Consider the following 90,675-nt stretch of genomic DNA (forward strand, 5'->3'; position numbering starts at 1 on the left):
GCTCCACCATCCGGATCCGCCGGCGCATGTTGATGTTGTCCACCTCGCGCAGGAACGTCAGCGCCTGATCCGCCCCCAGCTCCCCGGCCCGGGCCATGAACGCCCGGATGTCCTTGGGCAGGCAGCCGCCGCCGAAGCCCAGCCCGGCGTTGAGGAACTTCCGCCCGATCCGGTCGTCGTAGCCGATCGCGTCGGCGAGCTGCTTGACGTCACCACCCGTCGCCTCGCAGAGCTCGGCCATGGCGTTGATGAACGAGATCTTCGTGGCCAGGAACGAGTTCGCCGCCGTCTTCACCATCTCCGCCGTGGCGTAGTCGGTGCGGACCTGCGGAACCCCCCGCGCGACGATCGGCGCGTACACCTCGTCCAGCAGGGTCCCAGCGATCTCGCCGTCCCGGCCGGGCGGTAGGCCGTAGACCAGCCGGTCGGGGTGCAGGGTGTCCTGCACCGCGAACCCTTCGCGCAGGAACTCCGGATTCCAGGCGAGCATCGTGCCCGGGGCCTTCTCACCGAACATCGCTGCGAGGTTGGACGCCGTCCCGACTGGCACCGTGGACTTGCCGACCACCAGGTCGCCGTCATGGATGACCTGAAGGAGGGACTCCGCCGCCGCCTGGACGAATCGCATGTCTGCGGCGTACTCCCCGTGCTTCTGCGGGGTGCCCACGCAGATGAAGTGGACCTTAGCTCCGGCGGCATCAGTGATGTCGGTGCCGAAACTCAACCTGCCGGAGGCGAGGGAGTGGTTCAGCAGGTCACCGAAGTCAGGCTCGTAGAAGGGCGCGACGCCCCGGCAGAGCGACCTGATCTTCTGCTCGTCGACGTCGATCCCGACTACCTCGTGGCCGAGCTCAGCCATCGCAGCCGCATGGACGGCACCGAGGTAGCCGCAGCCCACCACCGAGATCCGCAACGCCGCCTCCCCTGCCATCTCCCGCGAGTCACTTCGCACCGGAAGTGGATCACGACGACAAGCCCGCCGCAGGGCGGAGAATCGCCGGGTCAGGCGGCGTGCGCCGAGGCGACACCGGCGAGAGGCCGGAAGTTCGCGTGTGCGTCATCGTCACCACGGCGGGCTAGCGTCGCCGCCGGAACCGTCCGCCGCGGCAGCACGCCCATCAGCACGGCGACGAGGATCCCGCTCGCCGTCAGCGCCTCGGCGCTCTCCTCGACGAAGGTGGCGAACGCCGCCGACACGGGGCCGCCGGCGAGCCGCGCATATGTGGAGACGGCGGAGAGCCCGATCGCCGCGACCGCGTGCGCCGCCAGTGCCAGCACGAGCCACCGGCGCACGCGGCGCTCTTCGCCGCCGAGCGACCACAGCGCGACCAGACCGACGACCGCCGCGACACCGAGGACGGCGGCCCCGCGCCACACGCCCGCCCCCGAGCTGAACAGGTGGACCAGGCCGACGTGCAGCTCGCCGCTGAGCTTGACGACGCCGAGCAGCGCGGCGATCGACGCCACCGCCGACCACCACCCCCGCCGTCCGGGCCGGCAGACGGCCGCGACCACCGCCACGACCGCCGTGCCGAGCAGGACGCCGGCGACGAACAGGCGGGCCAGGGAGCCGGGCTGGTCCATGGAGAGCAGCCGGCCGAGGTTGCCGCCCACGTCGAGCAGGCACACCGCCAGGCCGGTCGTCTCCAGCAGGGCGGCGACGGCGGCGAGCACGGCGGCGACCGGTGGCACGGCGGGATGCACTGGGACGGACCGGTTCACATCAGGCTGTCTATCCAGGCAGCGGGCACCGGTTGCTCTACCGCGCCGATCCGCAGCCGGGCACCGCACCAGCTTCCCCATCGTTCACACGATGCTCACCCGCCAGCGATTGCGCACACCTCTCCCCGGGCACAAGCTGGCAGGACAGCACCGACGGATCTTCCCGACGGACGACCGCAGCGCCGCCCGCCCGACCGAGGAACGCGTGATGACCTGGCTGCTGATCGTGGGAGCCGCGTGGCTCGCCGTCGCCGCCGTGCTGGCCCTGGTGATCGCGCGCGCCATCCGGGTCGCCGAACGCCGGCAGCGCGAGACCGCTGACTCCGTCGAGCGCCTGCCCTCCGGCGACCTTGTCCTGCTGGGCCACCCCGATGGCTCGGTGACGCTGCTGCGGCCCGAGGCACCCGCGGTCGACCCACCGATCCCGGGTTCGCACACCCGGACCCCCGAGAACAGCTGACCCCACGACCAGGGGATGGCGGACGGCGGTCCCGTACGCGAGAGTCGGGCCGTGGGCACGAAGCTGGCGATGACGCTGTTCGGGTTCGTCGTCGTCCTGGAGCTGCTCGCGGTCATCGTGATCGCCGGCGTGCTGTTCTGGATGGGCTCGCCCGAGACGATCGCCGTCGGCGCCGGGATGCTCGTCGTCGCGCTGCTGGCGTGCGTCCTGCTGGGGCGGCGGATCCGGCGGTCGTTCGTGGCACTGCACCGGTAGGCCGGGTCACCCCTCCGGGTGGGAGGGACGTTCGCGCAGCTCATCCCGCTCGTACCCTCGGTCCGTAGCCTGGACGACGGGGGACCTCATGAACACCGACGAGTCGGACGAGCGCGGCTCCGCGGCACTCGCGACCGAGGTCGAGAAGACGTTCCCCGCCGAGCAGGCAGACGAGGACCTCTCGCCCAGGAGACGTCGGAGGCTGGCGCGCCGGGCGCTGATCAGCGCCGGCGTGCTGGTGCTCGTGCTCGTGGTGCTCATCGGCGGCGGCCTGTGGTTCGTGACCCAGCGCTACGCCGGGAACGTCGACCGCATCGAGGACGTCTTCGGCGGCCTCGAGGAGAGCAATCGTCCGGCGCCGGCCACCTCCACCGTGGAGAACCCGGCCGGCGCCCCGGTCACCTTCCTGCTGGTCGGCTCCGACACCCGCGCGTCGACGGCCGACGGTGAGAACCCGGGCGGGCGCTCCGACGCCATCATGCTGGTCCGCCTCTCGGCCGACCGCGAGCACGCCCAGCTGATCTCGATCCCCCGCGACTCGTGGGTGGAGATCCCCGGCCACGGGATGAACAAGATCAATGCGAGCTACGCGTTCGGCGGGCCCACGCTGCTGATCCAGACGGTCGAGCAGCTCACCCAGGTGCGCGTCGACCACTACGTCGCCATCGACTTCGAGGGCATCGCCGAGGTCACCGACGCGCTCGGGGGTGTGGACGTCGAGGTCGCCGAGACCACGACCAATGGCGACTACACCTTCGAGGCTGGCGTCAACCACATCACCGGCGAGGAGGCCCGCTGGTACCTGGGCCAGCGCTACGACCTGCCCGGTGGCGACTTCGACCGCGTGAAGCGCCAGCAGCAGTTCCTGCAGGCGGTGTTCGAGAAGCTGTTCAGCTCCGACACGTTCACCGACCCGGGCAAGCTCGACGCCGCGCTGCGGGCGCTCACCGGCTCGGTGAGCATCAGCGACACCCTCAGCAGCACCGACCTGCTGCAGCTGGCGTACTCCATGCGCGGCCTCACTCCTGACAACGTCGCGTTCTTCACCGCTCCGGTGCTCGGGACCGGCATGGAGGGCGCCGCCAGCGTGGTCTACCTCGACGGTGTCACCGGCGAGCGCATGTGGACCTACCTGCGCAGCGACTCGCTGGGGCAGAACGCCGCCGAGTTCGAGAAGCAGGCACTGCCCGACGTCCCCCGCTGACGGCGCACCCTCAGACGCGCCGGCCGTCCTCGGTCTCGTGCTTGGCGCCGCAGGCGCGGCACAGGTCGTAGGTCCGCACCGCCTCGCGCGGCACCGGAACCAGCCGGGCCACCCCCCGCGAGACGGGCCGGGACTCCACGTCGACCACGTCTGCGCTTCCGCAGAGTGCACACGGCAGCCCGGCGATCCCGTGCTCGACGCGACGCCTTTGCGGCTGCACGAGGCGGGAGCGTAGCGCCGTTCCCACCAGCCGCCAAGGAGCCCGGACGCGGACCCGAGGACCGGCTCAGCGTTCGACGGAACGGGGCCCGGCACGGCCGGGCAGCGACTCCGGGAGGTCGAGCGTCTGTGCGTCCACTTCGCGGCGCAGCGGCCAGCCGGCCGGCAGGACAACGCGCGGGGCGACGCCGGCGAGGACGGCCATGAGGAAGGCGACACCGGCGAGCGCCTCGCCCGACTCCTCGACGTAGGTGGCGGTGACGTACCAGCTGGGGCCGGCGAGGGCCGAGACGGCAGACAGGCCGACGGCGGCGACGGCGTAGCCGGCCAGCGAGCCGAGCACGCGCCGCCGGTCACGCCGCTCGGTGCGGCTGAGGAACCAGAGTGCGGCGACCACGGCGACGGCGACCGCGACGCTGAGCACAGTGGCGGCGGTCGTGCCGACGGCGTCGTTCAGGCCCGACATGGCGTCGGAGTGGACGGTGCTCCCGGCCTTGACGGCGGCGATGACGCCGCCGACGAGCCCGACGCCGGTCCACCAGGTGCGGCGACCCGGGATGGCGCCGGCCCCGGCGAGCGCGGCCAGCGCAGCAGTGGCGAAGAGCAGGGCGACGAACAGGCGCGGCACTGAATACGGGGCGTCCATCGACAGCGCCTGCGACGAGCTGCCGGTGAGCCGCAGGACGAAGCCGACGGTCTCCAGCGCGACGGCGGTCGCGGCGAGGGCCACGCCGATCGGGGGCAGCGGGATGCGCCGGCGAGGCTCCGCCACGGCGGCGGTGAGGTCAGCAACCGCCAGCGCCTCGGCGCCCAGCTCGCGACGCTCGGCGAGCCGGATACCGCGACCGATCACGACCGCGACGAGCGCGCCGACGACGAGCCACACCAGCAGCCCGCCCAGAACCCACCACATCCACACGAGGCGAACTATCGGCAGATCGGGCGAGAATCCTGAACGGCAACGCCCGTAAGTGACGAATGAGCCTCAGGAGACGGCGACGAAGCCCACCGGGAGGTCAGCCGTCGTCAGGACGGCACCTTCCTCGGTCCGCCGGTCCGCCAGGCGGATGCCGCGGCCGATGACCACGCCGACCAGCACGGCCACGACCAGCCAGGCGGTGAGGACCCAGAGCATCCACATGCCCTGGTCATCGGCAGGCCGGAGCCCGGACGGCACCGTCACCGTCCCGCCTGACCCGTGCGGCACTCCTGCCGCACGGGCACCACCCGTTAGCCGGCGGGAACCTTCTCCCCGGCGTCGAGCACCAGGCTGCGCTGGTCGCCGGTGGTCGGACGGGCGACTGCCTTGCCTCTACGGCCCTTGCGGCGACCGGTGCGGTGCTCGTTGACGACGAAGCCAAGGACCGGGAAGTCGGCGACCTCGGCGCGGTTCCGGATCACCCCGAGGTCGCGCAGCGTGGTGCGTGGCGAGGCGATGACCACGAGGCCACCGGCCGACGCGAGCTGCAGCGCGAGCGGGTGGTCGTTGACCCCCGGCGCGTCGACCAGTGGGAAGAGCGGGTCGCCACCGCCGAACACACGGGCCCAGGTCCCCCGCCGGTGTTCGGTGGTGGCCTGCAGGCGCTCGGCGGCGATCACCCGGTCGACGTCGGACTCGCAAATCGTGTGGTCGGCCGTGGCCTGCTGGATCGTGTCGTTGGTGTCGTTGATGCGCGCGGTGATCGCGACGGCCTCGTTCTGCAGACGCTGGTACTCGACGTCGGTCTCGAGCGTGGCCTGGATCCAGCTGGCCCGCTCAGTCGGGCTGACGATCGCGCCGGCGAACCCTGTCCCCGATCGGGTGAAGAGCGGGTAAGGCGTGGGCCTCAGGCGACGCCTGCCCGGCCGTCGTCGCCAGCGGCGGCTCCCACGGACGGCTCGCCGACCAGCTCGGCGAAGCGCTGGAGCAGCGGCAGCAGCGATTCGGCGATCAGGTCCCCGGCTGTCTGGTGCGCCTCGAGCGGGCGGTTGATCGGGTCGGGAACGTCGTCGTCGTCGCTGCTCGTGTGCCGCGACCGGGCGGTCGCCATGGCGCGCACCAGGTCGCGGGCACGCGCCGGCAGGTCGTCGCCCGCCGGGTCGACGTCGCCCAACTCGGCGAAGATCCCCGCCGCTTCGCGGAGCGTGAAGGTACGGGCGAGCGCGCGGGGAGCCAGCTGCAGCACATGGTGCCGGTGCGGGCGGGTCATCGCGAGGATCAGGTCGGCGCCGAGCGTGTGCTCGACCTCGAGCTGCCTTGCGACGAAGCCACCGGAGTCGCCGCCGAAGCCGGCGAGGACGAGCGCGCTGTCGGCGTGCATGGCGGAGCCGACGACGGCGCCGGTGCCAGCGCTGTGCAACTGGATCAGGTGGGCGTCGTCGCCGAGCACCTCATCGAGGTATGCCCCGCCGAGCCGCTCGGCGAGCGCGGACCGGCAGATGTTGCCCGTGCAGACCAGGAGGACGGTGAAGACGTCTCTCGGTGACACGGCAGTGGGCACCAGGACAGTGTGCGACTCCTCCCGCGCCCGAGCACGGAATCTGCCAAACGCCTCGGGCTGATGGGACGGATGGGGATGTGTCATTCGTCCTCCGCCCTCCCCCTGGCGTGGCCACTGTGAGCTACCGGCGTTACCGTTCACGGGCGACTCTCGATCACCCGATCCAGCGATATTCGGCCGGCATGAGGAGGTGGCAACCGTGAACACCAGCGGTCAGCGGGGCGCGGATAGACGGCCCCTCACCGACACTGTCTCCGCGCGCCACGAGTGGGCGCGGAGACCGGAACGGCGCCTGGCTGCCCGTCCCGACGGTCGCCGTGGCTCCTCGACCCGGCGCAGCCCAATGCACGTCCACTGGTTCCGCTGGCAGTCGGAGGACCCGTTCAGCGGATCCAGCCTGTACGCCTGCCGCTGCGGCACCGTTCGCCCCGGAATCTGAACCTCAGCTAGACGGAGAGCCCAAGGCCGATCCGGCCGGGGGCTCTCCGCTGCCCCGGGTCAGTACGCGCCCGACCCGCGGATGACGGCGCCGACGGTCTTCCAGAGGATCATCAGGTCGAAGGTCAACGACCAGTTCTCCACGTAGCGGACGTCGATGCGCACCGAGTCGTCCCAGGACAAGTCGGAACGCCCGCTCACCTGCCACAGCCCGGTCAGGCCCGGCTTGACCAGGAACCGGCGGTGCATGTCGTAGCCGTACTTCTCCACCTCGGACCGCAGCGGGGGACGCGGGCCGACGAGGGACATCTCGCCACGGAGTACGTTGAACAGCTGGGGCAGCTCGTCCAGCGAGTACCGCCGCAGGACCCGGCCGACGCGCGTCACCCGAGGGTCGTCCTTCTTCTTGAACAGGACGCCGTTGCCGTCGCTGTCGGCCGCCAACTGCTCCACCATGCGGTCCGCGCCCGTCACCATGCTGCGGAACTTGAGCATCGAGAACGTGCGGCCGTCCTTGCCGACGCGCTCCTGGCGGAAGAACACCGGCCCGCTGCTGGTCGTCCGCACGGCCAGGGCGATCGCGAGCAGCAGCGGCGACAGGAACAGGATGCCGAGCACGGCGGCAGTGGCGTCGGTGAGGTCCTTGGTGAGCCGGCGAACGCCCTTCAACTCGGGACGCTCCATGTGCATGAGCGGCAGGCCGCTCACCGGCCGAATCCGGACTCGCGAACCAACCACGTCGGTGACGGCCGGTGCGAGCAACAGTTCAGCTTCGGTGTCCTCGAGCTCCCAGCCGAGCCGGCGGAGAGCGGGGCCGTCGAGCTCCGGACAGGGCAGGACGGCGACGGTGTCGACCTCGTAACGGGCCACCACGTCGGCGACATCAGTCAGATCGCCTAGGACGGGGAGGCCGTTGAAGACGTCCTCCCCTGCTCGCTGCTGGTCCGCTGGGAGGCAGCAACCGATGACCCGGTAGCCGTGGTAGGCCTCGCGGTCGAGCTGCTCGTCGAGAGCGGCCACTCCGCTGCGATGACCGACGAGCAGGGTCGTCTGCTGGAAGCGCCCGTGCGCGCGTTGGCGGTGCAACCGCTGCCGGCGCACGTAACGCTGGGCCAGCGTTAGGACGGTCGCCAGCGGCAACGCAATGACGACGAAGCCACGCGCCACGTCGAGCTTGAACGCCCACGACACCGTGCCGACCCCGGCGAGCAGCATGATGGCGGCCGCGAACACGCGCCGGAACTCCTCGGCCCCGATCCAGAGGAAGCGCTGCTCGTAGCTGCGGGCGACCAACATGGCCGCGACCCAGACGAGGGGCAGGAGGAGCGCGATCGCGAAGGCAACCTGCGCCTCGGCGACCGGGCCGAAGCGGAGGAGGTAGCCGGCGGCGCCGGCAAGACCGGCGCAGACGGCGTCGCCGATGACCGAGTTGCGGACGTACCGGTCGCGCCATGCGCGGCGGGCAACCGTGCCCTCTCCGCGAAGGCGCGCGGCGAACGGGTACCAGCCGCGGCCGGGCGAAAGCGACTGGGGACGGACGGATCCGTCACGAACGTCGAGCAGAGAAATGGAAAGCCCCCGTGCCGAAATCGGGCGCACCGCGCCGCGTGATCCCCCCGTGCAGGCTGAGAACATCAGCGTTCAACCAGCCACGGATAAGGTAACTTCTCAAGCGCTGACAAGGGAGAGGGCTAAGTCACAATCGGATTCGTTCGTGTACCCCCTTGGGGGGACCGCGTACTCCGTGTGCGGGCGCGCGCAGGTTCATAGGAAGTCGATCGTCGAACTGTCGCTCTGTGGGATCCGTTCCTGATGGGAGCGACTAAACCTCGGGTAACACGCCCACGTCGGCTCGATGACGAGCAGAGCGCTCACCAGTGCGACCGCGGACGCCGTCCAGCAGTCCGGCCATCGTTGCGACCACCTTTCGCCAGCGACCCTCCCTTTCCTTCATCGCTCGACCGGCCAGCCGCAGGACGGTGAGGCCACCAGTCCCGACGAGCAGTCGTCGCAGCCCGACAAGCGGACGCAACACCAGGATTCGGTTGCGCTGCATGTAGTAGTAGTAGGCGACGCTTCGGCCGGTAGTTCCGCCCGATCCACCCTCGGCGTGCCAGACGATGGACTCAGGCACCACGCCCAGACGCTTGGTTGCGGCCGTGGCACGGATGGAGAGATCGGCGTCTTCCCAGTACAAGAACAAGTCTTCTCGGAACCCTCCAAGCGATCGCCAGGTACGCCCACACATCGCCGGCGCGGCACCGGTGATGAACGAACCCGACCCCCTCGATAACTGTGGATCGAAAGGCCGTCCTAGGCCGACGTGCACGGTCTCGCCGCGCCTGAGGTCCAGGTGTCCGCCTGCGAACCACACGGTAGGACTGTCGTCGCTGCCGGTGTAGATCGTCGGGCTGACGACATCGAGATCGCCGGACGAGAGCGCCTCCGCCAGCTTCTTGAGGGCCCCGGGGTGGACGCGGGTGTCCGGGTTGAGGACGACGACCACGTCGTCGTCCTCGGGCTTCAGGTGGCGAACCGCAAGGTTGACACCTGCGCCGAACCCGAGATTGACGTCTGAGGCCACTACCGTCACCCGAGCATCCGCGCTCGCGAACTCTCGGAGGTCCGTGCGGTCTGATGGGGAGGATGCGTTGTCCACCACTACGATGCGCGCGACGTCGTCCTGGATGGAGCCTAGGCAGTCACGGACGTATGCAGCCGAGTTGTAGTTGACCATCGCGATGAGCAACGCCGGCACGAACTCACGCGACCTCTCGGTCGATGCCCGGCATCCTGCCTGTGACGATAAGCCGCGCCAGAAGAGGAACCCCCTCGAGGAAGTAGCGACGGAAGAGCCGGCGGGGTTCTTGCGCGAAGCGGAACAGCCACTCCAGCCCCAGGCGGCTGACCAACGAGGGTGCCGTCCGGCGAACGCCTGTGAGCATGTCGATGGCGCCTCCAACTCCGAGCACACAGGCGTTTAGCCCGGACGTTCGAAGTCGATGAGCGACCAGTTCTCCAGCTGGCGGGGTAACCGCCACGAGAACCACATCGACTTTCGCGTCTGCGAGGCGCCGTGCAATCAGGTCGATGTCCCATTCACGCCAGCGACCATGATCCCTCAAGACCAGTCGCCCGCCCGCGCTTTCGACCACGCTTTGAAAGCGGTCTCCGGTCGCTGTGGAACTGCCGAGCATGGCGAGGCGTCGTCCCTTCAGCGCACCCGACATGACGACTGCCCGCACGAAGCCCGATCCAGTGACGCGGGCGACCCGTACTCCCCGCTTTCGCAACAGCAGTTGCACGGGCCACCCGTCCGCGGTCAGCCGATCGGCCGCGCGCATCGCGTTCCGAAAGTCGGGGTGAACGGACGCTAGGTGGAGATGCTGGAGGTTGACGGTCTGCACTCGAAGAGGTCGTTGCCCAGAGAAGGCAAGGGTCTCCAACTCAGCCTCGCTGTGGACAAACCGGTCACGCATCGCTGCGGAGCGAGATTCCGTACTCACGGCCTCATGTCCTTCATCAACGATCGTGCTGAGGATCTCCTCAATCCCGGTAGACGTCGCCACACTGCCGTCAGGCTGGTGGCTCTTGCATGAAGTTCCCGCGTAGAAGTCAACGATGCACGCGGCCATCTCGCTGGCGGTTTCCCCACGCCATCCCTCGGCCGCAAGCCCGGCGTCATCGAACAAAGCGCCCGGGCCCACCACATCGACCCCGTGCTCAAGTGCCTCAAGTAATTTGACGCTGATCCCAGTACTCGGTCCCGTTCTAGGTACGACGACGAGGTCGACCGCGCGGTAGAAGTCCGAGAGGTCGTTGACCACTCCCAACGCACGAACCTTCTGTCCGGCAAGGCCCTCCGACGCCCTGCCAGCGACGACCACTTCGATCCGGTCGTACAGGGCAGGGTCCAGTCGCTGAACCTCCGGAAGGACCTCGTCGACCAGTGTGTGGAAAGCAGACCGATTAGGCGGCCAGCCCATGCTGCCGATGAAGCCGACGCGATGCCTGCTCACTGATCGGGTGGGTCGTACCTGACTACCTCTCCACAGCCTCACCTGATCTGCTTTGAGCCCCCACTCCTCCATGCGCGCCACGTCGGCCCGAGACAGCGCGGCGAGGTGCTGTGCGCGCGCTAATAACCGACGCTCGGACCGCTCAGTACGGGCAGCGTTTCTGAGCACGCGCAAGGGAAGTGGGTCGTAGCGACGGGCGATCACCGTGTCGACGTTGTGGGCAATGTGCAGATCGGGCCTCAAGCCAGCATCCAGGGCCATGAGGAGACCTGGCCACTGACTTGTGACGGCCAAGTCGTACTGACCGCTGTCGCACAGTTGCCTGACGTGCTCGACTGCCTGTCGCCAGCTGGGGTGGAAGCGGAACTTCGCCTCAAGGTAGGCCTCGCCGCGAAACGCCATGCGAGCCAAGACTCGCGCTTGTGCGCTCCTCGCGCCTTGAACCGACAACGGCACACAGGCCATTTGAGGAGCCGGCCTCAGGACCTCGATAACGTCGACTTGGAACCGACCGGGAATCTGCCCCAGTAGCGTGCGCTCGACCCAGCTAGCACCTCCCAGCTCACTACGCGCAGGGCTATAAGTGGTGAGGAAGAGGATGCGCATTGGTGTCTCGGCTGCGCCCTGAGGAGCGAGCGTCATGACCGGTCCAAGATGGCCGCTAGCTGTTCGGCTTGTCGCTCGGTGTTGAACGATTCCTCGACTGCGCGCCGCCCGGCCTCGCCCAGGTCTGCGGCCAGGTTGGGGTTCGACAAGACCTTGAGTATCGCTGAGGCCACTGCGTCCGCATCTCCCGGCGGCACCAGCAGGCCGTTCACGCCATCTGCCACGTAGTCCGACATGCCAGGGGTGTCAGTCACCACGACCGGGCGTTCGCACGCCATGGCCTCGAGCGCCGCGGTGATGCCTGAGACGTGGCGGTTCGGCCGTACCGCGACCACGCAGACGGCTGCGCGTCGGTACTCCTCACGGAGCTCTGCGTGCCCGAGAGCCACCGACCGGACGCCTAGTTCTGGAGGAACGTCCACGGCCAGGCGGCTCACGAGGTGGAGGTGTACCTCGGCTCTGTGCGCCCGCGCTCGCTCGGCACCTTGGACGGCGGTGCCATGGTCCCGGTCACGGTCATTGCCCACGACCAGGACTCGTCCCGGGATGGCCATGCTCGGTGATGGGGACCAGAAGTCTCGGTCTACTCCAAACTGAAGGTGGTGGAGGCGGTCCGGTTGTACTCCCCAAACGGACTGGAGCAAAGGCAACTGGGCTGAAGAGAGCGCCCATACGGCGGAGCACCGCTGGAGAGCTCGACGTTCGAGGGACAGCCGCAGCCCAGGCTTCGGACGTCTATCCGTCAGCCAGATGACCCCCGTCGCCACGGCAACATCAGATCGCGCCGTGAGAGCCGTAGGGATCCCCACACCCTCATCCCATGCCAGCTCAACATCAGCCCCGCCAGCCCTCCGAAGAGGGACCAACTCATACCCCCCGGTGGAGGCGCGCATGACACGGCTAGCCACGCCTCGAACGCCCCGAGGAGCGGTGGCAACGTCGAGGGATCGACTGGGCCCTCCAAGTCGATGAAGGCCGTAGGGCAGGTGGTCAGGGACCTCCCCCCTGGCATGCCTGAGTACCCACTCGTCCGGGTTGAGTGAGTACGTATATCTGAGCCGTATGTGCGCTGTCATTGCCGATTCCAGTCGGGACACATCGCGACGTTGGAATGGCACGTTCGCCCGGTTCCGTGCAACAACGACAGTGGTAGGACTGCGGAGACGCTCCGGGCCACCCCAGAGTCACCGACGAGAGGCATCACAGAGGGGGCGCGCCACTAGACGCACCAGCAAGTGCCTCGGTCACAGCGGCAGGGACCGCTGCAACGTCTGACACGAAGCGAACACCCGGCAACAGCCGCAAGTAGTCGCGGTACACCCCTGACACTTTGCCGTAATCGTTGTCGAGTGACACCACAGGCACCCCCATCAGACCGCCGAGGACCGTCGCGTGCAGGCGGTCGGTGACAATCACCCGGCCCTGGGATAGCCGGCTTACGGCGTCCCTCACGTTGATGCGAGCTTGCCACTCGTAGGAGCGCGCCATCACCGGGTACAAGACTCGAGCCGATGCAGGCACGTACCGCTGCAAGCGTCCTGGCGTCCTAGCGATCCGCCATTTCACCCGGTCGAAGCCTTCCAGACCCCAGTCGGCGACGATGACGCTGACGCCCGACGGCCAACGCAGGTCCCGCACTACCGCCTCCGAATCACGCCGCAGCACCGCGTACACGTCAACAGAGGGCTTCTGACTGACTGGCACGCGCCCGACGCCGAAGGCTGCATCGGGACAGTACTCAATAGTGGTCCCCGGAGCGGAGAAGTTCTGCGTCGCAAAGTCATAGGACACCTGCTCCCGCAACATGAGAACAAGACCCGGATGGGACGCGAAGACCTGTCGCGCACGATCGAGGTGGCGCCTATCACGAAAGTGAACACTCTGGGGAAGCTGAATCACCTTCCGGCTCCGACAGGCGACTATCACTCTTTCACGAAAGGCCTGGAAATCAGGCCATCTGTCACCTAAGTTGCCGCCCCCGTGGAGGAGGACGGTTCCATGTCCCAATCGATCCTCTAGAACGTCTAGGTCCAAGCGGTTCGCATCCGCGACGTACGAGACTTCGACGCCGAGTCGTTTGAGGTATTCCTTCTCCCCCAGGTAGATGAGCGAATCACCAGCATTCTGGTGACTCGGGAAGTCAACCACCGCTACCCGATCGCCAGCACTGAGATGTCGACTCAGCGCTTCTAGTGTCCGCTTCTGGATTTCCGGAAGGCCTACATCCGTCATGACTGACCTCTCAGTGCGAGACGCGCATGCCTCACTGTTCCAGGAAGAGCCAACAGCCCGGTCCTTCGCCAGCACAGTGTTGTCAAGAACGACTGTTGAGCGATGAGGCCTGCTGCCGCCACTGCAGCGACACCAAGCGGGCTTCCGAATCTTGATACGACGACTTCAGTCAGGACCGTTACAAGCGAAAAGGCAACGGCGACCCGGGCCACGGTTCGTGCATGACCAGTCATCATCAATACCGTCGACGAGAAGCCGAGCGCAGTGTTGACTACGGCCCCCACCGTCAGCACCAACATGAACGGCCAACCGGCTTCGTAGAACGGTCCGAAAAGCAGGGAGAGCAAGTGGTCGCCGGCCAGGACGATGCCCGCGAGCATCAAGCAGGCCGGGAGCGCGGCGACCAATCCATAGCCGCGCAGCAGAATTTGCAGCCGCGCCCTATCGCCAGTTGACCAAAGGGACGCGATAACTGGCATTAGAACCGCCGTGGCAACAAAAGCAGGAACGGCAACAAGGGCAGCCACTCGGCTGGCGGCCGCGTATAAGGCCAGCGCCTCATGGTCACCGGATTGGCCAATCACCACAACGTCACCCATGGAAAGACCAGCCGCCGTCAATTCAGTGACCAGGAATGGAATCCCGGCTCGGTAGTACCCGCGGATGGTGTGTGCATCAGATGCTCGACCTCGGACAACCAAGACGAACCGAATCCAGGCTGTCGCCAGCGTGGCAAGTGATGCGCCCAGCATCAACCAGACGACGTGCTCCAGTTCTAGTCGCGTGGTGCTGAGACTCAGGACTGCCAATGGAAGGAGTAGCAGAACCGTCCTCAATGCCGTCCCAAGAAGAGTAGCCTGCCCCTGCTTGTGCAAGCCTCGGAACCCCTCCGATATTACGAGTCGGACAGCTTCAGCTGCTATAAGGCCCGTGATAACGAGAATCAGGCCGTCCAGGTCCCGTCCAGGAAACAGCTGACCAAGCCCGAGGGGAACAACAAGAAGAGCCAGAACGGGGAGTGCCCCAGCCACGGCGATGCTGCTTGAGAACACCACTCGGCGTGCGACTTGGTCAGCGGCCGCCCTGCCACCCCGTGCAAAGGCCGCGGCGGGGGCCCTGACCGCTACCTGACTGAGCCCCAAGCGAACCGTGGCCGCTGCGATGTAGACAACGGTCGCAAGAAGCGTATACGCCCCGAATGCTGACGGGGCGAGGAGCCTCGCGAGCAGCATCTGGATGAGAACGCCACAGCCAATGATGGTGGCTTGCCCAAAGAGGCCCGTCAGGGCGCCCGTGCGCAGACCCCGAACAGAGGGGACCTCAGGCGGCACGCCGCCCCTCCTCTGCGAGACTCTCCAGCAATTGACCGACCCAGCCCTGCCGTCAGCCGCTCACGGTCGAGGGGAGACTGACGCCTGCTCAGATGAGCTTTCCGGCGCCATTCCCGAAACGATCGGTGATCGGGACGCTGCATGCCCACCGGCCTCGACAATCATCGGAGCAGAGCCCTCAAGTCGCCGGTAGTACGTATGGTACTGGGCGTACGCATGAGGTCCTCGCCGAGGAACCATGTTGAAAATCGTGCCGAGGGGTGCTGACGAAACGGCCTGGAGAGCCTCTACCGCGGCTCGCAGTTGCGCCGCCGTGGTCCTCTGATAGCGACAGACCAGCAAGACCCCATCAGTCGAAGGCGCCAGCGCTGCCGCGTCCGTCACCGGAAGCAACGGCGGCGCGTCGATCAGGACCATGTCATAGCGCTCTCGAAGACTCGCGATCACCAACTCCATCGCCTTCGAGGCCAGGAGTTCGCTGGGGTTGGGGGGCAACGGCCCACTTGTGAGCACGTCGAAGGAGCCGCCGGCCCCCGGCTGGAGCGCCTGGTCAACTGAGATCCGGTTGACCAGCACGCTCGTTAGCCCGACGCTGCCTTCCAGACCGAGAAGCTTAGCAATTCTGGGCCGCCGAAGATCGGCGTCTACAACCACTACTCGAGTGCCCGTGGCCGCCACTGCCAGCGCCAGATTGGCGACGGTCGTGGTCTTCCCTTCTCCGGCCACGGAACTGGACACGAGGATGACGCGTCGCGGCGCCTCTACGTCCACAAAGTGCAAGTTGGTCCGAAGCTGCCGGAAAGCCTCGCTGCGTGGGGACTGTGCGTCCTCATGGACTGTCAACGGGCGTTGCGGCACCTGCGGGCTGAAGGCGACCGATCCCAGGTTCGGCGCACCCGTGATCACTCGCAAGCGCTCCGGAGTCTTGACGGACGTGTCCAGAGCGTTGCGGGCAAAGGCGCCGGCAGTTCCGACAACTAGTCCGGCGATGAGGCCGAAGATCAGAGTCGTCGACAGCCCTGTCGACGACGGAGCCGATGGCACTGCGGCTGGTTCGACGACCCGAACCGCGACTGGCGGAGTCCCAGTATCGGTTGTCGGCGCCTCGAGCTCGTCCACCAGATCAGGCACTACATCCCCCACCGCGTTGGCGATGGATGCGACCTCCTCCGGCGCCTCGCCTGACACGGCCACGTAGATAAGAACGGTCTCGGGTGAGGCCGAGGCGGATATGCGCTGGGCCAGCGCCGAGGGGGACTCGTCGAGCTCCAGGCGCTCGACCACCGCCTCAGCGACGCGCTCGCTGCCCGTCAACTCGACGTACGAAGCGACGCGCTGCTCGGACAACAGACCGGCGTTGTACGCACTGTCAGCTGTCCCGCCTGACTGCGCCGAGACGTACATGGTGAGGAATGCCGTGTACTGCTTTGGGGTCGAGACCCAGATGGCGGCTGCAGCGCCGACCCCCAGAGCCACCGCGAGCACGATCAATAGCCATTGCTCACGAAGGATGCGGATGTAATCCTTCATCCCACCTGACCTTCCGTCTGCAACGACGCCCCCGTGACGCGCGTCTGTCGATTGCTCGACGACGCCCCGTGGTCGTGTGACAGGAGAAATAGACGTCGAGCTAGGCGGGAACAGTACCGACCACGAGCTCACGTCGCAGACCCAGGAGTCGGTCCTCCCCCCGATGGGGGTGGTTGGCTCGAGGAGCCGGGATTACGGTCGGCACTGTGCAGGCCTCTGTAGCCAGGACGTCGACCGTAGGTGCGACGGCTGTCGTCGCCGCGGCAGCCGGTGCGGGCATCATCGCAGCCCCGTCGTTGACGGTCGGCTTGGGTGCGCTACTGACGGTAATTGGCGTCCTCACATGGCGCCCGATGCTGAGCGTCCACGCTGCCCTGTGGCTTGCCGTCACAACCTTCCCCTCCACCATTCCGTATGCTGTGCAGGTCGGGCCAACCACTGTCTACACATACGAGCCCTTCCTCTACGTAGCGACTGCCTATGTTCTGTGGAAGTACTCGCCGGGATTGTCGGCTCTCCGTCGAGTTGGCGTGCTGATTCTTGTCGTGGTCACTGCCGCCACGTACGGCTTCTTCCGTGGCCACCCCGTAATCGAGATCATCGGTGACTCACGAGGTCTCATCACCGTTTGTGCAGCAATGCTCGTGGCTGCAGCCCTGATGCGGGCGGGCGCCATGCCCGAACTTCTAACGAGCATCAAGTGGTCTCTCTGGGTCTCGGCTGTCTTCACGGCTCTCGGTTCTTCGACTGGACTACCGCTCAACGGGCGCGCCGAGTCTGCAGCGCTGTTCATCAGCGGCGCCCAAGAAGCCACCGCAGCGGTTCGCCTGCTAACGGCGGCTACCCATTTCGCCCTTGCAGTCCTCTGCGCCTGCCTCGCAGTCATGCTGACGCGGCGGGCATCAATCGCTGCGGTCGCCCCGTACTTGGTTCCCGCCCTACTGATCACTTTCCTTGGATTCTCCCGTAATGCAATCTTAGCCCTTGCGGTAGCAGTTGTCGTGGCGCTAGTGATCGAGCGTTCCAGTGTCACAATGGCAGGATTGGGGCGCGCGGCACTGTCGGCCGTAGTCTTCGCGGGAGTTATTGGGGTACTCGGTGCGGCTCACGTGCCGGGTGCCGATTGGGCCTCCCTGCAGGCCCGCGCCTACTACGACCGAGTGGTGATCGGCGGTTTGGACGACGAGGTACGCCGCCTCGATTCGTCGGCGTTGTCCCGAGAGGCGGAGGAGTTCTACGCTCGCGAAGCTATCGCCGAGTCGCCCATTGTCGGGCACGGCATGGGCTACGCCTACCGTTCGGGCTATGGCGCCGCCGATTCGTTCACGGCAACGAAGGGCCGGTATTATATCCACAACTTTTATCTGTGGGTCTGGGTGAAGGCAGGTGCTCTCGGGCTGCTGGCATGGCTGTATGTGACAATCCCCTTATTGCTGCGCCAAGCCGTGCACCCCACAGCCCAAGGAACTGCGCTAGCTGCGGCCGCTGCAGGGCTTTTGGCCGTCTGCTTCGTGGCGCCACTTCCCAATGGACCCGACTCCTCAGGGGCCATGACGATCGGCATTGTCTTTGGAGCACTGGCGACGCTGCAGGCCTACCCGAGAGAAGAGACTTTTCGACCGGCTTCGGTGGGAGGAAGGCTCTCGACGCCTGAACATTAAGGGTCGACGTTCCGCCTCGGCTTGCGCACCGCCTGTTGCTGCACACAACCCGGTTGTGGCGCAGTTGAACAGGTCAAAGCGTGGTGCTCAATGGCTCGCGCGGGACATGCGTGCTTTAAGCCGGTCCCGTCATCCGTCAGTCCGATTCCGACGAGCCTCCCCCAACAATGGTGGAACGGCCTGCCAAGACTCGAGAGCGCGGCGGGACGTCGCGCGTGACCGTAGCGTTCGCGCCCACGACGGTGCCGCGACCCAGTCGCAACGGTTGCCCCTCACGTGCGATGACGACCGAGCCCACCCCCAGGACGACACCGTCCTCGATCGTCACGTTGACGCCGTCGCCGATGCGCCAGGTGCCGGCAGCGACCGTGACGTTGTGACTGATGCGAACACCTCTGCCGATGACGGTGTTGGGGTGTATCACGGTCCCCAGCCCCTTATGCCATAGGACGATATCGCGAGGCACCACGCATTCATAAGGCAGGACAGCCTTGTATAGAACAAAGTTGACCGCCTTGAGCAATTTGGCCAAGGGGGTAAATCCGTGTCGATGCAGGATTGTTGACCAGTACCACAGAGCCTCAGGCTTCATGCTGTCTCACCATGCCCTTTCTCGCTCTGCGATTGCTCGGGGTGCACAAACGGCATATCCGCGGCTATATGTCACGATCCCAGCGCGGTCGGGTTACTGAAGCTGGATAAGCTCGGTCTATTCGAGCAAGGAAGACTTCTTCTGCAAACGGTAGCCCGCCCCACCGCAAGGGCGCGGTTCCCAGCGGATGCCCGTCTCGAAGCACACGTACGTCGCACGGTTCTGCGGGGCCGGGCAGACGATAACGACCCGTGTTTATGTCCACGTACGCCGGAGCGTCCCGCGCTATCTGATCTGCGCGATGCAGTACCACCTTGAGCCGATCCAGTGATCGCAGGCGCCGCCCGACACCCACCCAGTAGCGCAGGACCGTTGCCCGCTGAAGGACTCGGAGCCAAGTTGACTCGTGTCGGGCCTGTTCCAGGGTTCGAAGTGCCGTGTACGCCGCGAGGGTAACCATGGACTCGGCGCGCCCGAGAAAGGCCATCTCGAGAAGCTTCCGCCGCGATCCGTCGACGTGCCGATAGAGATCCAAGGGCAGGGATCCGATGGCGCCCGGATGGTCTTCAGCCAACTCAGCGTCACCCGCGCCCTCGCGAACGAGGTCCTGGAGATAAGCACGCAGGTCCGTGTCGAAACGATGCCCTACCGCGGCGCCATTGCAGTACGCGAGTTCAACCCCACTTGAAAGCAGGCGGAGGCCGAAATCGAAGTCTTCCCGCCTAGCCATAGCTCGAAAGCCGTTCAGTTGCCCAAACAAGTTTCGACTGATTGAGAGATTCGCCGTCGCCATGTCGGTGAATCGGAGCTCGCTGCTGCTCTCGATATGAGTCGTCTGGCGACGCCACCACCGAACGATCTCTCGCTCCATGAAAGTGCCAGTGCCCGGGGGCTCGGCCATGATGGTCCCGATGAGGGCACGGCGCTGGCCGTCGGCATGCCCGCTCAGGTGCAGAGCCACCAAGTTGAGGGTCTTGGGGGCGACGTCATCGTCGAGGAAGAGCAAGACCTTCCCGGCCGCGCGGGCGGCTCCGGCGTTGCGGGTAGTTCCGGCGCCGTTCCCGTGATGTGGGTCAGTACTGGGTGAGGCGAGCCGCACGAGCGCCGGCCGACGCGCCACCTCCAGGCCCTCCAGGGCCGAACCGGTTCCATCAATATCGCCGTCGAGCGCGACGATGATCTCGAAGTTCACCCCTTCTTGATGCTGCAGCGCCTCGACGAGGCCGCAGACCGCTTGCCGACGGGCTCGGGTGGGAATGACGATGCTTACGTCGGGATCTGTCATAGAAGTCGCCACTGGCGCGGCGGATCCATCACCCCGCGGGCTCGGCGGCCAGAGACCTGGAAATGGTAGGCACCACTGTGCACGTCGTGGGCATGGCTGAAGTCGGCGCCGTAGACTCCCACCTCGACCCAATAGGTCCCGGGCGCGAGGTCCACACGCTGAATGGCGAGTTGCACCGTGTGCTTGCCATCGAGCGGGCCGATGAACAGGCGGTCATAGAGCGAAGCCACGTCGAAGCAGAGGACGCCGTCGTCGGTGAAGACGCTGATGCCTACGACGGCCTCCGGCACCGGCTCGTGGGCCACCAAGTCGAGTTCGAGCGCGAGGGGCTCACCGCGCTGCAGTAGAGCTCCTTCGAGCCCTTGGACCGAGCCGACCCGCACCCCGGTGATCTCGACGAGGCGGTCTCCCTGCCGTTCGAGCCCAGACTCGTCGACCGATATCGCACCGCTTGCTGCTCGCAGGGACCGGCGGTACTCGGTCGTCACGTCTTGAGGCGCCCCCTCGGCCGCCACCACGCCGTCCGACAGCCACACAGCTCGCGTGCACATGGCCTCCACCTGTTCGAGTTCATGGGACGTGAGCACGACAGTCACGGACTCCTGCTGGTGCAGCTCGGTGAGCCGGTCGAGGCACTTCTGCCGGAACCGCAGGTCCCCTACTGCCAGCACCTCGTCGATGAGCAGGACCCTGGGATCCACACTGATCGAGACAGCGAAAGCGAGCCTTAGGCGCATCCCGTCACTGAAGGTCCGCAGAGGCTGGTCCATCACCTCTTCGAGCTCGGCGAAGGCGGCGATCTCCGCAAGGCGTTCTCGGGCTTGCCGCCGCGTGAGGCCGGCGAGGATGGCCGCGGTCAGCGCGTTCTCTTCGGCCGAGAGGATCGGCTGGAAGCTCTCGCCCAACGTCAACAGTCCGCTGATCCGACTATGCAGCACGATCGATCCACGAGTCGGAGCTGTGAGTCCGGACAACAGGCGCAGGAGTGTGGACTTGCCTGCCCCGTTGACCCCGATGATGCCGAGCGCCTCCCCTTCCCACACAGTGAGCGAGACGTCCCGTAAGGCCCAGTGGGGCGAACGCGATCGCAGCTCGCCCAGGCTGCGAAGTGACCCCCCGCCCCCGCCGGAGGAGCGCCGATAGCACTTGCCGACGTGACGCACCTCGATGACCGCACGACCGGATGCGCTCACAGTTCGTCCACGAACGTTCGGCTGGCGCGCCGGTATATGACTGCGCCGACGAGAAGCGCCAGCGCGCCCACGAGATAGGTCACGAGCAATTGTCCGAACGGCGGCACGACTCCGTCGACCAGGACGTCCCGCTGGACCTCAAGTAGAGCGGCCACCGGGTTGAGGTCGACCACCCATTGGAACTTCTCCGGGACCTGCTCGGGCAGGTAGAAGACCGGCGTGACATAGAACCCCAGCAGGGTCGCGATGCCGACCACGAGTCGCACATCGCGGAGGTATACGTTCGCCGCACACAGCGCATACCCGAGCCCCAACGTGAGGAGGAACATCGGGATCAGCACGATCGGGAGGAGCAACCACGTCACAGGGATGCTTCCTACCGAGATCAGCAGGATCACCGCGAGCACAGGCAGGGCGGCAAGGTAGTCCGTAGCGTCGGTGAGGACGCTGATGACAGGGACGAGCATGCGAGAGATCCCAGGACGCATCAGGAGGTCTCGGCGCTCGATCGCACTCGATGTTGCGGACACCACTCCAGCGCTGAACCACGTCCACCCGATGAGACCCGCGAAGAGGAACACCGCGTAGTTGGGGACGTCGAGCGGCAGAACGGCGGTGAAGACGAAGGCTAGTACGAGGAAGCGTGCCAGCGGCTGCGCCACCGACCACAGCCAACCGAGCAGCGAGCGGCGGTAGCGAAGATGGACCTCCCGTAGCACGAGGTGGGTGACCACATCGACGGAGTGCCGCATCGAGGACGCGTTAGTGCGCACGCGAGCCACCGAGCACAGAACGGTTCTCTGCCAGCGCCCGGGTCTCCCCGTAGGCAGCTGCCACCCCGAGGCTGCCGCTGATCTCACAGATGATCTCCAGGAAGCGGGCCCCCTCTCGGCGGCGGACCGACCCCAGCAGGGATCGCACGTGCCGCTGCCGCCGCCACCGGGTGCGCTCGCGCACCGCCGCGGTGCTCAGGACTCCCCCCGACTGTTCGTACTTGCGCAGCAGGGCGGCGTAGGCGAAGCCGTTGTCCCGGTACTGCCGGACGAGGCTGGGAAGGTCGCGCCGGTGAACGTGGCGGACGACTGCATCGGGTGCATACATCGCTGCGCCGCCGCCGGCCAACAGCCGCACGAAGATGTCGAGGTCCTCGCCCCCCCGGGTGACCGTGCCGGAGCCCAGATGGGGATCGAAGCCGCCGATCTCCTCTAGTGCGACTGTCCGGAACGCCATGTTGGCGCCCACTCCGACGAGCCAGCCCTGAAGCCCCACTGTGTCGGCCGAAAACAGCCGCGCGTCAAACCCCTTTCCCATCCCGCCGTTGCCTTCGAAGAGGCGCTGTGCAGGGGTCATCAGCTCAGCAGCCGCCACGAGGCCGGTCACGCAACCGACGCTTGCGGTGACAAAGCCCTGACTCAGCGCAGCGATCCACCGACGATGCGGCCGCGCGTCGTCGTCGGTGAAGGCAACGATCGGAGTTCGGACGGCTCGCCACCCGGCGTTGCGTGCATGACTCAGCCCCGGCCGCGGCTCGACGACACGGCGGGCTCCCCATCGCTCCGCCAAGTCGGCCGTCCGCTGCGTCCGCGGCGCGTTGTCCACGACGACAACTTCGGCAGGCGCCGGGTCGAGCGCATGCACCGCCTCCAAGCAGCCGGCGAGCAAGTCTGGGCGCTCGCGGGTGCAGACCACGACTGTGATATGACGGGGTTCAGCGCTGTCGGGCGGGGGCTCGGCTCGAAGGCTTTCCAGAGCCGTCACCCGGGTCTGCAGCCGCCCGGTGAACTCCCTTCTCAGGTCCTCCCAGCGGTGGACTCCTGGAGCAAGGGTCGCTTGTCCGAGCACGTGGTCTCCCCACCAGAGCAAACCGTGCACCGGACGGTCGTCGGGTAGGTCCGGGGGCGTTGACTCGCGCAGATCGAGGTCCGCGACGAACGGAAGATTCACCGGCGCACCTCGTGCAGGAGTGAGGCCAGACGCTCAAGGGGCACGCCCGTACGGATCCGGCGAGCAAGTTCCTCATCCGACCAGGGAAAGCCGCCCCATCGGTTCGGCACTCGAGCCAGGTCCCGGCCGTCCCAGGTGAGGTTGAGGACCACGGCTTCGGGATCCGGTGTCCCCCACCGTGGACGCCGAAGTTCGAAGGGCTGTCCCTTCACAATCCGCGACGGCGACCATGCCGGTGCGGCGGCGAGCGTCTGCAAGAAAGCGGCCTCACTGCCCGCTGACCGGGCGATTCCCGTCCAATAGGCGATGGTGATCGCGGTGCCGAGCCTCCGGTGGAATCTCGTGCGGGCACCGAGACTGTTGAGTCCGACGAGCAGTGGCCGCAGACACTCGATCGCCCGCTCGCCGACGTCAGGAGCCAGGAACAAGGCCGTCACTAGCGACCTGCGTCGGACGTCCATGTCAAGCCAGCTCCACAGAGGTAGCAGGTGCGCCACTTCCGGGTGGTCCTGGGCGAAACGCAGATCGCCGGCACCCTCGTCTAAACGGTCATGCAGCAAGCCCTGCAAGCTCACGTCGATCGGGTGCACCACTCTGGCCTCAGGAGCCGAGACGAGATGCACGCCGGCACGCAGCAAGCGGTACCCGAGCTCCCAGTCCTCTCGGCGCGGTAGTTCACGAAAACCGCCCACCTCCTGCAAGACAGCGCGGCTGATGGAGACGTTGCCCGTACCGAGGTCGGTGAAGGCCAGCGGACCGCCCGACGACAGCCGGCCAACATGGTCGATCCACCAATTGCGCACGCCGAGGAGGAAGGGCGACTCGACCGAGACCTCCCCTGGCAAGCACGGCCCCACCACGGCCGCTCCAGCGCTGACTCGCCCATGGGCGGCGGCGTGCTCGGCCACGAGGTCGGGCGTGGCCGGCGCCACGTCGTCGTCGAGGAACAGGACAACAGCACCGGTCAGCTGCTGCAGACCCGTGTTTCGCGCAGCCGCGGCCCCCCGATTGGTCGGGTGGACCTTCAACCTGATGTCGGTCTTTGCGCTGACGGCGCGAACAGCGGCCGCAGTGCCGTCCACATCGCCGTCCACCACAACGACGATCTCGGCGGCCGGCACCTGCTGCGCGTCCAGCGCTCGAACGAGGCGGATGACGCTGTCCCGACGGTTACGGGTAGGGATGACGACCGAAACAGGGGGTCCGGAGATCGGTTCAGTCCGAGCAGAGCCTTGACGCACGCTCGGCGCCGGGACTGACGCTGACAGGCCGGCTCGTGGCACGAGCAACGTGCCGCGGTGGCGAACGATCCTGCGGGCTTCGACATAGGCGTGCGGTGTCTGCGCTGCGCCGATGACTTCGGCCCATGCGAGGTGCAGGGGTGGTGCCCCGTCGCGATGTAGCGCCGCCCGGGCCAGGCGCCGACCTACCCAGCCAACCGACCAGCTGCCCAGTGCGCGCAGGGCCAACGGATCGCGGTCGTGTAGCAACGCATAGAGCAGATACGAGTAGGTGCCGATCGAGTAGCCCGTTACCGTGCGCAGAAGTTCGTCACCACCAGGACGATGCCAGTGCAGCGACAACGCGCGGGGCTCGAAGACTCCTCGGTACCCCGCGCGGATCACCCGATAGAGGCCGTACGTGTCCCCGCCGCCGCGGGTCGGCATCCCGCCGTCAAGGACTTCCGGGAAGCCGCCGAAGTCGAGCATCAGGTCTCGCCGCAGGGCCATCGAGGCCCCGGCCCCGAGAGAACCGGCCCCAGTGGGGGCTTGAAGCGACCCATCCATGACTCGCCGGTGGTGGCCTCGACCGAACCCGAAGTGCTCCTCGAACACCCGTTGCTCCTCGGTGTCGAGCACCGCCGGCAGGACGAGTCCCGTGGCGGCGCCGACCAAAGGGTCGTCGAAGCAGCGCAGCAGCATGTGGGCCCATGTGGGCTGCACGTAGACGTCATCGTCGGCGAAGAGGACGACCTCTCCTGTCGCCTCCAGCAGACCGCGATTGCGAGCGCGATCGAGGCCTGGCTCCGGCTCGTGAACCCATCGGAACCCGTAGCTCTCGACGAGCCCGCGCGTTGCGTCATCTCCGTTCCCGTTGTCGACGATCAAGACGTCGAGGGGGTCACCGGGTACTAGGGCGGCGAGCGAGATTAGGCAGCGTGCGAGGGCGTCGCGACGGTTGCGAGTGCACACGACGACCGTGCCTGTGGGCCGCCGAGTGGGGCGTTCCCGCGGTGCGCTGACCAACTCGTCCACCTGCCGATCGGTCAACGCACCGCTGAAACTACGGATCATCTCGGTGAGGAGCGATCTTGCGGGATAAGGGTCGAGCGGTGCGGGAACTACGACGCTACCGAGGGGCCCCCCGCGCCACAGCGCTGTCACGTGCAGGAAGGGCGCTCCGCCCGTGGCCACGTCCTGGAGGGGCTCGGAGAGTTCCACGACGACCGGGCGTCGGGCCCGCGCGTCCCTGAACCGACTCCCCGTCACCGCTTCCCTCCGCTTGCGGCACGCTGCCGCCAGAAGTACGTCCAGTCCGTGAGATAGCTGTCGTCGTGGATCAGGTAGTCCACCGTGATGTCAGGGACGAACTGAACCCGCATTTTCCTGCTGCACCGCCAGACGAACTCCCAGTCCTCCTTGACGGTGTCCTTCTTGCTGCGCGGAGTACGGTTGAAATGGACGCCATCACCGCGCCGGACGACGAGCGAGTTGCTGTCCGTATAGGACGTCCGCCGCAGGGTCTGACGATTGAAGGGAACCGCCAGCACATCGACGTCGGACCCGTCAGCCCGATGCCGACGCATGCCCGTGTAGACGAGGTCCGCGCCACCTTCGAGAGCCTCGACCGCCTTCTCGAGATGATGCGGGCGCCAACGATTGTCGTCGTTGAGCAATGAGATGTAGCGAGACCTCGTCAGCCGGATTCCGATGTTGTTCACCACACTCAGTACGCCGGTGTTCCGACGGAGGCGAACCACCCGGAGGCGGGGATCTTCCGGTAGCCCCAAAACTTGACCGCCGCCGTCGTCGACGACCATGACGACGAAGTCCCGGTAGGTCTGCGCGAGAGCCGAGACCACTGCCTGCCGCAGCAGGGCCGGACGTCGAAACGTCGGGACGACGATCGCAACCGTCGCGGTAGGGAGGGGAGTTACCTCTCGCCGCAATCGACGCACCTCCAAGTGCTCCCACAGCGTCCAAAAGGCGGCGAGGTGAAGGCGGCGGGCGCGCAGCGCAAGGTCGCGCAACGGGAGGACGTTGAGATAGCGAGAGGCCAACGCGCGGTACCACGGCTTCTTGGCCGGCGCGGAGGGGGCATCGGTCGGCCCCTGCGGCTCAGCGGACATCGGTCACGAACGTACCGCCCGACAGGTATGCGTTCAGCGTCGACCCGAGGGCTCGGAGCCGTCGCGCCGGGCGGCAGGTCTCCATCGCGACCCATGTTCTCGGCATGCAAGGTCCTCCCCCGCGAAGGTCCAAGAAAGGTAGCCAATCATCACCGTGACCGCCCGAGGAAGCTCGTGCAACACCTTGCGCTGGTGAGTACCTCGAGGAGGTCAGACTCGTCGGTCACCATCCGCCCCCAGGCGGCGGATGAAGGAGGGCACGCCCTCACCGCCTATGACCTCTACACGTGGAAGCGAAAGTGCAGGGTCCTTCAGTGAACTGAGAGCTGACCTCGTAGTCACTCCGTGTAGGAACCCGGACGCTGCGTGCAGGTGGGTGACAACGCTGTTGAAGCGTCCGTAGGGATAGGCTACTGCGGTAACCGGGACCTGAAGGCGATTCTCCAGTTCAACACGCGAGCGGGCAGCCTCACGCGCGACATCGCCCGAAGCGAGTGCAGACAGCGGGCGGTGAGTGTGGCCGTGGGCACCCATCGTTACCTGCTCATCACGAAGGTCGCGCAACGCCTCCCAGCCCAGAAGCGGCACTTCTTCGCCGTAAGCGGCGTCCCATGCGTTTGTCTTTCCGACGTGGGCGGTCGGCACGAACAACGTTGCCGAAAACCCGTATTTACGCAAAAGGGGCCACGCTTCCTCAGCGAAGTCGACGTACGCGTCATCGAACGTGATGATCACGCGGCGGCCCGGAAGGGCGCGGTTCAGTCGCCTTGCCTCTGCCCATTCGTCGAAAGTGGCGCTACGGAAGCCGGCTGCAGCCAGATACCCGAGCTGTTCGTCGAAATCTTGAGGGGAAACCCGGTACCGGCTGAGCGCTTTCGACCCCGTCTGCGCCACGCGGTGGTACATCAACACCGGCAACCGCTCGGTGACGATGCTGGTGTCGTGCGTGGTACTCCCCTGCTTCTCATCCCAGCGAACGTGCCGCTCCACGTCAGGTTCCAGCACTGCGGTCAGGGGGCGTTGCTCCACATCGACGCGACGATGCGCGAGCAGTCGCTGCAGGCGTCGCACCCCGTCGACCCGCCTGAAGACCTGGACGGAGTACAAGGGCGTCCGAAGCTCGCGAACACGCTCTAGACCGTCGGTACGGCTTAGAACCGATCCGATGAAGTCTGCCCCGAAGGGAACCTCCCAGTCGAAAGCCGGCCCTGGCCCACCATCGGCCACAACTCTGCCGTGTGCGGTCACTAAGTGACCGCCGGGTCTGAGGGCGCTGGCCAAGCGCTGGGCAACGACAGGAAAACCCTTCCGGTCGGCCGTGAAGTAGAGCATCTCACTGCACACCACCAGGTCGTACTGGCCAGGCAACTCGTCACTGCCGACGTCCAGCTGCAGGTACTCGACGTTGGGATGCGCATGACAGCGTTCCTTGGCCTCATCGAGGGCGACCGAGGATATGTCTGCTGCTACGAGCCGGGTCACACGAGGCGCCAGCAACGTGGTGAAGTGCCCGGCGGCACAGCCCAGTTCGATTGCGTCGTCGATAGGACCATTCGGTATCAGCTCGAGGGTTTGCTCGTACTTGGTCCGCTCGTATTCGGTTGTGTACTTCCAGGGGTCCGCGTCCGCGGCGAACAGCGACTCGAAGTCATGACGCGTGAAGTTGCGACCGATCGTCGGAGACTTCGGCGCCGTCAGGGGTTGAGGCTGGGGAGGAAGCGTCCAGAGCACGTCCGGCGCGTAGTGGACCGCGGCCGTTTGGGCGGTCACCCCTATGAGCGGCTGCTTGCTCCTGACGAGACTCGGCTCTAGCAGGTCCGTGCACTCGCGAGGCAAGGTCGCGTGACGACTCGCTGGAGACATCACTCCCCCAGCCGGGTGCCGTCCGAGAACGGCTACCTGCGATCCGATCTCACAGCCTTCCCTGACCGCGTCCCTGAGTCGGGCTCGCAGAGAGCCCCCAAGTCGCTCGAAGAGCAGGCCCTCGCGAACGGCTGCGGTGAGCAGCTCGGTTCCGCACCCGGAGGAGATCGCCGCGCGTAGCTGTTGCGGGCCGAGTCCGCGACGAGCGCGGACAAGCAGCCCCCCGATCGGCCGGCCGCCGACGGACACGGCGACGGGAACGTCGCCTCGGACCTTGGGAAGACGCGGAAGATCGAGCGCCACGTCGACGTGCAACCAGCCGTCCTGCAACTCACCGTGCGGCGCCGGCGCATCGTCGCGACGTCGCAAGTCGTAGAAGTCCGCCTCGCTCCAGTCGGGCCGCCCCCACAATTCGCGCAGGAAGGTGACCCAACCTACGGCATTGTGGTCCTCCCCCTCGGCATAGAGGTGAGAGCCGAAATACCGGCCCAGGATCCACCAGCCGAGTTCGGCAGCCAACGCGTCTGCCAGCACCAGCCCGCGAACGGCTCCACAGACGGCGGGGACGGTGACGACACCAAGGACCTGACCGTCGTCCTGCAACTCTGCTCGGAGTACATCTGCGGCGGATGGCAGGTGCACGTCTCGGATGTCTTCGCCGAGTTGTAGACGGACCGCATGAGTCGTTCCCGCCGTCGCCGGCCGACCAGGCGTCCGGTCGAGGACAACCCCCTCAAGATGGCGCCGCGCCTCGCCGATCAGGCCAACGGCACCGGATTGCATCTCAAGGTCGGCAAGGTACTGGAGCAGCGCAGGTCCGACCTCATCCCAGTATCGCTCAGTACCGTGCACCTCGAGCCCAGCGGTGAGCGCTTCGGCAACGAGTACCGCCTCAAGTCCAGGAGCCCGCACGCCGTCGAGGAATGAGAGCAGACCATTTGCGTCGCGGCCGGCTCCGATGGCCTGCCCGGCAAGCCAGGACGCGATGCCGTAGGCCCTAGTTGGGACCTCTGAAGCGGGTCTCCCCATCCGATGACGCTCTGCAGGATCAGGGACCCGCGGGTCGGGTGCATGCCCCCGACGAAGTACTTCGACAGCATCGATGAGGAACCGAGTCTCGTCGTTGGACGCAGCTCCTACCCGGACGCAGTAGAGCGCCAGCACCTCCGGGACCACTTCCACCCGGTTACCTCGGCGTACGATGCGTTGCCAGAGGTCCCAGTCCTCGCAGGTAACCAACTCCTCGTCGAAGCCACCGACAATCTCGACCGCGTCCCGCTTCACCAGGCAGGCGTGGATGGTCACCGGGCAGCGTTCAGCAAGAATCTCGAACCAGTCACCGGGTGGCGGCGGCAGAACATCCGCAAGGCGGCGCCCGTCGGGCGTCACCCTGGCCCAGCCGCAGGTGATGAGATCGGTCCCCTGCGACGCCTGGGCGGAAAGCCGTGCCAGCGCAGTCGGCTCCAGCACGTCGTCGGCATCCAGGAACAGCAACCACTCGGCTCGTGCTGCGGCGATTCCCGTGTTGCGCGCTGCACTGGCGCCGCGGTGCGGGCCTCGGAGGACCCGGATCCTCGGGTCCTGCAGGGCAAGCCTCTCCGTCTCGTCCGCAGTGGCGTCGGTGGATCCGTCATCGACCACGATCGCCTCCCAGGAGCTCTGGGTCTGGCGTGCGAGGCTCGCCAATGTGCCACCGATCGTGGCCGCCGCCTGCCAGGCTGGGATGATCACTGACACTGCGGGCTTCTCCACCAGGCCAGTATGGGGGGGAGCTCACGTAAGCCGCTCATCTCAGCGGGCAATAGGCAGCCGCCCGTCGCAGTTCGCTAAGGAGTCATGGTGGGACGCCACCGGCGGCCGGAAACGGAGTTCCGCCTACTTTTCGTCTGCACGGGGAACGTCTGCCGTTCACCCTTCGCCGAACTGTTGACCCGTCACGAGCTCGTCCATCGCCTGAGCTCCGCAGAGGCAGCCGCTTTTCACATCCGAAGTGCTGGCACCCAAGCCGCGCCGAGGGCCGACATGCACCCGAGCTCGCGCCGCGAGCTGCGTCCATGGGAACTGGACGGTGAGGCCGAGCAGTTCCTCAGCCGCCGGTTGACACCTGCGCAGGTGGAGGAGAGCGATCTCATCTTGGGCATGAGTCCACACCACCGCTCTGCGATTCTGCAGGAAACGCCGCAAGCACTCGGCATTACCTTCACCCTGCGCGAGTTTGCTCGCCTCTCCGCGCTGGTCGACCTGGAGGGCCTGCCGGAGGAACCGGTTCCGCGAGCTCACGCCCTGGTAGAGGCGGCTCGTTTGCGTCGTGGCCTCGTGCCACCGGTAGACCCGGAAGAGGATTCAGTCCCCGACCCGATCGGTCAACCTCAAGAAGCACACCACCGTGCCGCCGAACTCATCCGCTCGGCTGTTGATGCCCTCCTCAACGCCATTGCGGCTCCGCCGGCACCCGAGAGGCAAATCGCAATCTTATAGCAGTCGACCAGAGGTGCAGAGGAAAGCCACCGTCACGGCTCCAGAGGCACGCCTGTGAGATTGCCGTTATGGTGCGACCGCCGAGCGGCACAGTGAGCCGCACGATGTCCGCGCCACGGGGGTTCTGCGATGTCGTCGAGCGATGTCCTCGACCAGTCGCCGCCTTCTTCAGAGGCGAAGGGGTGGTACCGGTTCGCCGACAACATCGCCGGCGAGGGGACAGCGGCCCGGCGGGCGTGGCGGGCGGATTTTGTGCGCCGCGCGATGGTCTTCGACACCGTGTGCGCCGCTCTCGCCGGGGTCGTCGGCTACTTCTTCTGGTTCTCCTGGTCGCGGCTCGAGCCCGACCAGGACCCCCCGTTCTGGATCGTCGCCGTGCTGCCGTTGATCTGGATGCCCGCGATGGTCGTCGCGCGGACCTACGAGCAGCGGTTCTTGTGGGTCGGGGTCGAGGAATACCGGCGGGTGCTCGCCGCCGCCGTCGTGCTGGTCGCCGCTGTCGGCACCTTCTCCTGGGCCTTTCGCGTCGAGCTGGCACGTGGCTTTGTCGTCGTTGCGCTGCCCTTGACCACGCTGCTCACGCTCCTGCAGCGACTCGTGCATCGACATTGGCTGTGGCGGCAACGCCGCAAGGGGTGCTACCTGCAGAACACCATCCTGGTGGGTCACCGAGCTGCGGTTGCCGCCCTCGACGATCAGCTGCAGCGGTCAAGCCACCAGGGGTACCGGGTCATTGGCTGCTGCCTCCCCGAAGAGCAGCACTGTCCCGAAGTCGACGCCTTCAACGGGCTGCCCATCCTCGGCGAGCTGGACGAGGTCGCCGACGTGGTGACCCGGTTCGAAGTGGACACCGTCGCCGTCCTGCCCAGCCAGGGGCTGGACGGCTCCGCCCTGCGCCGCCTCGGGTGGGAACTCGAGGACACCTCTGCCGAACTCCTCGTCGCCCCCGCCATAACGGACGTCGTAGGGCCACGGGTCCACATCCGTCCCGTCGCCGGCCTCCCGCTCCTCCACCTCGACCGCCCGGAGCTCACGGGCGTCCGCCGGCTCACCAAGGAGATCTTCGACCGCACCACGGCCCTGTTGGGGTTGTTCTTCCTCTCCCCCCTTCTGTTGACGATCGCGGTAGCGGTGAAGACATCCAGCCGAGGGCCGGTGCTCTTTCGTCAAGAGCGCATCGGCCAGTGCGGCGAGACGTTCACCATGCTCAAGTTCCGGAGCATGGTCCCGAACGCCGACCACCTGGTCGAGCGCCTCACCGCCGACCAGGACCGGAAGAACGACGTCCTGTTCAAGATGCGGAACGACCCCCGCGTGACCCGCGTCGGGCGCTTCCTGCGCAGGTACTCACTCGACGAGCTGCCGCAGCTCTTCAACGTGTTGCGCGGCGACATGTCGCTGGTCGGTCCTCGTCCGCCGCTGGCCAGAGAGGTCGCGAAGTACGGCATAGACATGCGCCGCCGGTTCTTGGTCAAGCCTGGGCTGACGGGCCTCTGGCAGGTGAGCGGGCGTTCCGACCTGTCCTGGGACGACTCGGTGCGCGTCGACGTCCGCTACGTCGAGAATTGGTCGTTGGCCTTCGACCTCATGATCCTGTGCAAGACCGTCAAGGCCGTCCTGCGCGGGTCCGGCGCCTACTGATCGGCGGCACCCGCCGCAGGCATCCCCACGACGACCACGGTGACGTTGTCCTGAGCGCCTGGCTCGACGGCTGAGGCGACCAACTGTTCCGCCAGGCGCTGATCGTCCAGCTCGTTCGCCATCAGCTCGGCTATCCGGGCATCGCCCAGTTCGCCGGTCAGGCCGTCGGAGCACATGAGGAAACGCTCCCCAGCCGTCGCCGGCAGGAACTCGAAGTCGGCCCCGCCGCGGTCGCCGAAGCCCAGCGCCTTGGTGATCATGTGCCGCTGCGGGTGCGTGAGCGCCCGCTCCTCGCTGATGGCGCCGGCGTCGACGAGCGCCTGGACCACCGAGTGGTCCTTGCTGACCTGCTGCAGGCCACCGTCCGGCGACCAACGGTAGATGCGCGAGTCCCCCACGTGGAAGGCCAGCCAGCCCACGGATCCGTCCCTCTCGGTCAGTGCCACGCCGGCCACCGTCGTCCCGGGCCGGCTCATCGCGTCGTAGGACTCCCCGAGCGCCATGATGTCCTTGTCCGCCTGCTCGAGCGCGGCGCTGATCGTCTCCACGTCGATGGCCGGCCCGCCCGCCAGCTCGGTCAGGCGGGCGACCGCCCGCGCGCTCGCCTCGCTCCCCGCGGCGTGGCCCCCCATGCCGTCGGCGACGGCGAACACCGGCGGCGCCACCAGGAACCTGTCCTGGTTCTCGGCCCGCTGTCCTGGGTGCGAGGCGGCTCCCCAGCTGAGCTCCGGCAGATCCATCGACGCTCCCGTCCCCAACGTCCTCGACCCACGACCGACGGCTGCCCCCGAGGGCGAGCCCGGGAAGCGTATTCGCTGGTCGCCGCCCATGGCGACGGGAGGGCAGCGCGGCTGTGGAAACTCGCGTCAGTACGGGCCGGCCGACAAGAAGGCGATGAGCACGATCAGGCCCGGGATCACGCCGATGATCCCGCACACGAGGCCGGCGATCGCCAGCCCGGTGCTCGCCCCTGTCCGCTTCCCCTGGTTCATCCCGACGGCGCTGAGGGCGACGCCCGTCCCGGCGAGGAGAAAGCCGAGGAAGGGGATCCAGCAGAGCACCAGGCCGGTCAGGCCGGTGACGAAACCGGCGATGCCCACGCCGTTCTGCGGAGGCGCCGGGGCGTAGACCGGGTAGCCAGGCGCGGGATAGCCCTGCCCGTAGCCATAGGGCATCGGCTGGGGCGGAACGGGGCCCTGCGGGGGGTGGCCCCACGCCGGCTGCGCCCCGTACGGCTGCGCGCCCTCCTGCGGCCGCTGTTCCGGTTCCCCCGGGTTGTACCCGTACTGGCCGCTCGTCACGGCGTCCCTCCGCTCGTTCCGGCGTCGGTGACGCCCCGTGGTCCAAGTGTGAGGCCGGGGAACGGTCGAACGACCGCAGTGACGCGCGCGGCCACCCGAGAGGGGCACGAACGACGACGGGCCGGCGTCCCGACCGCCGGAGCAGTCGGGACGCCGGCCCGTGGTCGTGCCGAGCGGCGGTGCGATCAGTACGTCGAGATCGCCGAGGCGACGGAGAACAGCGCGATCAGCACGAAGATCTGCGGGATGATCGCGATGATCCCGCAGACGAGACCGGCGATGGAGAGGCCGGTGGGGGCGCCCTTCTTCTTGCCCTGCGAGATGCCGACCGCGCTGAGGGCGATGCCGGTCAGGCCCAGCAGGAGGCCGACCCACGGCACCCAGCACAGGACCAGGCCGACGAGGCCGGTGACGAAGCCGGCGACGCCGATGCCGTTCGACGGCGCCTGCACGGGCACCGGGGCGTAGCCGTACGGCTGCGGAGCCGGCTGGGCGTAGCCCTGCGGGACGGCCGGGGTCTGCGAGTAGGTGGGGTCGTACTGCTCGGTGGACATGAGATCCCCGTTCGGGTTCGGACGTCGGCTCGTCCGACGTTCCGGAGCAGAGTCGTGACAGACGTCGCGCCTGCCAAGCAGGCGCCCCGCGCATGTCCGCTGGACAGCCCGCCTGGACACACCTGTCCCGCCCGGCGCAGCCGGTGTCCCCTCCGCGGGGTACCTCCTTGACGTTGCAGGCCAACCCGACAGTGCTCGATCCTCCTGCACAGCGCGGTCGAGAAGAACACCGCTCCTCGTCGACGGGCCTCCAGCAGCGGGGCACCGGCGTCCCCGTCCCTCCTGCCGTAAGGCCCGCGGACCGACCGTGCCCCCGTCGCCCCGCGAGCCGACCCCTTCCTCCCCGTCGCCCACCGGTGTCCCGGCCGTCCCGCTCGCCACGGCGGCTCCCCCACCTCCCGCCCCGGCATCCCTAGCGTCGGACCGGACCGGTGGAGGGAGCGGGACGTGGCCACGATCGACGTCGTCGGACGGCACCGGGCCGCCCGGACGGCGGACGGCGCCCGGCGCGCCTGGCTGGCCCCGCTCCTCGCGCTCCTCGCCTTCGGGCTGCTGCCCGTGCTCGGGCACTCGCTCAGCTGGCTGAGCACCGCCTCGGTCGAGACCCCGGCGGGCAGTGCGCCGACCGAGCCGGCCCGCCCGTCGTCCGCGCCACGCGCCACCCCCACTGCCGGCCCCGCGGCCGGGGTGCCGACCGCTCCGCCCACGTCCACGGCCTCCCCGACGCCCGCCTCTCCGTCCCGCGCCGCCTCGGCCGCCGGCAGCAGGACGACCGGCGCACCGGCCGCGCCCGCGCCGTCCGCACCTGACGCCGTCGCTCCCGCACCGGTCGAGGTCGATCCGTCCAGCGACTACACCGGCACTCCTCATGACCCGGTCGATGCCCCCACCGGCGAGACGCCGACCGAGCCGGAGGCGGTGCCCGAGCAGCCGCCGGCCGATCCGCCGCCGCCGGTCGAGGAGCCCCTCCCCGAGGACCCGTCGTCCTGCACGGATTGCCCGCCGGCGCCCTGACGCGCGCGGCCCTCGGCAGACGCGTGTGACTGTTGAGCCGAACTGCCGGTGAGTCGCGTCACCCGTGCGAGCGACTGCTCCGGAGTGATGGCACGCTCACGTTGTGCGATCGACGGTGCGTCAGGAGTCCCGGCTCGGCCTGGCGGCCTCGTCCTGCAGCCTGTGCGGCCACCACGGTCAGGTCATCACGGTGTCCCGCCGCATGCGCAAGGGCCTGGACCTGCTGAACCCCAAGTGGGAGGCCGCTCCCCGCGCCTACGAGCTATGCCCGGCCTGCGGCGCCCGCCGCGAACTGGAGGACCGACTCCTCGCCGCCTGACCCTGGCGAAGGGCGACTACTCGTCCGCCTCCTGCCCCGGCGGCGTCGGGCGCTCCGGCGGCACGGGCGGCTCACGCGTTTCGGGCGGATCGGTCGGATCCGTCTCGTCCGGGGCCTCGGGCTCCGTCGGCGTCGAGGGCGTAGTCGGTGTGGTCGGTGTCGAGGGCACGGTCGGCCCCGGGCCGGGCTGAGGAGTGGGCGTGACACCGTCCGTCGGCTCCGGGACCGGGAGCGGCCAGCTGAGAACGGGCGGCTGCGTGGTCGTCGACGGCGCGGTGGGCACGGCCTCGCCGGGCGACGTCGTCGTCGCTGGGGTGGGCGCCTCAGCGGACGTCGAACTGCCCGTGGAACCAGCCGTCGGCCGGGTCGGCGTCCGCGTCGCGCGCGACGCCGAGCTCTGGGCCTCGCTCTCGCGGCCCTCGGCGGCAGTCGCCCAGCCGTCGCCGACCTCGGTCTGCCGCCAGGGGTCGCCCAGTTCGCCGTCCGACCGAGGGCCGGGGGTGGCCGCCACCTCGGCGCTGGAGGCGTCCTGGGCACGCACATCGGAGACGTCCGAGACGCCGAAGGCGACGAGCGCGGCAACCCCCAACGCGGCGTTGCCGCCGGCCACCGTCCACCAGAAGCGGCCGCGCCGCCGCTGGACCGCGTGCCGAGCGCTCATCGACCAAACTCCGACGCCGTGCTCAACACCGCTCCAGCCCCCCGTTCGCGCTTTCGACTTGAGAGTTTCAACCTTGTCATTCGTCGGGCGCCAGGGGAAGGGGTGCACCGACTCGCTGTGACCATTCCGTCACAGCCAGAGTTCCGGAGAGGCGCGGGACGCCTGTGATGGCCGTGCCGAGGCGGATTCGACACGCTGCGGTATCACCGGCCGCCACACCCGACGCCCCTAGCCTTCCGGCCATGCCGTGTCCAACCTGTGGCACGACGAGCCCCCGCACGCAGCTCCTCCCGGGCTACTGGCGGTGCGACGCCCTCGTCGGAGCCGACCATCTCGTCGGCGCGGGCTCGAGCAGCACGCCGGCTGCCGAGCCGCGCGCGTGCGGCGCCATCTACCTCCAGACGCGCATCGACGACTCCGGGCCGCAGAACTGCCGCTGCGGCGAGCGCGCGGTCGGCGAGTGCGCCGAGTGCACCCGCCTCGTCTGCGCCGACCACTCCGACCTGTGGCAGGGCTGGCGGGTGTGCGACCGCGACCTGGCCACCGCCCGCATGAAGGCGCGCGCGGCCGCGCTCGCGGAGGAGCGGCGGCTTCAGAAGGCGGCGGCCGCCGCGGAGGCCGAACGCCGTCGGCTGCGCAACACCTTCCTCGACCTCTCCCCCGTCCAGGCCCTCGAGCTGCTGTATGTCGCGCAGCCGCGGACGGAGCAGGAGATCCGGTCGGCCGACAACGTGCTGCGCCGCCTGTCGGCCTCGGCGTTCACCCGGCTGTGCCTCGACGTCCTGCCCACCCTCAGCGCCACCGAGAAGACCCGGCGCTCCGGTCTGCGGCGCCTGTCGGGATGGGCATTCGCCGGCCCCGACTACCACCATCGCTCGTGGTTCCTGACGACCAAGGGCGACTGGTACCGCAGCGGCTCTTACGGAGTCACCGGTGCGGAGCAGGGGCACCGCGGCGAGAAGGTGTCCTTCGACGACACCGAGAAGCGGGCGGTCATCTACGAGCTTGGTTGGCAGCAGTCGCTCGACAGCGGCGTCGCCTGACGCAGGTCCACCCGTCAGCTCACCCCTTGAGAGGGATGTAGCCCCTCTCGCGCCGCCCGCTACCGGACCGGCGTGGCTACCGTCTGTCGCTCACGCGAGAGGGATGGGGTGCGCCGGGTGCGCAGATTGGCTGGAGTGGTCGCCGCAATCGGCGTCGTCCTGCTGGCCGGGTGCCAGGACGCGGACCAGGAGTCCGCGGCCGACCCGACGCCGTCGTCCACGTCGTCATCCGGGCTGTCCGCGTTGGAGCAGTACCGAGCGGACAACCCGAACCCGGAGTACCTCGCCGAGGACCCTGAAGACGTCGAACGCCTTCGGGACGCGAGCTACTTCGTCGACCTGACAAACGCCGGGCTCGCCGACGAAGGGACGCCGGGCGAGCTGGTCGCGTTCGCCGAGCAGGTCTGCGCGTTCCTCGACCGAGGGCACACCGTTGCGCAGGCGGGCGGCGTGGCCGTCGACTCCGGCTACACCCCGAGCGAAGCGGTCGACTTCATCGCGATCGCGGTGACCAACTTCTGCCCCGAGCACACGGCTGCCTAGCGCCCGGCCCGATGACGACGGCGGCGCCTGAACGCTGTCAGGAGCGGGTGGACCGGCGGGCGCTCTTCACGCGGTACATGGCCTGGTCGGCCTGGGTCATGACGACGTCGGGGTCGTCGCCGGGCCGGCCGACCGACGAGCCGATGCTCGTGCCGACCTCGACCCGCACACCGTCGACCTCGAACGGGTGCTCCATGAGCGCCTCGAGCAGGCGAGCCCGCGCGACCAGCGCGTCCGGCCCGACGCCGGGGAAGAGGACGACGAACTCGTCGCCACCCAGGCGCACCACGATGTTGTCGGCCCCGCCCAGCTGACGAAGCCGCTCCGCCACCGCGACCAGCATCCGGTCACCGACGGCGTGCCCGTGCACGTCGTTGACGGCCTTGAAGCCGTCGAGGTCGCAGAACAGCAGGCCGCAGCCCGCCCCGGTCGCCGGGTCGAGGTGCGCGCGCAGCGCGGCGAACAGCGCGCTGCGGTTGGCGACCCCGGTGAGCGGGTCGGTCATGGCCAGCTTGCGGGCCTGCGCCTCCCGCTCGCGGTGCACGGTCACGTCGATGCCGATGAACGCCAGCGCATACGGCCGGCCGCCGTCGTGCGCCAGCACGCTGGTCTGCAGCTCGATGCGGCGAGCCTCGCCGTCGCCGTTGACCCAGTCGACCTCGCCCGGGATGGCCGGCTCCCCCGCCAGGACGGCGGCGATGCCCACCCGGGCGATCTCGCGCTCGTCCGGCTGCACGACGACGTCGTAGAGCGAGGCGCCGGTCAGCTGGTAGCGCGAGCGACCGGTGAAGCGCTGCAGCGCCGGGTTGGCCAGCATGATCCGGCCGTCCGCGTCGCAGACCAGCACCAGCGCGGCCGTCGCCTCGAGGGTGGCCAGGGCCAGGCCGTCGAGGGCGGAGGCCGGCATGGGGACAGCTGCGAGGCGACCGTGCACCGGTGAGACCGGTGAAGGTCGGTGGACCGCTCGCATCGACGTCCCCTCGGGAGGTGTCCTCTGGCACCACGTACATCGACGGGAACGGGTTCAACCTTGGGCCCGGCGCACCCGTTCGGGTGACGTCCCCGGAGTTGACCGGTCCCGCCGGCGGCGGGACCATCGCGCACTCCCGGGAAGGAGACGTCGTGGTCCGAACCACCTGCCGACGACGACGCCGGCCTACTTCGTGGGCAGCGCTGGTGCACAACCCCGGTAGGGCTCCGCGCCGCCCGGCTGACGAGCAGGGACGATGACGTCGTCGAGCACACCCGACCTCAGCGTCGTGATCCCGGCAGAGCCCGGACGCCCGGCGCCGACGAGAACCCTCGAGAGCCTGCGCCGTGCGACGGCCGACCCCAGCCGCTTCGAGGTCGTCGTGCCCGCCGGACGGGACGACGGACTGCGGGCCGCCCGTGGCCGCTGGGTGCTCCTCCTCGGGCACGACGTGGTCGCCGAGCCCGAGGTGGTCGCCGCGCACCTGGACCGGCAGAGGGCGGCCGGGCCGCAGGGCTGCGTCGTCCTCGGGCACGTCCGGTTCCCCCCGGGTGCCGGAGCGCTCGCCGCCGCCCTGCACGACTCGGCAGAGGCCCGGAGTCGGCAGATGGCGGCGGGCGACGTGCGGTGGAGCGACTTCTCCAGCGCCCACGCCAGCCTTCCCCGCGAGGTGGCCCTCCGGTGCGGCACCCTCGACGGGCTCGCGTCCGCGGACGACCTCGGGCTCGCCCACCGCCTGCACGTCTCCGGATTGCGCTTCGTCCACGCCCCGGAAGCCGTCGTCCTCGCGCCGCCGATGTCGCCGTCGGCGCTGCTGCCCGGCTTCGCGCGATCCGGGCAGGCAGCGGTGCTCACCCACCGCAGCACACCCCCGGCTCTGGCGGACCTGCCCCTGGGCGGGTTCGGTGCGATCCGGATACGGCTGCGCCTGGCGCGCGGCGCGCTGCTCGCCCTGGACCGGCTCCCCCTCGGCGGACGTGTGCTCGACCTGGCCTTCGCCGGGTGGGCGGCCTCGGACGTCTCCCGCGCGCGGCGCCCGCTGTTCGAGCTCGCCCGGTCCTTCTACTACTGGCGTGGGGTGCGCCGGGTCGCCACCGGCGACGAATGGCGCCGTCTGGCCAACCCCGGGGTGCCGGTGCTGATGTACCACAGCATCTCCCCGGGCCCCCCGGGTGACCGCTACACCGTGGATCCACGGCGCTTCGCCCGCCAGATGGCGTTCCTCCGCTGGACCCGCCGCCGGGTCGAGTCGCTGGAGGAGCTGCTCGAGGGCTGGGACTCCGGCCGGCCGCCGCCCCGCGGCACGGTGGCCCTGACCTTCGACGACGGGTACCGCGATGCCCTCACCACCGCGGAGCCCGTCCTCCGCCGGCACGGCTTCCCGGCAACCGTGTTCGTCGTCACCGGCCTGGCCGGGGGCAGCAACATCTGGGACCGCGAGCGCCGGCTCCCCGTGCGCGACCTGCTCACCTGGGACGAGGTGCGCCTCCTCGACCGAGGGCACTTCCGCGTGCACGCGCACTCGATGACCCACGCCGACCTGAGGGCCCTGGACACCTCCGCGCTGACCACCGAGGTGCAGGGCTCCCGCCGGCGGCTCGAGGCCGAGATCGGGCACCCCGCCCGGCTGTTCGCCTACCCGTACGGGAGCCACGATCCGACGGTGGACGCCGCGGTCGCCGACGCCGGCTACGCCGCGGCCTGGTCGATCCGCAGCGGCCTGGACAGCGTCGTCCAGGACCGGTTGGACCGACCCCGGGTCGCCGTCGAGCGCTCCGACGGGCTCCTCCGTTTCGCGCTCAAGCTCTGGCTCGGCCAGGACCCCATCGGCCGACGCCGACCGACCCGGCGCCGTCAGCCCCCGCAGGGGTGAGGGGAGACCTCCGCGGGTGGTCCCCCGCCGGGGAAGGAGTTGTCCGAGTACCGGACGTCGCAACTGCCGGTGGCGTGCAGGAAGACCTGGCTCCGGCCCGATCCCGGCTGGTGGTTGCCGGCCACGGTGACGCCGTCGACGTCCACGACCGTGACCACGGCCGCAGCTCCGCTGCCGCTGCCGGGGAGGAAGAAGCCGGCAGTGTCGCTGCGGTTGCCCGAGAACGTGACGTCCGACCACCGCTGGCCGGGCGCGGGGACGAACCGGGTTGCCAGCGTCCCGCCCTGCACGGTGTTGCCCTCGACGCGGATCCCGCTGACCCGGCCCCCTCCGGAGGCGCCGACCGCCTGGAAGAAGGGCCGGTAGTGCACCCCCGGCGTGAAGACGTCGTCGGTGATGGTGATGTCCACGGCCCCGGTGGCCCCGCCGTTCGGTTCGACGTCCACGCCCCACAGCCCCGGCTGCAGGATCGTGCTGCCCGTCACCGTCACGTCCTCGCCCGCGGTCACCGAGACCCCGTTCCGCCCCGGGGCGATGCACGTGATGTCCTGGACCTCCACGTCCCTCGTCCAGATGCCGCCGTGCTCCCCGGCCCCCACGTAGACGCAGTCGCCGTAGACCTGGCTGATGAGCACGTCCTCAACCCGCACGCCGCTGGGGCCGCGCAGGTCGATGCCCATCTGGTGCTGCAGCTCCGGGACGAAGGCGTCGACGGTCCCCCCGCCGGAGTTGGCACCCACGATCCGCATGCGCGTGACGGTCAGGTCGGTGCCGCCCACGAACCGCCAGTGGGACCGCGTGTCATCGGCCCTGGTCGTGGTGCGGAAGGTCGCGTTCCGCCCGTCGATGACCAGGCCCTCGCGCCCCACCAGCTCCAGGGTGCCGTCGACCCGGTAGCACCCCCGCGGCGTGAACACGATCGTCGAGTGGTCCGGCACGCCGTCGAGGAATGCCCGCAGCTCCGCGGTGACGTCGGCGCTGCAGTCGGCGGCGATGCCGGCGGGCACGGCATGCGCACCGTGCGGCGCCGAGGGGCTCTCCGCGGAGCCGCTGCGCCCAGCAGCGGCCCCCGCGAGGCTCACGGCCAGCAGCAGCACACCGACCGTGAGCACCCGGAGCCGGACCCACCCGGGGCCCGACGCGCGGGGGGTGCCCCTTCTCGGCGAGGACGGGATCCGCTGCGTGACCGGAGCACCACCTCGCGTCGATGTCGGGGGCGGAGCGCCGCCGGACGGCGGCGTGCCACCCGCTCTCCAGGCCATTTCCGAACGCTACGCTGCCGCGATGGGTCGCGACCCCGGCTCTCCGCTGCGATTCGCCGCGCCCTCGATCGGCGACGACGAGGTGGCGGCCGTCGTCGAGGTGCTGCGCAGCGGGTGGCTCACGACCGGGCCCCGCACCGCCGAGTTCGAGTGCCGGTTCGCCGACGCCGTCGGCGCGGAGGCCGCGCTGGCCTGCAGCTCGGGCACCGCCGCCCTGCACCTGGGCCTGATCGCCTCGGGCGTGGGACCGGGTGACGTCGTCCTGACGACCCCTCTGACGTTCTGCTCGACGGTCCACGTCGTCGAGCACCAAGGCGCGCGGCCCGTGTTCGTCGACGTCGACCCGCAGACGCTGAACATCTCCCCCGCCGCACTCGCCACGGCGGTGGAACGGCTGGACACCCCGCCAGCGGCGATCGTGCCGGTGCACCTCGCCGGCCTGCCGGCCGCCGTGCCGGACATCCTGCGCATCGCGGAGGAGTGCGGCGCGGCCGTGGTCGAGGACGCCGCGCACGCCCTCGGGGCCGACGTCGACGGCCGGCCGGTGGGCAGCACGTCGGGCGGCCCGGCGGTGCCGCGCTCGGTCGCCTTCTCCTTCTACGCGACGAAGAACATCACCACCGGCGAGGGCGGCATGCTCACCGGGGACGCGGCGCTGCTCGAGAGGGCCCGGACGTGGAGCCTGCACGGGATGACGCGCGATGCCTGGAACCGGTACGGCGCGGGCGGCTCGTGGCACTACTCGGTCACCCAGCCGGGGTTCAAGTACAACATGTCGGACCTCCAGGCAGCGCTCGGCGTCGTGCAGCTCGGGCGCGCGGCGGAGTTCCTCGACCGGCGCCGCACGATCGCGCGGATGTACGACACCGCCTTCGAGAAGGTCGACGAGATCCGCCCGGTCTCCCGCGCCACCGACGCCGGGCACGCGTGGCACCTGTACATGATCCGGATCGACCCCGCGCGCAGCCCCGTGACACGTGACGAGCTGGCCGCGGCGCTCGCGGCCCAGGGCATCGGCACCAGCGTCCACTTCATCCCCGTGCACCGGCTCGAGTACTACCGGGAGCGGTACGGCTACTCGCCGGAGGACTTCCCGGTCGCCAACTCGGCGTTCGAGCAGCTGCTCTCCCTCCCCGTCTACCCGGCCATGACCGACGAGGACGTCCGGGACGTCGTCGAGGCGGTCCTCGAGGCGGTGGACGGATCCACCCGTGGTTGACCGCAAGCGGGCGTTCGACCTCGTCTGCTGCGCTCTCGCGGCACCCGTCGCCCTGCCGGTCGGCCTCGTGCTCGCCGCCCTGGTCCGGGTCACCTCGGGTCGCCCCGTCCTCTACCGCGGACACAGGATGGGCCGGGGCGGCCGCGAGTTCGAGATCCTGAAGTTCCGGACGATGACGACGGCACCGGGCACGGCCGGGGTGACGGCCGCGGACGACGTCCGGATCACCCCGGTCGGCCGGTGGCTGCGGTGCACGAAGCTCGACGAGCTCCCCCAGCTGCTCAACGTCCTCCGCGGCGAGATGAGCATCGTCGGGCCGCGGCCGGAGGACCCCCGGTTCGCGGCGTCCTACTCCGGGCGGTACGCCGCTGTCCTGACGGTCCGCCCGGGGATCACCGGGCGCGCGGCGGTGCAGTTCCGCCACGAGGAGGAGCTCCTGCGCGGGGTCGGCGCCGCCGACCTGGACGCGTACTACGCGGCGGCGGTGCTCCCCCGCAAGCTCGACCTCGACCTCTCCTACGTCGCGCACCCGGACCTGCGCACGGACGTGTCCATCCTGCTCGCCACGGCACGGGCCATGCTGGGACCCGGACCAGGGGCGACCCCGGGACGGCACGGACCACCGTGACCCTGGTCCCCCTGGCCACCGTCCGGCACCTGCTCGCCTGTCCGCGCTGCGGAACCCCGCTCGCCGGGGGCGAGCCGTACCGCTGCGCCGCCCCGGACTGCGTGCACGCCGACGGATTCCCGTCGGTCGGCGGCCGGTGGCCGGTGATCGCGGACCTCGAGCAGAGCGTCATCGACATCGAGGACGTCACTGCGCTGGTGGGATGCGCGGAGGGGCCGGCGGTCGGGCGGACCCGGGCGCCGGCGGTGCTGCGACGACTCGTCCGGCCGGCGAACGCCGTCGGTGCCCGCCAGCTGCTTCGCCTGCGCCACCTCCTACCGATGCAGGCCCTCGTCCTCGTCGTCGGCGGCGGCACCGTCGGCAACGGCGCCGAGCTGCTGTACGAGGACGCGGACCTGCAGGTGCTGGCCTTCGACATCCTGCCGACCCAGCAGGTCCAGCTGATCGCCGACGCGCACCGGATCCCGCTGGTTGCCGGCTGCGTCGACGCCGTCGTCGTCCAGGCCGTCCTCGAGCACGTCCTCGACCCGGGACAGGTCGTGGCCGAGATCCACCGCGTGCTGCGGCCGGAGGGCCTGGTCTACGCGGAGACGCCGTTCATGCAGCAGGTCCACGCGGGGTGCTACGACTTCACCCGGTTCTCCGACAGCGGGCACCGCTGGCTCTTCCGCCGCTTCGCCGAGATCGACCGCGGCGTGGTCGCCGGCCCCGGGACGGCCCTCACCTGGGCCATCGACCACCTCGTCCGCGCGGTGTTCCGCTCGCGGCGTGCCGGCCAGATCGCCCGGCTGCTGTTCTTCTGGCTGCGCTTCGCCGACCGGGCGGCCGACCCGCGCTACGCCGCCGACGCGGCCAGCGCGCTGTACTTCCTGGGGCGGCGGGCGGAGCGGCCGATCACCCCGGCCGAGGCCGTCGCCGGGTACACCGGCGCTCAGGGCACCATGGCGCCCGGCGCCGGGACCCCCAGTTCGGAGTAGACGCGGACGAGCCGCTCGAAGACGGTGGACTCGCGGTAGCCGGAGGACACCCTTTCGTAGGCCGCCTCCGACATCGCGCGGTACTCGCCGGCCGACAAGGAGGCCATCGCCACCAGGCCGCGGGCCAGCGCAGCGGGTTCCCCCGGAGGCACGATCAGCCCGTTGACGCCGTGCTCGACCAGCTCCCGGCAGCCGCGCACATCGGTGACCAGGGCCGGCAGGCCGCCGGCCATCGCCTCGATCACCGAGCGCGGGACCCCCTCGCGGTAGCTCGGCAGGACGAGGAAGTCCACGCGGCCGTGCTCGGCCTTCAACTGCGCACGGTCCAGCACCCCCAGCAGGTCGACCCGCCCCTTCAGCGGCGGCCGTGCCGCGCGATCCGCCACCTCGCGCCCCACCCCGTCGCGCTCGGTGGTGATCTGCGTCCCGGCGACCCGCAGCGTCACGTCGGGCACCCGTTCGAGGGCGTCCAGCAGGTCGAGGATCCCCTTCTCCCGGATCAGCCGGCCGACGAACAGCGCGCGCGGTCCGACCCTGCGCGCCGGGTCGCGGGGACCGGTGAACCAGTCGTCCTGCACGCCGTTGCCCAGGTAGTGGGTGGTCGTCGGGTAGGCCCGCGCGCGGACCTGCTCGAGGTCCTCCCGGGACTGGAAGAGCAGGGCGTGCGTGCGCCGGGCCTGCCGACGCTCCAGCCGTTCCAGCGCGAGGTCACGCGCATGCTGCCGGTCCCACACGTGGGCGAAGCCGTGGACCGTGTAGACGATCCGCGTGCGCGCCGGGAACGCGCGCGCCGGCAGCATCCGCGTCGTCAGCGCGATCGCGGGGGTGTGCAGGTGCAGGACGTCCGGTTCCAGCTCCCGCACGACCTGCTGGAACCGCCGGAGCGCCCGGCCGATCGCGACCGGTCGCGGCGATCGCGGGAAGCGCACGTCGACCGGACGGAAGCGGCGGAGTCCGGCCGTGACCTCCGCCGCGTCCGGGGCGCAGATCAACCGCACGTCGTAGCCGCGGTCCTGGAGTTCGGCCATCTGAGGGGCGAGCAGCGCCCAGGCGGTGTACTCGACCGCCGCGACGTGGACGACCCGCGGCCCCCGTTCTGGTCCCGTCACCCGGTCCTCCGTCCCATCCACGCCGGGCCGACCCGACGCACGGCGCGCGACGGTAACCTGCGCGGGCGGAACGGGACGACCGACCGGACGTGTCCGCGCGCCACGCGGCGAACGACATCACCGTCCGCATCCGATTTCTGACGCTCGGGAATCTCCCGAGGCGCGTGGTGCACCGTTGCCCGCCCGTCCCCCGTCGGCGGCGGTTTCCCGCCCTTACACTGCGGCGCCTATGGATCGGCCCGTCCGAAACCGGGACACCGGTGTGCACGCGGTGACGCCCTACGGCCGCCGTGCCGGTAGCTCCCGCGTCCGGGTCCACGAGTGGGCCGACCGCATGCAGGACGCCGTCGAGGTCCACCCCTACGCCGACCTCGACGGTGCCGGCCCCCGCACCCTGCTCCGCCACCCCGCCCGGGTCCTCGGTGCCGAGGTGTCCCTGCGGGAGCTGGCGTCGGCGCGACCCCGGCGGCTCCTCCTCCACCGGGAGGCCTCGCCGCTGAGCCGCGGCCGGCTCGAGGCGACCCTCACGCGATCGGCGGGCGTCGCGGTGTACGACTTCGACGACGCCCTCTACACCGACACGGGCACGGGGCCGTTCTACCGGCGGCTGGCGCCCAAGGCGGCGAAGGTCGCGGCGGTGCTGGGGACCGTGGACCGGGTCGTCGCCGGCAACGACACGCTCGCGAACTGGGCCGCCGACCACCACCGGGACGTCGTCGTCGTGCCGAGCTGTGTCGACCCCCGCGCGTACGAGCCGAAGTCCGACTACACCGTGGGCACCCGTCCCCGCGTCGGCTGGATCGGGTCGTGGTCCACCGAGCAGCAGCTCCTGGGCATCGCTCCGGCGCTGCGCGCCCTCGGTGACCGGCTGGGCGCCCGGCTCGTCGTCGTGGGCGCGCCCGGTGGGCACCTCGGTGTCCTGGAGGACATGGTGGAGCGGGTGCCGTGGTCGCCGGCCGCGCAGCGAGCGGCGCTCGCCCGTTTCGACGTCGGCGTGATGCCGCTGGCCGACACGCCGTACACGCGGGGGAAGTGCGGCTACAAGCTCCTGCAGTACCTGGCCGCGGGCGTGCCGTCGGTCGCCAGCCCGATCGGGGTCAACGGCGAGATCCTGGACCGCGCGGGCGCACCGGCGGCCCGCACGACCGACGAGTGGACCGCCGCGCTCACCGCACTGCTCGAGGCGCCGGCCCAGCACCGCGCGGCGCTCGGCGCGCGGGGTCGCCAGGTCGTGGTCGAGCACTACTCGTTCGACGCCTGGCACGAGCGCTGGCGTTCGGCCGTGTTCCTGGACTCCGCATGAGCGATCCTGGGGAGATCGACCTCGTCGTCGTGAACTGGAACACCGGGGGCTACCTCGCCGAGTGCCTCCGCTCCGTCCACGCGTCCGCGGGCCGGGTGGGCCTGGGGCGGGTGGTCGTGGTGGACAACGCCAGCCGTGACGACTCGCTCGCACGGGCGCGGCCGGAACTGGACCGACCGACGTCGGTCGTCGTGCGCAACCCGCACAACGCGGGCTTCGCGGCGGCGTGCAACCAGGGAGCCCGGCTCGGCCGCGCGCCGCTGATCTGCTTCCTCAACCCGGACGCGCGGGTGTTGGACTCCACGCTGGCCCGGGTGGTCGAGTTCTTCCGCACGCCCGCGGCGCGCACGGTGGGGATCTGCGGCGCACAGGTGCTGGACGAGACAGGCCGGCCCGACATCAGCGGCGGCCCCTTCCCGACCCCGCGGCTCCTCCTGGGGCAGGTGACCGGCCTGAGCCGGGTGCTTCCCTCCCTGTTCCCCCCGAAGCACGTGCGGCACCGGGTCGCGACCGGCCCGATGGACCACGTCATCGGCGCGTTCCTCGTCGTCCGACGGGACCTGTTCGAGCAGCTCGGCGGCTTCGACGAGCGGTACTTCGTCTACTACGAGGAAGTCGACCTCTGCCTCCGGGCGCGATGGCTGGGCTGGGCGACGTACCACCTCGCCGACGCCGAGGTGGTCCATGCAGGCCGGGTGAGCAGCAGCCAGATCGGCGGACGCCGGCTGCAGTACTCGCTCGGCAGCCGCCGGGCCTACGCACGCGCGCACTGGCCCCTCCGTCGCCGCGTGTTCCTGGGGCTCCTCACCGCCGTCGTCGAGCTCCCCGCCCGGCTGCTCACCGAGGCGGTGCGCAGGACCGGGCCCCCCACCCAGACCGTCCGTGGCTACGTCGGCCATCTGCGCGCCGTGGCACGGCACCGGATAGACCCCAGGAGGCGACGATGCGGTGCGTGGTGACCGGCGTGGCGGGCTTCATCGGCAGCCACCTGAGCCAGCGGCTGGTCGGGTCAGGGCACGAGGTCCTCGGGATCGACTGCCTGACCGACTACTACGACGTCCGCCGCAAGCACGCGAACCTGGAGGCGGTCCGGGCCTCCGGCGTGCGGACCGCCACGGCGGACCTCCGCGACGCCGACATCGACGACCTGCTGGCGGGCGCCGACGTCGTGTTCCACCTCGCGGGGCAGCCCGGAGTCAGGGCGTCGTGGGGGGACTCCTTCGCGGACTACCTGTCGCTGAACGTCGCCGCGACCCAGCGGCTGCTGGAAGCCGCCCGCCGAGCGCAGTTGCACCGGTTCGTCTACGCCTCCAGCTCGTCCGTCTACGGCGAGGCGGCCGGCTACCCCACCGTCGAGTCCGCGCCGCCGGCGCCGGTCAGCCCCTACGGCGTCACCAAGCTGGCCGGCGAGCACCTGGGCATGACCTACCTGCACAACTGGGCGGTGCCGGTGGTCGCGCTGCGGTACTTCACCGTCTACGGCCCGCGGCAACGACCCGACATGGGCATCCACCGCTTCCTGCAGGCCCTCCTGCACGACCGGGCGATCACGGTCTGGGGCGACGGGGAGCAGCTCCGCGACTTCACCTTCGTCGGCGACGTCGTCACCGCCACCGTCGCGGCCGGCACGGGCACGGCGCCACCGGGGTCGGTGATCAACGTGGCGGGCGGGTCCGCCGTGTCGGTCAACCAGGTGATCGCCCTGCTCGAGGAGGTCACCGGCCGCCGCGCGCGCGTGGAGCACGTCGCCACGCAGGCCGGGGACGTCACCGCCACGGGTGGCTCGATCGAACGAGCCGCGCGGCTGCTCGGCTGGGCGCCGGTGACGACCCTCGCGCAAGGACTCAAGGAGCAGTGGGCATGGCAGCAGGACGCGCAGTGACCCGGGCGGCACGGCTGCCCGCGGTGGGACGGTTGCGGTCCCGGGTCCGCTCGGTGCTGCGGTCCCAGGGCGTCGACGTCCGCCGGTGGCCGCCGGCGCTGCCCCCGCACATCGACGCCGACGCCGCCGCCACCATCACCGCGGCCCGCCCGTTCACCATGACGTCGGTCGACGCGCTCTTCTCGCTGGTCGAGGCGACGCGCTACCTGGTCCGCCGGGAGCTCCCCGGGGCGTTCGTCGAGTGCGGGGTGTGGCGCGGCGGCAGCATGGTCGCCGTCGCACGGACACTGCTGGAGCTCGGGGTCACCGACCGCGACCTCTGGCTCTACGACACGTTCGAGGGCATGACGGAGCCGGCCGACCGCGACGTGCTCCTCTCCGGCGACCGCGCGCCGGCAGCCGACCTGCTCGCCGCCTCCCCCGTCGGGGACGGCGACGGCATCTGGTGCTACTCGACGCTGGACCAGGTGCGGGCCGCGATGACCTCGACGGGCTACCCGGCCGACCGTGTCCACTACGTCGCCGGCCCGGTCGAGGAGACGATCCCCGGCCGGGTGCCCGACCGGATCGCGCTGCTCCGGCTGGACACCGACTGGTACGAGTCCACGCGGCACGAGCTGCGCCACCTCGTGCCGCTGATGCCTGCCGGTGGGGTGCTCATCGTCGACGACTACTGGTACTGGGAGGGCTGCCGGCAGGCGGTCGACGAGTACCTCGCGGAGACCGGACTACCGCTGCTGCTCACCCCCGTGCACATCACGGGCGTCGCCGTTCTCCCGAGGACCGTCACGCCTGGGGGGTGACGGTCACCGGTGCGTCCGGCGCAGCGCGCTGCGCACGGACCGGGCGCCGAGGTGGACGGCGTCGACGAGCGCGGCGCGGCGGAACAGCGCCAGCCCGAGCCCGAAGGCGGCAGCGGACAGCGCGCCCCCGGCGACCCCGGACCAGAGGGTGGGCCCCAGCTCGGTCGACAGCAGCCACCCGCCGGTCGCCGCGACCACGCCCACGACGAGGGGCACGATGAGTCCCGGCAGGAGACGGGCCGCGACCCTCCGGCGGGTCGCGCGCACGAGCACGACCACCTCCACGACCGCCCCGGCGGCCCACCCGAGGCCCAACGCCGCGACGCCCAGCACGGGCAGCAGGGGAAGGCCGACGGCGAACCACACCGGCGTCTGGACCAGCTGGGCCCGCAGCACCGCCGTGGCGTCGTCCACGGCGTACAAGTAGCTCTGCAGGGGCTTCGTCGAGCCCGACAGGAACAGCCCCGCGCACGAGAAGGCGACGGCGGCGCTCACCCCGGACCACTGGGGCCCGAACACTCCGGGGACGAGGCCCGGAGCGCCTCCCGCGAGTCCGCTCAGGACGAGGCCCGCACCGACCGCCGTCAACGTCACCGCGCGCTCGACGAGCTGCTTCGGCGGTCGTCCGGCCGCGAGGAACTGCGGAACGGCGGGGAGGGCGACCCGGTCCAGCGAGTAGACGAGCAGGTACGGCACCTCCATGACCCGCCGAGTCAGCGACCACCGCCCGAGGGTCGCCGTGCCGGACACCGCCCCGACCGCGAGGTTGAGCACCTGGTCCCGCGCCAGGAAGGTCGCGTTCACGGCCTGGAACCGCAGCCCGAACCCCATCAACGGCCTGACCGCGCGCGGGTCGAACATCGGGCGGACGTTGCCGGCCGGTATCACCACGGCCATCAGCACCGAGCCGACGACCGCGCGCACCACCGCCCCGGTGGCCAGACCCCACACCCCCCAGCCCGCTAGGACGGTCGCGACGTTCCAACCGTGGTAGCAGAGGACCTGGACCAGCTCCACCCGGGCGAGCCGGTGGTAGAGGAGCGACCGCTCGAGCAGGATCCGGCCCGGGAACTGCAGCGCGACGACCGGCATCGAGGCGACCATGATCGCCGTCACCCACCCGGTCCGCCCGAGCGGGGCCGCCGCGGCCACGGCCAGCGCGACGAGCGCGGCGGCCGCGGTGATGCTCAGCTGCAGCGCCGACAGCGCACGCAGCTCCCGCCGGGTCGGTGGCAGGTCGCGGCGGATGAGCCCGGCGCCGAGCCCGCCATCGGAGACGAGACCGGTGAAGACCACGAAGGACATCCCGACGGCGACGACGCCGAGATCGCCGGGCGTGAGGATGCGTGCAACCACCACACTGCCGCCGAAGCCGACGAGCAGCACGACGAGGCTGCGGGTGGCCATGACGGCGACCCCCGCCGACGCCCGCTCGTGCAGCTCCGCCGCGTCAGCCACCGCGGACACCTCGACGCGGTCCGGGGCGGGGTCGGCCGGGCGCCGTTCGGGTTCCACCTCAGCGCTGCCGGGCCGCCCGCGCCGCCGCGATGCGGGTCCGGATGCCGAAGCGGCCCAGCTGCCGGCGGAGCTCCGACCGGACCGTCACCAGCGTGGTGTCCCGCCGGCGGGCGAGGTCGGCACGGATCCCCTCCCGCAGCCGGGACGGCAGCTCCTCCGGACGCATCCGGATCGCCACGTCGTCGCGCAACAGCAACCGCGTGAGCAGGCGTGAGTAGACCGTCGTCCGGGTCGCCCGGAGCCACGGCTTGTGCATGGTGTGGTGCAGCAGGTACGGGACCGTGCCGCCGTCGTAGCGGCAGACCAGCGCGTCGGGATCGGTCAACCGCAGCCCGTGGAACGGGGGGTGCGGGGCGAGCCGGTACTCCAGGATCTCGACCTCGTCCGGCCCGAACCGCGACGAGAGCAGGGCGTTGAGCACGTCCTGGTCGGCGAAGTAGAACGGGTCGGTCATCCGCGCCCCGCCGTAGCGGGTGCCGGACCAGGCGACGACGCGCTGGAGCTCGATCCAGCGCGGCAGCAGCCGCTTCTGCAGCGCCGCGGGGACGGCGACCAGCCCGGCATTCACGTAGGGCTGTGGCCGGATCTCGCCCAGGTCGAGGGCGGGCCCCCAGTCCGGGAAGGAGCGGTCGTCGTTCGGCGGGATGTTGAGGAACGCGGTGACGCGGCCCGCGCGGGCCTGCTCGACCACCTCGGACAGGGACCGCAGCACCACGATGTCGGCATCGACGAGGACGGCGACGTCGGCGGGGACCTGGAGCGGTCCGGTGGGCGCGAGCAGGACGGCTTCCTCGTCGGTCGGCGCGGGCAGCACCGTGACGTGCGGTGCGAGCCGCTCCCGCTGCTGCTCGGTGAGCCCCGCGTCCACCACGAACAGCGGTTCGTCGTGGCCGGCCAGCCGCAGGGAGTTGAGCAGCGCCGCCACACCGGGGAAGAAGCGGGCGTCGGCCACGGTGTAGAACGCGGTGCCCGGTGCCTCTTCCCCGTCGGTGTCGCCCTCGGCTCGGGTCATCCGCATCCTCCGGCGTCGGCTCCGTCCGCGAGTGCCCACCTTCGGACGCGGACGGCCGTCTGACAAGACGGTCGGGAACCGTCCGGAGCGCGCGGGGTGGCCCGCCCGGGTGAGCATGGCCACACTCGGCCCGGTGGTGGAGTCGACGGGTGGGCGGCACGACGGGGGGAAGCGGGTGGCGGTCATCTGCCAGCCGGACCGCTTCGCCAACGGGATCAAGCCCTTCGAGATCCAGCGCTTCCTGCGTGAGCGCGGCCACGAGGTGACGCTGGTCGACACGAACCGGCTGAGCCGCTCCACGCGCTGGCCGCGGGCCTTCGGCGGCCGGCTGCCCAGCGGCCGGCCGGGGGCGTTCGCCCTGTACCTCAACGATGTCGCGGCGGCGGTCGTCCGCCGCACGGGCATCGCTCGTGGCCGCCTCACCTACTACACGGCCCGCGCCGACGTCCGGCTCCGCCGCGCCCGGCTGCGGTCGGTTCTCCGACTGGACGACTTCGACCTGGTGATCTGCGAGGAGCCGTACGACGCCGGCGTGCTGACCACCCCGACCTCCGCCCGCACGCTGTACGACTGCCCCTGCCCGTGGGCCGACGAGCTGTACTTCGAGGGGCTGCTCACCCGCCGCCAGCACGCGCGGCTGCGCCGCACGGAGACGGAGCTGTTCGAGCGCGTCGACCACCTGGCCTTCCACTGGGAGTCCTACGCCCGCTACGCCGCCGAGGAGTACGGCCTCAGCGGCGCCAACCTGATGCGGCTCGACTTCGGCTGCACCCCGTCGACGCGACGCGCGGCGTTCGCCGACCCGCCCCGGATCGTGTACATGGGCAACCTCTCGGCCCGGTTCAACAACCCGGAGCTCCTCGTCCGGCTCGCCCGCGAGTACCCGCACATCGACGTGTACGGGGGACCGCCGCCCGATCCCGCACTGGGCCTGAACTACCGCGGCTACACGCCGACTCCTGAGGTGCTGGCCGACTACCAGCTCGGCCTCGTCACCTGCAGTACGGACCCGCTGCGCCGGCAGGGCTTCTCGTCGAAGCACACGCTCTACCTGTCGTACGGGCTGCCCGTGCTCGTGCCGGCCTGGCGGCGGCACCTCGACCTGCTGCAGGGGTCGGTGACCTACGACGAGCACGGTTTCCGCTCGGTGGTCGACGGCTTGCACGACGAGCTGCGGTGGCGGACGCTCAGCGACCAGGCCCATGCCCAGGCCCAGCGGCTGGCGTGGGACCGCACGCTCCAGCCGCTGGCGGACCTGCTCGCGTCGCTGCGCCGAGACCCCGCGGTGCAGGAAGAGGGACCTCCCCCGGGTAGCCGGCGCTAGGGTCCGGGGCATGGGGCCGTCAGCCGAGGTCGAGCGGCTCGTCCTCTTCCGGTTCGACCGCGATCCCCTGGTCTGCCGGGACCACGTCGCGCTGCTCCGCCGGGCCAACCCCGGGGTGCCCGTGCACGGCCTGTACGGCGGCCCGCGCGGTGCCCACGGTGCGGCCGTCCGCCTCTTCGGCGCGCCGCTGATCGGCCTCGACAGCCTCTACCTGTCCCGGCGCCCGCCCCTGTGGAACTGGAAGAACGGCGACCTCGCCGTGCTCGACTGGTTCCGCGAGGTGGGGCACCGGCTGCGCTTCGACGTCCTGCACGTGCTCGAGTGGGACCTGCTGGTGCTGGAGCCGCTCGCCGAGGCGTTCTCCGCCGTCCCGCCCGACGCGGTCGGCCTCACCGCGCTCCGGACGGCCGCGGAGGTCCCCCCGAACTGGCGGTGGACCACCGGCAGCACCGAGCGCCCGGAGTTCGAGGCCCTCCTGCGGCACGTCCGCGCGACGTGGCCGGACGTGACCACCCGGGTGTGCCTCGGGTGCGGTCCCTGCTTCCCGCGCCGGTTCCTCGAGGCGTACGCGGCGGCCGACCCCCCGGACTGGGGGAACGACGAGGTGCGCCTGCCCCTCTACGCCGACGCGCTCGACCACGGGCCGGTGGACACCCGCCTCACCCAGTGGCCCACGGCGCCCGGCGCCGACCGGTTCTTCAACGTCGGCGGTGCGACCGTCGAGCCCGCCGATGTGCTCGCCGCGCTGCGGCAGCCGAGCGGACGGCGGACGTTCCACCCGGTCCGGAGCCGGGTCGTCGGAGCACACGCCCTGCTCGTGGAACCCGCCTCCGAACACCGTCCGTGACCGGTCGGGCCGACGACGCGGGTTCCGCGCGCGCCGTCGGTCGCTTAGCGTGAGGGAGCCCACAGGTCCGGACCGACGAAGGGGCGCATGTGGAGGGTCGGCTCTACCGCAGGCTGCTGACCCGCCATGGGCCCGTGATCGTGCTGATCGTCCTGCTCGCCGTCGCCGCCGGCTGGGCGGCGTACCGGCTGTCACCGCCGCGCTACGAGTCCACGGTCTCGTTCCTCGTGCAGCCGAACTCCGACTCGAGCAGCTCCGCCGAGATCTACCAGGGAGAGCTGCTCGCACAGACGCGGGCGCAGCTCTACGGCCGGCTCGTGCCCGGGCCCGATCTCGCCGGGCTGGTCAGCGCCCGGCTCGGCGGTGACCCGGAACCGGGCCGCATCCAGGACGCCGTGACGACGTCGGTCCAGTCGCAGTCGCCGGTCTTCGACGTCACGGTGAGCCATTCCTCTCCCGCGGTCGTCGAGGCCGTCTCCCTTGCACTGGCCGACGAACTGCCGGGGTACACGACGAGGCTCCAGGCCTCGCCGACGCTTCCCGCCACCACGGTGCGGGTGGTGTCCCAGCCGGGCCCGGCCCGGCAGGTCGCCCCGACGCTGGTGGGCAGCATCGGCCTGGCGCTGTTCGGGGGGCTGCTCGTCGCCCTCCTCGTGGCCGTGCTCCGGGAGGCGACCAACCGGCGGGTCCGCGACCTCGACGACCTGCGCGGGCTGCTCGGGGCGACGGCGGTGTGCGTGGACCTCGGGCGGTCGAGACGCCGGCAGCGCCGCGCGGACGAGGCCGTGGTCCGGCTGTCGGTCCTGATCGCCGCGGCCGCCGCCCGGAACCGGCCCGTGGCCGTCGTCCCGTTGTCGCCGAACCCGGGGACGGCGGCGTGGGTCCTGGACCTGGCCGGTCGGCTGTCCACCGACGGCGAGCGCGTCGTCGTCGTGGACGCCGATCTGGCACGCCGCCCGCTGTCCTCCGCTGACGTGGACCGGGCGTCCGGCGTGGAGATCGTGAGCGCCGACAGCGTGGCGGCCACCGCGGCGGGCGGGGGCGTGTCCCACTCCGCCGAGGCGCTTTCCCCGGAGGTGGTCGGCGCCGCCGTGGTCAAGGTGGTGTCCGCGGCGAGCGAGCGCGCGGACGTCGTGCTGGTGGCCACCGGGAGCCTGCTCCTGCGCAGCCGCCCCGCGCTCCTCGCGACCGAGGAGGCGGAGGTCGTCGTGCTCGTCGAGCGGGGTCGCACCGCGAAGGAGGACGTACGGACCGCGGTCGAGGTGGTCCGCCAGCTCGGGTCCGAGGTCGGCGGAGGAGTGCTCGCCGGCCAGTCCCACCGGTTCCTGCCCCGCGGATGAGGCGTCCGCGCCACGGCTACCGGCGGGTCGGGCTCGGCCTGCTCCTGCTGGCCGCCGCGGCCCCCTACCGCTACTACGGCTCCTTCCCGCTGGTCGCCTCCGTCTCCGTGCTGGACGCGGCCGTGGCCGTGGCCGCGGTCGTCCTGGTGGTCCGCGGCGCCATGATGCCCGCCGGCGCGACGGGGGACCGGCGGGCCGCCGGGCTGGTGAGCGTCCTGCCGGTGCTGTGCGTGCTGTCCGTGCTGTGGTCGGTGGACCAGGAGGCGACGATCCGCGAGGTGGCCAGCTACGCCGAGTGCCTCGTCGTCTACGCCTTCGCCGTCCAGCAGACCCGGGGGCTGCCCGCCGACCGGATCATCCGGATGCTGCGGGTGTTCCTGTACGCCCTGCTGATCCCGCCGGTCCTCATGCTCCTGCACGTGCCCGGCTTCGAACCGCAGCAGCCGGGCCTCACCACGAACGTGGGCGACTACCTCTCCTACTTCAGCCGGCTGTCCCACCCGTTCACCGGGCGCTCCAACAACCTGGCGACCATCCTGCTGATGCTCTGCATCGTGCTCATCGCCTGGGCGCTCACCCATCGGGACGTGGCGGCCTACGTCGCCGCGCTGGTCGGCACGGTGGCTCTCGTGCTGACGTTCTCCCGCGGCGGGATCGTCTCGCTCCTGGTGGCGGGGCTCGTCGCCGTGCTGCTGCGCGGCCCGCGGCGGGGGCCGCTCCGGCTCCGGCCGATCGTGGTCTCCGTCGTCTCACTGGCGGTCGTCGCCACCGCCGGCTGGATCTACTTCACCGCGAGCCCGGTGGCCAGCGAGTTCGTCGGCGGGCGGCTCACCCTCACCACCGTCGAGGACCGCCAGCAGCGCTACACCGTCGGCCTCGAGTTCCTGCTGCAGCGGCCGTTCCTCGGGTACGGGGCCGGCGCCGTGCCCGGCGGCAACCCGTACCTCTCCGAGGGGGTGCACAACACGTACCTCCAGCAGCTGCTGGCCTACGGGGTAGTGCTCGGCCTGCTCGGCGTGCTCAGCCTCATCGCGCTCGCCGTCCACTTCCTGCGGCGTCCCGCTCTCGTCATGCGGCGGGCCGTGGGCCTCGTGCTGGTCGCGCTGCTGGTCAACTTCACGGTCGAGTCCAGCTTCGAGGGCGCGGCCCTGCGCGTCGTCATCTACCTGCTCCTCGGCATGCTCGTCGGCCTGTCCCTGGCCGACGGCACCGTGCCGACGGCGGAGCGCCCGCCGGCCCGGGCTCCCGCCCCCTCGCCGGCGGGACGGCGCGTGCCGTGACTGCCCCGCCGGGCGCCGTGCCCCTTCTCCGCCGCCGGCGTGCGGGTCGTGGCGGGGCCCGACCGGGACGCGCTGCTCGCGCGTGGGCTCCCGACCGCAGCGTCCGGCGCCGACAGCGGGAGCCAGCCCGACGGCCGCCCCTGGCCGGTCACCGGGAGACCATACGACCGTTCCGGTGGGCCGGCGGGGCGCTGTCGAACGCCGGCACGTGCTCCGGACGCCGGACCTCCTCAGGTGTCAGGGGCGGCACGGGGACGTGGCTGATGAGGGGGTGGACCGGGCGGACGTCCAGCTCACCCGTCCCGAACAGGCTCTCGTGCAGCTTCTCCCCTGCCCGCAGCCCTGTGAACAGGATGTTGATCGGCCGATCCGCCAGGTCGATCAGCGCGGCCGCCACGTCGGCGATGCGCACCGGTGCCCCCATGTCGAGGACGAGGACCTCGCCCCCTCGTCCGATGGCCCCGGCCTGGATCACCAGCTGCACGGCTTCGGGGATCGTCATGAAGTAGCGGGTGACGTCCGGGTGGGTCACCGTCACCGGGCGTCCCCCGGCGATCTGGGCCGCGAAGGTCTCGAGCACCGATCCCCGGCTGCCCAGCACGTTGCCGAATCGGACGGAGAGGAAGCGTCCCGGGTTCTCCAGGGCGTAGGAGGCGGTGAGGCGCTCGGCGAACCGCTTTGTCTGCCCGAGGACGCACACCGGATCGGCCGCCTTGTCGGTGGAGACGTTGACGAAGCAGTCCACGCCCACCTCCGCCGCCGCCCGGAGCACGTTGTCGGTGCCCATGACATTCGTCTTCCACGCCTCGAGGGGGTACTGCTCGAGCATGTTCAGGTGCTTGAGGGCGGCCGCGTGGAACACCACCTCGGGCCGACGCCTCCGGAAGACCTCCCGGATCGTCTCGGGCTCGCGGATGTCGGCCAGGACCACCTCGGGCAGGTCGAGCCGGGCCTCACCGTGGATGCTCAGCTGCACCGCGTGCAAGGCCGACTCGTCCCGATCGAGCATGATCACCTCGGCCGGCTCGTAGGCCACGAGCTGGCGGCAGAGCTCGGACCCGATCGAGCCGCCCGCTCCGGTCACCAGCAGCCGCTTCCCCCGCAGGTAGCCGGCTATCTCGCCCACGTCGGTCTCGACCTGCCGGCGGCCCAGGATGTCGGCGATGTCGATGTCGCGGACGTCCCGGATGCCCACCTTGGTGCTCAACAGCTCCGAGAGGCTCGGCAGGACCTTGACGGTCAGCCCCGCCTCCCGGGCCCGGCGGGAGATGTCGCGGATCAGCGCCGCGTCCGCCGAGGGCAACGCGATGACCAGCACCTCGGCCCCGGTGCGGCCGGCGGCGGCCTGGATGGTCCGGCGGTCACCCAGCATCGGGACGCCGAGCCGCCGCACGTGCCGCTTGTCGGGGTCGTCGTCCAGCAGGCCGACGGGGAGGTAGGGGCTCTCCGGATCGCCCAGCATCGAGCGGATCAACTGGTGTCCGGCGTTCCCGGCGCCGAAGACGAGCGTGCGCCGGCCCTGGCGCGGCCGGAGCGCACCGCTGCGCTGCCACCGGATCACCAGGCGCACGCCGAGCATGAGGACGAAGGCGAGGACGGCCGCCACCAGCGGCACCGACAGCGGGAGGGGGCGGTCCTCTCCGGCATTCAGGATCAGGGCGCAGCCGACCACCGCCGCCGCCGCGAGGGCGAGCGCGAGGCCGGTGAGCTCGTCCGCGCTCGCCACGGCGTACCGGCCCTGGTGGAGTCGCAGCGTGAAGGACGTCACGAGGAAGACCAGCACGGCGACGGCGGCGGCGAACAACAGGTAGCGGCCGTTGATGCGCTCGATCGCACCGTCGTAGCGCGCCACCGCGGCGAGCACCAGCCCGGAGCAGAGCGCCAGCAGGTCGATCGCCAGCAGGGCCAGTCGCAGCAGCACCCACCGGGCGTGGGACGGACGCGACATCAGATCGGTCCCCGGTCACCCGCCAGGAGCTCAGGACCGGTGTGCCGCACGTCCGTCGAGGTCATCCGGTGCCCTTCTCCCGTGGCCGGCCGCCCTGTGGCCTTCTTCGACCTGCGGACCAGCAAGAAGCACGCGGACGATAACCCCGGATTTTGTTAGCCGGTCTAAGCAGATGTCCTACGCGACAAGCACCGGAATGGCGGTGACGCACCGGATCGCTTCGGCCACGGTTCGTCGACTCCGGCGTGGTGTCAGCGCCGTGCTCGTCCGGCGGGCCGCGCGCGACAGCGGGGCCCGGGCACAAGCATCGCCGGTGGGGGTCGCTGCATCGCCCGCACCGCTGACGTCTCCCCGGGAGGTGGTCCCTGTCCTCGACACCATCGACCGGAGCGACACCGAGCTCGTGCGGCACGCACCCGGTCGGGTGACCTCAGGACGGCGGCGGGATCAGCCCGTCCTCCACGGCGCGCACGTACAGGTCGCGACGGGTGGGCGCCGGCCGCCCGGCTGCCTGGTACTTGGCCCGGATCCGGCGCAGGTGGGTCTTGAACGTCTCCGCGTTCATCCCGAGCCTGCGCGCGACGGTCGCCAGCAGCTCGTTGCCCGACGCGTAGGCCACGAGCACCTCCTGCTGCCGCGGCGCCAGCAGCGGCCCTGGCGAACTCGGGGCGACCGCGGGCCGCACGACCACCGCCGGGCCCTCATCCAGCACGCTCAGCGCCGCGGCGCTCTCCGCCCAGCCCTCCACCTCGACACCGGGCGTGCGGGCCAGCAGAGCGGCCAGCTGCCGCCGGTGCCTGGGGTTGCCGCAGACGATCGTGACCCGCAGCGGCGGCCCGCCGTCCGGGGTGGCGCCGTCCACGGGCGGCACCCCCTGGGGGAGGAAGAGGACCGAGTGGTCGACATCGCCGGGCACGGGGCCTCCCGCGAGCTGAGGGGCCGGAACAGTTGCGTCACTGAACTCCCCGGCCGGAGGCCGGACAACCTCCGTCGCCCGCGCATAGGCCCGCAAACTGGCCGCAAGCGGCGCACACTGACCGCAACGACACACCGACCTGCAGGTACTTGAATGCGTTAAGTTTTCCGCCGGCCATCGGACGCGGGGGGCATCAGATGACTGGTACGGTCGACGGCTCGCCCGAGCCGGAGAAGGGGTCACCCGACCCGTTCGTCACGCAGGTCTGCTGGCTCGTCGCGACCGCCGGCGGCAAGGACGACCTCGTCCAGCGCTGCGGCGGTCTGGTCAGCGTCCGCACCCTCGACAACTGGACGGCGGGGAACTACCCGCGCGCCAAGGTCAGCGGCGCCGTCCGCGACCTCGACGGCTGGGCCCGCGAGCACGTGCCCGGCTACCCGACCGCCGCCGGCGTGCCCGGGCTCGTCGAGTCCAGCGGCCCCTACCGCGGGACGACGTCACCGGCGCCCGAGCCCGCCGCGCCGGAGCCCGCCGAGGAACCGCCCGCGCCGGCCCGCCGCTGGGTCCGCTGGGCGACGCTGGCGGCCGCCATGGTCCTGGTCTCCGCCGTCTCCGTCGTCGCCACCCTGCTCGTCGTCCGGGAGGGCGGCACCGCGGCCCTGGCCGACGAGACCGACGCCGCCGAGCAGACCGCCGACGCGACGGAGATGATCGACCTGCCGCTGCCCAGCACGGGCGACGGCACCCTGTACACCGAGCTGTCCGGCAGCATCGGCGCCAACACCTTCGCCGATCCGCGCACGCTCGCCGGCGGCGGCCCGGAGATCCCGCCGAACACCGAGATCCAGGTGCGCTGCCGCTACTACGCGCCGAGCGTGCCCAGCGTCAGCCCCGACGGCTTCTGGTACCTCATCGAGTCGGAGCAGTGGAACGGCCTCTGGACGCCGGCCAACTCGTTCATGAACGGCGACGTGCCGGGTGGCCCGTACATCCACAACACCGACTTCGCGGTGCCGGTCTGCCGCTGACCCACCCCGGAACGACGAGAGCCGGGGCGGTCGCGTGCAGCGACCACCCCGGCTCCGCCGGGTGGATCAGAGGGAGCCGGCCACCGAGGCCGCGGCGCTGATGATCACGATCGCCGGGATGAGCGCGATGACGCCGAGCACCAGGCCGGCGATGGCCAGTCCGGTGGGGGCGCCCTTCTTCTTGCCGGTCGCGATGCCGACGCCACCCAGGATCACGCCGAGCACGGCCAGCAGGATGCCGAGGGCCGGCACCCAGCAGAAGATGAGACCCAGCAGGCCGGTGACGAAGCCCGCGACGCCGAGGCCGTTGCCCGGCTGCGCCGGCGCCTGGACGAACACGGTCTGCGGGGCGTACTGCGGCTGGGCGTACGCGGGCTGAACCTGCTCCGGCTGGGCAGGGGTGTAGGGCTCAGAGGTCACGGATGTCTCCAGTGTCGTGGTCGGCACGTCCGACCGTCGGCGAGGTCGTCGCTCCCGGTCGATCTTGATCCGGAACCGATTCGACTGCTTCTTCGGCAGGAAGCGACCGCCACTTGAGCCGAGCAGGGGACAAGGGCGGACGGCGCCGCCCGCAGGGTCAGCGGACGGCGGGCACCTGCGCGGGCGCGGCCGAGATCGCCAGCCAGCGCAGGAAGTCCCCCACCGGCATCGGGCGCGCGATCGCGTAGCCCTGCGCCACGTCGCACCCCAGCTGGGCGAGGACGGCGCGGTGACCGGCGTCCTCCACGCCCTCGGCCACCAGCGACAGCCCGAGCTGGTGGGCCAGCGCGACGGTGTGCTCGACGATGGCCGCCGCCCGGGGGTCCCGGTCGACGTCCGCGGTGAGCGTGCGGTCGAGCTTCAGCTCGTCGGCGGGCAGGTGCCGCAGGTAGGCCAGCGAGCTGTAGCCGGTGCCGTAGTCGTCGATCGACGTCCGCACGCCCAGGTCGCGCAGGTCGGCGAGCACCGCCTGGCCCCGCTCCGGGTCGGCCATGAGGGTGTCCTCGACCAGCTCCAGGGTCAGCGCCGCCGGCGGCAGCCCGTGCCGCCGCAACGCCGCGGAGATCTTCGAGGGCAGGTCCAGGTCGGTCACGTTGGCCGCCGACAGGTTCACCGAGACCGGCACCTGCCAGTCGGCCCACCAGCGGCCGGCCGCGGTCAGCGCCAGCTCCAGCACGACGTCGGTGAGCGGGCCCAGCAGCCCGGCCTGCTCCGCCGCCGGCAGCAGGGCGGCCGGCGAGAGCAGCCCGCGGGTCGGGTGCTCCCAGCGGACGAGCGCCTCGGCGCCCACCACCCCGCCGTCGTCCAGCGACACCTGCGGCTGCAGGAAGACGACCAGCTGGTCGTCGGTCAGCGCGACCCGCAGCTCCTCCATCGTGCGCAGCCGGTCGCCACCGGCGGTGCCGGTGACCGGGTCGGGCGTGTAGACGTGCACGCCCTCGCGCGCCGCCTTCGCCGTGTACATCGCGACGTCGCCGCAGCGCAGCAGGTCCTCCACCGTGGCCGCCGGCTCGGGGCAGGTCGAGACGCCGATGCTCACCCCGACGTGCAGCCGCACGCCCTCGACGGTGAACGGCCGCAGCAGGTGCTCGCGCAGCCGCTCGGCCAGCACCGCCGCCTCGTTCCCGGCGGTGCCGGGCAGCAGGACGGCGAACTCGTCACCGCCCAGCCGGGCCAGGAAGTCGCCGCTGCGCAGCAGGCCCTGCAGCCGCGGGCCCACCTGGCGCAGCAGCTCGTCGCCGGCGGAGTGCCCGAGGCTGTCGTTGACCTCCTTGAACCCGTCGAGGTCGAGCAGCAGGAAGGCGGCCGGCCGGTCGACGCCGGCGCGGGCGACGACGTGCGTGCCGCGCTCGATCAGCGCCCGGCGGTTGGGCAGGCCGGTGAGCTCGTCGGTGCGCGCCTCGGTGCGCACCTGGTGGAAGCTGCGCACCTCGCGGAAGGTGATGGTGACCCGCACGATGCCGGCCAGCACGCAGCCGATGGCCAGCCACGCGGCGACCGTGGGCACCGGGTGCGCCCAGCCCCACGCCAGCACGACCAGGCTGCCGATGGTGCAGGCCAGCGGCAGCGCCAGCAGCCGCCAGCCGATCCGCGAGCCGTTCCCACTACCCACCGGCACGCGCCGGTCGCGGGCGATCGTGGCGGCCACGGCGCAGAGCACGACGCTGACCAGCCAGCCCAGCTCGAGCGGTCCGCCGTCGACGTACGTGCCCTCGTAGCGGACGACGAACAGCGCGAACTCCGACACGCACAGGCAGGACAGCGCGATGACCGCGGTGAGGATCGTGCGGTCGAGCCGCATCCCGAGGATCGCCCCGACCGAGACCAGCACGGCCAGCAGGAGCAGCCCGGTGGTCGGGCCCACCAGCTCGAAGGCGGTGACGGCCCGCTCCCCCGGCCCGGGGTACAGGTACGGGCCGAGCAGGAAGGTGACGCCGGCGGCCAGGCTGCCGAAGGCGGCGATGAGCCCGTCGAGCCACATGCTGGGGTGGAACCGCGGCACCCGGGCGCGGATCAGCCCGATCACGCAGACGTACATCGTCGCGTAGCCGGCCAGCGCCAGGACGTCGGCCACCGGGGACGACGGACCGTGGCCCGTCACCCCCGCCGCGAGCACCCGCAGCGCGTTGGCGACCGCACCCACCCAGAGGGCGACGCCCAGCCCCGCCCACGCCGCCCGCTCGAGGCGCACCCGCCGGGACGCCAGGAAGCAGGCGATCCCGCCGGCGAGGTGGGGCAGGTTGTAGAGGACGACGTCGTAGGCCCGGTCCCAGGCCGCACCGGAGGGGCGACCGCCGACGCCGGTGGCGAAGGCGACCGCCAGCGCGATCGACAGCAGCAGCGGCCACGCGGGGCCGCGCGGCGTCCTCTGCTCGGGATGGTCCACCTCACGACCATCGGCCGGGAGGGGCTCCCGGCGAAGGGCGGCCGGGCACTCCCTCACCTGGACGGGTGAGACGCCGTCCGGGTCAGGTGTCGCGGTTCCCCGACGGGACGACGTCGGCGGCGGGCAGCCCGCTGCGGCGGTAGGCCGGCGGCCGCCAGCCGGTGCGCGGCGCCGCGGCCGGGTGCTCCGGCGGCAGCGCGGCGACCGGCTCGGGCCGCGGGCGGCCGCGCTCGGCGCGCAGGTCGGCCTGGTCGACGGCGATCGAGCGGAAGCCGACGCCGTCGACCACGCGGGGGGCGAGGTCGGGCCGGGTGGCGCGCACCCCGCGGGCGCACTCCTCGACGCCGACGACGCACGGCGTGCTGGCCGGGGAGCCGAGGTAGAACTGCGACGTCGCCCCGGCCATCGGCGCCCACGGCAGCCCGATGGTGCGCAGCACGCGGAGCACCTTGTCGTCGAGGATCGTCACCAGGCCCTCCACCCCGTTGGCCCGCGTGTAGCGGTACAGGGCGTGGCAGAGCGCGAACGTCGTCTCGATCCGGGCGGCGGCGCGGGCGTCGGGGTCGACGGCGAGCGTCGCGACGTCCCACACCTCCTGCGCCGCGAACCCGGCCGTCCGCAGCGTCTCCTCCGCCGACACGTGCCACGGCGCACCCGCCGCGTCGGTGAGCGACTTCAGTTCACCGGCGGCGTCGGGGACGATCAGCCGGACGGCGCCGAGCGCCCGCCCGCTGACCTCGTCGAGCACCACGAGGAAGCGCGAGCGCTCCTCGTACGGTCCGTACTCCTCCGCCATGACGTCGGGGGTGTTGCCGAACGCGCCGAGGAACACCGACGCCTCGACGGTGCGGGCGGCCTCCCGCTCGGCGGGGGAGTCGGCGACGACCAGGCGCGGCGCCACGTCAGAACGACCGGGCGACGACGGGGCCCGCGTGCAGGAAGTCGCGGGTGAAGGCCACCGCGGCGTCCTCGTCGAAGGGCTTGCACGTGTAGACGTCGACCGAGAAGAACAGCCGCGGCTGCTCCCAGGCGTAGAAGTGCGCGCCCGAGGTCTCCCAGTGGATCCAGCCGGCCCAGCCGTACCGGTCGGAGCGGTGGGTGACCGGCTCCAGCAGCTCCACCATGTCGATCTCGCGCGAGAGCGCCGACAGGTAGCGCCTGATCTGCGGCGCGCCGATCGGGCGGGCCGGCACGCCCTCGATCACCAGGCGCTGGCGCACGATCTCCGGAGCCAGGTCGCGCCACGGGTCCGCCCCGCCGGGCCGCGGGCGGTCGGCCGCCCGGGACGGGACGGCGGGTCGCAGGTCGGGCGGCGAGGCGGTCACCGTGCCAGGGTGCGGGATCGGGCACCGTCCGAAACGATCTTGCGGGGCATGTCGCCGGGCGAGAAGTGACGAAATCGGCCGGCCCGGCTGGCGGACCCCTGTCCCCCGTCGCGATACGCCGCCCGTCGCGGCACCGCACTGGGATCTGACTGGTAGCATTCTGCCAGTGAAGGCCACCATCGACAGCATGGGACGGCTCGTCGTCCCCAAACCGCTGCGGGAGGCGTTGGGGCTGCTGCCCGGCACGACGGTCGACGTCACGCGGTACGGGTCGGGTCTGCAGGTGGTGCCGGCGGGGCGCACAGCCCGGTTGCGCAGGGCGGACGGGGTGCTCGCCGCTGAGTCCGACACCCCGGTGACGGACGACGACGTCTTCGGCCTGCTCGACGCCGGCCGCAGGTGAGCCGGCTGGCGTTCGACACGAGCGCGGCCGTGCCCTTCCTCGTGCGCAGCCACGTCGCGCACGAGTCCGTGCGACGGTGGACAGCCGGGCGGGAGGCGGTGCTGACCACGCACTCCCTCGCCGAGACCTACTCGGTGCTCACCCGGCTTCCCGGGGATGCGCGGGTCGTGCCCGACGACGCAGTCGCGTTGATCGCGGCCAACTTCGCCGCTGCCGTGCCCGTGCCCGACGCCGAGGCGAGGGCTCTCCCGCAGCTGCTCGCGCCGCTCGGGATCGCGGGAGGGGCCGTGTACGACGCCCTCGTCGGCCTGGCCGCCCGAGCGTCCGGGGTCCCGCTGCTCACGCGGGATGCCCGCGCGTCGGACACCTACCGGCTCCTGGCCGTCACGATCGAGGTCGCGGCGGAGTGACGGTGCTCAGCGGCTGACGGTCGGCGCGTGCCCGTTCTGCCGCGCGGCCAGCCGCTCGCGCTGCGGGACGACGGTGTACTTCGGGTCCCGGGCGCTGGCCACGCCGGCCTCGTAGACGCCGAACCGGGTGAGCGCCGAGCCGGCCGCGAGCAGCGCCCCGGCCGCCACGGCGCCCAGCCGCCGGCGCCCGGCCACCACGGTCAGCGCCGCCCCCGCCGCGGTGCACGCCTTCGCCGCACGCAGGAACCGGCCCGCTTTGCCCTCGTGGAACGGCTCGCTGACGATCCCGTGCCCGGTCTCGACCTTCTGCATCACGGCGAGCTCGATCGCCGCCCCGGCGACGGCCATCTTGCGCGCCGGCGCCGCCTCGGCCACCGGCGAGAGCGCCATCGTGATCCCGCCGCCGGCGGCCATGCCCGACGCCCCGAACACGTAGGGCAGCTGCTCTCCCGCCGCGTGCCACGAGGGGACGGCGGTGTTGGCCAGCAGCACGCCGGTGTAGGTGGCCAGCGGCCCGGCGAACACCGCCGAGCCGACCGCGCCGAGCCGGCGCAGCACCGGGAACCGGCCGAGGACGTGCAGCCCCGCCGTCGCCACGGCCAGCGCGCTGAACGGCGAGAGGATGTACGTGCCCACCGACAGCGGCGACGTCGGCTTGAACACGCGCAGCATGTGCAGGAACCGCTCCGGCCGCCCCAGGTCGACGACGAGCAGCCCCACCGACGCCAGCGCCCCGCCGCCGGCGAACAGGTGCGCCGCCTTGGTCAGCGCCGGCCGGCCGGTGAACTCGCCCAGCGCCCCCAGCACCGACGTCGCCCCCGACGCGCCGCCGAAGAAGAGGTACAGCGGCACCTCGGGGCTCTTCCAGGCCGGTTCCTTGATGATCGGGCGCCCGTAGTACGAGGTGAACTCGGCCTCGGGCACCATCGCGACCTCGCCGCGGCCGCGCCCACCGCCCTTGCGCCGCCGCTTCTGCAGCGCGGGACCCATCGCCGGCCGCCAGCCCTGCCCGGGCAGCGGGCTCACCTGCGCCGCCAGGAGGTCGCGAACGCCGACACCGCGACCCCGACGATCATCGCCGCGCCCTTCGCCGCCGCACGCCACATCGCCGGCAGGTCGCGGGTGGTGACCACCGGGTCCGGCGGCAGCCCGTAGACCTCCGGCTCGTCGAGCAGCAGGAAGAACGCCCCGTTGCCGCCCACGCCGTCGTCCTCGTCGCGGCCGTACAGCCGCGCCGTCTCCACGCCCTGCGCCTGCAGCGTGGCCAGCCGGGCGTCGGCGCGGGCCTGCAGCTCGTCGAGGTTGCCGAACTGGATCGACTGGGTGGGGCAGGCGGTCGCGCAGGCCGGCATCAGCCCGTCGGTCAGCCGGTCGTAGCACATCGTGCACTTGAAGACCCGGCCGTCGTCCTCGCGCCGGCTGATCACCCCGTACGGGCAGCCGATCACGCAGTAGCCGCACCCGTTGCAGATGTCGCCCTGGACGACGACGGTGCCGAACTCGGTGCGGAACAGCGCCCCGGTCGGGCAGACGTCGAGGCACCCGGCGTGCGTGCAGTGCTTGCAGACGTCGGAGCTCATCAGCCAGCGGATCTGCTTGTCGCTGCCGCTCTGCCCGGTCTGCGGGTCGTACTCGGAGAGCGCCTCGGCGTTGAGCACCGACGCCTGCGCGGTGGCCAGGCTGTCGTGGTGCGCGTTGGCCGGCGAGCGGCCCGCGCCCAGCGGTTCGGCGTCCTTGCGGTCGTCGCCCGGCCGGCCGAAGGTCGGCATCGGCAGGTCGACCGTGCGGCTCTGCTCGATGAAGGCCACGTGCCGCCAGGTGTTGGCGCCCAGCTGCCCGGTGTTGTCGAAGGACATGCCCGACAGCCCGATGACGTCGCGCTCGCCGTGCGAGTCGTCCATCGGCAGCGTGTTCCACTCCTTGCACGCCACCTCGCAGGCCTTGCAGCCGATGCACACCGAGGTGTCGGTGAAGAAGCCCACCCGCGCCGGGTGGTCGCCGTCGTAGCCGGCCTCGGCCTGGACGTCGGGCAGCGGCCCGAACAGCCGGTGGTCGGGGTCGCGGCCGGCGAACGCCGCCGGGCTGGCCGAGCTGAAGAAACTCACGTGGTCTCCTGACCGGTCGAGGCCTCCACCGGGGCCCGGCCGTTGACGCCGACCCGGCCCGAGGGCACCCCGGCCCGCACGCGGTAGGACTCGACCAGCGCGAGCAGGTCGCGCCCGCGCGGCCGCGGGCCGGGCCGGATGTCGCAGGTGGACACCTTCGACTCCTGGATGTGCGTGTTCGGGTCGAGCACGATGCCCAGCAGGTCGTTGGCCGAGTCGCCGGTCGAGATGCCGCTGTAGGCCCAGTGGTAGGGCATGCCGATCTGGTGCACGACGGTGCCGTCGCGCAGCCGGATGGGCCGCACCCGCTCGGTGACCAGCACCTTCGCCTCGACCGCCGTCCGGGCGCTGATCAGCGTGGCGAGCTCGCCGTTGGTCAGGCCGCGCAGCTCGGCGAGCTCGGGCGAGACCTCGACGAAGAACTCCGGCTGCAGCTCGGCCAGGTAGGGCAGGGTGCGGCTCATGCCGCCGGCCGTGTGGTGCTCGGTCAGCCGGTAGGTGGTGACGGCGAACGGGTAGACCGCGCTGCGCGTCGGGTTGGCCCGGTTCCACGGCCCCTCGATCATCTCGAGGGTCGGGTTCTCCTGCTGCTTGTAGAACGCGTTCTCGACCACCGACTCGGCCGGCTCGTAGTGCGCCGGCAGCGGCCCGTCGACCAGCCCGGCCGGCGCGTACAGCCACGCCTTGCCGTCGCCCTGCATGACGAACGGGTCGTTGCCGGCCAGCGCCGCCTGCGCCTTGGCGCCGTCCGGCGGCACGTAGTCGGGCCGCTTGTCCGCCTCGAAGTCGGGGATGTCCAGCCCGGTCCACTTCCCGGCCTCGTCGTCCCACCACACGTACTTCTTGCGCTCGCTCCACGGCTTCCCGTCGGGGTCGGCCGAGGCGCGGTTGTAGAGCATGCGGCGGTTGAGCGGCCACGCCCAGCCCCACTCGGCGGCGACCGGCCCCTGGTCGCGGCCGGGCTTGCGGCGGGCGGCCTGGTTGACCTCGTCTGCGTAGACGCCGCAGTAGATCCAGCAGCCGCTGGTGGTCGACCCGTCGTCCTTGAGCTGCATGTAGCTGCTGAGCGCCCGGCCGTCGGGGCCGACGCCGTTGATCTCCCGCAGCACCGCCTCGGCGTCGGGGTCCTGGGTCTCCCCGTGCAGCGGGTAGTCCCAGGTCAGCTGCTGCAGCGCGCGGTCGCGCGGATCGGTGGAGTCCTCCAGCCGCTCCCGCAGGATCCGGCCCAGGTGGTAGTAGAACCACAGGTCGCTGCGGGCGTCGCCCGGCGGCTCGACCGCCTTGTGCCGCCACTGCAGCACCCGCTGGGTCTGCGTGAACGTGCCCTCCTTCTCCACGTGCGTGGCGGCGGGCATGAAGAAGACCTCGGTGCCGATCGTCTCCGGCGACAGCTCGCCGGTCTCGATCTCGGGCGCCTCGTTCCAGAAGGTGGCCGACTCGATCATCTGCAGGTCGCGGACGACGAGCCAGTCGAGGTTGGCCAGCCCGAACCGGTTCATCCGGCTGTTCGGGTGCCCGACCACCGGGTTCTCCCCGACCAGGAAGTAGCCCGAGACCTTGCCCTCGATCATGTCGGCGATCGTGCGGTAGCTGCTGTGGTCGCCGTCGATCTTGGGCAGGTGGTCGAAGCAGTAGTCGTTCTCGGCGCTCGCGTGCTCGCCCCACCAGGCCTTGAGCAGGCTGACCATGTACGACCGCTTGTTGCCCCAGAACCCGGCCTTGCCGGCCGCGTCGGCGCAGTACTCGTCGAGCGTCTGGTGCTGCAGGGCGTGCGGCTGCGGCAGGTAGCCGGGCAGCAGGTTGAACAGCGTGGGGACGTCGGTGGAGCCCTGGATGCTGGCGTGGCCGCGCAGCGCCATGATCCCGCCGCCGGGCCGGCCGATGTTGCCCAGCAGCGCCTGCAGGATCGACGCCGTCCGGATGTACTGCGCCCCGACGCTGTGCTGCGTCCAGCCCACCGAGTACACCCACGCCGTCGTCCGGTCGCGGTTGCTGTTCTCGGTGACCCAGGTAGCCACCTGCTCGAAGACCTCCGGCTCGATGCCGCAGACCTCGGCCACCATCTCGGGCGTGTAGCGGGCGAAGTGCCGCTTGAGCACCTGGAACACCGTGCGCGGGTGCTGCAGCGTCTCGTCGCGCTTGGGCTTGGCCGGGATGGGCGGCCCGCCGCTGCCGGCCGCCTGCGCGCGGTCGGCCTTCTTGACGTCGGGGTGGTCCTCCGTCTGGTCCTGCTCGGCGGCCTCGGCCGGGTCGTCGGAGCCTGAGTGCGGCGGCTCCTCCGGCTCGTACTGCCAGCTGTCCTCGTCGTACGTGCGGGTCTCGGGGTTGAAGCCGGAGTACAGGCCGTCGAGGTCCTCGGCGTCGACGAAGTCCTCGCCCACCAGCGCCGCGGCGTTGGTGTAGGCGACCACGTACTCCTTGAAGTACTTCTCGTGCGTCAGGACGTGGTTGATCAGCCCGCCGAGGAAGGCGATGTCGGTGCCGATGCGGATCGGCACGTGCAGGTCGGCGATCGCGCTGGTGCGGGTGAAGCGCGGGTCGATGTGCACGACCTTGGCGCCGCGCGCCTTGGCCTCGCTCACCCACTGGAAGCCCACCGGGTGGCACTCGGCCATGTTCGAACCCTCGATGACGATGCAGTCGGAGTTCGCCAGGTCCTCCAGGAAGTTGGTCGCGCCACCACGGCCGAACGAGGCACCCAGACCGGGCACCGTGGCGGAGTGCTATATGCGCGCCTGGTTCTCGATCTGGATCGCGCCCAGGGCGCTGTAGAGCTTCTTCATGAGGTAGTTCTCCTCGTTGTCGAGGGTCGCCCCTCCGAGGCTCGCTATCCCCATCGTCCGGTTGACGCGCTTGCCGTCGTTGACGTCCTGCCAGCCCTTGCGGCGCGACTCCAGGACGCGGTCGGCGATCATCTCCATCGCCGTGTCGAGGTCGAGGTCCTCCCACTCGGTGCCGTACGGCCGGCGGTACTTCACCGTCGTCACCCGGGTGGGGCTGGTGACCAGCTGCTTGCTCGCGCTGCCCTTGGGGCACAGCCGGCCGCGGCTGATCGGCGAGTCGGGGTCGCCCTCGATCTGCACGACCTGCTCGTCCTTGACGAAGACCCGCTGCCCGCAGCCGACCGCGCAGTAGGGGCAGACGCTCGACACCACCCTGTCGGCGGTGGCGGTGCGGGACACCAGCGTCTCCGTGCCCTTGCTCCGCGCGGCCCTGCCGCGGCCGAGCGGGTCGCTGCCGGTCAGCTGGCGGTACACCGGCCACGCGTCGAGCCAGGTCTTCACACCGGTGACTCTGCCACCGGCCGGGCATTACGGCACGCCGACGGCCGTCAGGCCAGCGCCTCCTCGACCAGCGGCTGCATCCGGTCGGCCACCGTGGTCCAGCCGGCGTCGGTGGGCCGGCCGTCGTCGCCGGTCTCGACCGACCAGCCCTCGGCGAGCGGGTCGACGAACTGGACACCGGCGGCCTCGGCCGCCGCGCGGATCACGTCCCGGTTGTTGCGCACCCCGGCGGGCACGTCGGCGGCGGGCCAGTGGGGGCCGACGACGAGCACGACGGCGTCCGGCGCGCGTGCGGCGACCGCGGCGATCGCCTCCCGCGCCGCGACGGCCACCCGGTCGGCGATGCCGGAGCCGTCGAAGGCGCTGCCGGCCAGCACGACGACGTCGGCGTCCTCGAGCGCCGTCGCCTCGACCGCCTGACCCAGGGTGCGGCCGACGGACGGGTCCGTCTCCACGTAGCCGCCGTCGCCGACCGACGCGGTGCCGACGGCGAGGCCCTCGATGCGCTGCCCGAGCAGCTGGGGCCAGCCGGTGCCGCCGTCGGGGGCGGCGGTCCAGCTGTCACCGATCGCGACCAGCCGCCGCTGCTCGGGGGCCTCGGTGGTCTCCGCGGCCGTGGTCCCCGCGGCCGTGGTCTCCGCGGCCGTGGTCTCCGCGGCTGCGGGCGGCACCGGGCGCGGCGTGGTGTCGGCGACCTGCCCGCGGCTCAGCGCGATGGGCAGGCCGACGGCGAGGAACACCGCCCCGGCGACCATGACCGCCCACGCCCACCACGGCGGCTCGCTCCACCACCCACTCCCCCGCGCCATCCGGGCCAAGGTACGGCCGGCAGCCGCGCTGCGCTCCCCGGCGGGGCGCCGCACCAGGTGCAGCGGCGGCGCAGGTCACTCGCCACGTGCGGTCGTGCACGGCGACGTCGTTCCCGGGATCCGGGCGGCGCCGGTCTACGGCGCGGTCACCGGCTCCGGGACGGCCCCGCCGCCCGCGGCGAGGCGGGCGCGGATCCGCGCGGCCTGGCGGCGGCGCTGCTCGGCGCGGCGGCGCAGGGTGGCGATCTGCGCCGGGTCGGTGGCGCGCGCGGCCTTGAGGTCCAGTGCCGCCGCCGTCTCCAGGTGCAGCGCCATCGTGCGCAGGTCGGTGGCCGGGTCCGGACCGCCGGCAGGGTGTGGGCGGGAGGGTCCCGGCCGCTCGTCCCCGAGGATCATGGGGCCCAGGGTGCGGGCGGTCCGCGGTCCGCGCGACTCGAGCACCCGACCGCCCGCCGCGGGTGGATTCTCCGAGGCCCGGGTGGTTTCGACCCGCACCCACCAGGGCACTTGCCCCGCATGACCTGGCTGCTCGTCGTCCTGGCCTGGACGGTGTGCGCCGTGGTCGTGGCCCCGGTCATCGGCCGCGTCCTGGCGCACGTCGACGCCGCGCGTTCCGTGCCCGCCGTGGTCCCCCGGCAGCGGGCGCCGCTCACGCACGTCTGACCCACACCGTCCGGTTCACAACCCCCTTCAGGGGGATCCCGGCCGGCAGCGCTGAAGCAGCGGCCGCCCGCCTCCGTTGACCTGTGGGTGAGCACCGGCAGGTCCGTGGCGGGCGTCCGCGGGGAGATCCCGCGCGTCCTGCGGTGGCTGCTGCCGTTCGCCCTGCTGGGCCTCGCCGTCGCGGTGCCGTCCAGCGCCCCCGACGGCACCGGCATGCAGTGGGACGAGCTCGTGCTCGGCACCGTCGCCGGCGTCTCGGCCTGGTCGGTCCTCCGCCGCACCCGCACGCTGGTCGGCGCGGCGGCCCGGCCGTGGCAGCTCATCGGGGTGGCGTGCGCCTGCTTCTCGGTCGCCCAGTTCCTGGCCGGTTCCTTCCCCGGGCCGGAGTTCGACGGGTTCGGCGTCGACGACGTCCTGGTGTTCCTCGGCGCGACCGCGCCGCTGGTGACCAGCGCGATGCTCGTCCGCCGGGTCAGCCGCACCCGCTGGACGACGCTCGCCGTCGACGGCGCGATGGCCACCGCCGCGCTGTTCGCCGTCACCGAGATGCTGCGCGAGCCGGCGTCGGCCGGCGGCGCTCCCGACGAGGTCGGCTCGCTCGTGCTCGCCTACGGCGGCTACGCCGCGGTGATGATCGGCGTCGGTTCGGCGCTGTGCACCGTCTCCACCGCCGCGCTGCGCCGCTCGGTCACCGCGATGGCGTTCACCGTCGCCTTGCAGGCGGCCGCCGCCCTGTTCGAGGCCGCGGCGATCGTCTCCCCCGCGCCGGCCTGGACCGCGTGCGCCGACCTCGCCGTCGCCTCCGCCCTGCTGGCCACGACCCTGGCCGCGCACCGGGCTCCCGACCGCTACGGCGAGGCCAGCGCACGGGAGTCCGCCGCCCGCGTCAGCCCCGTGGGGCTGGGGCTGCTGCTGACCGCGATCGGCAGCCTGCCGGTGTCCCTGGTCGTCGGGGTCGCCGGGGGCGAGCCGCTGCGCGCGGAGGCGCAGCTCGGGCTCGCGGCCGTGTTCGGCCTGCTCGTCTGCCGGCTGGTGCTGCGCGTGCGCGAGGAGACGCGCCTCAGCGAGGACCTCCTGCGCAGCGAGGAGCGGCTCGCCGAGCTCGTCGAGGCCACCTCCGACGGCGTGGTCATCGTGGACGCCGACCTGCGGCTGCTGTTCGCCTCCCCCCTGGCCCGCACGCTGCTCGGGATCGGCCCGGACGACGCCGAGCCGCACGTGCTGCCCGCGCTGTTCGACGACCCGGCGACCGCCGCGGACGCCCTGGCCGACACCACCACCCGCGGCCTGCACGTCAGCGTCTCCCGCGACCGGCGCCGGGAGCTGGAGGTCGACCACGCCGAGCTCGAGCCGACGCCGGGCCGGCGGGTGCTGTACCTGCGCGACGTCACCAGCCGGCGCGCCCGCGAGCGCGAGCTCGAGCGGATGGCCTTCACCGACCACCTCACCGGGCTGCCCAACCGGGCGCAGCTGTTCCAGGAGATGGCCGAGCCGGCCGGCGGCCCGCGCGCCCTGCTGGTGCTCGACCTCGACGGGTTCAAGGCGGTCAACGACCTGGCCGGGCACGAGGCCGGCGACCAGCTGCTGGTCGAGACCGCGCGGCGGCTGCACACCGCCGTCCGCGAGGGCGACCTGGTGGCCCGGCTCGGCGGCGACGAGTTCGCCGTCGTCGTCGAGGGCACGCTCGAGGAGGCGACCGACGTCGCCCAGCGGGTCGTCGACGCGCTCTCCCTGCCGCACCGCACCGGCGAGCGCTCGTTCGCCGTCGGCGCCAGCGTCGGCGTGGCCGAGCTCGGCTCCGCCGGCGGGCAGGTCGCGTTCCGCACCGCCGACGAGGCGCTGCGCGCGGCCAAGCAGGCCGGCAAGGGCTGCGTGCGGGTGGCCGGCCGGGACGCCCACCGCGGCACCCTCGACCTGGCCGCGGCGATCGAGGCCGACGAGATCGAGCTGCGGTTCGCCGGCAGCACCACCGCCGACGGGCGGATCGCCCAGGTGCACGCCGGGCCGGTCTGGGTGCACCCCACCCACGGCCGGGTGCCGAGCCAGGACCTGTGGGCGGCCGCCGAGCGCGAGGGGCTGGTCACGCTCATGCAGCTCGAGGGGCTCAACCGGGCCTGCGCCGCCGTCGCCGCGCTCGACGGCGTCGACCTGGTGCTCTCCCTGCCCACCGGCCAGGTGTCCGGCCCCGGCCTCGTCGTCGCCGTGACCGAGGCGCTGCGGGTCTCCGGCCTGGCCGCCTCGCGGCTGGTGCTCATGGTCACCGAGGAGACCCTGCTGACCGGGCAGGCCGACCTGCTGCCCGGGCTGGAGACGGTGCGGGACCTGGGCGTGCGGCTCTGCATCGCCGACTACGGCATGGGGCACAGCCTGTTCGCGCTGCTCGCCCGCGTGGGCCTGGACGCGGTCCGGGTGGACGTCGCCCAGCTCGCCGGCCGCGACGACCGGGAGCGGGCGCTGCAGGTCTTCGCCGCGATCGTCCGCACCGCGGAGGCGTTCGGGCTGCAGACGGTGGCCGACGGCGTCGACACGCCGGAGCTGCGCGACGCCGTCCTCGCCGCCGGCGCCGATCTCGTGACGGGGCGGATCGCGCCCGCCGACCTCACCGCGGCCGAGGTCGCCGCCCGGCTGACCTCCCCCGCCGCCGTCCGGTGACCTCGACCTCCGCTTTCGGTGCCGAAAGCGGTACCGCTTCCGGCACCGAAAGCGGAGGGGATCAGGGTCGCGATGGGGGGAAAACCTGATCCGGCCTGTCGGTGCGCCGCTGGATACTGGCCGGGTGAGCCACCCGGGGCTGCACTTCCTCGGCCACTCGACCGTCCGCGTCGAGCTGGCCGGGCGCACCGTGCTCACCGATCCCCTGCTCACGCCCAGCATCGGGCCGCTGCGCCGCGTCGTGCCGCTGCCCGACGAGTCGGCCTGGGCCGGCGTCGACCTCGTGCTGCTGTCCCACCTGCACGGCGACCACCTGCACCTGCCGTCGCTGCGGCTGCTCGGCGACGTGCGCATCGTCGTCCCCCGCGGCGCCGGCGCCTGGCTGCGGGGCAAGGGCTTCGCGCACGTCGAGGAGCTCGCGCCCGGCGAGACGCTCCGGGACGGCGACCTGAAGGTCACCGGCGTGCACGCCCGGCACAGCGGCCACCGCTGGGGGCCGCGGCTCGAGCACGGTCCGCAGACCCGCGCCATGGGGCACCTGATCAGCGGCGACGGGACGACGGTCTACGCCAGCGGCGACACCGACCTGTTCGACTCCATGAGCTTCCTCGGCGACCTGGGCATCGACGTCGCGCTGCTGCCGGTGTGGGGCTGGGGGCCCAACCTCGGCCACGGCCACCTCGACCCGCACCGCGCGGCCGAGGCGGTCGCCCGGCTGCGGCCGCGGATCGCCGTCCCGGTGCACTGGGGCACCCTCGCCTTCGGCGGCAGCCACCTGCTGCCCCGGCTGCGCCGCCGCATGCGCCGCGTGCTGGTCGAGCCGCCGCGCACCTTCGCCGCCCAGGTGGCGCTGCGCGAGCTGGCCACGACGGTGCTCCACGTGGAACCGGGTCGGCGCGCCCCGCTCGGGCTGGCGGCGGCATGAGCGCGCTCGCGTCGAGCTGGACCGACGCCTCCTCCCTGGGCTACCCGGTGCTGTTCGGCGGCGTGCTGCTGGGCTCGATCGTGCCGGTCGTGCCCACCGGCGCGGTCGTCGGCGCGGCCGCGGCGGTGGCCACCAGCAGCGGCCACCTCTCGCTGCCGCTGGTGCTGCTGCTGGCCACCCTGGGCGCGCTCGCCGGCGACCTGGTCACCTTCGCGCTCTGCCGCTCCGGCGGGCCGGCGGCCGTGCGCTGGGTCGCCCGCGGCCAGCACCCCGAGCGGATCGAGGAGGTGCGCGGCCAGTTCCGCGCCCACGGCTGGCAGATCATCGTCGTCGGCCGGCTGCTGCCCGCGGGCCGCATCCCGGTGCTGCTCGCCGCCGGCGCGCTGGCCTACCCGTGGCGCCGGCTGCTGCCCGCGGCGCTGCTCGCCGCGTTCCTGTGGGCCGTGGCGTACGCGCTGCTCGGCGTCGCCTCCGGCGGGCTGTTCGACAACCCGCTCATCGCCACGCTGATCGCCGCCCTGCTCATCCTGCTGGTCAGCGGGCTGATCAACCTGCTGGCCGGCCGCCGGCGGCACCGCCGCGAGGAGGCGCAGCGGGCGGCGGCCGAGCAGCCCTGCCCCGACGAGGCGCCGGCACCGTGAGCCGCCCCGCCTCTCCCGGCCGGCTGCTGCAGACCGGCCGCACGCTCGCCCGCGTCCTGCTCGTCTGGGCCGCCGCCACCGGCGCCCTGATCGCGCTGGACGCCGGCATGAGCAACTTCTCGATGCCGTCGTGGTGGCAGCCGCCGGTGCTCGCGCTGGTCCTCGGCGTGCTCACCGCCGTCGTCTGGCCGCTGGTGCTGCGGGTCGCGCTGCCGGTCGCCTTCTTCACCCTCGGCCTGGGCGGCTTCCTGCTGCTGGGCGCCGGGGTGCTGGCGCTCTCCTTCGCCATCCCCGGCGTCGTCATCGCGCGGCTGTCCACGGCGGTGTGGCTGACGCTGGCCATGGCCGCCGTCGCCGGCGTCATCAGCAGCGCGCTGGCCATCGACGAGGACGAGCTCTTCTTCCGCCGCGCCCGCCGCCGCGCCGCGCGGGCGGCCGGCGCCGAGCCGGCCCCGCCCGGCGTCCTCCTGCTGCAGATCGACGGGCTGGGCTACGAGACGGTGCGCCGCGCCGTCCGCGACGGGCTGATGCCGAACCTGGCGTCGTGGCTGCGGTCGGGCAGCCACGTGCTGCAGTCGTGGCACACCGACTGGAGCTCGCAGACGGTGGCCAGCGTCTGCGCGATCCTGCACGGCTCCAACCACGACATCCTGGGCTTCCGCTGGTACGAGAAGGACCGGGACCACGTCGTCGCCGCCTCGCACCCGGTCGACGCCGCGGAGGTCGAGCGCCGGCACTCCGACGGCCGCGGCCTGCTCGCCGGCGGCGGTGCCGCGCACGGCACGCTGTTCACCGGCGACGCCGACCACGTCTCGCTGACCATGAGCTCGCTGTCGCACGTCGTGCCGCGGTCGTCGCGCCGCGAGCGCCGCCGCGACCGGTACGGCGCCGGCTACTACGCCTACTTCGCCAACCCGGTGAACGCCGTCCGCACCCTGGCCGTCTCGCTGGTCGAGGTGGGGCGCGAGCTGCGGGCCGCGGCGCGGGAGCGGCGCGACGACGTCCGCCCCCGGGTGTCCCGCGGCGGCATCTACCCGCTGGCCCGCCCGGCGACGACGGTGATCACCCGCGACATCGTCGTCTCGGCGCTGATCGAGGACATGCTGGCCGGCCGGCCGGTCGCGTTCGTCGACTTCCTCGGCTACGACGAGGTGGGCCACCACACCGGCGTCGAGCGCTTCGACGCCCTCGAGGTGCTGCGCAGCATCGACCAGCAGATCGGCCGGCTGCACCGGGCCACCCAGCTGGCCCCGCGCGACTACCACCTGGTGTGCCTCTCCGACCACGGCCTGACCCAGGGCGAGGCGTTCGCCGACCGGTTCGGCGAGACGATCGAGCAGCACGTCGGCCGGCTGTGCGGCGGCGGCCGGGTGGACCAGAAGGCGATGCCCGGGCCCACCACGAGCCGCCGTCCGATCGAGGGCTGGCAGGCGGTGTCCGCCCTGGCGGGGGCCGGCGGGCCGGTCGCCCGGCGGCTGCGCGAGCGCGTCGCCGGCCTGGACGGCGACGGGCACGGCGAGCACGCGCCGTCGGGCGAGGAGAAGGTGCCCCGCGTGGCGCCCGGGGTGGTCTGCGTCGTCTCCGGGCACGTGGCGATGGTGTCCTTCCCCGACATCCCGGGCCGGGTGCCGCTGGAGGAGATCGAGCGGCACTGGCCGGAGCTGCTGCCCGGGCTGGTCGACCACGACGGCGTCGGGTTCCTGCTGGTGCAGTCCGAGGAGCACGGCCCGGTGGTGCTCGGCCGGGAGGGCGTGCACCGCATCGCCACCGGCGAGGTGATCGGCGAGGACCCGCTGGCGCCCTACGGCCCGTACGCGGCCGAGCTGGTCTCGCGGACGTCGTCCTTCCCGCACTGCCCCGACGTGCTCGTCAACAGCCGGTACGACCCCGAGACCGACGAGGCGTCCCCGTTCGAGCCGCACGTCGGCTCGCACGGTGGGCTCGGCGGACCGCAGCAGACCGGGTTCCTGCTGCACCCGCGCACGTTCGCCCCGCCCGGCGAGATCGTCGGCGCCGAGCAGCTGCACCGCGTGCTGCGCGGCTGGCTCACCGACCTCGGCCACCCCGAGCCGACCGGCGCGGGCGCCGTCGTGGGCCCGGACAGCCCCGCCGGGCTGCGCGAGGCCGCCCGGGTCTGAGGTTCCGCCTCTGCGCGAGATCTGCGCTCCGGTGGCCGTCAGCCGCTGATGGCCACCTCTGTGCACGTCTCGCGCCGAGCGGCCGCTCGGTGCCGGCGCGGTGACGTTCGTGTGAACAGAGTCGCGCCGCCTGGCGGCGGAACCGCGCGCTCCCGGAGAGTGGGCCGATGCGACCCGACGCCCGCGCCTGGTTCGAGCACCGCACGTCGTCCGCCGCCTCCCTCGACGAGATCGATCCCCCCGCGCTGCTGCGGGCCAAGCGGCGCAGCGGCTCGCGCGTCAGCGTCGTCCTGCCGGCCCGCAACGAGGCCGCGACGGTGGGCGGCCTGGTCGCCGAGCTGCGCGACCTCTGGGTCCGCCGCACGCCCCTGGTCGACGAGCTGCTCGTCGTCGACTCCGACTCCACCGACGCGACCGCCGCGGTCGCCCGGGCCGCCGGCGCCGACGTCGTCACCACCGCCGACGTCCTGCCCGCCCACGGCACCCGGCCGGGCAAGGGCGAGGCGCTGTGGAAGGCGCTGGCCGCGACCAGCGGCGACCTCGTCGTCTTCCTCGACGCCGACCTGAAGGGCGACGTGCGGCACTACGTGCCGGGCCTGCTCGCGCCGCTGCTCACCGACCCCTCGGTCGTCTACGTCAAGGGCTGCTACACCCGGCCGCTGGAGATCGCCGGGCTCGAGCAGCCGGCCGGCGGCGGCCGGGTGACCGAGCTGACGGCGCGGCCGCTGCTCAACGCGCTGTGGCCGGAGCTGGCCGGGTTCGTGCAGCCGCTCGGCGGCGAGTACGCCGGCCGCCGCTCGGCCCTGGAGCAGGTGCCGTTCGTGTCCGGCTACGGCGTCGAGGTGGGCCTGCTGGTCGACCTGCTGGCGCGCCACGGGCTCTCGGCGCTGGCCCAGGTCGACCTCGGCGTCCGCCGGCACACCTCGCAGAGCCAGGAGTCGCTCGGCGGCATGGCCGGGCAGATCGTGTCGACGGTGCTGGCCCGGGCCGAGATCGAGCCGGCCGGTGGCCTGCTCACCCAGTTCCGCCACGACGGCGAGCGGTTCGTGCCGCGCAGCTCCGCCGTCGTCGTCGACGAGCGGCCGCCGATGGTCACCGTCCCCGAGTACGCCGCCGGCTGGGTGGAGATCGGCTGACGTCACGAATCGGGGTGACGTCCGCGCGTCGACCCTCGGTCCACGAGGGCCACGGTCTCTACTCTCGCGCGGGGCCGCTGGGGCCCGCGGAGGGACGGGGGCGGCAGACGTGGGTCGGACGGTTCGTGCGTGGGGGACGTCGCTGGTGACGGCAGGGCTGCTGCTGGGGACGGCGGGGTGCACCAGCTTCGCCGAGAACAGCTCGGACGCCGAGGAGACCACCAGCGCGTCCACGACCAGCTCGAGCCCGGCCGAGACCTCGGAGAGCGAGGAGGCGACGACGTCGGCGAGCTCGACGTCCGCCAGCGACGACGGCGTGCTCGACGAGGAGGACGAGGGCCGCCGGCTGACCCTCGCCGACTTCTTCGCGGTCACCGACTTCGAGGAGCGGCGCTACGACGTGGCCGACCAGAACGACGTCCAGGGGATCGGCGCCACCGTGCAGTACTGCGGCGGCGACCCCTCCTACGTGCAGCAGCTCGAGCTGCGGCTGGCCAACAACTTCAGCGAGCTGACGTTCTCGGCCGCGCAGGCCAACGACAGCCGCAACTCCGACCAGGAGCTGGCCGTCGAGGTCGTCGGCAACAACGAGCAGATCGACATCCGCAGCGTGCCGTTCAACGAGGTGCAGGACTTCACCGTCGACGTCGAGGGCGTCAACGCCCTGGTGATCCGGCTGTACCTGGACGACGCCGCCGAGGACTGCGGCGGCTCGGTGATCGGCGTGATCACCGACGCGACCCTGAACTAGTCCAACGGCAGCGCGTTCGACCGGAGGTCCCGCAGCGACGCGGTGAGCTCGTCGGCCCCGCGCACCTCGATCAGGCAGGTGGTGCCCGCCTCCCGGACCCGCAGCACGTCGTCGTGCCGGGAGAACGGGGCGCCGAGGTAGTCGTCGGCGCGGCTCGTGCAGGCCAGCGGGTCGGTGCTCTGCGCCTGCTCGAAGACCACCTCGGCGGTGTGCCGCTCCGAGCACGGCAGCTCGGTGGCGCCGTCCAGGCAGCGCCGCCAGACATCGCCGTCCCGGTCGTCGAGGACGCGCTGGTTCGGGCCGTCCAGCGTGGCGCCGGGGAGGCCGACGGTGCACGCCGCGCCCACCTGCGCCGTCTGCAGGTTCGTGCGCAGGACGTCGCGGCCGGGCTCGCCGCCGAGGTAGGCCAGCAGGGCGTCGGCGGTGCAGTCGGTCGTGCTGTAGACCTCGGCGGCGTGCTCGCCGTCGCAGGTGGTCGCCTGGCGGCCGGCGTCCAGGCAGTCGCCGACGGCGAACCCGTCGACGGGGGGCGCGGTCGCGCCGGTGGACGACGTGGGCCCCTGCGCGGTCGTCCCGGGGTCGCCGCCGTCGTCCCCGCCGTTCCCGCCGGTGAGGACGACGCCGACGACGATCGCGGCCACCGCGACCAGCGCCAGCAGGGCCACGGCGACCGGCCAGCGGTGCCGGCGCGGGGCGGGCGCCGGCGCGGGGACGGTCTGCGAGCGGGTGACCGGCGTCGGGAGCGGTGGGGGCGGCGGGGGCGCCCCGGTGGCGCCCACGGTGGTCGGCGGCACCGCCGACCGCGGCGTCAGCGCGGCGCGCGCGGCCGCGACCAGCTCGGCGCAGGTGGCGAACCGCTCGCCGGGGTCCTTGGCGAGCGCCCGCGCGACGACCTCGGCGAGGGCCGGCGGCAGGTCGGTGCGCACCTGGCGGGCGTCGGGCACCGGGCCCACCAGCACCGACGCCAGCAGCGGCGTCATGTCCTCGGCCGGGAAGGCCCGGCGGCCCGTGAGCAGCTCGAACAGCACCGTGCCGAGCGAGTAGACGTCGGCCCGCCCGTCGGCCGGCCAGCCGTTGATCTGCTCGGGCGAGGCGTAGGCGACCGTGGCCGGCACCTGCCCGTCGCGGGTCAGCGGCGCGACCGCGGTGACGTCCTTCGCGATGCCGAAGTCGGTGAGCACCGCCTCCTCGGTGCCGTCGCCGAGCGGCTTGAGCAGGATGTTGGCGGGCTTGACGTCGCGGTGCAGCAGGCCGCGGGCGTGCGCGTGGTCCAGCGCCCGGCCCACCGCCGCGACGACCTCGACCGCCTGCGCCGGCGGGAAGGGACCGCGCTGGTGCAGCGCGGTGTGCAGGTCGGGGCCGGCCACGTAGCGCATGACGATGTAGAGCAGGTCGCCGTCCTGCCCTCGGTCGAGGACGTCGACGACGTTCGGGTGCTCCAGCGCGCAGAGCAGGTCGGCCTCCCGCTCGAACCGCTCGCGGAACTCGGGGTGCGAGCTGAACGCCGGGTGCAGCACCTTGAGCGCGACCTGGCGCGGCAGCGTCGGGTGTCGGGCCAGGTACACCGCCCCCATGCCGCCCTGCCCGAGGGTGCGCTCGATGCGGTAGCCGCCGACGGTCGAGCCGGTTCCGATCTCCACGCCACCCCCGCGATGCCGACGCCGCCCTCGCGGCCGCGCGTCAGTATGCGGTCCGGGGCGGCTCCTCCCCCGCTTTCGGCGCCGAAAGCGGAGGGGTCTTACGCGAGGGGGGTGTCGTCGAGGGCGGCCACGAGGTCGGCGGGGGTGTCGAAGATGGCCACCGCGCCGGCCTCCCGCAGCTCCTCGTCGCCAAACCCGCCGGAGCGCACGACCAGCGCCGGCATCCCGGCGTTCTTCGCGGCCTCGACGTCCCACACCGAGTCGCCGACCAGCACGCTGTCGGCGTCCTCGGGCTCGCCGAGCTTGCGCAGCGCGGTCTGCAGCAGGTCCGGCGCAGGCTTGGTCTCCTCGACGTCCTCGCTGGTGGTCCAGTCCTCGGCGAGGTCGCGGGCGTCGAGCAGGTCGAGGTAGCGCTCGACGTGGTGCGGCTTGCCCGAGCTGGCCAGCACGACCCGGTGGCCGCGCTCCCGCAGCGCCACGAGCAGGTCACGGGCCCCGGGCAGGACGGCGATCTCCTCCATGAGCGTGTCGGCCTCCTCGACCCAGCGCTCGCGGGCCTCGTCGCCGATCCGCTCCTCCACCTCGTCGCCGCCGATCGCCGCGACCAGCTGGTCACCGCCCATGCCGATCAGCCGGTGGATCCGCCAGATCGGGAAGGTCTCGCCCAGCGAGCGGAACGCCCGGTACCAGGCGAGCGCGTGCTGGTAGTTGGTGTCGACGAGGGTGCCGTCGACATCGAGGACGGCGATGGCCTGGGTCACCGGGGGGCTGTAGCCCGAAACGGCACCCGTCACGCGTGGACGAGCAGGCCGCGGACGGTCTCCCCCGCCGCCTGCGCCCGGTAGCCCTCGTTCAGCTCCTCCAGCGGGTAACGGGCGGTGATCAGCCGGTCGAGCTCGAGCCGGCCCTCCTCGTGCAGCCGCTGCAGCATCGGGATGTCGCGGAACGGGTTGCACGAGCCGAACAGCGACCCCTGCACGCGGTGCTCGAACACCGTGGTCACCTGGCCGCGCAGCTGGACGTCGCCGTCGTGCGGGCGGTCGCCGAGCGCGGTGAGCACCAGCGTGCCGCCCTTGCCCAGGCAGGCGGTCGCCGCGGCCATCACCTCGGGCCCCATCTTGCCGACGGTCACGACGACGACGTCGGCGCCGGTGCCGCGGGACAGGTCGCGGGCGAGCCGGGCGGCCTCGCCGGCGTCGGCCGTGGTGTGCGTGGCGCCCAGCGAGGCGGCGAGCTCGCGCTTCATCCCCACCGGGTCGACACCGACGATCCGCGCCGCGCCCGCGTGCCGGGCGCCCTGCACGGCGTTGACGCCCACCCCGCCGAGCCCGATCACGACGACGGTGTCGCCCGGCCGCACCCCGCCGGAGTACACCGCCGACCCCCAGCCGGTGGGCACGCTGCACGCGAGCAGCGCCGCGGTGTCCAGCGGCACGTGCGGCTCGAGGCGCACGCAGGAGAACTCGCTCAGCAGCGTGTGCCGGGCGAACGCGCCGACCATGCAGAAGCCGCCGAGCGGCTCGCCGTCGAGGGTGAACGGCCACCGGCCGCTGGGCAGCTGCCCGGTCGCGATCGTCGCGCCCTTGTCGCAGAGGTTGGACCGCCCGGCCGCGCAGTACCGGCAGTGCCCGCAGGCGGGCAGGAAGCTGGTGACGACGTGGTCGCCCGGCTGCACGCCGGTCACGCCGTCGCCCACGGCCAGGACGACGCCGGAGCCCTCGTGCCCGCCGACGATCGGGTACCGCCCGCCGGGGTTGCTGTGCCGCAGGTGCTCGTCGGAGTGGCAGAGCCCGGCGAAGGCCATCTCGACCAGCACCTCGCCCGGGCCGGGGTCCGCGACCTCCAGATCCACCAGCTCGTACTCGGTCTCCGGCGCCCGCAGCACCGCGGCAGTCGTCCTCACCCCGCCATCCTGACCGGGCCGGGATGAGGCACGATCGGCCGGGTGACCGCTGCATCCCCGCCGGTAGTCGTCTGCCCCGGTTGCGGGTCGGTCCTGGCGCCGCTCGCCGGTGAGGGCCCGGCTGCGGCCTGCGCGCGCCTGTTCGACGAGACGCTGGGCGGGCTGCGCGAGGACGCCGCCGACCCGGCGGCCGCGGCGGCGGTGGAGCTCGGCGACGACGCCTACGCCGCCCAGCACGCCGGGCCGGGGCAGCGGCCGGCCGCCGCGCGGCTGGCCGAGCGGTTCGCCGCGGGTGACCTTCCCGACAGCCCACCGGCGGTGTGGCGGACGACGGTCGCCGACGTCGCGGCCGATCTCGACGTCGTCGACCTGTCCGTGCTGGTCGAGGCGTGGGCGCGCGCCGTCGCGGAGGACTGGGCCGCGCCGCGCACGGAGAACTGAGACGCGCCAGTTCCCCTCGGGAACCGGCGACCGATACTTTGCGTGGCTAAAGTGTGCACCGTGGGTGAGCTCCAGGACCGTCGTGCACGCAAGAAGGCACGGACCCGCGCCGAGATCCGCACCGCCGCGCACCGGCTGTTCGCGGCGCGCGGGTTCGAGGCCGTGACCATCGCCGACATCGCCGCCGAGGCCGACGTCGCCGTCCAGACCGTCTTCAACCACTTCGCGACCAAGGAAGACCTGTTCTTCGACGGGCGGACGCCGTGGGTCGAGGGCGCCGCCGCCGCGGTCCGCGACCGCGCCCCCGGCGTGCCGCCGCTGCGCGCCCTGCGCGAGTACCTGGTGCAGGTGGTGGCGGCGCTGGCCGGCGCCCACGGCAGCGACGAGCGCCGCGGCTACGTCGCGACGATCGAGGCCTCCCCCGCGCTGCGCACCCGCGAGCTGCAGCTCGTGCACGACGCCGAGCGCCGGCTCACCGCGGCGCTGGCCGAGGCGTGGTCGGCCGACCCGGGGGCCGACGCCGTCCCGGTGCCCGGCGACCCCGCCACGGCCGCGGCGATCACCGCGGCCACCTGGCTGTCCGTGGCCCGCGTGCTGCTGCTCAGCCAGCGCCCGGCGCTCGCCGACGCCACGGCGGCCGCGCAGGCGGCCGCCGAGATCGAGGCGCTGACCGAGCGCCTCCTCGGGCAGCTCGAGCAGGGGCCGGCCCCGGTGCACGCGGTCGCCGCGGCGCCCGCCACGGTCACCGGTTGGCCGGGCGACGTGCGCCGGGCCGGCTGAGCCGGGTCAGACGGTCGCGGTCTCGGCCGACGGCGTCGCGATCGGCAGCAGGACGTCGTCGATGATGCGGTCGACGTCGTCGGGGGTCATCGCCCCGTCGCCCGCCGCGGTGTAGCGCTGCCACCAGAAGGCCTCGAGCACCGACCCGAGCAGGGCCAGCCGCCGGTCGTCGATCGGCTCGCCGCGGGCCGAAGCCCGGGCGCCGAGCTCGTCGACCGCGGCGGCCAGCGGGCGCACCAGCGCGGCGTCCAGCCCGGCGCGCAGGTCCTCGTCGTGCCGGGCGGCGCCGACCAGGCTGGCGGCGGCGCGCTCCTCCCGGCTCAGCGGCGACGACCAGCGGGTGACCAGGGCGGCGAGGTCGCCGCGGACCGATCCGGCGTCCTCGGGGAGGTCGACCAGGGTGAAGCGACCGACGGCGTGCCGGGCGAGGGCGGCCATGGTCGGCCAACGGCGGTAGATGCCCGCCTTCCCCGCACGAGCGCGGGCCGCGATGCGGTCGCTGTTGAGCCGTCCCCAGCCCTCCTCGGCCAGGATGTCGACGGCCACCGCCACCAGTTGCTCGGACAGTTCCGCGCTCAGGGGACGTCCCGGGGTGCCGCTCACGGTCTGTTTCCGTGACAGCGTCCAATACGCACCTGGCCATCCTGGCCCTTAGGGTGTAGTGACCACAACGTCCGGTTGTCCGCGTCGCCCGTCCGGGCGGAACCGGAACCGGAGCGTCCGAGGGCGTTCAGCCGCTCGCCGCGCTCTCGACGTGCACCTGGAGGCTGCCCCCGTCGGCGCTGAGCCGGCCCTTGTCGCGGGCGGTGGAGAGCATCCCCTCCCAGCGCTCGGACCAGTCCCCGCCCCCGCCCTGCGCCTCGGCGGCAGCCCGGAGCGCACCGACGTCGATGTGACCGACGTCACTACCCTCCAGCCGGCCGAGACCGGCCTCGCGCAGGGCCTCGTCGGCCTCCTCGTCGGTGACCGCGCCCAGCGCCAGGTGCAGCGTGGCGAGGTCGTCGACGTCGACCACCTTCACCTGGGGCCGCTCCTCGGTGCCGCCCACCACTTCGACGATCACAGCAGACCTCCTCGTCGTCGGGGACTTAGCCCGAAAAGGCTCCCTCACACGTGCCAGGGGAACCGGCTGAAGTCGGGGTCGCGCTTCTCCAGGAACGCGTCCCGGCCCTCCACCGCCTCCTCGGCCATGTAGGCCAGCCGGGTCGTCTCGCCGGCGAAGAGCTGCTGGCCGACCAGCCCGTCGTCGATCAGGTTGAAGGAGTACTTGAGCATCCGCTGGGCGGTGGGGCTCTTGGCGACGATCCGCCGGCCCCAGTCCAGCGCGGTGCGCTCGAGCTCGGCGTGCGGCACGACCCGGTTGACCATGCCCATGCGGTGCGCGTCCTCGGCGGTGTACTCGTCGCCGAGGAAGAAGATCTCGCGGGCGAACTTCTGCCCCACCTGCCGGGCGAGGTAGGCCGAGCCGAAGCCGCCGTCGAAGCTGCCGACGTCGGCGTCGGTCTGCTTGAACCGCGCGTGCTCGGCGCTGGCCAGCGTCAGGTCGCTGACCACGTGCAGGCTGTGCCCGCCGCCGGCCGCCCAGCCCGGGACGACGCAGATGACCACCTTCGGCATGAACCGGATCAGCCGCTGCGCCTCGAGCACGTGCAGCCGGCCGCTGGAGCCGGACGAGTGCTCGTAGCCGTACCTGCCGCGCACCCGCTGGTCGCCGCCGGAGCAGAAGGCCCAGCCGCCGTCGCGGGTGCTGGGCCCGTTGCCCGTGAGGATCACGCACCCGACGTCGGTGGACAGCCGCGCGTGGTCCAGCGCGGTGATCAGCTCGTCGACCGTCTGCGGCCGGAAGGCGTTGCGGACGTCGGGCCGGTCGAAGGCGATCCGGACGACGCCGGCGTCGACCGCCCGGTGGTAGGTCAGGTCGGCGAAGTCGAGGCCCTCGACGGGCCGCCACGCGGAGCTGTCGAAGATCTCGGAGACGTCGTCGCGGGCGGTCATGCCCCGAACCTAGTGCGGGGTGCAGCGGGGCTCCTCAGGGGACGAGACCGCCCACGGCGCCCCCGAGCGCGCCGGTCGTGTCGGTGGCGGTGCCGCCGAGCACGCCGCCTACGGCATCCCCGGCGCCCTCGGTCACGCCGCCGACGGGGCCACCGACGCCGCCCACCACACCGCCGACGTCGTCCACGACGTCGCCGACCGTGTCGCAGAGGCAGCCGCCGTCGCCGCCCGAACCGCTACCGGTCCCGCCACCGCCGGTACCGCCGCTACCGGTCCCGCCACCGCCGGTACCGCCGCCGGTGCCCCCACCGGTCGACCCGCCGCCCGTGGAGCCGCCGCCCGTGGAGCCGCTGGTCGAACCACCCGTCGACCCGCCGCCGGTGGACCCACCCGTCGAACCGCCGGTGGACCCACCCGTCGTCGTCCCCCCGGAGCCGACCGCCTGGCCGCCGGCCACGGTGTCGGAGGTCCCGTCACCGGCGGTCCCCGTGGTACCGCCGCTGCCCGCGCCCGTCCCGCCGCCGGCCACGAAGCCGTCGCCGCCCCCGCTCCCGCCGGCCGAGCCCCCCGGTACCGGCGAGCTCGAGGACTCGGTGACCATCCCGGGCACCTCGCCCGGGACCGACGTGCCGCCGGCGCCCCCACCGGTGCTCTCGCCGCCCCGCGCCCCGCCGTCCTCCTCGGGGCCGGGACCGCCGCCGATCCCGTCGAGCCCGGGGACGGGGGTGCCGGAGAACAGCAGCGCGAGGGGCGCGGCGACCAGGAGGAAGCCGCAGGTGAAGGAGATCAGGAGGAAGGCACGGGCCCTGCCTCGGCCCGGAGCGCGGTGACGAGGGCGGGACACGGACCGGGCTCCTTCGGTCGGGTGGCGCGGGAGAACGGCCCGCTCTTCCCCCGTCGCTGGGGGTGACAAACGCCGATCCGGCGCGCCGGCTCACGACCCGGTGTGCAGCAGGTCCTCCAGGCGCGGGAGCGACGCGGCCAGGCCCGGGTGCAGCGGCACCTCGGCCAGCCGGCTAAGCGCGATCCACGCGACGCCGTTGCTCTCCCCGTCCAGCCGGAGATCGGCGGGCTCCAGGGACCTGGCCGGCCGGGCGAGCACGGTGGTGTAGGCCCAGCCGCCGTGGTCGTCGACCGACGACGGCCCGAGCACGACGTCGTCCGGGAGCAGACCGAGCTCCTCGCGCGCCTCGCGCAGCGCACCGGCGTGGGCGCTCTCCCCGGCGTGCAGCGCGCCGCCCGGGGTCCCCCACGTGTCGCCGTGGTGCGACCAGGTGGCCCGGTGCTGGAGCAGGACCTCCCGGCCGTCGGCCCCCTCCCGGTGCAGGAACAGCCCGGCGGCGCCGGCGCGGCCCCAGTGCCGGTGCCCGCGCGCGCAGGTCGTCCAGCCGTCGGTGGAGGTGAACACGTCGCCAGTGAACCCGCTCCCGCCCACTAGGTGTTCCCCGCGGTTCTAGTGCTCTGCCCACCATCGCGGGCAGAGCACTAGAACCGGCAGGAGGAGATGGTCGCCCGCCAGGAGGACTCGCGAGGCGGCTGGCAGGATCGGGCGCATGACCACGACGACGACCATGGCGGAGCTGCCCGGCCTCGTGGGCCAGGAGCTGGGGACGAGCGACTGGTACGAGGTGACGCAGGAGGCGGTGAACCAGTTCGCCGACGCCACCGGGGACCACCAGTGGATCCACGTCGACGTCGAGCGCGCGAGGAAGGAGAGCCCCTTCGGCGGGCCCATCGCGCACGGGTTCATGACGCTCTCGCTGCTGGTGCCCCTGGCGTCGGGCACGTACAAGGTCACCGACGCGAAGATGGGGGTGAACTACGGCCTGAACAAGGTGCGGTTCCCGGCGCCGGTGCCGGTCGGCTCCAAGGTCCGCGCGCGGGTCGTGCTCAAGGAGTGCGAGGAGGTGGCCGGCGGCCTGCAGAACACCTTCACCGTCACCGTCGAGCGCGAGGGCGGCGACAAGCCGGTCTGCATCGCCGAGTGGGTGACCCGGGCCTACGGGGGCTGAGCCGGGCGTGCGCGTCGCCGTCTTCACCGGTTCGCAGTCCGGACCGGAGTCCCACCGCGCCGCCGCCGCGGCCTTCGCCGCCGACCTGGCCCGCGCGGGCGTCGGCGTGGTCTACGGCGGCGGGCACGTCGGCCTGATGGGGGTCGTCGCCGACGCCGCGCTGGCGGCCGGCGGCGAGGTGGTCGGCGTCATCCCGCAGCACCTGGTCGACGACGAGCTGGCCCACCCCGGCCTGCCGCAGCTCGAGGTCGTCGCCTCGATGCACGAGCGCAAGGCGCGGATGGCCGAGCTCGCCGACGTCTTCGTCGCGCTGCCCGGCGCCGCCGGCACGCTGGAGGAGCTGTTCGAGGCCTGGACCTGGGGCATGCTCGGCCTGCACGCCAAGCCGACCGCCCTGCTCGACGTCGACGGCTTCTGGCAGCCGCTGCTCGCCCAGCTGCGCCGCATGGTCGACGACGGCTACCTCGACGGCCGCCGGCTCGACGCGCTCGGCGTCGTCGGCTCGGCCGAGGAGCTGCTCGCGTTCGTCGACGGGTACAAGCACCCCGCCCGCAAGTGGACGTCGCAGCCCCCACCCGCCGCCTGAGACCGCTTTCCGCGCCGAAAGCGGTACCGCTTTC

The 90,675-nt window shown here is 71.7% G+C and carries 85 protein-coding genes and 1 pseudogene; 36 read left to right on the forward strand and 50 right to left on the reverse strand.

Features of this window, described 5'->3' with window-relative positions; all coding sequences use genetic code 11:
* Together ACI797_RS16390 and ACI797_RS16395 are read right to left on the reverse strand one after the other, a co-directional pair.
* Positions 1-931: UDP-glucose dehydrogenase family protein (locus ACI797_RS16390; protein WP_456859792.1), on the reverse strand; the 931-nt coding region annotated here is incomplete at its 3' end.
* A 71-nt stretch (positions 932-1,002) separates the two neighbouring features.
* A complete protein-coding gene (locus ACI797_RS16395) occupies positions 1,003-1,692 on the reverse strand; it encodes a hypothetical protein (protein WP_456859793.1) in 690 nt (229 codons plus the stop codon).
* Between the two features lie 121 nt (positions 1,693-1,813).
* Here ACI797_RS16395 and ACI797_RS16400 point away from each other — a divergent pair, with 121 nt between their 5' ends.
* The 3 genes from ACI797_RS16400 (at position 1,814) to ACI797_RS16410 (ending at position 3,641) form a co-directional block, all read left to right on the forward strand.
* Positions 1,814-2,182, forward strand: coding sequence for a hypothetical protein (locus ACI797_RS16400; RefSeq protein ID WP_456859794.1), 369 nt, complete (start codon positions 1,814-1,816; stop codon positions 2,180-2,182).
* A 51-nt stretch (positions 2,183-2,233) separates the two neighbouring features.
* Positions 2,234-2,437, forward strand: coding sequence for a hypothetical protein (locus tag ACI797_RS16405; protein ID WP_456859795.1), 204 nt, complete (start codon positions 2,234-2,236; stop codon positions 2,435-2,437).
* Between the two features lie 88 nt (positions 2,438-2,525).
* Positions 2,526-3,641, forward strand: a complete 1,116-nt coding sequence (locus ACI797_RS16410) for an LCP family protein (protein WP_456859796.1) — start codon at positions 2,526-2,528, stop codon at positions 3,639-3,641.
* Between the two features lie 10 nt (positions 3,642-3,651).
* Here the strand turns inward: ACI797_RS16410 and ACI797_RS16415 are convergent, their stop codons facing one another.
* The 12 genes from ACI797_RS16415 to ACI797_RS16470 all read right to left on the reverse strand — a co-directional run bounded on the left by ACI797_RS16415 (position 3,652) and on the right by ACI797_RS16470 (position 16,496).
* The gene (locus ACI797_RS16415; RefSeq protein WP_456859797.1) at positions 3,652-3,780 is read right to left on the reverse strand and encodes a hypothetical protein; all 129 of its coding nucleotides are present in this window, start codon (positions 3,778-3,780) and stop codon (positions 3,652-3,654) included.
* 147 nt (positions 3,781-3,927) lie between these two features.
* Positions 3,928-4,773 carry a hypothetical protein gene (locus tag ACI797_RS16420; RefSeq protein ID WP_456859798.1) on the reverse strand — a complete coding sequence of 282 codons (846 nt, stop codon included), beginning with the start codon at positions 4,771-4,773 and terminating at the stop codon, positions 3,928-3,930.
* A gap of 72 nt (positions 4,774-4,845) precedes the next feature.
* On the reverse strand, positions 4,846-5,001 hold the full coding sequence (locus tag ACI797_RS16425; protein ID WP_456859799.1) for a hypothetical protein: 156 nt from the start codon (positions 4,999-5,001) through the stop codon (positions 4,846-4,848).
* Positions 5,002-5,090: 89 nt separating this feature from the next.
* The gene (locus tag ACI797_RS16430; RefSeq protein ID WP_456859801.1) at positions 5,091-5,459 is read right to left on the reverse strand and encodes a hypothetical protein; all 369 of its coding nucleotides are present in this window, start codon (positions 5,457-5,459) and stop codon (positions 5,091-5,093) included.
* 227 nt (positions 5,460-5,686) lie between these two features.
* On the reverse strand, positions 5,687-6,340 hold the full coding sequence (locus ACI797_RS16435; protein WP_456859803.1) for an arsenate reductase/protein-tyrosine-phosphatase family protein: 654 nt from the start codon (positions 6,338-6,340) through the stop codon (positions 5,687-5,689).
* Positions 6,341-6,838: 498 nt separating this feature from the next.
* Complete coding sequence (locus ACI797_RS16440) at positions 6,839-8,377, reverse strand: sugar transferase (protein ID WP_456859804.1); 1,539 nt, start codon at positions 8,375-8,377, stop codon at positions 6,839-6,841.
* A gap of 223 nt (positions 8,378-8,600) precedes the next feature.
* Positions 8,601-9,536, reverse strand: coding sequence for a glycosyltransferase family 2 protein (locus ACI797_RS16445; protein ID WP_456859805.1), 936 nt, complete (start codon positions 9,534-9,536; stop codon positions 8,601-8,603).
* Positions 9,537-9,540: 4 nt separating this feature from the next.
* Positions 9,541-11,199, reverse strand: coding sequence for a WecB/TagA/CpsF family glycosyltransferase (locus tag ACI797_RS16450; RefSeq protein ID WP_456859806.1), 1,659 nt, complete (start codon positions 11,197-11,199; stop codon positions 9,541-9,543).
* Between the two features lie 236 nt (positions 11,200-11,435).
* Positions 11,436-12,479 (reverse strand): glycosyltransferase family 4 protein, encoded by a 1,044-nt coding sequence (locus ACI797_RS16455; protein ID WP_456859888.1) that lies wholly within the window; start codon positions 12,477-12,479, stop codon positions 11,436-11,438.
* Positions 12,480-12,603: 124 nt separating this feature from the next.
* Entirely contained in the window at positions 12,604-13,635 is a 1,032-nt protein-coding gene (locus tag ACI797_RS16460; RefSeq protein WP_456859808.1) for a polysaccharide pyruvyl transferase family protein, read from the reverse strand.
* Complete coding sequence (locus tag ACI797_RS16465; RefSeq protein WP_456859809.1) at positions 13,632-14,966, reverse strand: lipopolysaccharide biosynthesis protein; 1,335 nt, start codon at positions 14,964-14,966, stop codon at positions 13,632-13,634. Before ACI797_RS16465 ends, ACI797_RS16460 begins: the two co-directional genes overlap by 4 nt.
* A gap of 60 nt (positions 14,967-15,026) precedes the next feature.
* Positions 15,027-16,496 carry a polysaccharide biosynthesis tyrosine autokinase gene (locus ACI797_RS16470; protein WP_456859810.1) on the reverse strand — a complete coding sequence of 490 codons (1,470 nt, stop codon included), beginning with the start codon at positions 16,494-16,496 and terminating at the stop codon, positions 15,027-15,029.
* Positions 16,497-16,702: 206 nt separating this feature from the next.
* Between ACI797_RS16470 and ACI797_RS16475 the strand changes: the two genes are divergently transcribed.
* Positions 16,703-18,157 (forward strand): O-antigen ligase family protein, encoded by a 1,455-nt coding sequence (locus ACI797_RS16475; RefSeq protein ID WP_456859811.1) that lies wholly within the window; start codon positions 16,703-16,705, stop codon positions 18,155-18,157.
* A gap of 136 nt (positions 18,158-18,293) precedes the next feature.
* Here the strand turns inward: ACI797_RS16475 and ACI797_RS16480 are convergent, their stop codons facing one another.
* The 8 genes from ACI797_RS16480 to ACI797_RS16515 all read right to left on the reverse strand — a co-directional run bounded on the left by ACI797_RS16480 (position 18,294) and on the right by ACI797_RS16515 (position 30,135).
* Entirely contained in the window at positions 18,294-18,749 is a 456-nt protein-coding gene (locus ACI797_RS16480) for a hypothetical protein (RefSeq protein ID WP_456859812.1), read from the reverse strand.
* A gap of 64 nt (positions 18,750-18,813) precedes the next feature.
* The gene (locus ACI797_RS16485; protein WP_456859813.1) at positions 18,814-20,034 is read right to left on the reverse strand and encodes a glycosyltransferase; all 1,221 of its coding nucleotides are present in this window, start codon (positions 20,032-20,034) and stop codon (positions 18,814-18,816) included.
* Complete coding sequence (locus ACI797_RS16490; protein WP_456859814.1) at positions 20,031-21,227, reverse strand: ABC transporter ATP-binding protein; 1,197 nt, start codon at positions 21,225-21,227, stop codon at positions 20,031-20,033. The genes ACI797_RS16485 and ACI797_RS16490 overlap by 4 nt, the downstream gene beginning before the upstream one ends.
* Positions 21,224-21,979, reverse strand: a complete 756-nt coding sequence (locus ACI797_RS16495; protein ID WP_456859815.1) for an ABC transporter permease — start codon at positions 21,977-21,979, stop codon at positions 21,224-21,226. The genes ACI797_RS16490 and ACI797_RS16495 overlap by 4 nt, the downstream gene beginning before the upstream one ends.
* A gap of 10 nt (positions 21,980-21,989) precedes the next feature.
* Positions 21,990-23,171, reverse strand: a complete 1,182-nt coding sequence (locus tag ACI797_RS16500; RefSeq protein WP_456859816.1) for a glycosyltransferase — start codon at positions 23,169-23,171, stop codon at positions 21,990-21,992.
* Positions 23,168-25,465 carry a glycosyltransferase gene (locus ACI797_RS16505; protein ID WP_456859889.1) on the reverse strand — a complete coding sequence of 766 codons (2,298 nt, stop codon included), beginning with the start codon at positions 25,463-25,465 and terminating at the stop codon, positions 23,168-23,170. Before ACI797_RS16505 ends, ACI797_RS16500 begins: the two co-directional genes overlap by 4 nt.
* 191 nt (positions 25,466-25,656) lie before the next feature.
* Entirely contained in the window at positions 25,657-26,520 is an 864-nt protein-coding gene (locus ACI797_RS16510) for a glycosyltransferase family 2 protein (protein WP_456859817.1), read from the reverse strand.
* A 210-nt stretch (positions 26,521-26,730) separates the two neighbouring features.
* Positions 26,731-30,135, reverse strand: a complete 3,405-nt coding sequence (locus ACI797_RS16515) for a glycosyltransferase (protein ID WP_456859818.1) — start codon at positions 30,133-30,135, stop codon at positions 26,731-26,733.
* Between the two features lie 84 nt (positions 30,136-30,219).
* Here ACI797_RS16515 and ACI797_RS16520 point away from each other — a divergent pair, with 84 nt between their 5' ends.
* Complete coding sequence (locus ACI797_RS16520; RefSeq protein ID WP_456859819.1) at positions 30,220-30,861, forward strand: arsenate reductase/protein-tyrosine-phosphatase family protein; 642 nt, start codon at positions 30,220-30,222, stop codon at positions 30,859-30,861.
* 129 nt (positions 30,862-30,990) lie between these two features.
* Entirely contained in the window at positions 30,991-32,502 is a 1,512-nt protein-coding gene (locus ACI797_RS16525; protein ID WP_456859820.1) for a sugar transferase, read from the forward strand.
* Here the strand turns inward: ACI797_RS16525 and ACI797_RS16530 are convergent.
* From ACI797_RS16530 to ACI797_RS16540, 3 genes are all read right to left on the reverse strand, one after another.
* Entirely contained in the window at positions 32,496-33,242 is a 747-nt protein-coding gene (locus ACI797_RS16530) for a PP2C family protein-serine/threonine phosphatase (RefSeq protein ID WP_456859821.1), read from the reverse strand. The genes ACI797_RS16525 and ACI797_RS16530 overlap by 7 nt on opposite strands.
* Before the next feature lie 126 nt (positions 33,243-33,368).
* Positions 33,369-33,803, reverse strand: a complete 435-nt coding sequence (locus ACI797_RS16535; RefSeq protein ID WP_456859822.1) for a DUF4190 domain-containing protein — start codon at positions 33,801-33,803, stop codon at positions 33,369-33,371.
* A gap of 185 nt (positions 33,804-33,988) precedes the next feature.
* Positions 33,989-34,357, reverse strand: coding sequence for a hypothetical protein (locus ACI797_RS16540; protein ID WP_456859823.1), 369 nt, complete (start codon positions 34,355-34,357; stop codon positions 33,989-33,991).
* A gap of 447 nt (positions 34,358-34,804) precedes the next feature.
* Here ACI797_RS16540 and ACI797_RS16545 point away from each other — a divergent pair, with 447 nt between their 5' ends.
* Both ACI797_RS16545 and ACI797_RS16550 read left to right on the forward strand, forming a co-directional pair.
* Entirely contained in the window at positions 34,805-35,371 is a 567-nt protein-coding gene (locus tag ACI797_RS16545) for a hypothetical protein (RefSeq protein WP_456859824.1), read from the forward strand.
* A 103-nt stretch (positions 35,372-35,474) separates the two neighbouring features.
* Positions 35,475-35,690, forward strand: coding sequence for a hypothetical protein (locus tag ACI797_RS16550; protein WP_456859825.1), 216 nt, complete (start codon positions 35,475-35,477; stop codon positions 35,688-35,690).
* 16 nt (positions 35,691-35,706) lie between these two features.
* Here the strand turns inward: ACI797_RS16550 and ACI797_RS16555 are convergent, their stop codons facing one another.
* Positions 35,707-36,459, reverse strand: a complete 753-nt coding sequence (locus ACI797_RS16555) for a hypothetical protein (RefSeq protein ID WP_456859827.1) — start codon at positions 36,457-36,459, stop codon at positions 35,707-35,709.
* A 134-nt stretch (positions 36,460-36,593) separates the two neighbouring features.
* Here ACI797_RS16555 and ACI797_RS16560 point away from each other — a divergent pair, with 134 nt between their 5' ends.
* Together ACI797_RS16560 and ACI797_RS16565 are read left to right on the forward strand one after the other, a co-directional pair.
* On the forward strand, positions 36,594-37,394 hold the full coding sequence (locus ACI797_RS16560) for a hypothetical protein (protein ID WP_456859828.1): 801 nt from the start codon (positions 36,594-36,596) through the stop codon (positions 37,392-37,394).
* A gap of 108 nt (positions 37,395-37,502) precedes the next feature.
* On the forward strand, positions 37,503-37,937 hold the full coding sequence (locus ACI797_RS16565) for a DUF732 domain-containing protein (RefSeq protein WP_456859830.1): 435 nt from the start codon (positions 37,503-37,505) through the stop codon (positions 37,935-37,937).
* 37 nt (positions 37,938-37,974) lie between these two features.
* Here the strand turns inward: ACI797_RS16565 and ACI797_RS16570 are convergent, their stop codons facing one another.
* Positions 37,975-38,844 (reverse strand): GGDEF domain-containing protein, encoded by an 870-nt coding sequence (locus tag ACI797_RS16570; RefSeq protein WP_456859832.1) that lies wholly within the window; start codon positions 38,842-38,844, stop codon positions 37,975-37,977.
* Positions 38,845-39,163: 319 nt separating this feature from the next.
* Between ACI797_RS16570 and ACI797_RS16575 the strand changes: the two genes are divergently transcribed.
* Positions 39,164-40,780, forward strand: a complete 1,617-nt coding sequence (locus tag ACI797_RS16575; protein WP_456859834.1) for a polysaccharide deacetylase family protein — start codon at positions 39,164-39,166, stop codon at positions 40,778-40,780.
* Here the strand turns inward: ACI797_RS16575 and ACI797_RS16580 are convergent.
* Positions 40,762-41,787 carry a hypothetical protein gene (locus tag ACI797_RS16580; RefSeq protein WP_456859835.1) on the reverse strand — a complete coding sequence of 342 codons (1,026 nt, stop codon included), beginning with the start codon at positions 41,785-41,787 and terminating at the stop codon, positions 40,762-40,764. The genes ACI797_RS16575 and ACI797_RS16580 overlap by 19 nt on opposite strands.
* 277 nt (positions 41,788-42,064) lie before the next feature.
* On the opposite strand from ACI797_RS16580, the gene ACI797_RS16585 reads away from it, so the two are divergent.
* Genes ACI797_RS16585 through ACI797_RS16595 form a run of 3 tightly spaced genes read left to right on the forward strand, consistent with a single transcriptional unit; the run spans position 42,065 to position 44,866 of the window.
* Positions 42,065-43,261 carry a DegT/DnrJ/EryC1/StrS family aminotransferase gene (locus ACI797_RS16585; RefSeq protein WP_456859838.1) on the forward strand — a complete coding sequence of 399 codons (1,197 nt, stop codon included), beginning with the start codon at positions 42,065-42,067 and terminating at the stop codon, positions 43,259-43,261.
* The gene (locus ACI797_RS16590) at positions 43,254-43,889 is read left to right on the forward strand and encodes a sugar transferase (protein WP_456859839.1); all 636 of its coding nucleotides are present in this window, start codon (positions 43,254-43,256) and stop codon (positions 43,887-43,889) included. The genes ACI797_RS16585 and ACI797_RS16590 overlap by 8 nt, the downstream gene beginning before the upstream one ends.
* Complete coding sequence (locus tag ACI797_RS16595; protein WP_456859840.1) at positions 43,886-44,866, forward strand: class I SAM-dependent methyltransferase; 981 nt, start codon at positions 43,886-43,888, stop codon at positions 44,864-44,866. The genes ACI797_RS16590 and ACI797_RS16595 overlap by 4 nt, the downstream gene beginning before the upstream one ends.
* On the opposite strand, the gene ACI797_RS16600 is transcribed toward ACI797_RS16595, so the two are convergent.
* Positions 44,821-45,975, reverse strand: coding sequence for a glycosyltransferase (locus tag ACI797_RS16600; protein ID WP_456859841.1), 1,155 nt, complete (start codon positions 45,973-45,975; stop codon positions 44,821-44,823). The genes ACI797_RS16595 and ACI797_RS16600 overlap by 46 nt on opposite strands.
* 229 nt (positions 45,976-46,204) lie before the next feature.
* Between ACI797_RS16600 and ACI797_RS16605 the strand changes: the two genes are divergently transcribed.
* Genes ACI797_RS16605 through ACI797_RS16620 form a run of 4 tightly spaced genes read left to right on the forward strand, consistent with a single transcriptional unit; the run spans position 46,205 to position 49,963 of the window.
* Entirely contained in the window at positions 46,205-47,278 is a 1,074-nt protein-coding gene (locus ACI797_RS16605; RefSeq protein WP_456859842.1) for a glycosyltransferase family 4 protein, read from the forward strand.
* On the forward strand, positions 47,275-48,237 hold the full coding sequence (locus ACI797_RS16610) for a glycosyltransferase family 2 protein (protein WP_456859843.1): 963 nt from the start codon (positions 47,275-47,277) through the stop codon (positions 48,235-48,237). The genes ACI797_RS16605 and ACI797_RS16610 overlap by 4 nt, the downstream gene beginning before the upstream one ends.
* Positions 48,222-49,160: an NAD-dependent epimerase/dehydratase family protein gene (locus tag ACI797_RS16615; RefSeq protein ID WP_456859844.1), complete on the forward strand. Its 939-nt coding sequence runs from the start codon at positions 48,222-48,224 to the stop codon at positions 49,158-49,160. Before ACI797_RS16610 ends, ACI797_RS16615 begins: the two co-directional genes overlap by 16 nt.
* Positions 49,139-49,963, forward strand: a complete 825-nt coding sequence (locus ACI797_RS16620; protein ID WP_456859846.1) for a TylF/MycF/NovP-related O-methyltransferase — start codon at positions 49,139-49,141, stop codon at positions 49,961-49,963. Before ACI797_RS16615 ends, ACI797_RS16620 begins: the two co-directional genes overlap by 22 nt.
* 3 nt (positions 49,964-49,966) lie before the next feature.
* On the opposite strand, the gene ACI797_RS16625 is transcribed toward ACI797_RS16620, so the two are convergent.
* Positions 49,967-51,421: an oligosaccharide flippase family protein gene (locus ACI797_RS16625; RefSeq protein WP_456859847.1), complete on the reverse strand. Its 1,455-nt coding sequence runs from the start codon at positions 51,419-51,421 to the stop codon at positions 49,967-49,969.
* Between the two features lie 58 nt (positions 51,422-51,479).
* A complete protein-coding gene (locus ACI797_RS16630) occupies positions 51,480-52,493 on the reverse strand; it encodes a hypothetical protein (RefSeq protein WP_456859848.1) in 1,014 nt (337 codons plus the stop codon).
* A 133-nt stretch (positions 52,494-52,626) separates the two neighbouring features.
* On the opposite strand from ACI797_RS16630, the gene ACI797_RS16635 reads away from it, so the two are divergent.
* The 4 genes from ACI797_RS16635 (at position 52,627) to ACI797_RS16650 (ending at position 57,284) form a co-directional block, all read left to right on the forward strand.
* Positions 52,627-53,817 (forward strand): hypothetical protein, encoded by a 1,191-nt coding sequence (locus ACI797_RS16635; RefSeq protein ID WP_456859849.1) that lies wholly within the window; start codon positions 52,627-52,629, stop codon positions 53,815-53,817.
* Positions 53,818-53,827: 10 nt separating this feature from the next.
* Entirely contained in the window at positions 53,828-54,664 is an 837-nt protein-coding gene (locus ACI797_RS16640; protein ID WP_456859850.1) for a hypothetical protein, read from the forward strand.
* 134 nt (positions 54,665-54,798) lie between these two features.
* The gene (locus ACI797_RS16645) at positions 54,799-56,004 is read left to right on the forward strand and encodes a hypothetical protein (protein ID WP_456859851.1); all 1,206 of its coding nucleotides are present in this window, start codon (positions 54,799-54,801) and stop codon (positions 56,002-56,004) included.
* Positions 56,001-57,284 (forward strand): O-antigen ligase family protein, encoded by a 1,284-nt coding sequence (locus tag ACI797_RS16650; protein ID WP_456859852.1) that lies wholly within the window; start codon positions 56,001-56,003, stop codon positions 57,282-57,284. Before ACI797_RS16645 ends, ACI797_RS16650 begins: the two co-directional genes overlap by 4 nt.
* 148 nt (positions 57,285-57,432) lie before the next feature.
* Here ACI797_RS16650 and ACI797_RS16655 read toward each other — a convergent pair whose 3' ends face one another.
* Both ACI797_RS16655 and ACI797_RS16660 read right to left on the reverse strand, forming a co-directional pair.
* The gene (locus ACI797_RS16655; RefSeq protein WP_456859853.1) at positions 57,433-59,232 is read right to left on the reverse strand and encodes a polysaccharide biosynthesis protein; all 1,800 of its coding nucleotides are present in this window, start codon (positions 59,230-59,232) and stop codon (positions 57,433-57,435) included.
* 430 nt (positions 59,233-59,662) lie between these two features.
* The gene (locus tag ACI797_RS16660; protein WP_456859854.1) at positions 59,663-60,148 is read right to left on the reverse strand and encodes a response regulator transcription factor; all 486 of its coding nucleotides are present in this window, start codon (positions 60,146-60,148) and stop codon (positions 59,663-59,665) included.
* Positions 60,149-60,345: 197 nt separating this feature from the next.
* Here ACI797_RS16660 and ACI797_RS16665 point away from each other — a divergent pair, with 197 nt between their 5' ends.
* Positions 60,346-61,176: a hypothetical protein gene (locus tag ACI797_RS16665; RefSeq protein ID WP_456859855.1), complete on the forward strand. Its 831-nt coding sequence runs from the start codon at positions 60,346-60,348 to the stop codon at positions 61,174-61,176.
* A gap of 66 nt (positions 61,177-61,242) precedes the next feature.
* Here ACI797_RS16665 and ACI797_RS16670 read toward each other — a convergent pair whose 3' ends face one another.
* From ACI797_RS16670 to ACI797_RS16685, 4 genes are all read right to left on the reverse strand, one after another.
* Positions 61,243-61,596: a hypothetical protein gene (locus tag ACI797_RS16670; protein ID WP_456859856.1), complete on the reverse strand. Its 354-nt coding sequence runs from the start codon at positions 61,594-61,596 to the stop codon at positions 61,243-61,245.
* A 157-nt stretch (positions 61,597-61,753) separates the two neighbouring features.
* Entirely contained in the window at positions 61,754-64,042 is a 2,289-nt protein-coding gene (locus ACI797_RS16675; protein ID WP_456859858.1) for a putative bifunctional diguanylate cyclase/phosphodiesterase, read from the reverse strand.
* Positions 64,043-64,124: 82 nt separating this feature from the next.
* Complete coding sequence (locus ACI797_RS16680) at positions 64,125-64,943, reverse strand: hypothetical protein (protein WP_456859860.1); 819 nt, start codon at positions 64,941-64,943, stop codon at positions 64,125-64,127.
* A gap of 1 nt (position 64,944) precedes the next feature.
* Positions 64,945-65,367 carry an S-adenosylmethionine decarboxylase gene (locus ACI797_RS16685; protein WP_456859861.1) on the reverse strand — a complete coding sequence of 141 codons (423 nt, stop codon included), beginning with the start codon at positions 65,365-65,367 and terminating at the stop codon, positions 64,945-64,947.
* 166 nt (positions 65,368-65,533) lie between these two features.
* Between ACI797_RS16685 and ACI797_RS16690 the strand changes: the two genes are divergently transcribed.
* Positions 65,534-65,770, forward strand: coding sequence for an AbrB/MazE/SpoVT family DNA-binding domain-containing protein (locus tag ACI797_RS16690; RefSeq protein ID WP_456859862.1), 237 nt, complete (start codon positions 65,534-65,536; stop codon positions 65,768-65,770).
* A complete protein-coding gene (locus tag ACI797_RS16695; RefSeq protein ID WP_456859863.1) occupies positions 65,767-66,180 on the forward strand; it encodes a PIN domain-containing protein in 414 nt (137 codons plus the stop codon). Before ACI797_RS16690 ends, ACI797_RS16695 begins: the two co-directional genes overlap by 4 nt.
* 6 nt (positions 66,181-66,186) lie before the next feature.
* Here the strand turns inward: ACI797_RS16695 and nrfD are convergent, their stop codons facing one another.
* The 5 genes and pseudogenes from nrfD to ACI797_RS16720 form a co-directional block, all read right to left on the reverse strand.
* Positions 66,187-67,206, reverse strand: coding sequence for an NrfD/PsrC family molybdoenzyme membrane anchor subunit (gene nrfD, locus ACI797_RS16700; protein ID WP_456859864.1), 1,020 nt, complete (start codon positions 67,204-67,206; stop codon positions 66,187-66,189).
* Complete coding sequence (locus tag ACI797_RS16705; protein WP_456859865.1) at positions 67,203-68,285, reverse strand: 4Fe-4S dicluster domain-containing protein; 1,083 nt, start codon at positions 68,283-68,285, stop codon at positions 67,203-67,205. Before ACI797_RS16705 ends, nrfD begins: the two co-directional genes overlap by 4 nt.
* Positions 68,282-71,569: pseudogene (gene fdh / locus ACI797_RS16710) on the reverse strand (formate dehydrogenase). Before fdh ends, ACI797_RS16705 begins: the two are co-directional and overlap by 4 nt.
* Before the next feature lie 47 nt (positions 71,570-71,616).
* The gene (locus ACI797_RS16715) at positions 71,617-72,378 is read right to left on the reverse strand and encodes a GDSL-type esterase/lipase family protein (protein WP_456859866.1); all 762 of its coding nucleotides are present in this window, start codon (positions 72,376-72,378) and stop codon (positions 71,617-71,619) included.
* A 135-nt stretch (positions 72,379-72,513) separates the two neighbouring features.
* Positions 72,514-72,774 (reverse strand): hypothetical protein, encoded by a 261-nt coding sequence (locus ACI797_RS16720; RefSeq protein ID WP_456859867.1) that lies wholly within the window; start codon positions 72,772-72,774, stop codon positions 72,514-72,516.
* Between the two features lie 120 nt (positions 72,775-72,894).
* Between ACI797_RS16720 and ACI797_RS16725 the strand changes: the two genes are divergently transcribed.
* From ACI797_RS16725 to ACI797_RS16755, 7 genes are all read left to right on the forward strand, one after another.
* Positions 72,895-73,041 (forward strand): hypothetical protein, encoded by a 147-nt coding sequence (locus tag ACI797_RS16725; protein ID WP_456859868.1) that lies wholly within the window; start codon positions 72,895-72,897, stop codon positions 73,039-73,041.
* Between the two features lie 87 nt (positions 73,042-73,128).
* Entirely contained in the window at positions 73,129-75,693 is a 2,565-nt protein-coding gene (locus tag ACI797_RS16730; protein WP_456859870.1) for a diguanylate cyclase domain-containing protein, read from the forward strand.
* Between the two features lie 124 nt (positions 75,694-75,817).
* Positions 75,818-76,618, forward strand: coding sequence for an MBL fold metallo-hydrolase (locus tag ACI797_RS16735; RefSeq protein WP_456859871.1), 801 nt, complete (start codon positions 75,818-75,820; stop codon positions 76,616-76,618).
* On the forward strand, positions 76,615-77,259 hold the full coding sequence (locus ACI797_RS16740) for a DedA family protein (protein ID WP_456859872.1): 645 nt from the start codon (positions 76,615-76,617) through the stop codon (positions 77,257-77,259). Before ACI797_RS16735 ends, ACI797_RS16740 begins: the two co-directional genes overlap by 4 nt.
* A complete protein-coding gene (locus ACI797_RS16745; RefSeq protein ID WP_456859873.1) occupies positions 77,256-79,397 on the forward strand; it encodes an alkaline phosphatase family protein in 2,142 nt (713 codons plus the stop codon). Before ACI797_RS16740 ends, ACI797_RS16745 begins: the two co-directional genes overlap by 4 nt.
* A gap of 167 nt (positions 79,398-79,564) precedes the next feature.
* Positions 79,565-80,533, forward strand: coding sequence for a glucosyl-3-phosphoglycerate synthase (locus tag ACI797_RS16750; protein ID WP_456859874.1), 969 nt, complete (start codon positions 79,565-79,567; stop codon positions 80,531-80,533).
* A 145-nt stretch (positions 80,534-80,678) separates the two neighbouring features.
* The gene (locus tag ACI797_RS16755) at positions 80,679-81,284 is read left to right on the forward strand and encodes a hypothetical protein (protein WP_456859875.1); all 606 of its coding nucleotides are present in this window, start codon (positions 80,679-80,681) and stop codon (positions 81,282-81,284) included.
* Here the strand turns inward: ACI797_RS16755 and ACI797_RS16760 are convergent.
* The 3 genes from ACI797_RS16760 to ACI797_RS16770 form a co-directional block, all read right to left on the reverse strand.
* Positions 81,281-82,924 (reverse strand): protein kinase domain-containing protein, encoded by a 1,644-nt coding sequence (locus tag ACI797_RS16760; RefSeq protein ID WP_456859876.1) that lies wholly within the window; start codon positions 82,922-82,924, stop codon positions 81,281-81,283. The two genes, ACI797_RS16755 and ACI797_RS16760, sit on opposite strands and share 4 nt — an antisense overlap.
* Positions 82,925-83,022: 98 nt before the next feature.
* Complete coding sequence (locus ACI797_RS16765) at positions 83,023-83,685, reverse strand: HAD family hydrolase (protein WP_456859877.1); 663 nt, start codon at positions 83,683-83,685, stop codon at positions 83,023-83,025.
* A gap of 29 nt (positions 83,686-83,714) precedes the next feature.
* A complete protein-coding gene (locus ACI797_RS16770) occupies positions 83,715-84,827 on the reverse strand; it encodes a Zn-dependent alcohol dehydrogenase (protein WP_456859878.1) in 1,113 nt (370 codons plus the stop codon).
* 42 nt (positions 84,828-84,869) lie between these two features.
* Here ACI797_RS16770 and ACI797_RS16775 point away from each other — a divergent pair, with 42 nt between their 5' ends.
* Positions 84,870-85,268: a DUF5946 family protein gene (locus ACI797_RS16775; protein ID WP_456859879.1), complete on the forward strand. Its 399-nt coding sequence runs from the start codon at positions 84,870-84,872 to the stop codon at positions 85,266-85,268.
* A gap of 60 nt (positions 85,269-85,328) precedes the next feature.
* Positions 85,329-86,048: a TetR/AcrR family transcriptional regulator gene (locus ACI797_RS16780; RefSeq protein ID WP_456859880.1), complete on the forward strand. Its 720-nt coding sequence runs from the start codon at positions 85,329-85,331 to the stop codon at positions 86,046-86,048.
* 6 nt (positions 86,049-86,054) lie between these two features.
* On the opposite strand, the gene ACI797_RS16785 is transcribed toward ACI797_RS16780, so the two are convergent.
* The 5 genes from ACI797_RS16785 to ACI797_RS16805 form a co-directional block, all read right to left on the reverse strand.
* Entirely contained in the window at positions 86,055-86,651 is a 597-nt protein-coding gene (locus ACI797_RS16785; RefSeq protein ID WP_456859881.1) for a TetR-like C-terminal domain-containing protein, read from the reverse strand.
* 127 nt (positions 86,652-86,778) lie between these two features.
* Positions 86,779-87,111 carry a hypothetical protein gene (locus ACI797_RS16790; RefSeq protein ID WP_456859882.1) on the reverse strand — a complete coding sequence of 111 codons (333 nt, stop codon included), beginning with the start codon at positions 87,109-87,111 and terminating at the stop codon, positions 86,779-86,781.
* Between the two features lie 44 nt (positions 87,112-87,155).
* The gene (locus ACI797_RS16795) at positions 87,156-88,043 is read right to left on the reverse strand and encodes a 1,4-dihydroxy-2-naphthoyl-CoA synthase (RefSeq protein ID WP_456859883.1); all 888 of its coding nucleotides are present in this window, start codon (positions 88,041-88,043) and stop codon (positions 87,156-87,158) included.
* 34 nt (positions 88,044-88,077) lie between these two features.
* Positions 88,078-88,887 (reverse strand): hypothetical protein, encoded by an 810-nt coding sequence (locus ACI797_RS16800; protein WP_456859884.1) that lies wholly within the window; start codon positions 88,885-88,887, stop codon positions 88,078-88,080.
* A 90-nt stretch (positions 88,888-88,977) separates the two neighbouring features.
* The gene (locus ACI797_RS16805) at positions 88,978-89,451 is read right to left on the reverse strand and encodes an NUDIX domain-containing protein (protein ID WP_456859885.1); all 474 of its coding nucleotides are present in this window, start codon (positions 89,449-89,451) and stop codon (positions 88,978-88,980) included.
* A 145-nt stretch (positions 89,452-89,596) separates the two neighbouring features.
* On the opposite strand from ACI797_RS16805, the gene ACI797_RS16810 reads away from it, so the two are divergent.
* Together ACI797_RS16810 and ACI797_RS16815 are read left to right on the forward strand one after the other, a co-directional pair.
* Positions 89,597-90,055, forward strand: coding sequence for a MaoC family dehydratase (locus tag ACI797_RS16810; protein WP_456859886.1), 459 nt, complete (start codon positions 89,597-89,599; stop codon positions 90,053-90,055).
* 7 nt (positions 90,056-90,062) lie between these two features.
* The gene (locus tag ACI797_RS16815) at positions 90,063-90,641 is read left to right on the forward strand and encodes an LOG family protein (protein WP_456859887.1); all 579 of its coding nucleotides are present in this window, start codon (positions 90,063-90,065) and stop codon (positions 90,639-90,641) included.
* Positions 90,642-90,675 lie beyond the last annotated feature (34 nt).

This window comes from Geodermatophilus sp. SYSU D00691 (genome assembly GCF_054050275.1).

Bases quoted from the DNA above. Each gene is read 5' to 3' on its own strand.
- ACI797_RS16400 (WP_456859794.1), top strand. From the start codon at position 1,814: ATGCTCACCCGCCAGCGATTGCGCACACCTCTCCCCGGGCACAAGCTG.
- ACI797_RS16810 (WP_456859886.1), top strand. From the start codon at position 89,597: ATGACCACGACGACGACCATGGCGGAGCTGCCCGGCCTCGTGGGCCAG.
- ACI797_RS16720 (WP_456859867.1), bottom strand. From the start codon at position 72,774: ATGATCCTCGGGGACGAGCGGCCGGGACCCTCCCGCCCACACCCTGCC.
- ACI797_RS16470 (WP_456859810.1), bottom strand. From the start codon at position 16,496: ATGAAGGATTACATCCGCATCCTTCGTGAGCAATGGCTATTGATCGTG.
- ACI797_RS16740 (WP_456859872.1), top strand. From the start codon at position 76,615: ATGAGCGCGCTCGCGTCGAGCTGGACCGACGCCTCCTCCCTGGGCTAC.
- ACI797_RS16455 (WP_456859888.1), bottom strand. From the start codon at position 12,479: ATGACAGCGCACATACGGCTCAGATATACGTACTCACTCAACCCGGAC.
- ACI797_RS16480 (WP_456859812.1), bottom strand. From the start codon at position 18,749: ATGAAGCCTGAGGCTCTGTGGTACTGGTCAACAATCCTGCATCGACAC.
- ACI797_RS16605 (WP_456859842.1), top strand. From the start codon at position 46,205: ATGGATCGGCCCGTCCGAAACCGGGACACCGGTGTGCACGCGGTGACG.
- ACI797_RS16495 (WP_456859815.1), bottom strand. From the start codon at position 21,979: ATGCGGCACTCCGTCGATGTGGTCACCCACCTCGTGCTACGGGAGGTC.
- ACI797_RS16725 (WP_456859868.1), top strand. From the start codon at position 72,895: ATGACCTGGCTGCTCGTCGTCCTGGCCTGGACGGTGTGCGCCGTGGTC.
- ACI797_RS16460 (WP_456859808.1), bottom strand. From the start codon at position 13,635: ATGACGGATGTAGGCCTTCCGGAAATCCAGAAGCGGACACTAGAAGCG.
- ACI797_RS16485 (WP_456859813.1), bottom strand. From the start codon at position 20,034: ATGACAGATCCCGACGTAAGCATCGTCATTCCCACCCGAGCCCGTCGG.
- ACI797_RS16665 (WP_456859855.1), top strand. From the start codon at position 60,346: ATGACTGGTACGGTCGACGGCTCGCCCGAGCCGGAGAAGGGGTCACCC.
- ACI797_RS16620 (WP_456859846.1), top strand. From the start codon at position 49,139: ATGGCAGCAGGACGCGCAGTGACCCGGGCGGCACGGCTGCCCGCGGTG.
- ACI797_RS16520 (WP_456859819.1), top strand. From the start codon at position 30,220: ATGGTGGGACGCCACCGGCGGCCGGAAACGGAGTTCCGCCTACTTTTC.
- ACI797_RS16610 (WP_456859843.1), top strand. From the start codon at position 47,275: ATGAGCGATCCTGGGGAGATCGACCTCGTCGTCGTGAACTGGAACACC.
- ACI797_RS16530 (WP_456859821.1), bottom strand. From the start codon at position 33,242: ATGGATCTGCCGGAGCTCAGCTGGGGAGCCGCCTCGCACCCAGGACAG.
- ACI797_RS16615 (WP_456859844.1), top strand. From the start codon at position 48,222: ATGCGGTGCGTGGTGACCGGCGTGGCGGGCTTCATCGGCAGCCACCTG.
- ACI797_RS16655 (WP_456859853.1), bottom strand. From the start codon at position 59,232: ATGTCGCGTCCGTCCCACGCCCGGTGGGTGCTGCTGCGACTGGCCCTG.
- ACI797_RS16525 (WP_456859820.1), top strand. From the start codon at position 30,991: ATGTCGTCGAGCGATGTCCTCGACCAGTCGCCGCCTTCTTCAGAGGCG.
- ACI797_RS16715 (WP_456859866.1), bottom strand. From the start codon at position 72,378: ATGGCGCGGGGGAGTGGGTGGTGGAGCGAGCCGCCGTGGTGGGCGTGG.
- ACI797_RS16575 (WP_456859834.1), top strand. From the start codon at position 39,164: ATGACGTCGTCGAGCACACCCGACCTCAGCGTCGTGATCCCGGCAGAG.
- ACI797_RS16410 (WP_456859796.1), top strand. From the start codon at position 2,526: ATGAACACCGACGAGTCGGACGAGCGCGGCTCCGCGGCACTCGCGACC.
- ACI797_RS16795 (WP_456859883.1), bottom strand. From the start codon at position 88,043: ATGACCGCCCGCGACGACGTCTCCGAGATCTTCGACAGCTCCGCGTGG.
- ACI797_RS16505 (WP_456859889.1), bottom strand. From the start codon at position 25,465: ATGATCCGTAGTTTCAGCGGTGCGTTGACCGATCGGCAGGTGGACGAG.
- ACI797_RS16510 (WP_456859817.1), bottom strand. From the start codon at position 26,520: ATGTCCGCTGAGCCGCAGGGGCCGACCGATGCCCCCTCCGCGCCGGCC.
- ACI797_RS16450 (WP_456859806.1), bottom strand. From the start codon at position 11,199: ATGGCGTTTCGCGGCGAGGCCTACCTTGAGGCGAAGTTCCGCTTCCAC.
- ACI797_RS16750 (WP_456859874.1), top strand. From the start codon at position 79,565: ATGCGACCCGACGCCCGCGCCTGGTTCGAGCACCGCACGTCGTCCGCC.
- ACI797_RS16420 (WP_456859798.1), bottom strand. From the start codon at position 4,773: ATGTGGTGGGTTCTGGGCGGGCTGCTGGTGTGGCTCGTCGTCGGCGCG.
- ACI797_RS16650 (WP_456859852.1), top strand. From the start codon at position 56,001: ATGAGGCGTCCGCGCCACGGCTACCGGCGGGTCGGGCTCGGCCTGCTC.
- ACI797_RS16425 (WP_456859799.1), bottom strand. From the start codon at position 5,001: ATGTGGATGCTCTGGGTCCTCACCGCCTGGCTGGTCGTGGCCGTGCTG.
- ACI797_RS16540 (WP_456859823.1), bottom strand. From the start codon at position 34,357: ATGTCCACCGAGCAGTACGACCCCACCTACTCGCAGACCCCGGCCGTC.
- ACI797_RS16630 (WP_456859848.1), bottom strand. From the start codon at position 52,493: ATGACCCGAGCCGAGGGCGACACCGACGGGGAAGAGGCACCGGGCACC.
- ACI797_RS16640 (WP_456859850.1), top strand. From the start codon at position 53,828: ATGGGGCCGTCAGCCGAGGTCGAGCGGCTCGTCCTCTTCCGGTTCGAC.
- ACI797_RS16570 (WP_456859832.1), bottom strand. From the start codon at position 38,844: ATGCCGGCCTCCGCCCTCGACGGCCTGGCCCTGGCCACCCTCGAGGCG.
- ACI797_RS16585 (WP_456859838.1), top strand. From the start codon at position 42,065: ATGGGTCGCGACCCCGGCTCTCCGCTGCGATTCGCCGCGCCCTCGATC.
- ACI797_RS16560 (WP_456859828.1), top strand. From the start codon at position 36,594: ATGCCGTGTCCAACCTGTGGCACGACGAGCCCCCGCACGCAGCTCCTC.